Below are 112,617 nucleotides of genomic sequence, written 5' to 3'. Positions count from 1 at the left end.
CCTCCGCCAGTTTGGCGTCCTCCATGTAAGAAACAAAGGCCGGGTCCGGGATTATCACCTCGTCCCCATCCTCGAGAAGGGCCTCAAACGCCAGGTAGGTGGCTTCGTAAGCACCGGCCGTAACTATGACGTGGTCATCGGGAACTTCAACACCGTAGAATTTTTTGTAGTACTCGGCTATGGCATCCCTAAACTCCGGTATTCCCGCGTTGGGGGTGTAGTGAGTGTAACCCTCGTCAATGGCCCTCTTGGCGGCCTCTTTTATATTCTGGGGTGTGTCAAAATCGGGCTCACCTATCCCCAGGGAAATGACGTCCTTCATTTTGGAGGCCATCTCGAAGAGCTCCCTAATTTTGGAGCGCTGTATCATGTTTATCCTTCCAGCGAGGAAGTACTTGCGCTTCTTATACTTCATGAGCATCACCTCGAGCATGGAAAGGTGAGGGAAGTTTCTTATAAAGTTTATTGAAAACCGCTTAGGAAATATTGGGGTTTCTCCGAAAATGATTCAAAGATTGGGCCATAATCCGGGTTTAAGTCCGCATCCTGGCGATATTTCCGAAGGCGTACTTAAAGCACTTCCACCATTGCCGAGAGCTCGAAGTAATCCCTCAGACTCTCCGGGTTGCAGTCCTCCATGGGCACCTCCCTGAGGTCGAGCTCTTCCATCAGCGCCCTCACTTCCCCGGGGGTTAGGTTGATAGCAACGAGGTAGTTCTGCCCCTCCCTCGCCCCCACTTTTTCAATGGCCTCCTTTATCTGAAGCGTCCCGGCGAGCCTCAAAAGAATCTCCCCTTTGAGCGTCCTCGCATGGTTTGTTCCCCTTTCGAATGATTTTAGTGCGAGTATGGTACCGAAAACGGCATGTTTCCAGCATGGAACGTTAACTATCTGGACCCTATCCCCAAGTTTTTCAAAAATTTTTGAGGGTTTATCTACCGTAACCTTCGTAACCAAAATCTCCCCGTAGGTGCCTTTAATTGTTCTCATAGCCTCACCAAAACCTTCTTTTTCGTCGGGCTTTATAACACTTTTTGCAGGTTTTCAGAACAAATGTTCTTAAATTTTTTGTTTAATTGGATAATTTTCTTAAATTTTTTGAAATTGATATTATCATAGTATTAACGGAGACAAAAAAGTATTTAACTACATAATGGCCATTAGCATATTAGCAATCGTCTACGGTGGCTTCAACATGGCACGAAACATGCGCATCATCAGCGTCCAGCTGCCCCAGAACCTCATCAACGCCCTTGATATACTTGTTAAGCGTGGGGTGTACCCCAACAGGAGCGAGGCCATAAGGGTGGCGATACGCGATCTGGTCAGGAGAGAGCTCTACCAAACAGAGATTGGCGAGGAAAAGCCAGACTATATCGTAGATTAAAAGTAACGGGGGTATAGGGGATGGTGTTTAAGCTGCTTGAGCAGGCTGGTTTGAATATCTTCGACGATGAGGGTAACGAGGGAAGTAGGGAAAGGAGTCCTGTAAACATAAAGGTGATTGGAGTTGGTGGGAGCGGTAACAACACGATAACGAGGCTCTATGACATCGGTGTCAATGGTGCGGAGCTTATAGCCATGAACACCGACTCCCAGCAGCTCCAGAGGACCAAAGCCGACAGGAAAATCCTCCTCGGCCCGAACATAACCTATGGAAAGGGCGCCGGAGGGAGTCCTATGGTGGCCTACAGGGCCGCCGAGGCGAGCGCCCAGGAGATTGCCGACGTTGTTAAGGACACAGACCTCGTATTCATAACCGCGGGAATGGGTGGAGGTACCGGAACGGGTGCCGCCCCCGTGGTCGCGAGGGTCACCAAGGAAGTCGCTAAGAACAGCGGAAGGCTTCAGGAGCCCCTTGTCGTTGGCGTTGTGACCTTCCCCTTCAAAATGGAGGGCCAGATAAAGCTTGACAAAGCAAGGGCCGGTGTCAAGGAGCTCATGAAGTACGCCGATACGGTTATTGTCGTTGATAACAACAAGCTCCTTGACCTGGTTCCCAACCTCCCGATAACGCAGGCCTTCCGCGTTGCCGACGAGGTCATCGCGCGGATGGTTAAGGGGCTGAGCGAAACCATCAACCAGGACTCAATGGTCAACATAGACTACGCCGACGTTTACACCGTCATGAAGAAGGGCGGCACGGCCCTCATAGGTATAGGCGAGAGCAACTCGAAGAACAGGGCCGTTGATGCCGTTCTCGATGCCCTCAACAACAGGATGCTCGACGTTGAGTATGACGGTGGAAAGGCCGCCCTGGTACACTTCACCATGGGGCCCGACGTCAAGCTCGAGGAGATCAACCGCGCCATGGAGGAGGTCAACAAGAGGCTCGGTGCGAGGAGCGAGGTCATCTGGGGGGCCAGGATAGACGAGGAGCTTGAGGGCTACGTCCGCGTTATGGTGATAATGACCGGCGTGAGGAGCCCATACGTCTACGGAAGCCAGGAGGCCCTACAGGAGGAGAACAGCGTCATACCCGAGGCCCCGAAGGAGATAACATACACCCCGAGCTACGGAAACGTTGACATCGAGTTCAACCGCGACTTCTACGACGACGAGATGAAGCCTCTCTACCCGCAGAGGAGGGTTTACAGGTTCGATAACATACCGGACCTTTGATTTCCTTCTTTAACATTAACTTCAGCGGTGGCACGAGATGGCAGTGGTCATTAGTGTAGCCAATCAGAAAGGTGGTGTGGGTAAGACCACCCTCACCCTCAACCTCGCCCACGCGCTGGCCAACCGGGGGCGGAGGGTACTACTCGTTGATGTTGACCCTCAGTTCAACCTGACCTTCGGCCTGATAGGGCTCAAGGTTCTTGAATATGAAAACAACAACGTGGGCACGCTTCTCACAAAGGAGAGCAACGTCGAGGACACCATAATACCTGTGAGGGAGAACATCCATATAATCCCCTCCCACCTGAACCTATCCCAGAAGGAGATAGAGATAATTAACTCCTACAACCGTGAGAGAAGGCTCGAGAAGGCTTTGAGGCCGGTTCTCCCCGACTACGACTACGTCCTCATAGACAACCCGCCGAGCATGGGCATATTCCTGGTTAACTCCCTCACAACGTCGGACTACGTTCTGATACCCCTTGAGCTCAGCTACTTCGGCGTAATAGGAATGCAGCTTATGTTCAACCTCATGAAGATGATAAAGGAGGAGACGAACGAGGGGCTCTCCCTCCTCGGCATAGTCCCCAACAAGTTCACCCGCCAGACGAAAGTCCCAAAGACCCGGCTCCAGGAGCTCAGGGAGACCTATCCAAACGCGCCCCTTCTGACGACTATCCCGCAGTCGGTTGCCCTCGAGAAGGCCCACGCCCAAGGGATGAGCATCTTTGAGTTCGATGGCGATGGTAGAGCGGCCAAAGCGTTTACCAAGCTTGCAGGTGAGGTGATAGAAATTGTCGAGAGGAGATAAAATCCCGAAGCTGTTTGACGGTTCCATTGATGAACTCACGAAACCCGCTAAAATCGAGGGCGAGGCTAAAAAGAAGGACCTCAAGAAAGTCAAGAAGCAGAAAACGCTCTTCGTAAGCCAGGATATGAACATGAAGCTGATAGAGCTCTACGCCCACGAGGGCAGGAGACAGAGCGTGATCGTCGAGGATGCGGTGAACCTTTACTACTACCTCAAAAAAGCCATGGGAGAGCGGAAATTCGGAGAGCTCATGAGCGTCGTTGCCAGGGAAGACGAGGAAAAACTCAGGGAGTACCTCGCAAAGTTTTCGATTTAATAAAACCCCTTCAAACCAGCCCGCTTAAAATCATCCCCGCCCCCATTTATTGTTTGGGCTGGAATAAGAGGTGGTAGAATAAGCCCCCTAAAATCACCTGCAGAAGTGTTCAATAATCCTTTCTATTATTTTGCTCGTCTTCGCTATGTCGCTCCTGTAGAGAAAGGGTATCTTTATGATCTCCGCGTTTATGCCGTGCTCCCTGAGGCGCTCCTTCATCTCGTTGATATCGAAGTTCTGGTCCGGTCCGAGGACTATCACGTCGGGGTTTATCTTCCTGACCAGTTCGTAGCTTATTTCCTCCGGCGCGCCGATGTAAACCTCATCCACAGGCTTTAATGCCCTCAAAAGCTCCGCCCTGTCCTCCATAGAGTTCACCGGAGGGCGGCCCTTAAGCCTCTTGACGGTCTCGTCGTGGGCCACTATGACGACCAGCTCGTCTCCCATCTTTTTCGCTTCCGTGAGGAAGTGAATATGCCCCACGTGGAGGAGGTCAAACACCCCTCCCACAAGCACCCTTATCTTCTCTCCCATTCCTATCACCCGTTAAACGGTGAGCTCCCACAGCCTGTCCTTGGCGTGGTGGATGTTCTTCACGGCCTTACCCTTCTTGGACTCCTTCATCCTCTTTCCGTCCATGAGGGCTATCCCTATGGCCAGGGGCCTCCCGAAGTTCTCCTCCACAACGAAGACGAAGTCCCCCTCCCCTATGCCCTCATCCGCGTCGGTGATGCCGGGGGCCATCACGTCGGCACCGTCGAGGACGTAGGGAACGGCCCCTGCATCCACCACAACACTGCGCTTCCAGGTTCTCAGGTCTTCTTCATTGGAGAGCTCGTACAGCGTGGAAACGAGGGGAAAGACGAGACCTTCCCGTCTTATGAACCTCGGCTTTCCGTTAACGAAGATTACCTGGGTTATTCTGTCAACCTCGGCTATCTCAACGTCGTCCTTCTTCTTTATCAGCTTTGAGGCCACCTCCTCCCCGAACAGTCTGCCCATCTCGGCTATTATGCCCTTAACGTCCTTCTTGCTGAGGTGCCTCCTTGACCTGAACTCCATCACAACCCCTCCGCTATCTTTCTCGCACTCTCCCGGGGGTTATCACTCGCGTAGATGCTCCGCCCAACTATTATGAAGTCTGCCCCGGCTTTTAAGGCTTCTCCCGCGCTTCCTCCCTGGGCACCGACGCCGGGGGTGAGGATTTTAATCCCCTCCTCCAGCCTCGAACGGATGTAGGCGATACGCTCGGGCCTCGTTGCGGGTGCGATTACACCAAAGGGGCGGAGTTCGTTGGCGAGAGCTATCAGCTCGTCCGTTACGGGCTGAATGAACTCCCCGGCCCCGGGGTGGCTCATCTCAACCACCACTATCGTCTCACCCTCCTCCATCACCGCCCTCACGCTGTCCCTCCCAACGAAGCCGTGAGCTATGATATAGTCGGCTCCCTCCGCGAAGATTCGCCTCGCTATGAGCCTGTTGGTGTTAGGGATATCCGCCAGCTTCAGGTCGGCTATTATTGGGAGGCCCGTGCGCTCCTTGAGCTCCCCTATTATCGAGGCCCCGCTCCCGATTATGAGGGGCCAGTTCACCTTGATGGCCCACAGGTATGCCCGGGTTTCCTCCGCTATTTCCAGCGCCCTCTCCCGCTCATAGACGTCGAGGGCCAGGATCAGGTGCTTCATCCTACCACCTCCGCAAGCTCCCTCGGCACCTCATCCCTCAGAAACACCGCGACGTGGATCGCGCTCTTCACCGCCACATGGGGCTCTTCGGCCCAGGAGATAACGAGGGCATCGCCTTCCGAGGGGTTGAGCTTTCCCATCAGCTCCTCCGCGAGCTCTGGAAGGGTTTCCCTCAGGGGCCTCCCGTCCTCTGGGAAAACGGGCTCACCGTCTTTAACGCGGAGTATCATCGCACCCTTCGCCCCAGCCCTTATGGCCTCGTCCCTTAGATCAATGCTTTTGAAGGTGGGTGGGCCGTGTATCTTGAGGGCCCGGGACGGCATTCCCTCCACAGGGCTAACCGGCACGGGCTCCGAGAACTTACCCGCAAGCTCCCCAAGAACACTCTCGCCCTTATCACTCAGGTGATGTCCCCTCTGCTTCGATTCAATCAAGCCCAGTGAGGAGAGCTTCTTCAAAAGCGTTCTCACACTCCCCTCGCCAAGCCCGAGTCCCTCTGCCAGCTGTTTCCGTCCCTTCGTTTCTTTGAGCGCAAAAATAGCAGCAATCACATCCTCAAGCTCATACTCCGGGTAAGCGCCCCGCTTCCAGCTCATTTTTTCACCTCTCAAAGGTGGTAGCCCTACCCGTAAATAAAACTTGTGCCGGCAAAAAATGGATAAAATATCCAATGTAAAGGGGACCCTTTAGGTTTGACAAACCTTTAAAAGGACTTTCACGGATATAAAAGCGGTGATAGGGATGGTCGAGCGCTCAAAGGTTAGGGTTCTTATAGCAAAACCGGGCCTGGACGGCCACGACAGAGGAGCGAAGGTCATAGCGAGGGCCTTCCGCGATGCCGGCTACGAGGTGATTTACACCGGCATACGGCAGACTCCGGAGCAGATTGTGGAGAGCGTCATCCAGGAGGACGTTGATGTCCTTGGAATAAGCATACTCTCCGGTGCCCACATGGTTCTGATACCCAAGATACTCAAACTCCTGGAGGAGAAGAACCTCAAGGTCAACGAGGACGTCCTCGTTATAGCCGGGGGAATCATCCCGCCCGACGACGCTCAGGAGCTCGAAAAAATGGGCGTTGCAAAGGTCTTCGGTCCCGGAAGCCCCATTGAGGAGATAATCAAGTTCGTTGATGAGAACGTGGAGAAGCTCAAGAAGTTCTCCTCCTGATTTTTCCATTAAGTTCTTAAGCTTAAAGGTGGACAATATATCCAGTTGTGATGCCCATGATCGAGGACCTCGTAGAGCGCATGCTTAAGGGGGACAAACGTGCGGTGGCGAGGCTCATAACCCTCGTCGAGAACGACGAGGAGAAGGCCCGGGAGGTCGTGAGAAGGATATACAAGCACACCGGAAAAGCCTACATCGTCGGCATAACCGGCCCCCCCGGAGCCGGGAAGTCAACGCTCCTCGACAAGCTCATCAGGGAGGCCAGAAAGGAGGGGCTCGTTGTCGGGGTCATAGCCATAGACCCCACGTCACCCTTCACGGGAGGGGCCCTCCTCGGGGACAGAATAAGGATGCAACGCCACTCCACAGACCCAGGAGTCTTCATAAGGAGCATGGCCACCCGCGGCTCACTTGGCGGCCTGGCCAAGGCCACGAACGACGCTATAAAAGTCCTCGATGCCTACGGTTGCGACGTGATTTTTGTGGAGACCGTTGGAGTTGGCCAGATCGAGATTGATATCGTGAAAACAGCCGATACGGTTGTCCTCGCGACCGTTCCGGGGCTTGGTGACGATGTTCAGGCCATCAAAGCTGGCCTCATGGAGATAGCGGACGTTTTTGTTGTGAACAAGGCGGACAAAGAGGGAGCGGAGGGGGCCATATTCGAGCTCGAGCTCACCCTCGACCTCGAGAAGGAGCGGTGGGAAAAGAGGGGCTGGAGGCCGCCGATAGTGGCCACCGTGGCCCTGACGAACAAAGGCATACCGGAGCTCTGGGAGGCCATAAAGAAACACAGGGCCTTTCTCGAGGAGAGCGGGAAGATCAGGGAGAAACGCCTTATGAGGGCGGAGGAGGAGGTAAAGACAATAATCTCGGATTCAATAAGCGCCAGAATCAGCCGCCAGCTCAGGGAGGGGGAGCTCTCCCAGCTCGTCGGTATGATCGCCGAGCGCTCCCTTGATCCATATTCGGCCGCCGAACTCATAATGGAGAAAACCCTGGGGGTGAAAGCATGATGAAGAAGATAGACCACGTAGGTATAGCCGTTAAGAACCTCGACGAGGCCATAAAGGTCTGGGAGGGCCTCGGCCTCAAGGTGGAGGAGATTGAAGAGGTCCCGGACCAGAAGGTAAGGACCGCGATAATCCACGTCGGGGAGAGCAGGATAGAACTCCTCGAGGGCACTTCGGAGGATTCCCCCATCTCAAAGTTCATAGCCAAGCGCGGCGAGGGGATACACCACATAGCCCTCGGCGTTGATGACATAGAGGCCCACCTCGCGAAGCTCAAGGAAGCGGGATACAGGTTAATAGACGAGAAGCCGCGCATCGGTGCCGGCGGGGCAAAGATAGCCTTCCTCCACCCGAAGGCCGTCAACGGCGTCCTCCTCGAACTCTGCCAGAGGGAGTAATCCCCTTTTGGATTTTACCTACTTTCCCTTTAACTTGCTTTTCTTCCACACCATCTTACCCCGATGCCGGAGAAAAAGTTATAAGGTCAAACCTTGATACTACTGCCGGAATATGATGATGCCTCGTAACATAAATGTACGGGGCGCGGGGGCAGGTGAGCGTTATGTTCAGATTGTTGCACAGGAGGGGGGTGCAGGATGATAAAAAGCACGTCCTTGTCACAACCCCCGAAGTGGCTGAGCGTATAGCAAGGCTAAACCGCAACGTCGTGTGGATAACGAGAAGTCCCCCCAACGACGAGTCCAGGGAGAAGGTGCACATATGGATAAGCAAGGTCGAGCACCCGAAGGCCGTGCATCCCTCAAGACTCTACGTCATTGAGGAAAGCCTCCGAAGGAGCCTCCAGCCCAACAGCGTGATAGTCTTTGACGCCTTCGAGTACATCAAGGTGGAGCAGGGCACGGAAGCTGCACTGAGGTTCGTGGGGAAGCTCAGGGACCTCGCGCTCATGAAGTCCTCGAAGTTCGTGGTTTCCGCAAGCGACGCCCTGGACAAACGTGAGAGGGTTCTCCTGAAGAGGATCGTGGAGGAATAAGCAGTTTCTCTTGTTGCCCGCGGGGTCAGCATCGCAGTAAAATTTATAAACCATTTCGTATTTAGTAACTATTGGTAACCAAAAAATCGAAGGGGGTGAGAGCATGAGAAGGAGGTGGGACGTCTGGGACCCCTTCGACATTATGAGGGAGCTCCAGGAGGAGATTGACGAGATGTTTAGTGAGATATTCCGCGGGCCAAGACTCTGGGGCTACAGGAGCCCCGCAGTGAGAGAAGAGGGAACGTGGAGGGAGCCCTTCGTTGACATCTTCGACGAGGGCAACGAGATAGTTGTCACTGCGGAGCTTCCGGGTGTTGACAAGAAGGACATCAAGCTCAGGATTAAGGACGACACCCTCTACATAGAGGCTCAGGTGAAGCGCGAGAAGGAGCTTGAGAAGGAGGGTGCCATAAGGGTCGAGCGCTACTACTCCGGCTACAGAAGGGTTGTGAGGCTACCGACGGAGGTAATCCCGGAGAAGGCCAAGGCCCGCTACAAGAACGGCATCCTCGAGATAAGACTCCCCAAGAAGCACCCCGAGGAGAAGGAGGAAGAGGGCTTCGAGATAAAAATCGAGTGAGCACTTCTATTTCCTTTTTAGTCACCGATGTACACTAAAAGACACAAAACTTTTTAAACCCTTTTGTCTTTTATTTACAATTGGTAACTAAATATCGTGATCAAATAAGGGCCATCACGATAATGGAGGTGGTGTTGTATGGCCGAGAAGAAGGAAATCAAACTTAAGGTCGCCTCTGCCTACCAGAGGGACGTTGGCAGGGGTATTGTGAGGATTGACAGGAAGAGCATGCGCGAGCTCGGCATACAGTCGGGTGACATCGTGGAGATCATAGGCACCAAGAACACGGCCGCGGTTGCGTGGCCCGCCTACCCCGAGGACGAAGGGCTCCATCTCATCCGCATGGACGGTACGATGAGGAAGAACGCCGGGGTTGGCCTCGGTGAGGAGGTAACCGTAAGAAAGGGGGAGGTCAGGGAAGGCAGGAAAGTCGTCCTGGCCCCAACGGAGCCCGTCATGTTCGGGGGCGACTTCGTGGAGTGGCTCCACTCCAGGCTCATAGGAAGGCCCGTGGTCAAGGGTGACTACATTAAGGTGGGCGTTCTCGGACAGGAGCTGACCTTTGTGGTTACGGCGACCCAGCCAAGCGGCATAGTCCAGATAACGAGCTACACGGATTTCAACATAAGCGAGAAGCCCGTGAAGGAGGTCGAAAAGACCGCCACCATCGGCGTCACCTACGAGGACATAGGCGGCCTCAAGGACGTCATTCAGAAGGTCAGGGAGATGATAGAGCTCCCGCTCAAGCACCCGGAGCTCTTCGAGAAGCTCGGCATAGAGCCGCCCAAGGGAGTGCTCCTCTACGGACCGCCGGGAACCGGTAAGACCCTATTGGCCAAGGCTGTGGCCAACGAGGCGAACGCCCACTTCATAGCCATCAACGGGCCGGAGATAATGAGCAAGTACTACGGTGAGAGCGAAGAGCGCTTAAGAGAAGTCTTCAAGGAGGCAGAAGAGAACGCGCCGAGCATAATCTTCATTGACGAGATTGACGCAATCGCTCCAAAAAGGGAGGAGAGCCACGGCGAGGTTGAGAAGCGCGTTGTTAGCCAGTTACTCACCCTCATGGACGGCCTCAAGGGACGCGGAAAGGTCATCGTCATTGGAGCCACTAACAGGCCCGACGCTATAGATCCCGCTTTGAGGAGGCCGGGGAGATTTGACAGGGAGCTCGAGGTTGGCGTTCCCGACAGACAGGGAAGGAAGGAGATACTCCAGATACACACGAGGGGAATGCCTATAGAGCCCGACTTCAGGAAGGGGGAGGTGATAAGGGCCCTCAAGAGCCTTGAGAGGGACGAACGCTTCAGGGACGTCGTAGGAAAGGCCATGAGGGAGGTTGAGAACGCGGGAGACGAGCGCGAGGTTAAGGCCCTCCTGAAGGCCTACGAGGGACTCTACGACGAGGTGAAACACAGGCTCATAGACTACCTGCTCGAGGAGCTCGCGGAGAAGACCCACGGTTTCGTGGGGGCTGACTTAGCGGCCCTCGCAAGGGAGGCTGCAATGGCATCCCTGAGGAGGCTCATAGAGGAAAAGAAGATTGACTTCGAGGCAGAGGCGATACCCAAGGAAGTCCTGGAGGAGCTGAAGGTCACGAAGAGGGACTTTTACGAGGCCCTCAAGATGGTGGAGCCGAGTGCCCTCAGGGAGGTACTCCTGGAGGTGCCCAACGTCCACTGGGAGGACGTTGGAGGTCTAAAGAACGTCAAGGAGGCCCTGAGGGAAGCGGTCGAGTGGCCCCTCAAGTACCCGGAGGCCTTCATGGCGATGGGCATAACCCCGCCAAAGGGGATACTCCTCTATGGACCACCGGGAACGGGTAAGACGCTCCTCGCTAAGGCCGTCGCCACGGAGAGCGAAGCGAACTTCATAGCCATCCGCGGGCCTGAGGTGCTGAGCAAGTGGGTCGGGGAGAGCGAGAAGAACATCCGCGAGATATTCAGAAAGGCGAGGCAAGCCGCTCCGACGGTGGTGTTCATAGATGAGATTGACGCCATAGCCCCTGTGAGGGGAAGCGATACCAACCGCGTTACCGACAGGCTGATCAACCAGCTCCTCACGGAGATGGACGGCATAGCGGAGAACAGTGGTGTTGTCGTCATAGCGGCCACGAACAGGCCGGACATACTTGATCCCGCTTTGCTGAGGCCTGGAAGGTTTGACCGTTTGATCCTCGTCCCGGCTCCGGACGAGAAGGCGAGGCTAGAGATACTCAAAGTCCACACGAGAAAGATGCCTCTCGGTGAGGATGTCAAGCTTGAAGAGCTCGCAAAGAAGACGGAGGGCTACACCGGAGCGGACATAGCGGCCGTCGTAAGGGAAGCGGCCATGACTGCCATGAGGAGGGCCATAGCGAGCGGCCTCATAAAGCCAGGGGCGAGGCTCGACGAGATCAAAGAGAAGGTCAGGGTCACGATGGAGGACTTCAAGGAGGCCCTCGAGAAGGTCGGGCCGAGCGTGGACGAGAAGACGATGGAGTACTACAGGGACGTCGAGAAGAGGCTCAAGAAGGGAGGCCGGGCCGGCCTCCGCTGATGCCCTTTATTTTTCGCGGAACTTTTTTAAAGTTTGAACCCAAGAATTGTTAGGTGACCCTAAATTGTCGAGGCTTGTTTTGGTCAGGCACGGGGAGAGTTTATGGAACAAACTTAACCTCTTCACAGGATGGGTGGACGTCCCCCTCAGCGAGAGGGGAATAGATGAGGCGCTTAGAGCGGGGGAGCTTTTGAAGGACTGGAAGTTTGAGGTGGTCTTCACCTCCGAGCTCGTGAGGGCGATAAGCACCGCGACCCTCATAATGGCCAAGAACAAGCATGGGGTTGCGAAGATTGTGCACGAGGGCAGGATGGGCGAGTGGGGCGAGATACACGGCGAAGACGGGAAGAACGTCGTGCCCGTTTACAGGAGCTGGCACCTCAACGAGCGCTACTACGGGAAGCTTCAGGGCTGGAATAAGGACCGCGCTAGGGAGGTTTTTGGGGCGGAAAGAGTCCACCTGTGGAGGAGAAGCTATGACGTAGCACCTCCGGGGGGAGAGAGTCTAAAGGACACCGCGGCAAGGACCGTACCCTTCTTTAGGGAGAGAATCCTCCCGGCCCTCAACGGGGGCAACGTCCTCGTATCGGCCCACGGCAACAGTTTGCGGTCAATAGTGATGCACATTGAAGGGCTGACCAGGGAGGAGGTGCTCAGACTCAACATACCGACAGGAGTACCCCTCGTTTACGACTACGTGGACGGGAGGCTCAAGAGGCTCGGATACCTCGGCGAGAAAGGCTACGATCCAGACCTGAAAATTTAGAAAAGGAGAGGCTCACGCCTTCATCTCTTCCTTTATGACCTCGGCGAGCCTTCTGATGCCCTCGACGATCTTCTCGTCCTCGACGTAGGTGAAGTTCAGCCTGAGGGTGTTCTTGACACTCCTGTCCGCGAAGAAGGCCTCACCCGGAACGTAGGCGACTCCCTTCGAGACGGCCTTCTCGAACATGGCCTTTGTGTCTATTCCCTCAGGGAGGGTCATCCAGACGAACATTCCTCCCTCCGGCTTGGTCCACCTGACCCCCTCGGGCATGTACTTATCGAGGGCCTCGAGCATGGTCTCGAGTTTGGGCTTGTAGAAGGCCCTTATCCTCGGGATGTGCCTCTCAAGGTGGCCGCCCTTCAGGAACTCCGCCGCTATGACCTGACCGAGGACGTTGGTACAGAGGTCAATGCCCTGCTTGGCTATCTCGAGCTTCCTTATGAAGTGGGGCTCACCGGCCACCCAGGCCACCCTGAGACCGGGGGCGAGTATCTTCGAGAACGTTCCGAGGTAGAGGACCCTTCCCTCGGCATCCCAGCGCTTTATGGGGGGTATCTCCTCGCCGCGGTAGCGGAGCTCGTTGTAAGGGCCGTCCTCAATGATGATAAAGTCGTACTCGCTGGCAAGCTCGAGGAGGCGCTTTCTCCTCTCTTTGCTCATGGTGACTCCACCGGGGTTCTGGAAGGTCGGGATTGTGTAGACTAGCTTGACCTTCTTGCCCTCCGCCTTCAGAGCTCTGAGCTTCTCCTCGAGGAGGTCAACGCGCATTCCCTCGTCGTCGAGGGGTATCTGCACGAATTTCGGATCATAGTAGCCGAAGGATTGGAGGGCGGCGAGGTAGGTTGGCGCCTCGACCACAACTATGTCGCCGGGGTTTATGAAGACCCTTCCTATAAGGTCGAGGCCCTGCTGGGAGCCGCTCGTTATCATGATGTCAACCTTGGATATGGGTATCCCGTAGCGCCTCCTCAGGAGTTCGGCTATCTCGAGCCTCAGGGGAGTGTAACCCTTGGTTGTCCCGTACTGCAGGGCCTGGGCTCCGTGCTCCGCTATAACCCTTGGCAGAATCTCTTCAAGAACATCGTAGGGGAACGTTTCGGGGTTGGGAAGTCCGCCCGCAAGTGAAATAATATCTGAGCTTTCAACGAGCTTGAGGAGCTCCCTAATCTCAGAAGCCTTCATGCCGAGGGCCTTTTCAGAGAAGTAAGCCTCATAGTTCAGAGTTGGGGCCTCAAGTTTTTCCTCCATTTTCTTGGCAAGCTTTTCTTCCATTTTTAAACCTCCCCTCTGTTATGAACATACTTGAACATCTGGACACCTATATACACTCAATACATTGTGGCGATTAAATATAAACCTTTCGGCATTGGTCGTAAACACGGTTGTTGTTTGTAAAGGATAAATCCTGCGTATCTTTCTGTTCATAAAGGTATTGAAACGTTCTTCAGGGCATCTTTCAGGGGAAGGATGCCCATTCCACATCCAAACAGTAAGGAATATAAGTAATGTCGAGGTTTAGTTAAGCTATGGAGTTGAAATACCGGGTTTCGGCTGAAATCATGTCGGGTTTCGTAGCGGGCCTCGTCCTATTGGGGTTCGCGAGAAACCTTTCCACGGCCGTTAACAAGGGTTTTATGTTCGCCCTCGTGGCCTCCTACACGGAGTCCCCGTTAGTGAGGGGTATCGTCCTGTCACTCGAAGGACTCGTCGGAATCCTTTTGCCACCACTTATAGGATACTACAGCGATAAGGCCCTTGGCAGGGGAGAGGGTAGGGATAAAATCATCCTGTTGAGTGGAATCGTTGCCGGTTTGTCCCTAATTCTTCTCTACCAGGCGTACGCTTCCTCAATGGGGTTTGAAGTGTTTGTGTTCTTTGTATCCCTGTTTTACTCTGCCCTCCACGCTTATACAGTGCAGCTGAAAGCCCTCATGCCCGAATCCATCGAGAGCGGGCACCGCGGCAGGGTAAGCGGCCTTATGAACGCCTCCCAGCTCCTTGGGGCCCTCATCGGCACTATGGGAGGGGCGTTTCTGTGGTCGCTGAACGAGGGGTACCCATTCCTATTCGCGGGGACCGTGATGATATTCGGAACACTGCTGGCCGCGAAGGGAATTAGGATACCAAACACACATCCAACAGGGGAGATTGAAGCCGACGTACTCCTCGGAAGCGAACTCGTGAAATTTTACGCTTCGCAGTTCCTGATGTTCTTGGGGTACGAGGTCGTCACCGTCTTCTTCATGGGGGCCGTGGCGTTCATACTCTACGGCTCGGCGGATTCCCTCATAGTGAGGGGAATCACCCCCAAGGGCGCTATATTCATGGGCTTCTTCGGTATCATGGGGGTGCTTGGGGCCCTGATAGCGGGCCGTCTGTACGATGGCATTGAGAGGAAGAAGGTGGTGGCCCTCGGAGCATCCATATTCTCAATTCCCCTGATACTGGGCCCCCTGGCGGAGAACGAAGTCCACATCCTTGCCGCCATCGTCCTGGCGGGACTGGGGTGGGGGGTTCTCCTAACAGCGACGTACCCCCTGATGGCAGACATGCTATCCCTCCGGGGCTGGAACGGGGCGATGGGTACGTTCTATGGAATCTACGAGCTCTTAAGGAGCTTCCCTGTCCTCGTGGCCGGCACAGTGGGGGGGCTCGTCATCGAGGTCTTTGGGGGGGACTACAGGGTCATACTACCCTTTGGTGGGGTAGTGGTGATATTCTCGGCCCTCCTGATATGGAGAATCGAGGAGATTTAAGGGGCACGGGCAGGGCATCACGTGGTCTTCGGACAGGTGAGCAAAACGGGGGAAAGGTTTTTAACTGCCCTCCCGCGAATCGGGATGAAAGCAAAATTTAAATACGGATGGGTTAAAGGGGACATTAGTTCTCACTTTCACAATCAAGGAGGAGGGAGTGACATGGCAAGGTATAAGCCGCTTGCGAAGAAGCTTCGCCTGGCAAAGGCCGCCAAGCAGAACAGGCGCGTGCCAGTCTGGGTCATTGTGAAGACCAACAGGAAGGTTGTTAGCCACCCGAAGAGGAGATACTGGAGGAGGACCAAGCTTAAGGAGTGATGACCTATGGCGGAGGAGAAAGTTTACACCGTCCCGATTAAGAAGATCAAGAAGATTGTCCCGAGATGGAAGAGGGCTCCCAGAGCCGTCAAGTTCGTGAGGGAGTTCGTCGCGAGGCACACCAAGGCAGAGGAGATCATCATAGGCACCGACGTCAACGAGAAGATATGGGAGCGCGGCATAGAGAAGCCCCCGAGCAAGCTCCGCGTTAAGGTCACCATTGAAGAGCGCGAAGTAGAGGGGGACAAGAAGGTCAAGGTCGCAGAGGTTCACCTCGCCTGACTTTTATTTTCCCCTGGAAGGGGATGACCATGCACATCGAAAGACTCGATTTTGAAAACTCCCCCTACCTCGGCGTTTTTGGGTTAGCTACGGACAGGTTCGCCCTCGTGAGGGAGGGGCTTTCCGCGAGAAAGGTTGAACTCATGCGGGAAGTCCTTAAGGTTCCGGTTATCGAGACGAGCCTCATGAAGTCCCGCATTGTCGGCCTTCTAGCAGCCGGCAACTCCAAAGGTCTGCTCACGACCTACTACGTCTGGGACAGGGAACTTGAGGCCATAAAGAGTGTCCTCGAAGAGAACGGGCTCGACGTTAGGATTGAGCCCATGAGAACCTCCCTCACTGCCCTAGGAAACCTTATCCTTACCAACGACAGGGCCGCACTCGTAAGCCCGAAGTTCTCCCGCGAGGAGGTGGAGTTCATAGGGGATGTACTCGACGTTGAGGTAGAGCGCGGCCTAATAGCGGACTATCATGCAGTGGGCAGTGCGGGAGTGGTCACCAACAAGGGCGGCCTGGTCCACCCAGAGGCGACGGAAGAGGAGCTCGAATGGCTGAGCGACCTCTTTGGGGTGGACGTTTACGTGGGAACCGCCAACATGGGTGTCCCGTTCGTTGGCTCATGCCTCATAGCGAACTCCAACGGTGTCCTCGTGGGTTCACAAACCACGGGGCCTGAGATAGTTAAGATTGAAGAAGCACTTGGCTTTTTGGGGTGAGGAAAGATGCAGGTTAAGGTCTTCAGGATAAAGGGTGTCTTCGAGAGGAACGGAAAGAAGGAGAACTTCACCAAGGAATACCGCGGAATTAAGGAGGAGGACGTCATCGAGCTCCTCTACTCCGAGATAGGCAGCAAGCACCGCGTCAAAAGGAACAAGATATGGATTGAGAGCGTCGAGGAGATAGCCCCCGAGGAGGCCGAGGACGCTATCGTTAGAAAGCTCAGCCTCGAGCTCGCCTGATTTTTTCTTTCTTTCAAATCCAACATCCTTAAAAACTTCCCCCCATAGGTTCTTGAGGTGATGATTATGGAGGAGGAGATTCAAAAGCTCGCTTACGAGTATCAGCTTCTTCAGGCGCAGGCCCAGCTCCTTGCCCAGAACCTTGAGCTCCTCACACTGGGGAAGAACGAGTTCCAGGCAGTTAAAGAGACCCTCGAAGCCCTCAAGAAGGGGGAGGGAACTCCTGAGGTGCTGATTCCAATAGGTGCGGGCTCATTCCTGAGGGGCAGGATCGAGGACATGGAGCACGCGATAGTGAGCGTTGGAGCGGGCTACGCCACAGAGAAGAGCATTGAAGATGCCGTCGAGTACCTCTCCAAAAGGATTAAGGAGTACGAGGAGGCCATAGCCAAGACACAGAACGCCCTGGCGGAGATAGAGAAGCGCCTGCAGCAGCTGTCACAGAGGGCCCAGGAAATCCAGGAAAAGCAGGCCCTTAAGTTCAACGTGCCCAGGGGGTCGTAACGCCCATTAACGTATAAATTTTGATGAGGGCTCTAGGAATTCCAATTTTTTCCACTTATCTGCCTTATTCGTAAGCTTACCCCATCATCCGCCCGTTTCCCCGTTGTAGCATTTTCAATGTTCGCGGGAAACCATTGGAAATTTAGGTCAAAAAAGCTTAAATATTGCTTTTTTCTAACATTGGGGCGATTAAATACGAGGGTGATTCAAATGCACCTCCTTGGAAGGAAATCAAAGAAGATGGCACCTCTGTTCCTGGCCCTTGTTGTCAGTTTGATGACCTTCGCCCTCGCGGTTCCGGCGATACAGCTGAACGCCCAGAAGCTCGGTGAGGGCTCCACGACCATCCAGAGCCCCGCGGGAAAGGGAGCCGTTAACTTCGTTCTCGATAATAACAACCCCGACAACCTGATAGGCGTTACGGTCTCGTTCAACGAGACCCTCCCGGCGGGTTCAATCATCTACGTGAAGCTTTACAACGGCGGAACCCTCGTCACCAGCGCCTCCAAGCAACTCACCGCGGACCTGAGCGCGGGCTCCGGGATCGAGATTGACTTCACCTCCGCCGTCCCGATAAGCGACTTCGACCGCGTGGCTGTGGTCGTTAAGGGCCCAACCATTCAGCCTTAAGCTCATGGGGTAGAATAAGTCCTGTTTAAATAAAGGAGGGCTCAAATGAGGAAATCTCTATCTTCCCTTTTGTTTTATGCTCTGATTCTCCTATCGCTAACGGCCCTTTCCCTACGCCTTATCGGTGTGCAGTACTCTGTTATCCTCACGGATTCCATGGAGCCAACGATAAACCCCCTCGATGTGGTCGTGGTTCTTCCCTCCAGTAGCATCGAGAAGGGCGACGTGGTGATGTACCGGCTCGGTATGGAAGGTGAGGAGTATCTCATAGTTCACAGGGTCGTGGCGATCAAGGGAGACCACCTCGTGACGAAGGGCGACAACAGGGAGTACGTTGACCCGTGGGACGTGAGCAGAGAGCGGGTGGTGGGAAAGGTGGTGCTGAGACTTCCCCGCCTTGGCGCCCTTTCGCTCTTCGTAATCAGGGTTTACCCCTTCGTCTTTCCAGTGCTCATGGGGGCACTGGCGTACCTTACCATGAGAACATACCTCGAGGGGAGCACGCGCAGGCACAGGAGTTTGAGGCCCACTAGGGACGCTGTCCAGGTCAGAAGAAAAAAAGTCGTCCACCACATGAGGAAAAAAGGCCTTTTGTTGCTCTTTCTCGTGCTCTCAAACTACTCCTTAGCAGCGCCCCTGGAGCTTGATGCGCAGGCCATAGGTGAGGGGACGGGAGCCGTGGTGAGTCCCGTTTCCTCCGGCCAGGTCTGCGTGCCCTACGAGTACTACTACATCGTCTACCTCCTTGGAGTGCCCGTGGGGGATGGAACGGCACCAATAGACAGCGTTGGTCTCGTTTACTCCGGGAACTTCAGCGCGGAGCTCCCCGCGGGAAGCGAGGTTTACACCATCTTCATTAGAGGTGGTAGGGTTGATGGCGTCGGCAACGTGACGCTTACATCTCCCCTGCCCGCGGGCTACTACGTGGCCCTGAATCTGACCGCCCCCGTAAGGACGAGGAACGCCCTCATGGACGAGCTCAACCTCGTGGTTACCTCCTCAGAGAGAACGCCATTCCCGAGCCCCTCAATGGTTCTTGAGGTTCAGAAGCTCGGAATGGGCACAAAAACCGGGAACTACGGGGACGTGAGGGTTTACCTTGGAAGGGTTGATGACGGCATCTTAACGTACGACGTCTTCCTCGACCTGAGGTGCTTCGAGGTCTCCTTTGGAGGGCCCACAAAAGCAGTTAGCATGTACGGAACCGTCAAAGCGGTGGAAAAAGGGAACACGGATAGTTTCGCCAGCCTGGAGCTTCTCGTCAGAGGGGACTTCTCACCAGAGGGGGCACTTAGGAAATCCCGGAGGTAGTTCTGTACCACTCCACCGTCTTCTTCAGCCCCTCTTCGAGGCTCCACTCCGGCTTAAAGCCGAGCCTTTTGATCTCGCCGATGTCCGCGAGGCTGTGCCTTATGTCGCCGGGTCTCGGTTTGTCGAAGAGTATCGAGCCGTTGGAGCCGGTTATCTCGAGCACCTTGGTCGCGAGCTCAAGCACGCTCGTACTTTTCCCGGTGCCCACGTTGAAGACTCTACCGTCCGCCCCCGAGCTCTCCGCCGCGAGGATGTTTGCCTTAACCACGTCCCTGACGTAGATGAAGTCGCGCGTCTGCTTCCCGTCGCCGAAGATAACGAGGGGTTCTCCCTTCAGCGCGTGGTTTATGAAGATGTTTATCACCCCCGCGTACTGGTTGGCACCCTGTCTCGGCCCGAAGACGTTGAAGTAGCGGAGCGCAACGACCGGAAGACCGTAGAGCTCGTGGAAAACGCGGAGGTATTCCTCCGCTGCCCACTTGGTAACGCCGTAGGGCGAGAGGGGTCTGGGCCTTTCACTTTCCTTGAGCGGCAGGTTCGGATTGTCGCCGTAGACCGCCGCCGAGGAGGCGAAGACCAGCTTCCCGTGACCATCGAGGAGGGCTTTTAGTATGTTCAGCGTCCCCAAAACGTTCACTTCCTCCGTGAAAACCGGGTCTTCGATGCTCTCGACGACACTCACCTGCGCCGCCTCGTGGAAGACGTAGTCCGCCTCTCTTATCAGCTCGGCTATCGCTCCGTAGTCCCTTACATCAGCCCTCACGAAGGAAACGCCATCCGGAACGTTCTCCTCCCTTCCCGTGTAGAGGTTGTCTATCACAATAACCTCGTTGTCATTCCTGAGTTCCTCCGCGATGTGGGAGCCTATGAACCCTGCACCGCCTGTAACCACAACGAGCTTGTTCCTCATGACCCATCAAAGGAAAAAAGGGAGAAACGATTAAAACGTTTTCCTCTTCTTCAGGTAGTCCTCAATGAGCTCCTTCGACACCTCGCGCCCCTGGCTCCTGGCATGGGCGTAGAGCTCGTCCAGCTCCCCCATCGTGAGTGAAAGCTCCTCCAAGACTTCTTTCAGGCGGTTCCAGGGGGTAGCGTATCTGAACTGCAGTATATCGGCGATATCGTTCCACGTGAAGGTGGCCACAACCCCCCCGGTATCCCTGCATATTATTTCCACTCCCTCTTTGGTTAACGCAACCATAAGCCCGTCCGACATAAAACTCCCCATTAAGTATTTTGAAGAAGAACCTTTTAACCCTTTCCAAAGGGAAAGCTATTTCCTCCACCCGAGGACGCGGGACTGGTGGTGGACGCGCGGGAATATTGCGAGCGGATCAACCCCCATCTCCCGAAGGAGGTGGCGGAGCTCTACCTCGTAGTCGGATTTCTCAAGCTCCTCACTCTCCCTGATTTCAACGACGAAGTACCTCTCCACAAGCTCCCTCACCGTCTTGTAACCCATTCCGAGGAGGGGCCTTATGTATGCAACTTTAAACCTGTCCTCCAGCGAGCGGGCCCTCGGAAGGTCGAGGAATGGAACCCTATCATCGCGTCTCGTCCCGTCGCTTACCCTTTCCACATGCGGGAGGGAGGCTATGGCCTCAAGGGCCCTCTCGTGGATGAACTGTATTGCGTTGTTCGGATGACCGTCAGCAATGGCCATCTCAGCCGCCCTCTCGAGTATCTCCCTCCCCAGGAACAGCACCTCATGCTCAAAACCCAGCCTCTCCGCGGTCTCCCTCGCGAAGCGCCAGCTGTCGAGGAGGCCGAAGTTAACGGTTACGAGCTTAACCTCGTACCCCAAAAGCTGTAGAATGTGGGCTGAGAGGGAGGAATCCTTCCCCCCGCTGTAAAGGTGAAAAACCTCCATCCTCACCACTTTATACGGTATTCTCTCCTGGTTCTGGCCTCTATCTGTGCGAGGATCCTCTTGAGCTTCTCGTCGCTGAGGGGCTCCCTTATCTGGCCCGCCTGGTAGAGCTGGGCTATGAGTAACTCCACCTGCTGCGCCAGCTCCGGCCTCACGAGCTTCACCCTAGCGAGCCTCTCTCTTGCCTCCGGCTCGAGGGCGCGCCTCATTATGGCCTGAAGCTGGGCCTCAAGCTCCATCTGCTGCCTCATCTGCTCTTCCTGAGCCTTCTGCTGCTCTGCAAGTCTTTTTTGAAGTTCAAGGAGCTTCTTCTTCCTTATCTCCTCGATGTCCTCCGCCACCGGCATCACCTCTTTATGTGCTAAGAGTGATTTAAGAAATATCGTTAAAAAACTTGCCTCCGATCAACACCGGTGCAGTATATTTCAATTTCGCCGACATAATCTGTTCAAGTATTTCCCACTGGCAGGTGTCATCTCTTTGGTATATCCCTCTTGTTATCCCTTCCTCCCTCTCAAAACCAAGATTATTAAGGCTATCACCGCGATAAATGCCAGTCCCAGAACTTCCCCTTTTCCCATCCCCCTTATGGTTTTAATGGTGTCTATGGTCTCAGTCGGTGTTTTAGCAGAACCCATTATTTCTTTCATCTTAGCGGGGCTACTTACCTCCTTGTTTGAAGCTGGGCCAGTATAAAGTGTTGAGCTGCACCTAACAGCGCCGACAAAGCCAAACCTATCTAGATCATCCACTCTTAAGTTGACAGGTTCCAGGGTGTCGTTGTAAAAATACACCAAAAGCTCAGAAAAATCTGTGAGAGAGGTGCCGTTTACATGACGAGGATATGGATAATATAGGAGCACTCCATTCCCCACAAAGGCAGAATGAAAAGCATAAATATCCCCTTTTACTGTTAGATAGCTCAAAATCTCTTCAATCACATGATGAGGTATTTCAACAACTTTGGAGCCACTGAAAGCATACCCGTTGTAGCCAAGATAGAAGCCTCCTTCAGGTACACCTTCTTCATAAGCATAATACTCTTTGGATTTCTCGGGAAAACCTTCAATTTGCTCCGGTATAATGCGATCCCCCCCAATTTTGTATTTGTACACAGCTTTACCTGTTAGTCCCTCCATCCTAACTGCAAACGCCCTTTTCTCATAATAAACTTGCACAGTAGAGGAGGAGTAATTGCCGAGGGGTACCGTTACTTTTCCCAGTAATCCGCACGAGCCATTGGAGAACCGATAAACCTCAACTGCCCTTGTATTATTCTCGGGAACATAGTACGGACGGAGGAACAGCCAGGAAGCATTATCCCTCATTAAAAAAGCGCTGTCCATAACTACACTTGAATTTGCCACATTTTCAACACCCCAGTTTCCAGAGCGGTAAAAATGAATTAGGGTTCCGTTAAAATAGTAAATATCCCTCCGAAAATCATACTCATCAATTCCCCAACTAACTATTATAAAAGCATCATTCCCTCCGCTGATTATGTTTACCCCCCTAATGATAACACCGGGATGAGAGCTAACTAATGGGAGCAAGGTTGAGAGCATAAAAAGAACAAGAAAGGATAAAATCCGTTTCCTCATGCCTACCACCCCGGGCAATGTTGTCTAACTGTCTCAACTACCCTCAAATCTGTGCTAAAATAGTTATGCCTTATATTGAACTAGCTCATTGTATGAATTGAGCTGTATTACCTCGGAATATTCACATGCTTTAGATATGCAACACTGCCCTGTACCACAGCCACAGTTCTCGTACTCCCCACAAACTGCTTTATCTGCCTCAAATTCGACATACACATTGTTAATTTCCCCGTGAAAGTTGTATAGCCATTCTAAAAGCGATTCTAAATCCTCAATAGAGCAATTCTGACATTGGTAATAATGAGGTTGGAAAAAGACATAATCAAAGTATTCAGCTGCCTCCATTATATATTGTTTAAAGGCTTCTAACTGACTGACACTCCTTCCTCTAAGAGTCGGTACCCACGTGAATTTGAGCTCCAACCCATATTCCCTATCATTTTCAAGAATCCTTCCCCGAATTGCATTTAATTCAAAGGTGGATATGTACCTTGAAGTTCCATAAGTTTGGGTCGGATTTTCTAAGTCCCAGTAAAACCCCCCCAAATAGGGACTGTCAACTGAAACCACTCCATCAATCCACCCATAAGTATAACTAAGACCCCTCCAGTAATCGCGGGCGTTTTCAATATTGCTTGGAGTTTTGTACTTATAATATGGTATTGGGGCTAAATATTCTATCCCTTGAAGATTGTTTTTCAGAAAAGTTGCCAATTTTCTGCCGTCGGTATAGCCATTATCATAAAGATGCCCGCTGAATTCTATTCCACTTCCCTCTCCGCTCAAATACGCTCCGTTAAATGGTGTGCTATCCGCTGTTACTAAGTAATCGAAGCCCCTGTTTTTAAAGTCCTGCACTGTTGCTTCTCTACTTCCAACTTTCATTCTTGACTCGTAATTCGAACCATTCCACTTAAACCACCACAAGCCAAAAGTCGACATCTTGCGTTCCTCCCAAGTATTTTCACAATACTGTGGCTCCAAAACATATAAAACCCTTTTTATTAAAAACTTATAGACTATTAAAAGTAGTATGCAAAAATGAAAGCAAGTTTTAATTTTCAAAAAACCATAGAAAGGGGAGTATTCCCTGAATCCAGCCAAAAAGAGGTAGGCCAAAAGAAAGTCAAAGAGCTCAGTACTTCTTGAGCTCCGGAATCTGCTCCTCAAGCTCCTTCTTGAGCTCGGTGGCAACCTTGTCAAGGAAGGCCTGGCCCTGTGGAGTAACCACCCTTCCCTCGCCGGGTATCTGCTTGAGGAACCCGGCCTTCTCGAGCTGCTGAAGGGCCTTCCTTATGATGCTCCCGCTGGCCTTGTAGAAGTGCTCGGGAGCGTGACCGCGGTTCTTCTTACCCCCGTACCAGGTTCTAAGGCGCTCTATACCAACGGGTCCGTCAACGTAGACCTTCCTGAAGACGCTGGCAACACGGAAGTACCACCAGTCGTCCTGTTCGGGAAGCCTCTCCTTGTGCCTGCCGGTTTTCACGAAGGGCGCCCACTCGGGCGGCTTTATAGCCTCAACCTCCTTAAGGGCCTGGGCGACCCTCTCAACGAGCAAATCACCGGGAACGTCATAAACCGTAGCCATCCTTCAATCCCTCCCTTTCTTGAATTTTTTCCTGAAGCGGACGATATCGAGCCTGACTTTCTCAACGGGCTTTTCTTCCCGCTTCTCAACTGAAAGTTCCTTAAGCTTGAGGCGGTTTAAATACTTTTCCCACCCCTCTCTCGGGCGGAACAATATAAACCTTTTGCCCCTGACGTCCAGAAGCTCGCTGTCCGTGAGCTCCGCCACCTTCTCGGCTATCGCTTTTCTGTCCATCTCCGTAGAGATGAGCGCGCCTTTCCTGATCTCGACCTTGACCACGCCGTCCTTCTTTAGCTGGGTCATTATCTCGCCTATGGCCCCCTCGTCAAAGCCCTTCTTGCCTATCCAGGCCCTGGGGGGAATGTCCTGATATTTCGCCCTTAGGGTTCTTCTCACTTTTCCTGGAAGCCTTTTCATCTCGCACACCCCTTTTTCTCTCGCCTCGCGAGAAGCTATGGGGGGTATAGGGACGAGGTTTTTAAACCTTTTCAAGGGGGTGGAGAATCAGCGGGGGAGGAGTTCTTTGTTGTTCGTTCCATAAGACTAATTGATGGTATAAGGCGCCGGCCTTCTAAGCCGGTGGTCGCGGGTTCGAATCCCTAAGGACCTGCCACAACGAAAGACAAGGGTCCCGCCTCTTTATCTCTCTATACTCTCAAACCCCCGTAGGGGGCTTCGCCCCACAACCCCAAACAGCTTGCACAAGCACTGGCGGAAGAGTAGTATGCAGTTATAAAAACCTTATCTTACAGTGGTTTACTTGTTAATTTACCTACTTATTACCTCTTAGGTATGACAATATATTATTATGAGCCATAGGATTTACCATTAGGCGACTGATTCATTACTTCACTTATTCTAAGCCGAGCTAGAGAAGTAAAATCTCAATAAAGAAAATGAGCGTAATAATTACAGGCGGAAATTATTTATAGAGTTTTATGCAACCGACATAGGGGCAGAGTACATGAGAAAGTTGCCGGAAATCACTCCCGAATATCTTGTGGATATTATAATTGAGAATGTCCCAAAAGATGTAAAATATAGGGTGTTTCGGAATATAAGAGCCGAGGATGTCGAAAATCGGGATGTGCTGCTATCTCATTTTAAGAAGGGTGTATACTTGGATGAGGCCATTAATCTTACTGACAATTACTTCTGGACTCGAAAAAGAATGCCGATTTTTCTGTTCAATCTTCCAGACAAATTGTTTTCATCTTTTGATGAAATAGATAGCAAAACTTGGGCACGTCTTGAGTCCGCAACATATAAACAACTCGAAATAGTGCAGGTCACAAGAGTTCCCCACTTATGGCAAGTTTATATAAATCGTACCTTTAACTCCATTCATTTAGCGTATGTTATGAAACTTGAGAAGTGGGACTATCATATTAATCCGAGAACATTTCGCCTAGAAAAAACTCCAAAGATTGGTATGGGGTGTATAACCATAAGGGCTGAGGATCAATTAGTGGACGTGAGAGGAAGAAACATAGGCTCTGAAATAGCAAAGGAGATCGTGCATAGAGCTGTTGCGTATTTTGGGGGTGATATTGAAGGTATTACCCAATTAAAATTTAACAACCACGAATTTATTAGGGCATTATTACGGCAGGAGAACATGGATGCTCTAGGGTATTTGAGTCTTAGGTTTAATAATCCTCATGAACCGGGAGTTGTGACGTACTCGGCGAGGAAAAAACAGGGGAAAGTTGAAGTTGATCTGAGGGGTTTGCAGGAAGTGCAACAGAAAGTTGAAAAAGTGCTTTCGGGAGGGGGTTCTATTAACAGTGTTCATGGTGCTCTACAAATAGAGGATAGTCTCTTCGAGGATATGGTCTCGTTTGGGATAAACTTTAAAGAGAATCTCATATTACTTTTTAATACAGCTTCAGAAACTTCAATAAGACAAGTAAGATATACAAAATTTGGGCTGGTGCTGAGCATGATTCCAGAGCCTCTAAAAGGTGTATCCAAGCAAGCCTTGAACGTTTTTTCCGCACTAGCGGACATACCAGAGATTCCAGTTAATTATGACACCTTTATTAATGTTATTTGTCCTAGGACGGGTTGTGGGATAGAAAAGAATGAAATTGATCACGGGCTAGAAGAACTTGTGGAACGTGGATTAATTGAAATTGTTGCGGATGTTGTATGTCCCAACTGCGACGAATTTTTAGGGGAATTCCCTTTAAATGAGTTTTATTCACTCGATAAGTTGGAGTGCAACTATTGTGGACATATCATAAATGATCCTAAGGAGATCGCAGATCTTGTTATTAAACCTACAGACGGGGGGATGGAATTTTTTCGTAAATACAAAAATCCAAAACGGACGCAAATTATCCAAAAGCGACTTGAAATTCTTATACGACCAATCTTTGCAGGATTCTAAAGATAAAGGCAAGAAGTTTGAGAGATTCGTGCGAGCTTTCTTTAGACAAGTTCCGGGTTTTGAAATTAAGGACAATGACTCCATTAATATTGGATGGACAGATTTAGATGTAGTCATTCTAAATAAAAATGAACATCTGAAGAACCTACTGGGAACTATCGTCGTAGTCCAATGTAAAAATTACTCCGAGCCAGTATCATGGAAAGAGATTGCCGAATCACTGATACAAGCCCTTGTTTACAAGGAGAACAACGGGGGAAGTGTCCTAGCAACAACATCCTATCTGTCAGAGAGAGCTAAAAAAGCCGTAGATCTAATGATGGGGAAATGTGGGAAAATAAATTTCTTGGCCATTGACAAGGAAGATTGGGAACAATACTTTAGCTCAGATATAGATGAGATTACGTTTTTGGAAAACTTAGTACTGAACTTTCCAAGAAAGAGGTATTTAAAAGAGAGATAACCTTTAGTGTATATATGCACGATCAATCACTCTGAGAAAAGTTTTAGCTCCTCGCTGGTGTGAGAAGTCTGTATCTCTCGAGGCCCCACCTACATCTTACCTTCCGTGGCAGGTTTTATTTTTAGTTGTGAGTTCCTCCGCCATCTTTCTGCTTGCAAGACCCTCCAGTATGTCATCAGTGCTCCCTACTCTCTCAGTCACTCAGAAAATGGAAGAAAAAGAGTAGACCCCATTCCGCCAGCGCTTTGCGAAGCAAAGGGCTGTCACGGATAAAGCCTGCTCGGAGTCCTCGGGAAGAGAGTGGCCCATCTCACGTGGTCGAGCTTGAGCACCCACGCTACCAGCCTCTCCAGACCGAGGCCGAAGCCGCTGTGCGGAACTGAACCGTACTTCCTGAGGTCGAGGTACCACTCGTAGTCCTCCGGCTTCATGCCCTCCTCGAGTATCCTTTCCACGAGCTTGTCGTAGTCGTCCTCCCTCTGACTGCCCCCTATTATCTCGCCGTACCCTTCGGGAGCGAGCAGGTCAGCTGCTAAAGCTTTCCTCGGGTCCTCCGGGTCCTCCTTCATATAGAAGGCCTTGATGTGCTTTGGATAACCGTAGACGAAGAACGGGCTCTCGAACTCCTGGGTGAGGATTCTCTCCTCATCTGCGCCCATGTCCTCGCCCCACTCTATGCCAACGCCCTTGCTCTGAAGGATGTCAATGGCCTCATCGTAGCTCACCCTCGGGAAGGGAGGAACAGTGTTCTTGAGCGTGGTGAGGTCCTTCCTGAAGGTCTCTATTTCTTTCTTCCTCAGCTCAAGCGTCCTCTGCACCATGTAGCTCACAAGCTCCTCTTCCACCTTGAGGATGTCCCAGAGGTCCATCCAGGCCGCCTCAAGCTCGAGGTGCCAGTACTCCGTGAGGTGCCTCCTCGTCCTGCTCTTCTCGGCCCTAAAGCTCGGGGTCAGGCTCCACACCTTCTCAAGGCCGAAGATGGCCGCCTCAAGGTAGAGCTGGGCCGACTGGCTGAGGTAGGCAGTCCTGTCGAAGTACTTGAGCTTGAAGAGGGTCGAACCGCCTTCCACCGCCCCTGTCACGAGTATGGGCGGGAACACCTCGTACCAGCCGTCCTGAAGGAGCCACTCACGTGCCGCCTGCATCATGGTCCTCTTGACCTTCAGTATCGCCCCGACCTTGGGGGAGTGAAGGTGGAGGTGCCTGACATCCAGAAGGAACTCGTCGCTCGCGTCCTTGGTTATGGGGAAGAACTCGACGTTCTGGATTACCTCTATCTTATCCGCCTGAACCTCAACGCCCGTCGGCGCGCGGGGATCTGCTCTAACCGTTCCCTCGATGATGACGCTCGACTCTATTCCGACTTTCTTCGCTTCCCCGTATGCTTCCTCGTTCGCGTCCTTTTTGAATATCGTCTGGACTATCCCGCTTGAGTCGCGGAGGACTATGAAGACCTTCTTTCCAACCTCTCTCTTCCTATAAACCCATCCAGCCAGCTTAACTCTCGTTCCTTCCATTTTGGGTTTAAGGTCAGCGCAATAAACCTTATCAATCACACCAAACACCTCCAGCTTCTCGTAACTACGGGGTGGCTCTTATTAAGTTAACCCAGAAGGGGACGATTCATCCAGGGGGACAGAAAGACGGGGGATAGGGGATGGGGTTTGATAAGCAGGGGCATGGCCATCACCCAGCGTAGGGGATTAACACTATTTAAATTCTTCGGCGCTTTCTTTGGCGTTCCGACAATCCGAAAAGGCAATATATCCCCCCGCCGTAGTGGGTGCGGTGGTGGGATGAAGGCTATCACTGGAGACGTGCTCGACGTCAATGGGCTCAGGAGGGATATGGCTGTTCTCATAGAGGGCGAGCACATAGCGGACGTAGTCCCGAGGGAGAGGCTCGGGGAGTACGGTGTGGATGAGGTTTTTGAGGGGGACCTTATCATCCCCGGCCTCGTTAACGCGCACACCCACGTGGCCATGGCGAAGTTTAGGGGCTTAGGGGAGGGGCTTTCAACGGCTCAGTGGCTCGAGAGGGTGATTTGGCCCATGGAGAGGGAGTGGACAGAGAAAGATGTGGAGCGCTGGGCACTGCTCGGTATAGCCGAGGCTCTCTCAAACGGCTCGACCACGATAAACGACCACTACTTCTTCGCGGAGGGCATAGCGAGGGCGGCAAAAAGGCTCGGAATAAGGGCCTTTATAGGCCAGACCGTTATGGACGTGGTGGACTTTCCGCTGGCGGCGCCGGAGAAAGGGTTCCGCTTTTTCAGGCGCTGGAAAGGGAAGGATGAACTCGTGAGGCCGGTTATGGCGCCCCACGCCACCAACACGGTCTCCCTGGAGCTCATGAGGGACATTGGAGATTTTGCACGCGAGAACGGGGCGCTCATTCACATCCACCTCGCCCAGAGCGAGGAGGAGGTCAGAGAGGTGAGGAAGCGGTATGAACTAAGGCCCGTCGAGTACCTCAATGAAGCTGGCGTCCTGGGAGAGAACCTCATAGGCGTCCACGGCGTTTACCTGGGGGAGGATGAGCTGGCTCTCCTTGGGAAGGCCCGCTCCACTCTCGTCCACTGCCCCACGAGCAACCTGCGCCTTGAGAAGAAAACCATAAACATCGCCGCCCTAAGGAGGATGGGGGTTAGAACCGCCCTCGGCAACGACTCCCCAAACCCCGTCGGCCTTATGGACCCCTTCAGGGAGATGTTCGTGGCTGCCCTGGCAGCGAGCGCCGCCGGGAGGTACCTCTCCCCGCGGGACGTCTTCGAAATGGCCACCCTTGAGGGCGCGAGGGCCCTGGGAATCAGGGCGGGCCTAGTGGAGAGGGGCTATCTGGCGGACCTCGTGGTGTTGAACACCAGAAAACCCCAGTTCCTGCCCGGAGAAGACCCCTTCTCCCACATCCTCTACTCCACCAGGGGGAGCGATGTGGAGATGGTCTTCGTCGGGGGAGAGCCCGTCTATGAGCAGGGTTTCTTCCCGGGGCTTGGAAAAAGGGTGGAGGAGCTCACCTCTCAATTTTCATCACGTGCTCCTTCATCCGGGGAATGAACCCCGGAAGGAGGGACTTCGGCACGGAGATTGACTCCACCCATTTGTTGCCCTCTCTCTTCCTGTCCACCATTATGACCTGGTCGCTTATCGTCGTGAGGAAAGTCTCAAACATCGGGTCAACGGCGTTCCTGTTGAGGAGAAGTATCTGGAAGGAATTGAGGTCAAGCTCCTCCGCGATACTGCTCGCCTTGAGGGTACCCAGCATGATGTGATGGGTAAGCCCCTTTCCGAGGGTGTGGTACGCCCCCTCGACCGTAGCGAACATAGAAACAACGGGCCCTTTCATGGGTTTAATCTTGTAAGTGAGCTCCTTTAGAATGCGTCCCATCTTTGGGAGCGCCACTTCGTCCTTCCAATCGTCTATGGTGTAAATGTACTCCTCCCTGCTTGGTATTCCATACTTGGAGCCGAATATGTCCACTATGGAAAGCCGCCCCTCCCTTCCCATCCTGTCCACGTCAAGCCACAGGTACTTGGCCCGAAGTCGCAGCTTGGTTACGGGGACCGTTGCGTTGAACACTATCCCGTAGCCGTCCTGCTGGAGTATGTTCTTGAAAATCCTGACTCCGAGGTGCCACCCCATCGAGAGCTTGTCGTAGTCTATTAAAAGGATACCGTTACGAAGAATACCCCCTCCAAGGAGCTCATCAACTTCCTCTATGCCGGTACTAATCACGTCCTCTCCGAGCATTAGGCGCACCATTTGAGATATTTACCCGGGAGTATAAAAAAGTTTCCAATGCGAACTGTGTTGTGTTGAAGATACTCCAATACCATACCCCTCCCGCGTAAAAAGCATTATAAAGAACCCTTCCCCCCTCTGGTTAGGTGAGAGTTGATGAGAAAGGGACCCGTGTTCCTGGGAAAGGCCCACATCCACTGGTGCGAGAGGTGCAACGTCCCGCTTATAGGTGAGAGGTGCGACCTCCACGGGGAGAAGGGGGTTTTCAGACTTGACTTAACCCCTCCCGCTGACCTGCGCTTCGCCTTCGAGAAGGACATGGAGTTCATACGCTCCGCCTTCCTTGAACACTACGGCGTTGACGTGGGGGAGGTTCTGGGGGGCAAGGTTGTGCTCCTCAACAAGACGCCCGGGGAGGACGACGTTTACGAGATTATCGCGGACGGATACGTTTTCGGGTGGCTCCGCTTTGAGCCGAGGGAGGTGCGCTGGAAGCCCGGCCTCAAAGTTGAAGGCGCCACGGCACTCTGGAAGCGCTTTGGGAAGGGGATGCGAAAGTGGGTCATCGTTGATAGTGGAGCTAAGGAGCCCATAAAGAAGGGCGCCAACGTCCTCCCGGTGGGAGTGCTGGAGGCGGACGAGAGCATAAGGGTTGGAGACGACGTTGTGGTTGTGAGCGAGGACGGCGAGGTCATAGCGACGGGAATAGCCAAGAAGGACTATCCCGACCTCATTAACCCCGCCGAGAGGAAGACAGGTGTCAAAACGCGCCACCAGAAGAGGATCAACTACCGCGAGGGAAGGAAGGCGACGATGGATGATGTTTTAAGGGCAAACCGCTCCGCCCTCGAGGCGAAGGTGGAGGAGGCGAGGCGCTTCATAAGGAAGACCGTGGAGAACACGAACAGACCAGCGGCGGTGGCCTTCTCGGGTGGAAAGGACAGCCTGGCCGTTCTCGGCCTCGTGATGGAGGAGCTGGGGGAGGGCTTCGCCGTCTTCTTCAACAACACCGGGATAGAGCTCCCAGAGACGGTCGAGTACGTTGAGGAAATTAAGAGGGAGCTCGAGCCGAGGGGAATAAGGTTTATAGTGGCCGATGCCGGCGATGCATTCTGGAGGGCGCTCCACGTGTTCTCGCCGCCTGGAAGGGACTACCGCTGGTGCTGCAAGGTAACGAAGCTCGGGCCAATAACGCTCACGATAAAGGAGCACTTCCCCGAAGGTGTGCTCATGTTCGTCGGTCAGAGGAAGTACGAGAGCGAGAGGAGGGCTAGGCAGCCGAGGGTGTGGAGGAACCCATGGGTGCCGAACGAGATTGGAGCCTCCCCAATCTTCCACTGGAACGCCCTTGAGGTGTGGCTCTACATATTCTCCAGAAAACTCAAGTACAACCCCCTCTACGAGGACCGCTTCGACAGGATAGGGTGCTTCCTCTGTCCGAGCGCCTCCCTAGCCGACTTCCAGACACTCAAGGAGGAGAGGCCCGAACTCTACGGGAAGTGGGAGCGCGAGCTTGAGAGGTGGAGAAAGCGCTTCAATCTCCCCGAGGAGTGGATTACCCACGGCTTCTGGCGCTGGAAGAACCTTACCCGCGGTCAGAAGGCGCTTGCAAGGGATATCGGGGTTGAGCTCCCTGAGAACAGGTCGTGGGAGCCCGTTAGATACACCTACGACGGGGAGAAGGTGAGCTTCAACACGGTCGTGAACCTAAGGAGGATAGAGGAAGTCGCCCCAATCCTCGGCGAGGTGGAGAGGGGCGAAGACTACATAAAGGCCGGGAGCGTAATCTTCAGGGAGGATGGCGCTTACACCGAAAACGAGAGGGACGCCACCAACGCCTACTACCTCGTGAAGAGGGCCTACGAGTGCGTGGGCTGCGGCGTCTGCGTCGGCAAGTGCCCGGAGGGGGCCCTCTCGATTAACCCGAAGAGCCTCAAGATAGTGGTTGACCCATCCCTTTGCGTCCACTGCATGGAGTGTATGGACGTATGCCCGCTCCTGAAAATCAAAAATCCCGAAGAGGGAAGTCAGCTCTGATAGCTTTCCTGCTCCTCGCCCTCCTCTTCCCCCAAGTGGGGGCGTCGGGCTATTCCATGGACTCCTACTCCATCTACTTCGAGGTACAGGACGGGGGGACGATAAAGGAAACCGTCGAGGTCGTTCTCACCGCCCAGGAGCCCGTCAACCAGTACATATTCACCTCTGATTACCCCATAGAGAATCCCGAGGCCCTCGTGGAGATAAACGGGCAGACTATAATAGCCAACGTCAGCATTAAGAACGTCATAGGAGACATTAACGCTGTTTATGTGACCTTCCCCGAGCTCAAACCCAACGACACTGCCAGAATCAGGATAATCTTCTACACCCGCGGCCTCATAAACGAGGTGAACGGGAAGCAGCAGTTCTCCTACTACGTGAAGTTCCCCCAGAAGGTCGGCCTCTTCTACGTCCGCCTCTACATCCCCCAGGGCTACGCCGTTCTGAGCCCCATAATGCCCGCCATAAGCAAACTGGAGAGTACGGAGAACTCGCTAATCCTCGAGTGGCAGCGCGAGGACGTTGATGAGGGGGACGAGTTCTACTTCGTGGTCGGCTTCTCGAGCCCCAAGAAAGAAACCTTTGACCCCAGAATACTCTTCGGCCTCGTGGGGGTGGCCTTCGTTGGGGGCATCTACGCGGGCATGCTACTCAGCGAGAGGCGGAAGCCGAAGCCCGAAGCGCTCAAGAGCGACGAGGAAAAGGTCATTGAGCTCCTCAAGGAGGGGCCGATGCTCCAGAGCGAGCTCGTGAAGAGGCTCGGCTTCTCCAAGGCCAAGGTCAGCATACTGCTCCGCGAGATGGAGGAGAAGGGCCTCATCGTAAGGGTCAAGGAGGGCAGGACTTACAGGGTGGAACTGGCCGCGGGGGAGACTTAATCCTTAAATATGATTAAGGTGATACTTCAAACACGTGAGCCGGCCGCGGTGATTAAACAATGATGGAGTACCTTTCAATCATAGCCATCGGTGTGGCCGCTTTTGCCGCCTACTACGCCAAGGACGTAGTCGAGAAAGTCAAGGCACGTTTCTTTGAGCTCAGGGACGAGACAGAGGAGTCCATTGACAAGCTCCAGGCCTTCAAAAAGGAGATTCAGGAGAGAATAAACGAACTAAGCGCGGAGCTGGAGGAGCTGAAGAAGCTGGAGAGCGGACCGGCCGAGGACTGGAGGATAAAGTCCCTCTCCGAGAGGGTGACAAAGCTGGACTCCCTCCTCAGAGAGAAGCTGAAGGAGTTCGAGAGCAAGAACGTGGAGGTCACCTACGAGCTGGGGGCACTCAAAAAGGAAGTCGGCGAGCTGAGGGAGGGCCTCCTTGAAGTGCGCGAGGTGGCCGTGGAGGGCAGGGAGGAACTCAAGGCCCAGCTCAAAGAGGAGCTCCTCGGCGAGGTCGAGGAGGAGATAGAGCGCCTGGAGGAGCTAATAGAAAAGCGCAAGGAGGAGGAAGTTGCCGAATTTCTCGAACTCCTCCGTACTGCGGTTGTTTTAGAACCAGAAAAGATAGGTTCGGGCCTCCTCGAGGCCAAGAGGGCCCTTCTCTCACTCCGCGACATAGCTAAGGTCTACGTGCTCACGGAGAGGGGGAGGGATGAGTTCTACGCCCTTAAGGAGAACCTCATAGGGCTCCTCAAAAACCTGCGCAAGCTCGCGGTGATAGCCGTCCCCGAGGAGGAGGTCTACTCGCGCTTCAGGGACGCCATAATAAACGTGAAGCGCCTTGAGCTGCCGATGAGGGACGAGAGAAACGGGAAAGAACTCAACCCCGAGAGGAGCTTCATAGAGATTCACAGGCTGATTTACAGGGTCTCGGGAGAGCTGGATTCCCTTGCGGAGATGATAAACGAACCCGTCCCCGTAACACCCATAGAGAAGGAGTTCTACGAGAAGCTGCGCTTCCAGTTCGAGGAGCTGAGAAAGCTTGAGGAACAGGTAGAGATGCTGATGGCGAAGCTGGGCACTAAGGTGGAAGAACCGAAGAAAAAGAGCCCCAAAAAAGAGATAGAGGACATCCTTAAGGAGCTCGACCTGTGATCACCACTCTTCTCCGAAGAGCCTCTCAAGGTCAACCATTATGAGGAGTCTCTCCCCCTCGTTGATCTTGGCTATGCCCTTTATGAAGCGGGTGTCCATCCTGGATACCAGGGTCTTGGGGGTCGGCTCGATCTGATCCTCCGTGAGCGTCACCACGTCCGAGACGGAGTCAACGATTATGCCTATAATCTCCCCCTTGACCTCCGCGATGATGATCTTCTTGTTGCTGATATCCTCGTCCTCGTAGTAGCCGAGCTTCTTCTTGAGGTTGACCACTGTGGTTATCTGGCCCCTGAGGTTTATGACCCCTTCCACGTAGTCCGGGGCGTTTGGCACCCTCGTTATGGGCATCATTTCCTTAATTTCCCTGACCTTGGAAATCTCGAGGCAGAACTCCTCGTTTCCAACCTTAAATGCCACAACCTGGACTTCCGCCATTGAAATCACCTCACACCTTGATGCGGCTGATCATGCCCACAATCTCCTCAAACCTCCCCGCAAGGCGGTTGAAGGTAGCCTTAAGAGGACCAACCTTTGAGACAGCGTCACTCGAAACGTCCACAGCCTGCTGGGCCGTCTCCGAGAGCTCCATGTTAACGGATGATATCTCCTCAACGGCGTTTACCAGGTACTGCACCGCGCTCGCCTGCTGGTCAACGCCGTTGGATATCTCGTGCACCATCGAGGCTATCTCGTGGGCCCTCCTCGCGATGTCGTCGAAGGCCGCTATGAGGTGCTGTATTGACTCCCCGACCTCCTGTGTAACCCTGGCGTTCTCATGGATTGAGGCAACGACACCACCAACGCTGTCCTGCATCTCCTTTATAAGGTCCCCTATCTGCTTTGCGGAACTCCTCGACTGCTCCGCCAGCTCCCTCACGCTGTCGGCGACCACCGCGAAGCCCCTTCCCTGCTCACCGGCGCGAGCGGCCTCAATGGCCGCGTTGAGAGCGAGAAGGTTTGTCTGCTCTGCTATGTCCGTGATGACGTCAACGATCTGACCTATCTTCTCGGAGTAGTCGGAGAGTATGCTCACCGCCTGCTCCATTTCCTTGCTAACGTCGTTTATTTTCTCGACCTTCAGTGCGGCCTGGTCAGATATCTCCTTTCCTTTTTCGGCGGCGTTGGCAGACTCCATTGTGAACTCCGCGACCTGCTGTGTCTGGGTGCTTATCTGTTCAATAGCGGCCGAGAGCGCCTGTATGTGGTCGTTGAGCTCGGCTATCTTTACACTCTGTGTCTCAAGGCGTGATATCAGCTCGTTTAGGGCGTCGTAGGTGCGCTCCAGCATCTCAATTGAGGAAGAAGCCTCCCGAACGTTCTCGAGTTCATCCCTGAGTTCTTCAAGCACGGCCTTTGTCCCTGCCAGCATCTCAATCCAGTTCTTCTTGACGTCGTTGTAGACCTTGAGAAGCGCGGAGGTGGGTGGGAGCTTGCCCGTTAGGTCGCCGCGTGCCACCCTTTGTAAATCCTCCAATAAGGGAGCTATCTCACCCCTCTCTCCCGCGCTCAACGCTATGAGATACTCCTTGATGTCCCAGAGTTCGGGAGGTATCTCGACCTCCTCTCCCCTGCTGAGCCGCTGGAGCACGTTTTTGACCATGCGATAGCGGTCCCTGCGGGAGTGTTTCGTATCGAGGTACGCGGCCATAACGACTCCCGCTGCGATTCCTCCGATCAGTCCAAGGGGCACGTTCCCAGCGTAGGCCAAGACTCCTGTAACCACGGGTGGAAGAGTTGCCACACCTATTGTCGTAGCCTTCATCGTCCTCACCATGACTCGCAGGTATTGCGACTTAAGCGGAAATCTTTTAAACATTTCCCAATATTTCTACATGCCTATTGGTTAATATTCAAGTAGTGGCATAAAAGGTTTTCGACTGGATTTTTTATTAAACCTCCGTAATTTTGATTTAAAGTGAGCACGTAACCGCCTACATATGCACCTACATACACACATACACGTAATGATTTTTTAAGGGGAAAACCATAATTCTTGTAAGAAATTCAACGAAAGATTAATATGTTTAAATTATTCCCAATCTCAGGGAGGAGACACAACATGGAAGTCAACGATAGGGGGTATCAGCTCATAAAGCAGGAGCTGTTTCGCCATTTGAGAACAGATAGTAATGCGTACAAGGATTCCTACCTACTCAGAAGAATACGGGCCAGAATGAGAAAGCTGGGCATCTCTGATTTCATGGACTATTACAGGCTCATCAGGAAGAACAAGGAGGAGCTCGATGACCTTCTCCTCACCGTGGCAATAAACGTGACGGAGTTCTTCAGGGATCCCATAGTCTGGAAGACCCTGGAGAGAAAGGTACTCCCCGAACTGATCAGCTTCAAAAAAGAGCACTACAGCACCACGATAAGGGTGTGGAGCGCCGCATGCTCCACGGGCCAGGAACCTTACTCCATAGCCATGATGTTCAACGAGTTCCTAGGGGATGACATAAGGCGCTACAAGCTCTCCATACTTGCAACCGACATTGATAGAGAGGCCCTGAACACCGCCATCAGAGGCGCGTACCCAAAGGAGGTTGTAGAGAAGAGCGTCCCCAAGCACCTCATCAGAAAGTACTTCCTTCCCATGGGCGACCACTACAGGGTTTCACCCCAGCTTCGGCGCTACGTGAAGTTCCAGCACTTTAATCTCCTCTCCAACGAGTACCCCAAAGGGTTCGACATGATATTCATACGGAATGTGCTCATTTACATGACGAAGCAGGCTCAGGAAGAGGTCTTCCGTCGTCTTTATGACTCCCTCGAGGATCACGGCTATTTAATCCTCGGCAAGACCGAGACGATCCTTGGGAGCGCTTCCAGGTTGTTCAAGCTCCACGACCTGGTGGCAAGGATATACGTGAAAAAACCGGAGGTGGTGTGAATGGCAAAGGTTCTCGTTGTTGATGACGCGGCGTTCATGAGAATGCTGGTTAAGAAGATACTCATGCAGGCCGGACACCAGATAGTTGGGGAAGCAAGCAACGGAAAAGAGGCCGTGGAGAAGTACCAGCAGCTCAAACCCGACCTGGTTACGATGGACATTGTCATGCCCGAGATGGACGGCATAACGGCGGTTAAGGAGATCATGAAGGTTGACCCCAACGCAAAGATCATCATGATCACCGCCGTTGGACAGGAGGCCAAGGTCATGGAGGCCCTCAAGAGCGGAGCCAAGGGTTACATAGTGAAGCCCTTCCAGGCGCCGAAGGTGATAGAGGAGGTCAACAGAGTTCTTTCGTCTTAAAGGTGATCCTATGCCCCTAGGGAAGAAGATCAGGGTGCTCGTAGTAGACGATTCCGCCTTCATGCGCCGTGTGCTCCGGGATATCCTGGAGTCCGACCCCGAGATAGAGGTGTGCTGCGAGGCCAGGGACGGAGTTGAGGCCATTGAGAAGGTCAAAAGCGAGCGGCCCGACGTGGTGACCCTCGACATCGAGATGCCCCGCATGAACGGGCTTGATGCCCTCAAGTTCATAATGAGCAAGTACCCCCGGCCGGTCATAATGGTGAGTGCCCTGACCCAGGAGGGTGCCGATGCGACGATAAAGGCCCTCGAGTACGGCGCCGTTGACTTCATACCCAAACCATCATCATCCATCTCGATAAACATGAGAGAGCTCAAGGACGAGATAATCGCCAAGGTGAAGGAGGCCGCTAAGGTCCCCTCGCGCTTCCTCCAGTTCAAGCGCCACAGGGTTCTCCGCGAGCAGCTCCGCAAGGTGAGGAAGAAGGGAGAGGTAGCAAGGAGGGCCGTTGCAATAGCAGCCTCCACCGGTGGGCCGCAATCCCTGCTGAAGGTCTTCGAGAAACTTCCCGGGGAGCTTGATGCGGGCCTCCTGCTGGTTCAGCACATGCCCCCCGGGTTCACCAAATCCTTCGCGATGAGGCTCGACAGGATATCGAAGCTCAACGTGAAGGAGGCCGAGGACGGTGAGGTCGTCCATCAGGACTGGGCCTACGTAGCCCCAGGTGACTACCACATGGAGGTTACCATGAGAAACGGGAAGCCCACCATAAAGCTCTACAAGGGGCCCAAAATCCACGGGGTGAGGCCCGCGGCCGATCCGATGATGAAGAGCGTTGCAGGGGTATTCGGCAGAAAAACAGTTGGTGTCATCATGACGGGTATGGGACGCGATGGGGCAGCAGGACTTGCGGAGATAAAGAGGCGAGGAGGCATCACGATAGCGCAGGACAAGGAGACCTCAATAATCTTCGGCATGCCAAAGGCCGCGATAGAGCTCGGGGTTGTTGACCACGTTGTGCCCCTTGATAAAATAGCGGATACAGTGGTGATGGCCCTTAGGAAGGTACCGAGGTGAGGGGTATGGAGGACATGTCCCAGTACATTGGAGAGTTTCTTGCCGATGCGAGGGACAGGATAGACAGCATAAGCAACGCTGTTCTGAAGCTTGAAGATGCCGTTAAAAGCGGGGACGAGGCCGTCAAAAAGGAGAGCATTGACCAGATTTTCAGGGACGCTCACACCCTCAAGGGGACTGCAGCGACAATGGGATTCATGAAGCTCAGTGAAACCGCCCATAAAATGGAGAACCTCTTCGACGCCATAAGGAATGGGGTCGTTGAGGCCACGTCAGAGGTTGTAGACCTCGTTCTCGAGTTTATCGAGGCCATAGAGAGCATGATTGACAGCATCGAGGAAACGGGGAGTGAAGGAGACTTCGATGTCAGCGGTCTGTTTGCGGAGGCGGACAGGCTCCTCAAGGGGTACAAGAGGGAGAAGCCCAAGACAGAGGAGAAAGTGGAGGAGGCTCAGGAAAAGGCGGAAGAGAAGGAAGAGGAAGCCCCAGGTGCCGGCAGGGAGTACCATATTAAGGTAATCTTCCACCCGGAGGCACAGCTCAAAGGTGTCAGGGCATTCCTCATCCTCAACGACCTTGAGGAGATGGGGGAAGTTCTCTGGACGAAGCCCGAGAGGAAGGTGATAGAGGACGGCTCGGCCGAAGAGAATGAGCTTGAGTTCAAGGTGAGAAGCGAGTTCCCGCCCGAGGAGCTTAAAAAGGTCATAACAAGGCACCCCGAGGTTAAAGATGTCGTGATAGGTGGAGAAGTCTCGGAGACCCCCAAACCGGAGGGGAAAGGAGGAGAGACCGTCAGGCTCAGGGTCAACCTTCAGAAAGATGCTCCACTCAAGGGCATACGCTCCTTCCTGATCCTTCAGGACCTCAAGAAATCGGCCAGTGTACTCGAGGTAAACCCCTCAGAAGAGGAGCTTCAGAACGGTGAGCTAATTGGGGGGTACTACTTCGAGGTGTCCATGGTTCCCCTGAGGCCCCTCGAGGAGATTAGGGAGTCAATCATGAAGCACCCCGACGTGGAGAGCGTCACCGTCGCCGGGGCGGAGGAAACGAAACCGGAGGCGCCTCCGGAGGAAGAGAAGAAAACGGCACAGGCTGCACAGGCTGCCCCCGCACCAAAGCGCGAGAAGGTCAAGATGTCGAAGCTCATCAAGGTTGACGTGGCCCACCTCGACAAGCTCATGAACCTCGTCGGTGAGCTCGTGATAAACCGCGGCAGGTTGGAGCAGATAGCGGAGAGACTCGGTGATAGGGAGCTCCTTGAGAGCCTCTCAACAACCTCGCGCCTCATGGCGGAGCTCCAGGATGAGATAATGCAGATGCGCCTTACGCCGGTTGCTGAAGTGTTTAACAAGTTCCCGCGCATGGTTCGCAACCTCGCGAGGAAGGAGGGCAAGGAAGTCGAGTTCATCATGAAGGGCAAGGAGATAGAGGTTGACAGGACAATCCTCGACAAGCTCGGCGATGTTCTCGTCCACCTCCTTAGGAATGCGATAGACCACGGCATTGAGCCACCGGAGGAGAGGGAGAAGCTTGGAAAGCCGCGTGCCGGAAAGCTGGAGCTCATAGCCAAGCGCGAGAGGAGCCACGTGGTTATCGTGGTGAGAGACGACGGTAAGGGCATAGACCCCGAGAAGGTGAAGAAGAAGGCCATCGAGAAGGGCCTCATTACACCCGAGCAGGCCGCCGAGATGGGCGACGAGGAGGCCATAAACCTGATCTTCATGCCCGGCTTCAGCACCGCTGAAAAGGTCACGGACGTTTCAGGAAGGGGCGTCGGAATGGACGTCGTTCAGGACGTTATTAAGGCCCTCAACGGGAGCATAAGCGTCAAGACGGAGGTTGGAAAAGGAACCACCTTCACCCTCAAGCTCCCGATAAGCATGGCCATCATACAGGCCCTGCTCATAAAGGTGCGGGACGAGACATACGCTATCCCGATAAACAACATCCTCGAAACGATAGAGGTCAAAAGGGAAGACCTCAAGACCATTGGAGGCAAGGAGGTAATAGTGCTCAGGGGAGAGATAATACCGCTTATCTCACTCCACGAGCTCTTCAACCTTGAAATACCTGATGTGGAGGACTTCCCGGCGATTATCGTGGACTTCGGGGCCCAGAAGATAGCACTCAGGGTTGACGAGCTTCTCCACAAGAAGGACATCGTCATCAAGTCCCTTGGAAAGGGCCTCTCGAACCTGAGGGGATTTGCCGGGGCCACGATACTCGGTGATGGAAGCGTTGTCCTCATAATTGACATCAACAGCCTGCTGGGAGGTATAGGCGGTGGGATATGATAAGGCCATCAAGGAATTGGGCGAATTCGAAAAGAGCGCCCTGCTCGAGACGTTCAACATAGGGGCATCAAGGGCCGCTGACGCGCTCAGCGAGATGATAGGGCACCCCGTCAACATCACCGTCCCCGGACTCGAGGTGACGGCCATTAAGGCACTTCCCGAGAAAGTCGGCGAGGACGTAGTTGTGGCGGTTTACGTTGGACTTGGAAACGAGTTCAGCGGGCACGCCTTCTTCGTACTCGACTTTGAGGATGCATGCAGGCTCTTCGACCTCATGATGATGCAGGAATCCGGAACCACCAAGGAGCTCGACGAGATGGTACAGTCCGCCATCGAGGAAATGGGGAACATACTGATTTCAGCTTACGCGAACGCACTCAGTGAGTTCTTGGGGCTCACCATAGAGCAGACGCCGCCGAGCATAGCCGTGGACTTCCTGCCGGCAATCCTCGACTTCGCTTTAGCGGATATCGGGCAGTACTGCGACTACACCATACTGCTCGGCACTACGATAAGCATCGAGGGCATCGAGTTCAAGGAGCACTTCTTCATACTCCCTAAGCCCGAGGACATGGTTAAAGTCATAGAGAAACTCACGGGGGGGATGGTATGAAGCTGGATGAGTGGTATAAGGACATATTCCGTGAGGCATCCAACATAGCGATGAGCCACGCACTGACGTCCCTCTCCCAGATGATAGGCGGGCCCATAGAGATGGAGCCCCCCGAGGTGAAGGTCCTCTCCCGCGTGGAGTTCCTCAAGCACCTCACAATGAACGGAATCTCGAAGAGCTTCGTAGTTGGCTTCGACATCACGGAGGGCCTAAACGGCCTAACCGTTCTCCAGTTCCCGACGAAGAGCGCCATAAGCCTCTCCGCGGCACTGATGGGAATGGACCCCTCCGGAATTGAGGAGCTCGACGAGATGGGGAAGTCGGCCATAACCGAGGTGGGCAACATCCTCATATCGGTTTACACGGACATACTCGCGAAGCTCGTTGGGGAGCCGGTTTCGCTGAGCCCCCCCAAGCCGATAGGTTCGCTCTACGACATCGAGAAGGAACTGAACAGGTCCGATTTAAGGCACGTTGAAAAAGTCATGCTGTTCAAAACACGCTTTTACGAGGAGAACATCGGGTTTGAGAGCTATTTTTACCTCGTACCCGATGAGGAATCCTTTGAAAAGCTCGTGAAGAGGATGGAGGAACAGGTTAGGGAAGCCGGAGGTGAAGAAGGTGGAGTTTAAGAAAAAGATCCTTTCCATCGTTATTTTGGGGTTTGTTATCGTGGCAGTGCTGGCGAGTGCCATGATGTTTTACACCGAAAAAAGCATGGCAAGCAAATTGGACACGAACCTCGCCCCCCTGATGCAGCAGTGGGCGGAAGAGACCGTGAGCGCCAAGTCAGAGGCCCTCGCAAACGACTTTGAAGCGTTCTTCATGTCCATTGAGAACCTAGGGGTGGTAACCCAGCGCAACACGATCGAGGACATAAAGGATATGGAAAGCAGCGGTGTAAAGTTCGGCGACCCTGGCTACAACGTCCTCCTCGAGGGCATGCTAATGAAGGATTTCAGCGCAATCACCGCGGCTAACAGCAAGATAAGCTCCGTTTATTTTGGAGACGTGAACGGCAACATGTTCATCTATCCCGAGCAGGAGCTTCCGGCAGGCTACGACCCCCGCGTGAGGCCGTGGTACCAGGCCGCTGTAAAGGCCGGAGAGGGCGTGTGGAGCGACCCCTACCAGGACGCTTCCTCCGGCAAGTGGGTCATAACCTACGCGGTTCCCATATACAAGGACGGCTCGCTTATCGGCGTCATCGGCCTCGACGTCTTCATAGACACCCTCGTTGACCAGATAAAGAACGTTAAGATCGGAAGGACGGGCTACGCCTACGTCGTCAACGAGGATGGCCTCATCATCGCCCACCCCAACAAGGAATACATCATGAAGCTAAACGTCTTCGAACAGGAGAGCCTCAAACCCGTAGCGGACATAGTCAAAAGTGGAAAGGACCATGATGTGGTAACCTATACGTGGCAGGGGGTCCAGTCAACTGCAGCCGGTCACAGGATACCGAGCACGGGCTGGTACGTCTTCGCGAAGGTTCCCACGGCTGAGGTAAGCGAGGGGGTAACAAACGCGGTCAATACAACAAGAGAGACGATACGGAACATGGTGTACATGATGATAGGCCTTCTCCTCCTGATATCAGCCGCAATAATCCTCGTGGCCTACAGGATGGTCAGTTCGGCCCTCAAACCTCTGGTGGCGCTCGGTACAGCTGCTCAGGCCCTCGCCGAGGGAAGGCTCAGCGAGGTCAAGGAGAAGCTCCGCGGTGTTAGGTACCTCGAGGAAGACGAGATTGGAATGCTCATAAAGGCCTTCGAGGCCGTGTCGAAGGACATGGTGGGAACCCTCCAGGGAATCGCGGACAAGCTCGAGCGGTTGGCGGAGGGCGACCTCAGCAACGGTCTAAGCGTCGAGGCAAAGGGTGAACTGAGGGAGGTCATAGAGGACGTTAAGAACATGAGCGCCAACATGAGGGAGCTGATAGGGAACATTGTGAACCTCACGGACAAGCTCGAAAAGCACTCCAACATGCTCGCCCAGATCGCGAACGATGTCACAGAGGCCATCAACCAGGTGAATGAAGCTGTTCAGCAGGTGAGCATTGAGGCCCAGAGGCAGCAGGAGAACATAAACGAGATTACGGAGGGGGTAAGGCTGGTGGCCGACGTCAGCGAGGAGAGCGTTAGGGCCATGGAGGAGTTCGAAGGTGCCATCCAGGAGGTCGTCAACATAGCCTCGGAGGGCAGGGAGAAGGGAGAGGTCTCTGCCCAGCAGATTGAGAGCATCCAGGAGATGATGGGGGAGATAGAGCACGCCGTCGGAAGGGTCAACGAGATGAGCAAGAGCATAGAGGAGATAACCAACGTCATCACGGGAATAGCAGAACAGACAAACCTCCTCGCTCTCAACGCGGCTATCGAAGCGGCAAGGGCTGGTGAGGCCGGCAGGGGCTTCGCAGTCGTTGCCCAGGAGATCAGGAACCTCGCCGAGGAGAGCAAGAAGGCAGCCGACAACATAAAGGACATAATAGGGAAGATGACCGAGGAGATTCGTGATGCCGTCAACGCCACCCAGAGGGGAGTGAGCGTTGTGGGCGAATCCTCCGAGACCCTCAGGGAAACCACGGAGTACCTCACGAACATAGCGGAGCTCATAAACGAGACCGGCTCACGCCTCGGCCACGTCAAGGAGCAGATACTAAGAACCCAGGAGGAGATTGACAGGGCCCTTAAAGCCCTTGAGAACCTGGCTGCTTCAGCCGAGGAGACCACCGCCTCGGCTGAGGAGGTCAGCTCAGCAGTTGAAGAGCAGACGGCAGCTATCGAGGAGCTAAAGAGGGCCGCGGAGGAACTCAAGCAGCTTGTCCTTGATCTCAGGAAGGAAACGGGAACCTTCAGGCTCTGACATCTTTTCCCTTTTAATCTTACACGGTGGTGAAACTTGTGGAGATAAAGGTTGGGATAGGGGACTACGCGGCAGCAAAGAAGAACGGCGTGATAAGCACCTACGGGTTAGGCTCGTGTGTGGGCATAACCCTGTACGACAGGCTCACCAAGGTAGGGGGCCTGCTCCACGCGCTCCTTCCCGAGAGCGCCCGCTATGGCAACAAGGGGAACCCCGCAAAGTACGTGGACACGGGACTGGAACTGCTGATAAAGGATATGGTAAAGCTGGGTGCCTCCCCGAGAAGATTGGAGGCGAAGCTCTTCGGGGGAGCGCACATGTTCTCGAACGTTAAGAGTGAAAGCCTGCAGATCGGGCAGAGAAACGTGGAAGTTGCCAAAAGGGAGCTCAAAAAACGCAGAATAAAGCTCGTGGCAGAGGACACCGGAGGCAAGGGCGGAAGGACGATATACCTCGATGTAGGCACGGGCAAGGTGAGGATGCGTAGGGTCTCAGGGGGAAAGGTTGTTGAGAACGTGTTTTAGGGGGGATTGTTGATGGACACAACGACCGTAGTACTGATACTTGGCGGCTTCATTGGAACCGCGCTGCTCGTGGTATTCCTCGTTTCAAGGATGATGAGTGCATACACCAGCGAGATATACCACCTCATGAAGAGTACGAGGGAGGAAAAACCGTCTCCACCGGCTCCAGTGAGCGCCCCCTCCCGTAATGTGGCGAAGGAGATAGCCAAACCGCAGAAGGGTCCGCAGGCGGTGAACGAGGAGGAGCTCGTCAAGAAGCTCAGGGAGGTTCTCAACGAGAGGATGGCAAAGATACTCGACGAGGCGAAGGGCAAGAAAATGCGACTCCTGACCCTCCTCGACTTCGCGAGGGGCTACGCTCTGGGCTACGTCAGTGAGGACGACTACAACGCCTTCCTCGTCAAGGTGCTCGCGGAGCTGGACGAGTTCAAGAGGCTGTGGCTCATGAAGTTCCCCTCCAAGAAGGATAAGGAGCAGCTGGAGCTCATGATGAGCTACGTGGCCAAGGCCAAGCTCCCCGTAAGCGTCAAGACAAAGGATAAGGGAATCATCACCCTCACCCACGAGGAAGCGCTCATAAGGATAACCGAATACCTCAACAACGCCATCTCCATACTAGACGCCCTTATTGAGAGGGCAGGGGAGAGTCCCGCGATAACACCCCTCGAGGTGAAGCTCTCCCAGGAGGTGCAGAAACTTCAGGAAAAGGTTAAAAGACTCGAAGCACGCATCGAACAAATGAGTATGTGAAGAGGGATTGGGAATGCCCATAGCACAGGTGAGGGTTAAGGCAGCGGTTCAATCAACGTGGAAAGGTTCGACCTCCGTTAGGTGGAAGGAGGGCCTAGCGTACATAGAGCACGACAGAATAGGGGTAAAGTACCTCCGCATGGGAGAGGTTGTGGGTGAGGACACCTTCCCATTTTCCGCCCTGGCGGATCTGAGTATCAAGGTTCCGGACGAGCTCAAATCAGACCCTGAATTGCCTCACTTTGGACTCAAGTTCTACCTCCCCTCAGGGGAGAAAACCCTTATACTCACGATAGGCAAGAACATGCTAATCTACGACGAGGACGCCTTCAAAAAGTTCGTCCACAAGATATTTGAGGTTCTAATAAACGGCGCCTCCGTGAAGCTCCTCCTGGCGAGGATGCGCGGTGGGGCACTCAACATGGAGGCCAAATGGGAGAGCGGTACGCTTAAGATAGTGGTCGTCCGCTCCGTGAGGAAGAGGCGCAAGGAGAGGAACATCATAGTGCTCGTGGAGGGAAGGCCCGTCTCCCTGTTCGCGGACATGGAAGATTTAGACGTCGAGGAAATCGAGATGGGCGACAAGAAGGTCGAGGCATGGAAGATAAAGCACTTCTACGAGAACGAGAGCGTCGTATCCTACCTCCTCGTGGAGGAGAAGAAGGTTAGGCTCTACATACTCCGCTACCTCCTCACGTACCGCAAGGACTACCTCGAGTTGCTGATGAAGGTGGCAGAAGAGTTTCCAACGATAAAATCCGAATTCCAGGAGGAGCTGGAGCGCGAGCTTAAGGAGCTCGGAGGGCTCGATGAGATGGAGCAGCAGGTACTCATGGCCCTCTACTCGGGGATGGACCCGCTGAGCCTCAACGAGATGTTCGGGATAAGCGAGAAGGAGCTCGAGGAGATATACGACAGGCTGATGGACAAGGGACTGCTCAAACTCGTCATGATAAGGAAGGTCGTTGACCTGACGAGGGACGGCAGAAAGCTCGTCAACAAGATGATGAAGTACGGAATGGGCATGATGTGAGCCCAACCGGCACCTTTTTTAAACCCTCCTTCCATAAGCCCCGATGGTGATGAAAATGGAGGAGTATTTTGTGTGTCCCGAGTGCGGGAGCGAGGACGTTGAGGTCATCAAAGAGAGGGGGAGAGAGCTTACGCTCAGGTGCAACGAGTGCCATCACGTGTGGATGATAATCCTTCCCAAGCTCCGCGAGGTTCCCGTTGTGGTCAGCGAGCACGAGAGGAGCTTCAAGGTCACGGGGTACCTCCCGGAGGGAGACGAAGTCAAGGTGGGGGACATTATCGAGACCGAGAAGGGCGACGTTAGGATAACGGGGATAGAGCTCGAGGGCCAGAAGCGCGTTGAGAGGGCCAGTACCGACGACGTGAAGACGCTCTGGGGCGAGAACCTCGACTTTCCGGCAGTCTTTGGTGTCTCCATATACCTCAAAGACGGCGTCACACAGTCCTTCAAGGTTAAAGCCGAGAGGGAAGAGGAGTTCGTGACGGGGGAGGCCCTTGAAGTCGGCGGGTACACCTTCGTCGTGGAGAAGATAAAGACCCGGAAGGGCATGGTGCGCCACGGGAAGGCCAAGGCGGATGAGATAACACGCCTCATGGGGCACGCCATAAGGGGCCGCGCTAGGAGGAAGCTCGAAATCTACAGGGGCCACTGAGGCCCAAAAACTTATTTTCTTCAGCGCCCATACCATTACGGTGGTACCATGGGGTGCGGGATGGCCGTAGATGCAAACCGCGTTATAGCCGGCGGCGTCATGGTTTTTGTGGAGCCGGAGGAATTCCTGAAGTTTCTGGAGCTCAAGGAGAGGCCCCTCGCCATAGTCGGCGAAACCGGAGGCTTCAAGAAGGTCAAGGTGACGCTGACCACCTACGACGGGGCGGTGATAATAACGCGCGGCGAGGTCGAGCTTCCGGAAGGGGCCGTGGTCGTGAAGGCGAAGGAGCTCTCGCTCGGCAAGTAATGCCGTAACCGTTATATCCTCCAAGCGCGTTCAATACACCGATGGAAGAGCTCGATGAGAGATGGGAGAGGACCGTAAAGGCCCTTGTGGGTGAGCGGCTCATAAGGAGCGAGGAGGTTAGGCAGGCTTTTCTCAAGTACCCCCGCTACCTCTTCGTTGAGGAGCGCTACAGGGGCTACGCGCATGTTGATGAGCCCCTCCCGATTCCCGCGGGCCAAACAATCAGCGCCCCCCACATGGTGGCGATAATGCTCGAGCTGGCCGAGCTTGAGCCCGGAATGAAGGTTCTTGAGATAGGGACCGGGAGCGGGTGGAACGCGGCGCTGATAGCGGAGCTCGTGAAGACCGACGTGTATACAGTCGAGAGGATTCCCGAGCTGGTCGAGTTCGCAAGGAGGAACCTCGAGAGGGCGGGAGTTAAGAACGTCCACGTCATCCTCGGCGATGGGAGTAAGGGCTTCCCCCCGAAGGCCCCCTACGATAGAATCCTCGTAACGGCGGGAGCGCCAAAAGTGCCGGAACCCCTCGTGGAGCAGCTGAAGCCGGGAGGGAGGCTCATAATCCCCGTGGGGAGCTACCACCTGTGGCAGGACCTCTACATCGTCGAGAAAAGTGAAACAGGCGAGATAAGGAAGAGGCGCTGGGGAGGGGTTGCCTTCGTTCCCCTCATAGGCGAGTACGGGTGGGGGGAGTAGGCTTTTAAGCTCCAACCGAACCTTTCTTTAGGTGAGAAAATGGCCAGGCTCATAGCTTTTGATCTTGAGGGAACGCTTGTAAAGTCAGTCTCAGGGTGGGTGGAGCTCCACAAGCGCTTTGGGACGTGGGAGAAGGGCAAGGAGTACGCGGAGCGCTTTTTTGCCGGCGAGATAAGCTATGCCGAGTGGGCCGAGCTCGACGCGTCCCTCTGGAGGGGGCACACGAGGGAGGAGATTATGGAGTGGGTTGAAAAAGTGGAGTACATGGAAGGGGCGAGAGAGCTGATTGAGTTTCTGAAGGGGGAGAACTTCAGGGTGGCAATCCTCTCGAGCGGCCTCATGTGCCTCGCGAGGAAGGTCGGGGAAGAGCTCGGCGTTGACTACGTCTTCGCGAACGAGCTAATCTTTGATGAGAACGGCGTTATAACCGGAAAGGTAAGACCGCACGTTGACTTCCAGGGGAAGGGGGCCATCCTAAGGAGGCTCAAGGATGAGCTGAAGCCGGAGCTCACGGTGGCCGTTGGGGACGGCTACAACGACATAGCGATGTTCCGCGAGGCCGACGTAGCTATAGCGATAAACCCACACGAGGGGGTTGAGGGCGACCACGTCGTTGAGAACCTCTTGGAAGTGAGGGAGATAATCGAGGGGCTCATTGGGGGCTAACCTTTTAACCCCACTTCCCATTTAACGTCGGGGGATGATGAGCTTTTGCTTTGCCGAAAGGTGACGAACACGCCCTTCCCTGACCCAAATTTTAAAGGGCCCTAGAGGCCCGCCATCTTCAGGACGAGCCACCAGAATATATCACCGTAGAGTATCGAAATCAGAAAGCCGAGGAAGAGTGCCGGGGCAAAGGGCATGGCCTTCTTGACCAGGAAGCGGTTCTCGAGCTTTCCCTCCTCAACGAGGGCACGGAGCCTCTCAATCTGCTCCTTCTTAATTCCCTCCGCCGTTGGCGAGACTATAACGTCCCCGTAATCAGGGTTCAGAACGCTCAGGTCACCGGTGAGAATGCCCTTCCTGAGCCTGTCGAGGAAGCTCTCCCTGTCCCTCCGCACTTCCCCGCCCTTCTCGTATATCCACTCGCCTATTATGTCCCACTCCCTTATCTCCTCGAGGGGCTTCTCCTCCATGAGAACCTCGGCTCTGAGCACTTTAACCACGGAGAAGAACAGCTTGAAGGCGTAAAAGGTCAGCAGGAGCTTCCCGAAGACGTAGAGAAAGTCCGTCCCGATGGTGTAGGCGCCGTAGGCGAGGGCGAAGAGACCGAGGGCATCGCCAACGACCCTGTACTTGCCGAGGACAAAGAGGAGTACCAGCGTCAGTGCGTAGCGGATGATAGGATTGAGCGTAACCCCAACGGCGCTGGCGAGGACTATGATGAACGTTATCGCCGCCATTACCCAGAGGGCGCCCTCGACGGTGAGGCGGACGTTCTCCGTGAACACCTCCGTGAGCTTCCTTCCCTCTCCCCGCGCTATGAGCACACCGAGGGCGTAGAGCAGTATGAAGGGGAAGATAGCGATTATGCTGTTGAAGAGGAGCGTCACCGCGTGTAGAGGGTAGCTGGTGGCGTAGAAGGGCCTGACCCTCGCGTAGCTTGACGCGTAGGGGAAGAGCGCCGAGAACGCCGCCAGGATGAGGACGTCACCGCCGGCCCAGCCCCCTATGAAGTAGAGGAAATAGCCGAGGAGGAAGCCGGCGATTAGGCCTATGAGCCCCGAGAGGGCAAGGAAAACGTTCCCCTCCGAGAGGCCCCTCACGAGGTAGTAGAGCACCCCTATTTCAGCCGCAGGAAGGATAACCCAAGAAAAAAGGCCCGTAGAGCCCGTGTCCTCAACCTCGCCCCTGGAGAAGAGCCTCTCAATGTAGGTGAAGGTTGGGAAAACGTGCCTGTCTTCAATGAAGCCCGTTTTTATGTCCGTGTAGGACGTGAGAATACCCATAATAACCCCTATGATAGCGAGAAGAAGTTCGCCGTTCATTATTTCACCTCACAGGTTCTGGATGAGCTTTTCCCTCATAACTTCCGTGTACTGGGTGATGACGTCGTTTATCTGGTTCAGGCTGTCGCCGATGACCCTCACCACAACCGCAACGAGGATTAGCGCGGCCGCGAGCATGAAAAGGTACTCTATCGCACTCTGGGCTCTCCTCACTCCTCTCACCTAATATCTTTTGGCCCTCATCTGATTTAAACTTTTTGTGAATGGCGCGGCAGCATCTTCTTGACCCTTAAAGAATGGTACAGGTTGAGTTGGAGTATGCATTTATCGAACAATTATCGCCTGAAATGAACAAAGAATAATGGGAATAAGGCCAGTAAAAACCATGACAGCCCAGAGTGTCTCTTTAACCCCCATTATCATCAACCTCCTTGATGTCCAATATAACACTATCAGTACTATTCAGTTCAAAGTGAACCATACTTCTAAATTCATCCAAAGGCCCAATCTTTGGTTCACAGCCCATTTTGGTTAACACCTTTCCTGCTGGAGTCACTTGCTCCCTATCTCCTTGGAGATTTGTAAATATTTAAACTTGTTGTAGTGAATAATGGCATAGCTTGAAATCGTTATTATAGTTCCCCATAGGATCTCAAGGGAAACCGATAAAACTTCATTGTCTGTAATCTGATGCATTCCAAGAATATCAGTTATTATCAATAGCCCTAACACTATCATCTTTTCTTCTGGAAGTTCTGGGCTTCTGTATTTTCTAAAGTATTGATGCCATCATTATTAAAACTCCAAGAAAATCTAAAACGTGATAACTTCATCCGGGTTAACAAGCTTGTACGTTATGGAAACAGCAAAATAAAACAAAGAATGAAATGGACAAATGCTCTCCTTTTTAAGGAGCTTGCAGGTATCATCCCAAGATCACCCCAAGATTTCGTTTTTAATCTTTCCAATGACAATTGGCCCTACGAAGTCCCATACTATTTTTGCCGCCCTTGGAAGCGTCATTAATGTTTGAACCCCAATTGTCTGTAACAATAGGTTTCCTTGATAGTATTTCATAAACTGTAACTCCAGTAGAAAGACTCCACACAATCCCTAGGACAAGGGTTAAAAGCATATTTTCAATTATGACCCACGTTGGAAAGACATAAGTGGAAAGCTAACCACAGTGGCCGTTAATGCTCTCTCTTTGATAGACCTCATCTTCTTCCAATGAACTACAAAGGAAAATAACGACGTATGCTGTGATTAGGAGCTGGTGGATCAAGTACTTGACAAGATAAAATGAGCCTATCATTGAAAAAACATAAGAGATGGGATTACAGGCCTGTTTTTAATTCCCATAAATCACCACCATTGTTGTTATACTCGCTAGGAGTGTATAAAAGTCGAAAGCATACCCGAATACGTTTTCATCAAAGTTTGGTAGTGTAAGGAAAAACAATCCACTTCCGAGTCCAACTGTAGCGGATAGGAGGATATTCTGAGTGGCGTAATACACAGCAAGTAGCGGAACGATCTCAAAGAGGACTAAAAGCAAGGCGAGACCTATTCCGTTCTTTAAATCTAACTTAAACTTTTTTCTCCTTTCACTTGAATCATTAAGATCTACACCTAACAGCAGGTGATAGGAATAGTATCCGACTTCGGTAAGGTAGAAAATTAAAACCGGCACCAACAATCCCCAAAACTTAGGGTTTGACTCCAAGAGCGCTTTCACCGCGAGGTATGCTGAGAGAAGGACGGTAATGGACACTTTAATCCCCTTTGTAGCTTTTCCGCGATATATGAGCAGCCCGTAGATAATTGAAAAAAGGAAAAGGAAAACGATCAACAGTTGCTCCCTCACCATCTTTGCACCTCCTCAATTGTTTATCTGTGACCATCCCCACCTGAAGAAGCTTACTCCGTAAGGCCAAGCATTCTTGAGAGCTTTGATAACTTCTCCATTCTTGGCAAGTTTAGCTATTGTTATTCCTGCCTTAACGTCTGCTCCAATTAAAACTAAGTTAGTTCCAACATCCACTATCACGTCTTTGTTGTCTTGTCGTATGTTTATTGTATCCGTGCCGGTGAATGCTATGTCATCTCCATTCTGAGGGGAGATAATGTATCTCAGTGAAACTGAGATATAACTTCCAAACAAATCCTTCTCAAGTGCGAGAAGCCCTGTACGAGCTGTATTTTTGAAGATTATCGTAGCGGTTTCAGATCCATGTATTACATTAGGATACTCAACCTCCCAAGTATGACCTAAGGAATTTTCTAAGGCCTGATTATCTATCGTCCAAGTTTTAACATTTACAATACTTATTTCAACGTTGTTTTTAGAGGGATTATAGACAGACGCTCTGCACACTATCGGAGCCTTGTACTCTATTCCATTCCAGTTAAATTCGGGATCGTCGCATTCAAACCCTACCTGTTTCAATTCCCTCCCATTTACTGGCTTTACTTCCATCGTCACTTCCGCCCAGTGTTCTTCGCCCTTACCATTCGGTTCACCATCATAATTGTCGAGGAAGACTCTGAACGCGTGAGCACCAACACCGTAAACCGTGTAACCAAACGTGATATTCTTCACCCCGTTAGCCGGAATCCTCCCCTCAAAACCATCAATCCTCTTTATTATCGCTCCACTCTCATCCTCAACGAAACCACTGAGCGAAAGAGCACCAGCATCAAAATTCCTGACCTTAACGGTCAAGTACACAGTCCCACCACCCTCAAGCTCAGTCGGAAAAGCTCTCATAACCACCGCAAAGAGCTGATTCTTAGAAGCAACACTCACCTCCCCCTCCCTACTGTCCACTTCCAACTCCTGCCCACCAAGGACCTCGAAAAGCTTAACCCCGTACGAATGCTCACCCTGGACAGCAGTCCACTGAAGGGAAAACCCCCTTGTAGAGACTGCTGGAACACTCCTACGCTTCGACACTTCCAGTTTGCCTCCCAGACTTCTATCCTCCAGCCATGTCTGCAATCTTGGCACTCCACGTTAAAGTAACGCCCCATGCTGCCACCATCTATTGTGAGACTCTTGGTCGACTTTCTCCATCATCAACAAGAAGCTTCACAGCCACTGACATGAATCCACTGCCCTCACGAGTTGGGTTATTGTCCCCGCTAAGATTGTTGCTTGGCTCTTTGTGTGCTTTAATGATCTAACCCGTCTGGCTATGCTCGCTTTTAGTTCGTCAACGTCATCAAAAAATGCCCAAACAAATAACCAAGGTACTACAAAAACCAGAATTGGGGCAATGAGCCATCCATAAATTTTTATCTCAAGGAGATTGGGAAAAAGCATTGCCACTATAATGGCCAGTATGACACGGTGAACTTTCATGGTTTCCCCTCCAGCTTGCTAATCTCTCCTTTTAGGTTATTCAGGCTTGTTTTTTCAGAGTAAGCTAATGCTCCATACATTAAAAGCGGCCCTAAGAGGAGTACGGAGTAGCCCAAGGATATAAGAGAGATGGCAATTGATGAGATACTGTAAAGGATTACGAATATCAGTTCTCCGGCACTGGGGCGTATCTTGAGCACCATACTTACTGCTAAAATAATGTATGCCAGTGCTACGATTGAATTCCATGGTGGGATGTAACTAATCATCTGCCTCTCCCCTCCTAACGTGGTTTTCGAGATTTAACAGCCTGCGATTGATCTCCCCAAGTTCTCTAAGTAGCCTACGGCGGAAGAAGTACATTAGAAATAAATAAAAGATCCAGGGAAGCGCCATCAGCAGGTATACCTCAAGCATATAATCACCTTCATTTTGTTGAACTGGGGTTATTATTTTGATTTGGATATGTGTTGGGCCAATATTTTGGGATTCTCTGTAAATGCTTATTTTCTCACTCTTTCAGGGTGAATATCTTAAATTATTTCTAATGTGAACAAGTTCTTGCCGGATTTTCCATCTCTCAATTAAAGAGTACAGTAACAACAGAGCAACAAAGTCTTTGAGATCTCCGCTCGTGGCAAAGGCGACTGCAACAATCCCCAACAAGAGGTATCTGGCCAGTACTTCTCCTAGGTCCTGATCAATACCTTTGATGTTAAGTTCTCTTTTTAGCTTCTGAATCTCACTTTTAACGGGATAAAAAGCCGAGAGAAATGCAAATAAAATGAAGGACAGAAAATGGACCTCCTCCTTACTAAAGGCATACGCCAGCAAAGATAACACTGAGATCGCCGTTGAAAGGACATCAAACTTCACGTGCATCACCCTCCAAAGTTAATCTCTTTCCAAATCCCTTGACAAATATCTTTAGCGAATAGGAATATTTGGGTAATTGTTTTCACGGGTTCCGAAGCTGGGGCCATTTCGACTATCATTGCCCCTAGGTATTCTACTGGGGCGTATGCTAAACCGACAGGAGCAATCCCCATTAATGCTCCTTTTTTAATGCCCTCATCGGCGTCTTCATTCCAGTATTTACTTCCTGTGTACCTTGCCATTATTATCCCTTCCAGGTTCCTATACTGATCAGAGCCTAATCTAACGGTAACCTTCAGGTAATGTGGCGTGTCTGCTCTCTTTAAAGTATAGTAGCAAGTTCCGTCTTCACATGACCATACTCCAGTTCTGGGGGTTAAATCCCGCACATCACTAAGCTTGAGAGCCTCAGTCATTCTTTCATCGAGCGGCACAAACACTTCCGCTATCTTGCCGCTGAATTTTGCTGGAATGACATCCGTAATAATATTAGTGCTGATTGCCCTCGAAGTGTCTTCGCCACTATCAAGCATCTTGGTAGTTATTGCATATGGCACATCAGCGGATAATGTATTCTTCTTGACTATAATGTTACATACCTCTGTTTCTCCGAGTAATACTGGCTCATTAGAGCACTCCAGATGAAGGGTTAGCTCGGGAAGATTATTTACTTTAATGTTTTTTGAAAATATTGGCAAACCATTGACCTTTAATGTTATCCTATACGTTCCAGCTCTGTCGAATTTGTAATAAGCATAACCTTCCAAGTATTTATCTCTCGTTATCACTGCCCCCTGATACGTCTTTTTAAGTATTAGTATAGAATTATCATCACTTTCGAGTGTCACAGTGGGATTGGATATAGAGTCCTCTAAGGGAATTACTGTATAGTGAAACATGGCTACATCCCCAACGTATATTGTAGCAGGGTATATACCAAATGCACCACTAATCGATCTGCTCCCCCTTTCAGCTGAAATTACAGTAACACTACCACTTACGGTTTTTGAATATTGGTTAAAGTAGCATTTTCCCAGGTAATTAAATACCCCCGGATACTCATATGTGAGTTCGCCCATAGTCTCACTTACGCTCCCTCCAGCTGAAACGCTAAATGAGCTCTGAAATTTTGCAATACTTGTTTCCGTCGATGTAATGGGATAACTAATGTCGATGTAACAATTGCCCTTAACGAACTCCCCATTTTCATTCAAGATCTTCACCATAAATTTAACACTTTCTCCTTCGAGTATGGTACTATCCCCATCTTCGTCAATAGGGATGATACTAACATTCACTTTTTGAGGATCCACTGGATCGTTGAGGGTTATCGTGCCCGAGTAAGGCACTTCGATCAGCTTCATTGACGTTTCAGGTGAACTCGCTGATAATGGAACAGGCCCAGAGTGGGACTCGTACGAAACCCTGACGACACCACTGACCTCAACGCTCCCACTACCGTAAACCCTACCACTAACACCACTCGCGACCGTTTTCACCTCATTCTCATACAAAAACCCGCCGCTCTCAGCGTCACTCAACTCCACACCCTTAAACTCCACATTAACGCTGGAAACAGCATTCCCCACAGCCTGAACCTCCACCACGACCCTGTACGTGGCATAATCCTCAGCCACCTCAACGGGCTCCACGCGGACACTCTTAACCTCTAACCGCCCGGCAGTTAGAGCCTCTTCCGTGAGAGACCCTCCCAAAATTCCCGGCTCAGGAGGGCTTACTCCGGAACAATCACCACCATTAACAACCCTGCGCGCCCTCAGAGCGTCAGCCAGCTCGCTCACCTTCTCATTCAAGCGGTAATTAAGTTCAGGATTGGAGTTCCCGAACTTTTGGGCCGTGAGAATGGACTCAACCTGAAGGGTGAGATTGTAAGCCTTCAAAGCGTTCCAGTAATAGATTATAGTGCACGGTTTTGGTTTAACTGGTACTGGCTTGATTGGAACCCGGCGGATTGGAAGGGAGGAGACGCTTGACGTTTTAGTAGAGGTCTCGTCCAGGGTCGTGAGTTTCCGGGGTGAGGTTGTTATTTTCATTACCAAAAACCCGTCACCCAACTTTCCACCGGATTCAATGAGTTTTAACTCCCTCTCCTTTAACCTTCTGAGGGCGGATAACTTATCATCAATGCTTTTAGAGCGGTAAACCTCATAAAAAGCACCCCATTCGCTCGAGATGGCCGGGAGAAGAACCTCCTCGCCCCGAATGGAGAATGTCCCAGGATTTGACCAGTACTTCCATTCTAACGCCTTACTCTCGTACTCATTGCACTTGAAAGCCACTCTGAGAAAAGCGTTCGAGAACTCCGTGAGGAACTCACTCATGTTAAAATCCCCGCTGACTTCATCCGCGTGCTGGATTAAGTACTCCTGAAGGTTGTTCACCTCCTCATCACTCCACCCCTGCTCTTTTAAGGCCCGAACCGTCTCCTGGGGGAGGCCCTGGCTTTTAATCTCCAGGGCCATCCTCCTGAGCTCTTCCTCAGTGTAGTACAGTTTTACCCCTGCTGATTTTAATTCTTGGAGGGCCTGCCAGGTTTGGGCGGAGATTAGTGCAGCGTTTTCGGCCCCGGCGTGAGAGTTCTGGAATAACTCGTTAATAGCTGTAACGTTCCCTGATCCCGCTTCTGGGATAAGATTTGCCTCCTTCTCGAGTATCCTCCAGAAGTCCTCGTAAGGGTCCTGGCTGAGTGCTTGAACAGTTCCAATGTTGATCAAGCTCCCGAGCAGGAGTATTACTATCACCAATCCTCCGGCTTTTCTCATTATTATCACCAGGCTTTACAACTAACGTTAGTGTTTAAAAATTTTTTGTAGTAAAATCAATAAAAATTAAAGAATTTCTGATGCTTGAAGAAAACACGGTTTTATTAAAATGGTTCATGAATATAACGAAATGGCAGCTCACAAAAACAGGCGGGAGGGGGCGTTAAATGGAGTGGTGTCAGCCCTTCCCATGCTTCTCGTACCAACCCCACTTCCTATTATGACCATAGGTCTTTTTTCGGCATCGTTTGCCAGGGGGACTTCACTAAAGTTTTCGGAAAAATCCCATTGTACAGCGCCCCTTAAAATGGTTGACATGTAAATTGATACAAGCTCATAGCGCGGCAACTTTTTAAAGAGCCCCTACCTTCAAAAACCGGGGAGAGGCGTGAGGGTGTACAAACTTCGTGTGAGAGAGGAATACCTCGAGATGATAAAGAGCGGAAAGAAGCTCATCGAGGCGAGGGTGGCCTACCCCCAGCTCAGGGGGATGAAAGCGGGGGACAAGATACTCTTCAACGACCTCATCCCCGCGGAGGTCGTGTGGGTTAAGCGGTACGAGACGTTCCGCCAGCTCCTTCGCGAGGAGAAGATTGAAAAGGTCTTTCCGGATTCACCGAGCTACGAGGAGGCCGTGAAGCGCTTCCACGGCATGTACCCCAAGTGGAAGGAGGACCGCTACGGTGTCATGGCCATAAGGTTCCGCCTCCTGGGTGGGAAGAGATGAGGCACCTGAAGTTCGACGGCAGGTATAGGGAGGCCATCCTCTCCGGCAGAAAGCGTGCCACGGTCAGAGCGGGGAAGGTGAACCTCAGGGAGGGCGACGAGGTCTTCATACACGCGGGGGGCTACGTCCTCGGAAGGGCTAGGATAAGGAGGGTGGAGCGGAAGTCCATCGAGGAGCTCACGGAAGAGGACGCCATAAAGGACGGCTTCTCAAGCAGGGAGGAACTCCTGCGGGCGCTGAGGGAGCACTACCCGAACCTCAGGGGGGAGGTAACGGTCGTTGAGTTTGAACTCGTGGAGAGGAGCAGGCCCGTTCTCTCCTCAGAGCTCCCCTACGAGGGGAACAGCCCCCTGGAGATAGCGAGGATGGCGCTCAAGCACCTCGACCTTGATCAGGAAGACGAGAGGTTGATAAGGCTCTTTCTCAAGGAAGGGAGCCTCCGGAAAGCGGCTTATAAACTCGGCGGCATGAACAGGAGATACCTCATAAGGGACGCTTTGAGAAGGGCGTACAAAGAGCTGAAAGAGAAGGGGCTGATGGACTCAAAGATAGGCTGATACCTCGACCTTCTCCCCGAATACCGGGCCCGAGGGAGAAGTCGCGCTGTATTTTACGGGGAATATCTTGAAGTTGTGGCCGACTATTCTCGCAATCTGCCTCTTAAGGGCCTCAAACTCCTCCTCGCTTTCGGCGTATATTTTTCCTATGAAGTCGTACTCCCCGTAGAGCCAGTACCCATCCACGGGGAGGCGCTCCAGGTCTTCGTCCCTAACGCCCCACACAAGTAGGAGGGCTTCGATGGTTACCACCTCCGTACGACAGGAAGACCTTGAGATATTTAGCACTTGTGCTTTAAACGTTGCTCTTTTGACTAAAAATTTCAAAAATTAGGGAAAAGAATTGTCGCAATGTCAGAAAAATGGCACGGCCCCATATTTAACGGCCGTATAACAAAGGGTTTTAACCCCAAAAAGGGAGCTTTATGCGGTGGTGAACGTGATAAAGGCAGTGTTCTTCGACTTCGTGGGGACTCTCATTACCAAGCGGGGGGAGGAGGTTACCCACCAGAACATAGTGCGCGAGGTTCTCAGGAAAGCCGGAAGGGAAGACCTTGACGTCGTTGAGGTGTGGAAAGCCTACGAGGACGCCTCCTCCAGAGCGTTTAAGGCCCTGGCCGGGAAGCCCTTCAAGCCCGTCCGAATAATAGACACAGAGGCCATGGGGGAAGTGGGGAAGGAGTACGGCTTCGAAGTTCCGGCCGACTTCTGGGAGATTCACCTGAGAATGCACGCCCTCCACGGCGAGCTCGTTGAGGGAACCAAGGAAGTCCTCAAGGGGCTCCGCGAGAGGGGCATCCACGTTGGCCTCGTCACTGACTCGGACAACGACTACCTCAAGGCTCACCTCGAGGCCCTTGGGCTCCTCGAGTACTTCGATTCGATAACCACCAGCGAGGAAGCGGGATTCTACAAGCCCCACCCGGCGGTCTTCCAGCTGGCCCTGAAGAAGGCGGGCGTTGAGGGAGATGAGACCATCTACGTGGGCGACAACCCCTCAAAGGACTGCGTCGGTGCGAGGAGCGTTGACATGAGCAGCGTCCTCTACGACCCGGAGGGAAGCAAAAGAGAGCTCTGGAACGAGTGCGAGTTTATAATAAGCGACCTGCGCGAGGTTCTAAAGATAGTGGAGGAGCTTTGATTTCCGCTCCTCCATTAAGCCCACGGGTAAAAGGGTAGAATCACTCAAATCCTGGCTTCCTGGCGTTTAAGACCTTTTTGTTTACCAGCGTCGGCGGTATTTCGCCGTTCTTAAAGGCTATGAGGTTCCTCGCAACGAGCTCTGCCATTCCCTCCCTCGCTCCATGGGTAGCGCTGCCGAGGTGCGGTGCCAGAACGACGTTTTTCAAAGCAAAGAGCTCCTCGTTGTAGTAGGGCTCCTCCTCGAAGACATCCAGGCCTGCTCCAGCTATCCAGCCCTCCTCGAGGGCCTTGATGAGCGCCCCCGTATCCACTACCTTGCCGCGTGCGATATTGACGAGTATCGCGGTCGGCTTCATGAGCTTCAAGCGCTCCTCGTTTATCATGTGGTGGGTTTCCTTCGTGAGCGGAACCGCCAATACAACGAAGTCGCTCTCCTTAAGGAGCTCTTCAAGGGGCCTGAACTCCGCTCCGAGCTCCTTCTCGACGTCTGGCTTTCTTGAGCGGGCGTTGTAAAGGATTCTCATTCCAAACCCCTTTGCCCTCCTCGCTATCGCCTGGCCTATCCTTCCGAAGCCGACTATTCCGACGGTCTTGCCGTAGACGTCGTGGCCGAGGTACATGAGGGGGTGCCAGGCGACACCTTTTCGCTTCCACTCGCCTGAGCGGACGAAGGTATCCCCCTCAACGAGCCTCCTGGCGGTTGCGAGTAAGAGTGCCCACGCAAAGTCCGCGGTGGCGTTCGTTAGGACGTCGGGTGTGTTGGTGACGTAGATTCCGCGTTTGGTCGCCTCTTCGATGTCAACGTTGTCGTAGCCGACGGCGTAGTTGGCCACTACCCTGAGTCTCGGTGCGGCATCGAAGACCTCGGCGTCAATCCTTTCGCTCAGCATCGTGACGAGCGCATCCACATCACGAACCTTCTCAAGCAGGACTTCCCTTGGTATCTCATGCTCGTCCTCCCAGACCTCAACCTCGAAGTGCCCCTTCAAGATTTCTATCCCGTTCTCGGGAATCCTGCGCGTGATGAAGACCTTCGGCTTCATACTCTCACCTTAACGTTCTGATGAGGGTAAGCTATTAATAGTTTCGGGGCGATTTTTAATCGGTGGTTCTCATGGAGTACGACAAGTTTCTCGCGGGGCGGGCCAATTGGATTAAAGGCTCGGCCCTCGCCGATGTTATGAAGAAGGCCGCCGAGCTCAGAGCCAAGGGAAGGGAACTCATCTCCCTTTCGGCCGGCGACCCAGACCCGAACCTCATCCCGAGGGAAGTCCTCGGAGAGCTTGCGAAAGAAATACTTAGGGAGGTTCCAGCCTCCGTCATGTACACTCCAGCCAACGGAATCCCCGAGCTGAGGGAAGAAATCTCGAAGTTCCTTGAAAAATACGAGGGGTACAGTGTTTCTCCGGATGATATAATCATAACCGTTGGGGGAACAGGCGCCCTCGACCTCCTTGGAAGGGTTCTCATAGACCCCGGTGACGTCGTGATAACCGAGAACCCGAGTTACATAAACACACTTTTAGCCTTCGAGCAGCTGGGGGCAAAGGTCTATGGAGTTCCGGTTGACGGCGAGGGGATGAGGACAGACCTTCTTGAAGAGAAGCTCAGGGAGCTGAAGAAGAAGGGAGTCAAGGTGAAGTTCATATACACCATCCCCACCGGCCAGAACCCCATGGGCGTTACGATGAGCAAAGAGCGGAGAAAGCACCTTCTTGAGCTCGCGAGCGAGTACGACCTTTTGATAGTGGAGGACTCGGCCTACAACTTCATGCGCTACGAGGGTGAGGCGACTCCACTCAAGGTTATGGACGGGGAGGGCAGGGTGATAGTGGCTGGAACCCTCAGCAAAGTTCTCGGCACGGGCTTCCGCGTTGGGTGGATAATAGCCCACGGGGAAGTAAAGCAGAAAATCCTGATGGAGAAGTCCCCGATAGACTTCTGCGCTCCAACGATTTCCCAGTACATAGCCCTTGAGTATCTCAGGAGGGGCTACTTTGAGGAGTACCACCTCAAGCAGGGCCTCCCTGGATACAGGGAGAAGAGGGACGCGATGCTCAGGGCCCTCGAAGAGCACCTCCCGGAGGCAGAATTCACCAGGCCAATCGCGGGAATGTTCGTGATGCTGTTCCTGCCAGAAGGAGCGGACGGAATGGCCTTCGCCGAGGAGCTTATGGAGAAGAAGGGTGTCGTTGTTGTCCCTGGTAAGCCGTTCTACACCGACGAGAGCGGTAGAAACGCCATAAGGCTCAACTTCTCACGGCCGAGCAAAGAGGAGATAAAGGAAGGGATAAAGAGGCTTGCAGAGCTCTACCACGAGAAGTTCTGAGCCTTTTCTTTTCTTCACTTCAGTCGAAATCCCATATCGTCCTTCCCTTGTAGAACATCATGACGTAGCCGCAGTTCTTGCAGATAACTATCTTGACCTTGTGTGCCGTAAAACCCCACTTGCTGTCGAGCTTGCCCTCCTCGACCTGGAAGTCTATCCCCCCGCAGAGGGGACACTTAAGCTGTCTTCTCTCCACAGCAATCACCATGGTTACTATCCGTAGAAGGTATAAATAAGTTCTCCCATCGTCCGTCAAGGGCATACGGCGAAACTTTTAATACTCCAGCAGGGGAAAATATTTTGGTGGGAGAATGGGTGAGGTGAAGATAAAGGTACCCCCAGACGTTGATCTGGAGCTCTTTAAGAATCTCATAGAGATGGATGCAAAACTGCTAGCGAAAGCTATGAGAACGAAGGTCTACCCGGGAATGCTTGGAAAGGCAACGGTTGAGGAGCTTGAATCCTACGCCGAGGAGGCCGGGCGTTGATTTACGTTGATGCGAACGTTTTCTACAACTATCTCTTTCAGACCCCCTCTAACAAAGAGAGCCGAGAGTGTGCTTGAGGCACACAGAGGTGAGTTTGTGACGTCCTTCGCTGCCCTCGAAGAGGCAGTTTATGTAACTCTTCGAAAGCTGATCTCGGATAGAAGGGGCATCAAGAACAGGTACGATGTGAAGCGCTTTCTAAAGAGTGATGAGGGGAAAGCACTGATCAGAGAGGCGTTCACCTCAGTTTTAAGCCTCGTTTTCCAGTTCAACATAAAACTCATTGATGACGTTTCAAGTCCGGGACTCGTTGAACTCTATGCTGTAACCTACGGCCTAATGCCCAAAGACGCGCAGATTCTGGCAACGTGCGCCGTTAACGGAGTAAAGGGAATAGCGACTTTCGATGAAGATTTTAGGGACATAGATGAAGTTGAAATTGTCCCATGAGAACCCTCTTAAACCCCTGCCCGTACTCAAGACCATGAGGCACGAGGGGAAAATCGAGGGCATGAGCAACGACGGTCTCGGGGTTCTGAGGGGCGGAGACGGTGAGGTTTACGTCCCCTTCACATATCCGGGCGATAGGGTGAAGGTTAAGAGAACGAAGCGCCGCTTCGGGAGAAAAATAGCCCTTGACTTCGAGCTCCTTGGAGAGTCCCCCCTCCGCCAGGGGGCGAGGTGCCCTTACTTCGGAACCTGCGGCGGCTGTCTCTGGCAGGGGTTGAAGTATAAGGAACAGCTGCGCCTCAAGAGAGGGCTCTTCGAGAGGGCCACAGGGATAAGCGCCGAGATTAAGGGCTCGCCCAAGGTGTGGGGCTTCCGAAACGTGAGCAACTTCATAGTGACCACCTCCGGAATCGGGCTGAAGAAGTACGGCGCGCCCCTGGAGGTGGAAAACCTTGAAGAATGCCCCGTCTTCTCGAAGCACACTCCCGGGTATCTGCGCGCCCTGAGGGACTTCCTCCGCGAGACCGGCCTAAGGCCATGGGATTTAAGGAGAAGAACCGGGGAGGTGCACTACCTCCAGGTGAGGGAGGGCAAGTTCACTGGAGACGTCATGGTAAACATAATAGCCCACGTTGAGCCTCAAGAAGAGGTTCTGGAGGCGTTTAAAGACTACTTTTCCTTCGCTGATTCTCTCTACTGGAGCGTTAAGAGGGATGAAAGGGACGACCCGCGCGGTGATGCGCAACTGGTGGCTGGAGAACCGTACATCCGCGAGCGGGCTGAGGACGTTACCTACCTTATCCACCCCAAGGGCTTCTTCCAGACCAACAGCTACGCCTTACCCTTGCTCCTTAAGGCCGTGGAGGACTTTACGGAGGGGGAGAAGGTTCTCGACCTCTACGCCGGCGTCGGGACGTTTGGTGTTTACCTCTCGAAGAGGGGCTTCGAGGTTGAAGGCGTCGAAGTCAACCCCTTTGCGGTGGAAATGGCGAAGAAAAACACCGAACTTAACGGGGTGAATGCCGAGTTCCACGTCGGGAGAGCGGAGGAAACTCTCATCGGAGAGTACGACACCGTGATAGTTGACCCGCCGCGTAAGGGGCTGAAAGAAGCGGCGGAACTCCTCATCAAAAGCGGAGTTGAGAACGTGGTTTACGTCTCGTGCAACCCTAGGGCCTTCAGGCTCGACTACGAGAACCACCTGAAGAAGGCCTACCGCGTTGAGGAGGCCGTTTTAGTGGACATGTTCCCGCACACGCCCCACGTCGAGGCGGTGATAAAGCTGGTGAGGAGGTAAGGGCCACCTCTCGGAAAGCCCTCAAATGCTAGCCCATACCTCGAGGTTTTCCCTTACGATGCGCTCAAGCTCCCTGCCTATCGGGGTGTTCCTGTTTACCTTGACGAGGCCCTTCTTGCTCGGGGTGGCCGTGAAGATGTAGTCTTCCCCGGCGTAGAACTTGATGGGCATGCCCGCGAAGTCCTTGCTCACCCTCAGGACAAACTGCCTCTTCTTCTCCTCGATTTCCACCGGAATCTTCTCCCTGGGGCCCTCCTCCATGGCCCTCTCCTCGAAGCTCTTGACGTCTATGCTTATGCCCACCTTCTTCTCCAGCTCCGTTATTCTCTTGCCCTTCTTGCCTATGATGGTCGGGATGTCAAACTCGTCCGCGTACACAACCGCCCTGTGCGGGCTCACGAGCTCCACCTCGGTGTAAACATCCGGAAGGAAGCGCTTTATCTCCTGGCGGAGCTTCCTCTCGGCCAGCTTAAGGGCGGGGGCCTTCTCTCCCTTCTTCTTGACCGGAACTATGCTTATCTCCTCGCCGTAGGTGTAAATCTCGTACTCCAGCTCGCCGCTCTCGAAGTCCCTGACCTCTATCACGGGCCTCGCGAGGTCTTCCTCCGTCATGCCGCTCGGAACCTTGACCTTGTACTCGAGGCTCAGAACCTTCTCCACCTTTCCGGCTTTGATGAAAAGCACCGTGTCCACTATCTGGGGTATCATTCCGAGCTCGACCCTTCCTATGAAGCGCTGAACTGCATCTATCGGTTTGGTCGCGTGCACCACGCCAACCATTCCAACTCCCGCCAGCCTGAGGTCGGCGTATATCTTGAAGTCCCTCGTCTTCCTCATCTCGTCGTATATCGTGTAGTCCGGCCTCACGAGGAGGAGCAAATCACCCGTAAGCTCCATCTTCCCCTCAAGGGCGGTGTACTGCGTTATCTCCTCCGCAACCTGGAGGTCCCTCGGCTTCTCCATAGTCTTCACTATCTTGCCCATAGATGAATACCACTCCGCCAGGGCCTGTGCAAAGGTACTCTTACCCTCTCCGGGCGCACCGGCTATGAGTATACCTTCAGCCTTCTCCGTTAGTCTCTTGAGGAGCTTCTCGCTGAGGTGGTAGTCCTCTATGGAGAGCTTCTTTATGGGCCTCACGGCGGTTATCTCAATCCTATCTGCAAAAGGCGGCCTCGCAATGACTATACGGTAGTTTCTGAGCTGAACTACGGTTGCCCCCTCGGCATCGAGCTCTATGAAGCTCTCCGGGTCCCTCCTTGCCCTCTCCACTATGTCGTCCGCGATCTCGTGAACTTCATCGTCCGTGAGGGGTTCCTCCCGCAGGGGAGTAAGGCGCCACTCACCGGGCCTGCCCTTCTTGGCCATGGGCACGACCCCTGCCTTGAGGTGGACGCTCATCGTGTTCTCATCGAAGAAGTCCTCGAGGCGGTGCCTGACTTCCCTTCTGGCCTCAAGGTAGATAACGCGTATACCCTTGGCTATTGCCACGTCCCTCTGAACGGCATCACCCGTCAGAAGTATCCCTTTGAGCTCCATGGCCACCTCTCTAACCATGTTGTCTATCTCGCCCGATTTAGCACGCTTTATCTGCCAGAGCTCCGGTCTCTCCCCGTAAAATTCGAGCTCAATCTCCCCCTTCTCCGCCATCTCGCGAAGCTTTTTGAGCTCCTCGAGGCCGACGTGACCTATAGCCCTCTTCTCGTTTGCCTGGTGCTCTATCTCCGCCACAACGGCCTCGGGAACGACTACCCTAACCCTCTCGCCGAGCTCCCGCAGGTACTGCGTGAGCCTGCCGTCAACAATGACACTAGTATCCGGAACGATGACTTCCATAATCCTCACCTCTAATGGGCACTACCTCGAGGGAGTTATAAAGGTTAGCACAATCCTGATGATGGAAACTTATTAAAACGATGAGGCCGCTACATAATGTGTGGTGAGAGAATGGGCAAGATTATCTCCATCGTATCGGGAAAGGGGGGAACTGGGAAGACCACGACGACGGCGAACCTTGCGGTGGCCCTGGGAAAGCTGGGGAAGAGTGTTGTTGCCGTTGACGGAGATCTCACGATGGCAAACCTAAGCCTCGTTATGGGCCTCGATGATGCAAGTGTAACGATACATGATGTACTCATAGGAACCGCGGAAATAAAGGATGCCATCTACGCGATTCCCGATTTTGAGAACGTTCACGTAATCCCCGCCGCCATTGACTGGGAACACGTTATGAAAGCCGACCCTCGCGGCCTTCCCTCGGTGATAAAACCCCTTAAGGAGCAGTTTGATTACGTTTTGATAGACTGCCCCGCCGGCCTTCAGGTTGACGCCATGAGTGCGATGCTGAGCGGTGAGGAAGTTTTACTCGTCACGAACCCCGAGATATCGTGCATGACCGACACCATGAAGGTGGGAATAGTTCTGAAGAGGGCCGGACTCGCGATGCTCGGCTTTGTGCTGAACCGATACGGCAGGAGCTCGAACGACATCCCGCCGGACGCGGCGGAGGAAGTTATGGAAGTCCCTCTTCTCGCGGTCATACCCGAGGATCCGGCCGTCAGGGAGGCCACCCTGGAGGGAATCCCAGTTGTGGCGTACAAGCCCACCTCCGATGGGGCCAAGGCATTCATGGCCCTCGCGCAGGAGATAGAGAGGATATCCGGCTTCAAGGCGAGGGTAATGTACTGATGAACACTTTTCAGGATTCGGGGTTTGCGGTCCCATACTTTTCATAAAATCCCTGTAAACGCTGAACTTCCAAACAAAAGGGCCGGAGAAACCCTTTTTTGTGATGGGGAGAGATGGTATGTGGTGAGAGAGATGTGCCTGATAGCGGGAGGACTGGGCGAGCACCTCAAACCAAAGCTCATCCGCATGATCGAAGCGGGAAAGCACAGGGGGAAGGATTCGTTCGGCGTGTGGACCGATGAGGGAGTTCTCAAGAGCCCCGACTTCTCACGCGTGGGGGAGATACCCGACGGCAGGATAGGCATCCTCCAGTGCCGTCTTGCCATGACAGGCTCAAAGGGGTTCACACAGCCCTTCTTCAACGACCTAACCCTCGTTCACAACGGCGAGATATACAACCACGTGCCCCTCAGGGAATGGCTGGAGGGGAGGGGCGTCTCCTTCGAGAGCGACGTTGATACGGAGGTAATCCTCCGCCTCATCGAGTACCTGCTCGAGAAGGGGCTCAGAATGGAGGAGGCAGTGAGAAGGGCCATGGTCATGCTCAACGGTGATTACGCGGTCGCGATAACCAATGGGACAAAGATATACCTCTTCCGCGACCCCATAGGGATAAGGCCCCTCCACTTCTCCCCAAGGGGGTTCTTCGCCTCCGAGAGGAAGGTGCTGTGGGCGGTAGGGGAGGAGGCCCATCCCGTTCTACCCGGCGAACTGGTCGTCCTCGATGGAAAGAGCGTCGTAAGAAAACGTCTTCTCCATCCAAAAGACCTTGCCCGGAGGGGCTGCAACGCGAGGAAGAGCCTTAAAGCGGCGCTGGAGTACGCGGTTAGGCTGAGAACACCGGGGGAAGTTGCTGTGCTCTTCTCCGGTGGGCTGGACAGCTCGCTGCTCGCCCTTATCGCTTCAAAGTACGGTGACGTGAGTCTCTACACCGCTGGAGAAGAGAACAGCCCCGACGTCGAGTGGGCGCGTAGGGCAAGCGACGCCCTGGGCCTGCCCCTGAGGGAGTACCTCTTCGAGGAGGACGAGGTGGAGGAGGCCGCTAAAAGGGTAATTTTCGCCATAGAGGAGCCCAATCCAATGAACCTCGCGATTGGAATACCCCTCTACTTTGCTACGAAACTCGCCCGTGAGAACGGGGATTCGGTCCTCCTCAGCGGGCAGGGAGCGGATGAACTCTTCGGGGGCTACGCGAAGTACCTTGAGAGGCCAGAACTAATGGAGGAAGACGTCGAGAACCTCTGGAGCAGAAACCTTGAGAGGGACGACAAGATAGCAATGCTCAACTCCGTGGAGGGCCGCTTCCCCTACCTCGACCCCAACGTGGTCGGCATAGCTCTTGGCCTGCCCCTGGAGCTCAAGATAGCCAGCGGCGTCAGGAAGAAGATTCTCAGGGATGTGGCCCTGGAACTCGGCCTTCCCGAGGAGTTCGCGATGCGGGAGAAGAAGGCGTGCCAGTACGGGAGCCACTCCCAGAGGCTCCTCCGGAGGGTGGCTAAGAGGCATGGGTTTTCCCTCAGGGACTACTCCGAGAAACTTTTCAGGGAAACTTTCTCGCCACTTCCCGGAAGAATCAAAGGCCCCACAGGGCAGAATTAACGTTAATAAACGATTCCATACTTTTTTTAACGTTCCCACGCTCCCCTGGCTGAACGGAAAGGTTTGAGTAAACGATTTCGTGAAAAAGGCTTAAATAGAGCTTTTTACAAAAAGTAGAATCGAGAGGTGGTGTATATGTGGAAAAAACTCATCGCCCTGCTGTTCGTTTTAACGCTCATACCCGTACCAAACGTCCTCACCCAGGAAGTACGGAGAGTGGTGGTGCTCACAAGCGATAACCCCGCCGACAGCGCCATGGGTGAGGTGGTGGGGGGGGCTCCTCGGGGCGAATGTAATAACCACGGAGTGGGGAACCTACAGCCCGGAGGTCACGATGGAAGTCCTCAAGGAGGAGCCGGACCTCGTCATAGTCATAGGGGGCACCGTGGCGGTTCCGCCGGAGTACGAGGAGGACTTTTCGACGGCGGGCGTTGAGGTAATGCGCTGGGGCGGCAGCAACAGGGAGGAGACCAGTTACGCCGTCTTCACTGGCCTTAAAAACAGCTTTCCAAGCGCCCTCGAAGGTGTTAAGAGCGTTGTGTTCATAGAGGGAAGAAACCCTGCGGCATACGGCCTCATGAAATCTCAGCTCCCGGGTAGGAGCATTGTTCTCTTCGTGGACATGGGGGCCGAGTCTTTTAGGGAGGTCGCCCTCAGCGTCGTTGAGGCTATTGGAGCGGGGGAGGTTGAGATTCTCCTGCTGGCCGGGAAGAAGGGCGAACCGCTCTTCGGGAGAATTTCCACAGTCTCAAACGTCTCAAAGGCCCTCGAAGAGAGAGGTGTGGATGTGGCACTCGTCAACGTGCCTCCCTCCCGGAATCTGGCCGCGAGGGCCATAACGAAGGCGGAGGAAGCCCTGATAAAGCTCTCCGCCTACGACGATAGGAGTGAGGAAAGGCTGGAGAAGGCGAAGGAGCTCCTCGAAAGGGCAAGGAGTGCCTACGAAAGGGGGGACTACCAGGAGGCGTACATCCTAGCGCTGACGGCGGAGGGCTACGCGGACGTTGTCAGGAAGAGGAACCTCGATATAATGAGGAGCACGTTCCAGGGAAGCGGGAAGCACGGCCTCGAGTTCAAACTCATGCGCCTCAAGTGGATTGTTAAGGCCCTCGAGGCAAACGGCAGGGACATTTCAGACCTTGAGAGTCTCATAGCGGAGATAGAAAGCCTCATAAACAGCGGCCGCTACGGAGAAGCCGCCCAGAAGCTCGAAAGCCTCAAGAAGGACATCAGGGGAAGGTACGCGCGCGGCCGCGAATCCCACGGCCCGCCCCAGAACCCGGGGGGCAATCACCGCCCGTGAAGGCAACCCTTTTATGTTCTTTCCCCAATTTTTAGGCCATGAGGATACTGATGGTGGGCCACTATCCCCCTCACGGCGGCGGGGTCGCGAACCACCTCGACAGCGTGGTTGCCCTCCTGAGGAAAAGGCACGAGGTCCACGTGCTAACCTACGGGCCTGTGAAGGTCAGGGATTTTGAGAGGGACTTCGTGCACCAGGTTAGGGTGCCCCCCCGTCTTCGGCCTCAGGGGGACGAGCTTCGCTCTTCTGGCCTCAAAGAAGATAGTGGAGCTCCATAAGGAGTACGGTTTCGACGTTGTTCACGCCCACTTCGTGGGGACGACGAGCTACTCCGCGGTTCTCGCTAGAGAGAGGATTGATGCCCCCCTTGTCGTTACCGCGCACGGCAGCGACCTCGAGTTCACCTCAAAGCTCCCCCTCGGCCGTTTCTTCGTCAAGGAGAGCCTGATAAGGGCGGATGCAGTGGTTGCCGTGAGCCACTACCTGGCCCTCAAGGCCATCTCCCTCGGTGCACACGAGGTTAAGGTTATCTCCAACGGAGTGGCTGTTTTGGGAGAGAAAAATGAAAAGAGGGAGTTCGTAACGTTCGTTGGCGCCCTGAGAAGCTACAAGGGGCTCGACGATTTCCTTAAACTGGCGGAGTACTTTCCAGAGGAGAGGTTCTTGGTACTCGGCGATGGGCCGCTGAGAGTTCTCGAGGAGCGCGCTCCCCCCAACATGGAGTTCCTCGGCTACAGGCGGGATGTGGAGGAGTTCCTGGGCCGTTCAAAGCTCCTTGTTGTGCCTTCGAGAAGGGAGGGCTTCGGACTGGTGGTGCTCGAGGCCAACAGGGCCGAAGTCCCCGTGGTGGCGCGTAGGGTCGGCGCCCTGCCGGAGCTCGTGAGGGACGGCAAGAACGGCCTGCTCTTCGGCGACACGGGAGAGCTGGTCAGGGCAGTGGAGTACTACCTCAGAAACCCGGCCGCAAGGGAGAGAGCCGGACGCATAGGGAGGGCCCTTTCAAAACGCTACTCATGGGAGGAGAGCGTTTCCGCGCTCGAAAGCCTCTACGCCTCGCTGGTTTCCGGACACTAACTTTTTAATAGGCCCCGTCCAACGGATTGTGGTGGTGGGCGTGACTGTCGTGATAAACATGCGAGAGGGAGTTGACGCGAGAAGGATAAGGGTAGCGGCGAGGTTCATACGCGAGGGAGAGCTCGTTGCCTTTCCAACGGAGACCGTTTACGGCCTCGGCGGGGATGCACTCAACAGGGAGGCAGTCCTAAAGATATTCAGGGCCAAGGGAAGACCAGCTGACAATCCCCTAATCGTCCACATAGCGGATTTTGAGGGGCTTTATGAGCTCGCGCGGGAGGTTCCGAAGGAGGCGGAACTTTTAGCGAAGCGCTTCTGGCCCGGGCCCCTAACAATCGTGCTTCCGAAGGCCGGGGGAGTGCCGAAGGAGACAACAGGGGGACTCGACAGCGTGGCCGTTAGGATGCCCTCCCACGAGATAGCCCTCGCCCTCATAAGGGCCAGCGGGAGGCCCATAGCTGCCCCGTCAGCCAACATAAGCGGAAAGCCGAGTCCAACCCTCGCTGAACACGTGATTGACGATTTCTATGGAGAGATAGCGTGCATAGTTGACGGCGGCGAGACCTTCATAGGGGTGGAGAGTACGGTAATAGACCTGACGAGCTGGCCTCCGGTTCTGCTGAGGCCCGGTGGTCTTCCTCTCGAGGAGATAGAGAGGGCCGTTGGGGAGGTTCTAATACACCCTGCGGTGAGGGGGAAGGAGGTTGACCTCGCCAAGGCGCCGGGAATGAAGTACAAGCACTACTCCCCCAGTGCGGACGTCATAGTCGTGGAGGGGAAGAGGGAGCGGGTTCACGAGAAGATAAGCGAGCTCGTCGCTTCCTTCAAGGGGGAAGGAAAGCGCGTTGGGGTTATGGCAACGGGAGGGACCTACGAGGCAGACGAGTTCTTTGACCTCGGCGGGAGCGAGGAAGAAGTCGCCAGAAACCTCTTCAAGGCACTGAGGGAGCTCGACAAGCGGGGCGTGGAGATAATAATAGCCGAGGGCATCGAGGAGAGGGGTTTGGGGCTCGCGGTGATGAACAGGCTCCGAAAAGCAGCTGGCTACAAAGTAGTAAAGGTTTAATACTCCCGGCACCTAAACTCAAGAACAGGAATTTATGTACATCGGTGAAATCCCCTAGCTAGAGGTGATTGACTTTGGCCATCTCTTCACTTTCCCCGAGGGCGCCCGAAGACCTTGAGAGCATAGCCCATAAGAAATTCAAGGAAGGCGAGAAGAAGGAAGGCATAAAACTCCTCATCCAGGCCGGGAAGAAGTACGAGGAGGGCGGCAATATAGGCGATGCCGCGAGGGTGTTCAAGCAGGTCGGTCTGACGTTGCTCTCAATCCCCCCTCTGAAGGACAAGGCAAAGCCCTTCCTAATCAAGAGCGCCTCCCTGTACCTTGATTTAATAAGCGCCGAGATAGAGAAGCCCGAGGTTGACCTCCTGAACCTCGAGAATTTCTGTATTAACGTCCTCGACAACTTCACGCTCATCGGGGACACTAAGAACTTCGAGAGGTACGCGCGCGAGTTCGCCAAGATGTACGAGGAGCTTGGAGAGACCTACCTTGCAAACGACGACCTTGACTCAACGATAGTGGCTTACGAAGCAGCTTACAGGCACTACAAGATGATAAAGGACGAAGAGGGCATTAAATCGGTCGCAAGCAAGCTCATAGACATCTATGGCAAAATCTCAGAGGAGCATCTCGCGAACAAGGAGTACGAGGACGCGGCCCGCGTGTTTGAACGTATAGGCTTCTTCGTGAAGGACCTCTTTGGATACGACGTCCACTTCACCGAGATGCTCGAAACCGCTGGTAAAAACTACGAAACTGCCAGCAAGCTCGCCTACGCCAATGGAGACCTGGAGAAAATGGTCCGCACGCTCGTGGAAGCCCTCTACGCATACCTCCTCGGCAACAACACGAGCAGGGCAAAGTTAATAGGAATCAACACGTCGAGGATGCTCAACCAGCTCATAACCAGCCACAGGAGTTCGGGCGAATACCACAAGGCCTACGAGGAGATGATGCTCATGGCGGTAACCCTCGTGGGGGTGGGCAAGCTCAAGGAGGCCATAAAGATATACGGGGAGATACTCCAGGAGACGCCGAAGCTCGAGTACAAGATACGTATAAGGGAGGCCATCCTCCAGTATATCGCCTCAACGAAGAAGAGTGTTGAGCTCCTGGAGGCCATTGACCAGCTCAGGTTCTACTTCAGACGGGGAGACCTCCTGAAGGCCTTCGATATCGCGGAGAGGGTCCTTGAGAGCGCCGTGAGTGACGACATCCTCAAAAAATTGTACGGGGCAGAGGGGATAACGAATTCGTTTTAGCCCCCCCTACATAACCCTGAGGCGGTAGGTCCTCCTCCTTGTGTCCCCCAGGAGGTAGAGCTCCTCCACAATTCCTTTTTCCTTCAGAATGCCAAGGGCGTAGCGGACGGTCCTTTCGGACATTCCAGCCTTCTCCGACAGCTCCTTAGAAGAGGCGGGGCCCAACTTCTCCAGGGCCGTGAGAACCTTCAGCGCGGAACGGGGTAAAGCAAACTCCATCCCCCCTCATTTCACACCACCGTATTCGGCTCTCCGTGCGGGGTTATAAGGTTTCCGATAGAGGCAAGTTTTACGACCAAAAAATGTTTAAAGACCATAAACGAAAAATATTTATGTGGTTAAAAGGTTCTAGCTTTGTGAAATATGTATCATCGAGGGTGATATAAATGACAAGCCCGATGGACAGGCTTAAAGAAAAGCTGACGAAGGAAGTTCTCTGGATATACATCCTCAGCCTCCTGAAGGAGAGGCCGATGTACGCTTACGAGCTCAAAGCGAAGATAAAGGAGCGCTTTAACTTCGAGCCCGCCACCGTGAGCTCCTACGTGGTTCTTTACAAACTCGAGAAGGATGGTTACGTTACCGCCCACTGGCAGGAGAGCGAGACTGGAAAACCGTCGAGGAAGTACTACGAGCTTACCGACGAGGGGAAAAAGCTTCTCGAAGAGGGGATTAAGTTCATCGAAAATATGGCAAAGAATTTGAGGGAGTGATCAGCGACCAGCTCCCCTCGGCTCTTTTGCCTTTGGTCTGAGCTTGGTGTAACCGCACTTCCTGCACCTTTTGGCCTTCCACGGGTTTGTGGCGCCGCACTTGAGGCAGACGTACTTCTTAAAGAGCCTTGCTTCAGCTTCCGGGAATCTCGCCATTGTAATCCCTCCGTGATCTTGAGACATTCACCTCTTAACGGAAGGCGTTTTTAAACTTTGTGGAGAGGGAAAGCGAAAAATTTAAAAATAAATCCCCGCGAGCTATATCGGGCGTGCCGGGGTAGCTCAGCCTGGTCAGAGCGCTCGGCTCATAGGGCCGCTTCCCTTCGGGGGAGCCTGAGAAACCGAGAGGTCCGGGGTTCAAAGCCCCGCCCCGGCACTAATACGCTTCGAATTCTGATGGCACTTTTCTAGGACACTGCGTCTTTTAGTGCGGAAAGAGTAGTAAAGGAATAAAATGAAAAAGTGCCTACTTCCTCCGCCTTCTCCAGAAAAGTGGAAGAAGCGGGAAGAGCGCAATCAGTCCCGGACCGCAGGTGACGCTAAAAGTCACCCCCTTCGAAGATTCTGAAGTCGAAGTGGTGCGTGAAGGCGAAGGGTAGGGTCCGGTCTGAGTTGTGCTTGGCGAACTGGTCGGAAAGTTAGTTGATGTCTCCGTTTGCGGGGACGAACTTGTTTGGGTTTGAACCGTAGAAGTTGTGCCCCCTTGGCCGCCAGGCGAGAGCTTGATCACGTAGACATCATCATCGCCTGAACCGAAGGAGTCCGTGAACCCAGCTATTACATAGCCCCCATCCGTAGTCTGCTGGATGGAATGACCCTCCTCAAAACCACCAGCATCAAATGTCCTCTGCCACTGAAGGTTCCCGTTAGGGTCAGTCTTGACCAGATAAACGTCCTTGTAGTTTGCATCGAACGAGTACGTGTAGCTGACCACCACGTACCCCCCGTCCGTAGTCTGCCGAACATCAACCATAGGTTTGATAATGGAATCATGCTTACCCTCCATCCCCTCTCCACCGAAGGTCTTCTCCCATTGGAGGTTACCCGCTGAGTCAATCTTGACCAGGTAAACGTCATAGTAACCAGCACCGAACGAATTTGTAGCACCGGCTATTATGTAGCCACCATCGGAAGTCTGCTGGATGGAATAGGCAAAGTCCTCACCGTTCCCTCCAAAGGTCTTCTCCCACTCAATCTTTACTCCTGCGTCCGATTGGGCATGCACTTGGATAATCGTCAAGCTCAAAAACAGGATTATTACCACGCCGATTATGGACTTTCTAATCTTTTTTCTCCAGGCTTTGGAACGCCGGTCTCGGGAAAAAATAGGGGTTTTCATAATGCTCCCTTCCCAACCTTTTCGACCGCCAACCCAAGAACCCCCTTGAGTTAGAAGGACCAAGGGGTTAAGCAGGTCTTATCTGTAACTGTTTTCAAAGTATTTATAAGTTTCTAAAGAGGTGGAGAAATAACAATATTGGGCCGCAAAATCCTTTATAAAAAACAATTAAAAACAGAAAGAAGTTCAAAAGCAGGAAACTATAATACAAGCGTCCTTTTCGTGAGGAGAACACTTTAAATAATCCTCTCAAAAAGGTTTAACCTTCTTTTGACGCCCTTTGGGCGTCGATTTTTAGAGTTAAACTACACTGAGGGAGCACTTTAAGAGTTCTCACGTTTAAAACACGGCCTTTAAAAGAGAAAATCACGTGGAAGCTGACTTTTTAGAAGGAGCTACGAACTTTGATGAAACTTCGCTAGCAAGCTTTTGGAAAAAGCTTGACCAAAAGTGTGCCCTTCTTTTTGAACTTGCCTGTTGAGGAGTGTATGTTCTCCCAAGAGGCAACCTTGAGTGGGTTTACTTTCGAAACTCTCGTGTTATTTGTGATTTCAACTTTCTTTTTAGCGCTCTTTGAGCTCTATACTGTGATGAAATCCTTGTGAATGCAGTTGTTTTACAAGTAATCCCCTCAAAAGCAAGCTTGTTAAAAACGCATACCATTCTTCCGCCAGCGCTTTGCGAAGCAAAGGGCTGTATGGCGGGCCGGGCGGGATTTGAACCCGCGACCTTCGGCTCCGGAGGCACCAAAATGGGTGGAACGCCTCTAAAAATGCCGATTGAGAAAAGTGAGCCTCTAAAATTGCTCCTTTGGGAGAAAGAACGACTGCTTCCAAAATGGCACAACTGGGCACGGCAGCACCTTTCGGAGAAGACACTGAACGAATACGAGAAAATCCTGAAGAAATACAACACTGTCCACGACCTACTCAAAATCAATGACTCCCCAAAAAACCATAGGCTTGCATTCCGCTCACTGGCAAAGTTTCTCCATGAGGAGAACATCATAGATGACGACATATACACAAAAATCAAAAAGCTCATAAAACTCAAGAAAACAAAAATAGACCCTCGGATCTATTCTGATGACGAAATCAAACAGATCCTCTCCCTAGCCCCCAACCGCAAACACCAACTATACCTGAGACTAGTTGTAGAAAGCGGCTTACGTCGCAGTCACGCAGTAGAAGCATTCAATAGAATTGTCAAGAAGAAATACACCATACATGGGGATATCGCAGAAGTTCAACTCAACATCAATAATAAAACAAAACGAGCATTCATCTGCCTCTGCTCAGCAGAACTAGCAGAGGAAATCGCCAAACTGGGAGAGAAAATGACTTATAACGTCTCTGGGAATTTAGCAAAGCGTAAACGTGTTTTATACAACGCAATTCGCAAGTGGTGGTACACTACTGCTCGTGAGAACGGCATGGATCCGGACGTGGCGGACTTTATACAGGGTCGCTCTCCCTCTTCGATTGGAGTGAAACACTATCTCGACGTCATGCGACTCTCAAAAAAGCAGTACCCCGCAGTGCTCTCATATATCAAGGAAAATATATACTCTGGTATACGCATTGAAAACGAGGAAAGACTTCTAGCGTCAACTCACACAAGCAAAAGAAAAAGAAGGAACAAAAGAAGAAGAGGTCGTAAGAGGTGAGTCCACACTTGGCACGAAAGTGAATTTTTTGATGTATTTTTTCTCAATATGGCGTTCATCAGTAAGCAACCTCAATTTCGAGGGGATTTTTATTTGTGACACAAATATGTCACTAGCAGAAAAATCAAACCCCACCAAAAGAAGGGCGCAGCACTCCCCAATCGAAAACCTTATTTTGCTGAAGACATAATTATGACACTAATGACAGAAAAAGGACGTGAAAAACCATGGTCGAGAAGATTGTCGAAGCCCTCGTAGAGTTGGGGGCAATCCCCCACCGCAAAAGGACAAAAGCAGAGACGATACGGGTTATCACAAACATGCTGGAAGCAATAAAACTCGAGTATGGTGGCAAACTCCCCCGTTGGGAACTCAAGACCTTCGTAGAAAGATTCGCCAGAAGCTCGGGCTTTTCCAAGCGCCAAATCTACCGTTACATAAACACACTGAAAAGCATAGGCCTCCTCGACGACTACGTTGAGATTGGCACGCAAAAGCACTACCTCACATTATCCAAGAAATTTGGCTCGCGGATGCTCTCACTATATCGAACTCACAAACGGTGGTTGGAGGAATAAGATGGTCGTCACAATGCCCTTCTAACGTACAATATCAAACAAATACTCCTCCAGTACTCCTTCTCCATTCTTTCTATCCTCATGAGAATTTCAAGAATCATCTCGGTTCTGGAAAGCGTATTGGAACTCTTGGTAGTTGAACCAGTAGGTTGGAGAAGAAAAGCGTGGATAGGTTTTGGTTCGATTAGAATCGAACCCAAGTACCCTCTTCAAAGGGATCCTCCCCCCGCATTCATACAGGAAACGTATTTATCAAAGGTAAGAAATAAAAATACAAAAGGCCAAACCCGTTACACGAATTGTCCAAAATTGGCGGAACTATGTGCTTAGTTTATAATGTTAGTTTATAATGCCTAAAGCTAGGCATATATACCTCTCCACGGTATATTAGCATCGATACTATCCCCTGTACTTCATTCTCGGGGATACCTCTCTTAGTTGCTTCTTCTATGAGCTTTTCCTCAGAAACACCCTGAGGTGTCGATGATCCAAATTGGTATACTATATCGCGGATAATTTCTATCTTTTCTGCTTTATTCAAACGAGTTGGTGTGCTTTCAGTATACTCTCTCCCTAGCACATTTTCAACGAGTTCGATAGCTGCTTTGGCGTCTTCTTTAGTGACTGTCTCTCGTAGATATAGCTTTGCGTGAGCAATTGCAAGGCGTATGATGAACTGGAGATGTGCGTTAGAGGAAGAAAGACCTAAATCAGTCTCTTTATCTCTGATAGTTTCATAATGGTCTTCAATACTATCAAGCACTTCCCTAGAAATGACTGGATTGAGTTTCCGAGCATATAGTATAAACTTCCTCACAAACTCGAGGTCATAGTGATCTTCAGTATTGTTTTCCCCAGAAACTTCGGGCACAACACAAACTAAGTCGAAGACACTTAGTAGCTTTGGGCTTATGTTCAACCTAGAAGTTAGAGGCTCTGGATTGTTTGGTGCGTTAGGCCTAGGGTTGATCACTGCAATAACGGTAGTTTGTACTGGGAATCTGCTATTGATGCCCGCTTGTGTAATTGAAGCAACTTCTTGCTCCATGACTTTAGCGAGAGTGTCCTTATCCCGTTTTGGAAGCTTATCAAGTTCTTCGATTATGACGATATTGCCATTTGCCAGAGTTAGGGGGCCTGCTTCAACGAGTCTTTTTCGAGTTAGCTCATCGCGTGTAGTTTTAGCGACAAGTTCTGCTCTCTGTAGGCTAGACCCTTCAACATAGATCATTCCTGGAAATATTTTTGTCATAGCATTCAAGACTTGACTTGCTTTCTGTTGCTCGTCAACTACCAACACATGGATATTCTTCCGTAATCTTGTGCCATCTCGGAGATTGATCCCAGATCCTCCAAGCAAGGCCAAGAGCAGACATTCTTTTAGACGGTTGTATCCTTTGATGTTAGGAAGTATTGAGTTGATAATCCTCTGCTTGAAATCCTTTCTTTGGATTTCCTCATGGAACTTGCGGATGTCCCCATCCTGTATGCTCCATTTGCTCAACTCACCAGTTACTTCATCAACATGGATAGCTTCCAATACGTTATTCAGCACAAAGCCCTGATTTCCACTTACGTTCCTAGATGCCACAGTAAGAGTTCCTGTAATTCTCACGCGACTTCCTAGTTTTAGATTGCCAACCAGCGATCCAGTAATAACCCCGTCAATATACATTGGGAGAGTCCCATCTTCAAGAGCTTCTGGTGGATCTTGGATACGAAATATCTGGTATCTCTCAGAGTAACTGTTCATGCCATCTATCTCTATGTCTTTAGACTTACACTTCTCACATTTTCTTAGTTTTATTGGCTTTTCCCAAGGTTTACATGATTCTTCCATTCTATGGCCACAAACTCTGCAAACAAAAGTCACCTTCTGCGGGTAAGAAAGCACTTCGCTGATCCTTGAAACAACACCCTCAACCAATACTTGCTTCCCAATGCTCTCCTGTCCAAGTTCCCTTGGAAGCTTGGGTGTAGAGATGTCATATCTAACTTTGCTCATTATCTAACCCCCTCTAAGATGGTTATATCTTACTACCATATCGTTTGATTTTCTGTTCTACCTGATTAGACCTGTCCTGATTAGAAAAGTTTGAAGTTTCAGAAAACAAACACAGCATTTCTTTTTATACTTTTTGGTATTGTGCTATCTAGACTGGGGTTGTGTAAATATTGTGTGAGGTTCTATTGTACCAAGGTACCATGGAACATTGGATCCATGGATCCATGGAACATTGGAACATACCGCCCCAGACCAACGATATAAACCTTCTGAGAAGAGGGTATTGGGTTCGATTGTAATCGAACCGAAGTGCCTCTAAGGGTTAGTCCAAGTAACAACCTCGAAAAAATTGAGGGTTGTTAGTCAATAAGAGCCACCGAGGAGGCAAAATAACATGCTCTCTTTCGAGGTGACAGAGAGGTGGTTATCAAGTGAAGATTATCCGGAAGGTTATCCTGGGAGAGACAGAGAGGTGGTTATCAAGTGAACCTCCGTCCAGTAACATACATTGCCCTTGTAATGTAGCAGAAAGTTCTACGTTTTTAGAGAATTTCCACGGATGGTGCTATATTTCCAGCGAAATTTTTTAGCCATGTCGTGTTATTTTTTGGATAAGGCTATAGTTGAACGTTGAGAATAAAGTAACAAAATATAAGAAAACTCTTAGTGGTAAGGAGACTCCTCTTCTTTTAGGTAATTTACCTGTTCACTTGATAACCACCTCTTCTCACGAGCATCACGTAGGCCCTTCAGTTCGTTCACTTGATAAACACGTCTCCCGATTGTCTAGATACGTTTCGACACATGCCGTAAATCATATGAGGGAAGTGAAACAATGCTTCGGGAGCTAGTGTCGGTTCATCTAGAGACAATACTATTACGTGAAATTACTACTGAGCACAGAATGTTAGGCGTGATTAGCGTAGTACTAAACTACTTGTCAGAAAATATTTGACGCTCTCCTATGTGCGTAGATTTTGAAAGAAGTGAGATCTTCCCTGGTGAGGGTGAGATAATATTTTCATTATACACGCATGTCGAGATAATATTATATGCTTACATTGAGTCTGGTGCTCTCTCCGTTTCTTTTTCTCTGCTAGGGCAGTGAAGATGACCAAAAACAATAACGCCCAATGGCCTCAAAAAGTTGAGTCCGTAACGTCTTGCGAATATAAGCTATCAGAGCGGAGCTTATTTCTTTATTGTGCTACCGCATATGATAACAAGAACACTTCATCAAAACGCCGGATGTGGTGGATCAGTAGCTTGTGCGTTGCAATCTTGAGTGGATTTGGTTGTTTTTGTCTGTGATAATTGTAATCCTTCAACAAGGCGAGAAATGTATAATTTTGTTAGGTGCATTCCATGCTTGGTAATCCCCCATGCAATATTGCTGAATGGCTCCAAGAGACGATGCTCCAAGTACTGTACGGTATCTCCAAATAAAATAAAAACAAAAACTCTTATAATCCTGAGGATATAGTGTTATTGAAGAACCATGAGCAATGAGAAGAATGTTCGGAAAAGTCTTCTCCGCAAGCATGCTCAGACAAAAAGCGTGCTAATACACCCTGAGTACCTCTCGGAATCATACGTGCCCTCGAACTTGCTGTTTAGGGAGGACGAGATTGCTAAAATCTTTGAGAACGTGGGCCCATTCTTAGCTCACTCAATCACCCTAAACTTATTCATCCACGGGCCACCCGGCGTGGGGAAAACCGCCGCCGCAAGACTAGTAGAAAGGACCTATAACAGAGTCGCTACCACCCAGAACATCCCCTCCAGAGCCATTTACGTATCAGCTAAGGACAAGACATACAGGTACACCCTCATAGACCTTGCAACAGCTCTCTCCGCTGAGAAGAGGGGGCCCGCCATCTCAGAAGTGTATGATTCAATAGTGGATGCAATAAAACGTCGGGACATTAGGTACTTGATAATCGTGGACGAGATTGACAAGATGAAGACTTACTCTGGGGTCAATCCAATTGATGATTTAGCATACGGCCTCTCCAGACTAAACGAGAGTGTGGGAAGACCAGCAGTGAACTTGATACTGATTACAAACCAGTGGAGAATTATGAGGGAACAACTTTCAGCCCCTTCCCTCTCATCACTTACTCCGATACCCATCCACTTCAGACCATACATGTCTCATGAACTGTTCAAAATACTCGAAGATAGAGTGAAAAGTGCCTTCCTTCCCGGAACAGTAGACGAAGGAGCCATTGCCCTGCTTGCAGACCTCATTCAGCGTGAGAGTCGTGACTTACACTGGGCTTTCCTTGTCCTGAGAAACGCGTCTAGATTCCTAGAAAACGGAAAAGTCACTGAGGATTCCATATGGAAAGCAATTGAAGAAGTGTGAGAGCACATTCGATCCTGGCTTGTCCTGCAATAACTGTACTATGTAGTTTAGATGTTGGAGATTACCTCTCTGGGAAGATTCACACTCCTTGCCTCAGTATTGTTCCTTCAAATTATATGACGACTATATGCATAATCCTTATCTGTTCTACTATGATCACTTGATAAATTGTTATTGGAACCACTCCAACAGGGAGGGTATTTCGAGTATTTTCCACTTTCTGAGTTGGTAAGGGTTTAGGCGCCTACCGCTCTTCCGGGCGAGTTGGGCAACCTTCTGCTCGATTTTTAGGAGTGAAGCCTCGTCTAATTCGTCCCTCCTGATCACCTCAATGCGGGGAAGAATCTCATCCCCATCCTCCTCAAAGTATATAATAGCCCCCCTCTCGACTTCAGGGTAAGCTAACAAGTACATTAGAACTTGCCACCGCGCGCGGGGGAGAGTGTACGTTTTAGTAGTGCTTTTTACTTCGAAAATGATACCCTTATCCCTGTCTATGAAATCCCCTCTGGCAGTAAGACCGTACTCGCCGCCGATTATCACTAAGCGGTGTTCGGGGCGAGGTTTTCCGAAGGCGGGAGTTTGCTGGAACGCTTTCAGCATTTTCAACCCTAACGCCTTGTACTTGGTGTACTCTTCGGGAGTGACTAGTTTTTCAGTAGAGTTACCTCTGTTGCGTACGATGTACGTCAGCAACTCCCTATTCGCGTTAGCAGTAAAAACTTCCAGCAGTGAGGCGTTTAGGCGCTGGAGGGTCGTTTTTCCGCCTTTTAGGATTTGGCGGTTCCATTGGGAGATTGCATAATCAAAAGCGATTCCAAAAGCGGTGTTGAGTATCCTCTCCCTGTTCATGTAAACACGCGGAAGTTTGACTAACCTATTAGCCACCGTATGCACGCTAACCAGCGGCAAATTCCTAACTTCGCTAAAGTCCACACTTTCTCTGGTTTGAGGGATCATGAGGAACACCGAGGGAATGTTCCTCAAAAATTGTTTTTATAGTTTTTGAGACACTGTTCTGCACATTTCTTACCTCGCTTCGGTTCGATTGTAATCGAACCCAACACTCCTCAACAAGGACCCCCACGGAGGTAGAGGGCTTGACAAAACATGTGACAAAACACCCATCTCGCCGTAATCCTCCCACAAAAGCTTAGAAAAGGCGAATTTTCCAAATGCTGACTTTAGATACCTCAAAACTTTTCTGCGCAGAAAAGTCTATACAAAAGTGTGTAACGTTGTATAAAATAAAACATTGTTCGGGTAACTCCCGAACAGACCGCCCGCACAATACGAGCAATCCCCACCCCATTCAACCGCCCGCCACTCTAGACCAGCTTATTACCCTAACCCGCCTGCCCGCACGCACGGTTAGCCTAAAACACGCTTCCCTCCCTTCCCCCACATTATAACATATGTTTCTTTCTCCTCCCACAACTTTTCTTTCACCCAACTGCCGGCGGAGCAGGATGCATTGGCGGAGTGGGCGTGCTTTTTTTCTTGAGTAAATTTCTCCGTGGAGTGATTCCCACACATGAGTATACAGGGACGGAAGGGAACTTCATCCGCCCAGAGAAAAATTCTGCAGGCGGAAAAAAAGTAATATTATAATGCAATGGAGGCACATAAACAGAGTGTTCCGCTGTTTTTGAGTGAGGAGTGTTTTAGGTTAGGGTTCTCTTTGTTGAAGTGTAGTGCGACAAAACTCACACACTAAGTCTTGTTCTTTGTGTTGTTTTTCTTCTTCACACACTCGGGAGGTAGTTCTCGACTTTCTTATCCCCCGACAGCCAGCACTGCTCTTGAGTTGTGATGTTAGGACAAAGCTTTCGGTGCACGGACGCCCCCCGTTTTTCATAAGGGACCGAGTGTGAGCTCGTGGGGGGTAAGGTAGTGCCGGGTAATCAAAACTCCTTTTGTCCACAAATTTAGCATAATATACTTCGAGTAATGAGCGCGAAAATGAATTTTCTGAAAATTTGTGGACAAATTTTTTTCGATAAACACCCATAGTTTCGACGATTTGAATTCGGTTATTCGATGCTTAGCTCGATTATTATTCTAAAAAATTAGGGTGCACCGAAGAGAATTTTGTCCACAAAATGTCCACATACTATTTGTGGACTTTCATAGTTGTACATTTTCGCCAGAGTGACGAAAAATCGCAGGTAACAGTTGTCATCTTGTATTTTTCGCCCGAATAAGTGAGTCGAAACCCGGGGGTGTTTCCGAAAAATTTTAGGGGGTTTGCAATAATTTTGCAAATTGTCCACAAAGTCCACAATTCGGTTTGTGGACAAATTTTTTTCGGAGCGTGACACGCTAAAGAAACAATCCTGCCCCATGATGCTCGTAGTAACGCATACTCTTTGGGGTTCTTCCGAAAAATTTTCATTGTCAATTCATCTAACATGTGTGGATATTACAGGTTTATGAAAATTCTATTATCGAACGTGGGTTCTGCGAAGAGGGTTAGGTGGTTTGTGGACAAAATGGGGGTTGTTTGTGGACATTTTTGCAACATTTTTGCAATTTGTCCACGATGCAATGGGTAGTATGATCGGAAACCATCCCTTATGGCGACCTCTGGGGGCTTTTTGGAAAATTATGATGTATGTGATGTATGATGAGCTCAAACCCTAGAATAATAATAGACATTTACGGGATTCTCAAAACCAAACAATCTCAGAAGATGACGTTGAAGGATATAGGCAAAATTTGTTATGAAAAGAATATACTATTCGACTCTTCGACAAAAGTAAATTCTTGGCGTAGACCTCTTTTATTTGCTTCATGATTATTCATTTTATACATGATCTTCTCTTATGAAGGAAAGTTTCCGGATACTAAAAACTTTCTTTAGGACAAACGGGATTATGTTCTCATTTCCTTCTCAATAAAGCTTGTAAGATCCGTTGTCAAATATGTTGTCAATGCTAGGAGGATAGTGCTCTAAGGTGGTGATTTGATTACTATAATAGTTATAACGAGTCCTGGTGGGGGAGTGCCTATCATCATCTCTCTCACCCTCACACCCAAACCCCAGCCTCCTCGAGATTATAGCCCACTTCGCCCTGTTGGCGGGAGGGTGAGGTTGGTTGGGTAGAATCTGGCATGGATTAGGGAGGAGTATTGGGTTCGAATGTAATCGAACCAGAGAAAAATATAAAACGGTCTTATTCGCATATATTATATTGGATAATAATCAGGAGGGGCGTAAAATGGTGGGGAATGTCTCGGCTCAGTCTGGGAAGATTGTGAACGTGGCTGAGATCCCGTGGGTTAGTATAATGGTGGACGTGTTTCTTGGCAGCCTTGGGTACGTGCTTGTGAGTGAGTACCTTGTGCAGTACTTGCCTGGTGTGGTAGCGTTCTTGCTAGTATGGGCTTTGTTTGGGTTTGGGTACTTCCTCTTCGCGCTTAGGAAGGGGGCTACTTTACACGCTGCGTTTTATTACGCGTATGGTGGTAAGGCTCCGTTGATTTCACCGTGGTTGATTTCGCCGGCGTTCCTTGGTCCGACTTGGTGGAAGCTGCCGGTGATCGCTGCCATAGCGTGGTTCGTTTACCACTATGTTTGACTTCACCTTCTTCTTTTGACTTGGGCAATAACCCTTGACGATTATCAAGTCCCATTTATTCCAAATGATAAGTGTTTAGTATTTGGAATACGTGGAAACACAGGGGAAGCAGATAAACATCACTTTCATGTGTAGATGGCATAATCTGCAAGAGAAAATCTAAAAAAGATGTAATATGATATAAACAGTTGCACAACACCAAGGAGGTGCAAGAGGATGGATATAATCAGTAGTGTGGTGGAATTGATAGTTGGCACGTTTGGTGGACTGCCTGCCTGGCTCCAAGCACTGCTTATTCTCGCAATTATAGACATGACTATAGACAACCTTGCTGCGCGCAAGTGGATCCCTGAGGGTAAAATGTACTACCGCCCGCTCGCCTTCAAGTTAGGCCCAACTCACCCGGCACACCTCCCTGCCGCTAAAGCCCCTGAAGAAGAGTGAATCCTCACTCTCTACCTCTTTTTTTCACCATTTAGACATGCTCATTATTTTCTAGGTATCTAACATTTTCAAACACTTCCGAAGGCCTTCGTGCCACACAAAACAGATTATATTTACAACAAATTTCGGGTTCTGTCGCACGAAACTTCAATAAACCCTGCATGGAATTCCCACTCTTCCGAAAGCATACCCAAAAATACCATCCAGAACTTACCCTTGAAAATAGAAGGGAATCCCAGTTTTACACCTAAGGGTTTCCTCTCTTTTTATTTATTTTGAAAAAAGAGAAAAAACTCATTCTTTATGCACTTCCCTGACTTCAATGTTCAATTGCTTGAAGGTCTCGAGCAGATTCTCATACTCTGTCTCGGTCAGGGAACCCTTCTCAGCCTTTATCTCAATAGTTACACTCTCAAACTTGGATTTCAGTAATCTCAATGCTCTCAAGAGATCCGTGAGTCCACCTGTGCCAGGACCAAGAGTCAAATGCAAATGCACTTCACTAACTAGACCCGAGAGTTCAGGCTTCGTTTCTATCTCCGTTGTAGTTGAAGGAACTAATACTGCCTGCTTCTCCCTGACCTCGAGGGGTTTCCACTCTGTGGTCTCAGGTTCAATGCTCGTGGTACTGACTTCTGCAGGGATTGTAGGTTCCTCAATCTCTGTTTCTTTCGCTGCTTTCAGTTTCTCGCAGTAATCCTTTCTTATGATAATCTCGTTGTCGTCGAGTGTAACCGTGGGCCTCTCTCCAAGGTACCCACATGTTGCCTCCTCTCCAGAGAGGTACCCCAATCCAAAGCGCCCCTCGCTCACACCCTCCCTTATCGCATCTACAAGCACGCTCTTGCTCTTCAAGAGTGGCATCCCTGGAGTCTTGAGGAAGCTCTCATAGAGGAGCTTTGTTTGAACATATTCATTGCCATCGAGATATTTCATTTCAATGACTATTGGTGCCATCTTCTCAACGAGCTTACCCTCATCCTTGAGCTTCTCGTAGATGAGTTCCTCTATAGTCTTCTTGACACCAACAGGCTTCATTCCTAGGTCAAGCTCCTCGTAGCCACCTCTCTTTGGAAGAAGGACGATCCTGTAAAGCTCGGCTATCTTCTGAATGATATCCTCACGAGCCCTCTTCAGGTTCTCCTTCACGTCCTCCCTCTGTTCCGATGTGAGCTCCAGCGAGCCTCTCTTCGCCTTCTCCGCGATGATCTTCCACGCAACGTACCTTCTCACGAACCTGTTGAAGCTGGCTCTCTCCGTTTCTCTCGGGACGAGAAATATGAGAGTATTCTTGTGAACTCTCTCACCACCGCCGTATGACTGGAGTAGCTGGAGAACCTTGTCTTTATCGTGCTCGCGCAGGACAACGAGCTTCAAGCTGGGGTCACTATCAGGAACGTCGGTAGGTTTGCTTGGCCACAGGTACACTTTGAAGTGCCTACCCTTGAGCTGCCCCCTCAAAAGCTCGTGCTCGACTTCCGCTATCTGCTCATCGCTCACATTGTTCATTTCGTCAACGACCAGCTTGTTGAGACTTGGCTCGAGACTGAAGTGGTACCTTCCATCCTTGTAATGTAGATAGAGAAGATTGTCCTTGAGGTAAAGAATGGCGTCCCCAACTATACTGCTTGAGTATCTTGTATCAGCACAGGAGAGTTTTATCTCCTTAGTCGTGGCTCCTTTCACATCTCCACCTGAGAAGGAGTACATGAAGATGACGGTTGCCGCTCTCGTCCCCACGCGATAGTGCTCGTACGATTCTCCAACCATCTTGTCAACTTTCTTCGCTCCTGAATTTGGAGAGAGAATATCAGCGTCAAGAACTGAATAGTACCTACTCTCACCAATGATGTCAATAAGCTCGTCCCTGAGAGTCTTGACGCTCAAATCAAAGTCTGAAAGCCTTATGAAGGGTACATCCCTTCCCATAAGGGAGTGCACCACGATTGAGAGGAGCCTCAGAACTCCCCTCGTCCTCTGGAACTTTGGAAGGCTTCCCCACAGATGATAGAGCACGTCAATGACCTCGGGCTGGAAGGGGTAACTCCTGAGAAATCTCTGGCGGTACTGGTATGCATTGAGTCCCTCGGGAATGAGGCTTTCCTTATCAAGGTACTCAACAGCCTCTTTCACAATGGCCTCCATCTCAGCCTCATCAATTCTCTTGAAGAGTCTCGTCCTGATGACATCATGAACTTCCTCCTCCTGCACAGGTGTGAATACCTTCTGTGAGCGTCCCACTATTTTTTGGAGTTTCTGGAAGTATTCCTCCGCTTTCTCAGAATAGTGCTCGAGAATACTTGATGGAAGTGTCATAACGAGCAGAACCTTATCAGTGGACTTTGCAACCTCTGTGAGCTCGTGAACGAATGCAAGGGTCTGGTCAGCGAGGGTAGTCTCCCCAACGGTAATACCAGCAGCCTTTACCATGTACTCAAGGAGCTCATCAACGAGAATCAGTACTGGGGCCCTCTCTTCAAGGAGCTCTGAAAGCTTTATCTTCCCTGGGGCAACATCTCCTTTGAGAAGGCCTACTTTGCCCGTAAGCTGTCTCTCGAGCTCCTCCCAGAGGATTACTTCTTTTGCATCAAAGGCAGTACCATCCAGAACAACAACGTTCGCTCCCCACTCAAGGGCCTTATGATAAAGTGCTATGAGCGAATGAGTTTTACCCCCACCAAACGGCGTCTGGAGCTGAATTACCGCATCGCCTGTACCATCTATAAGCCGCTTTCTCGCTATTTCAATGAGATCACTCAGGCCCTTTGTGATATATGTCCTCTCCCAGAAGAGCTGGGGATTCCTGTAATCTTCAGGCCCCTTATTTTGGTACACACTCCAAAGATCTGCCGCGAAAGTGTCGAGAGTGAACTTTCCTTCCTTTATATCCTCATGGGGAATGGCGATCTGATAAAACGGCTTCAGCTCCATGGTTACACCTCCGAATCCTATACACCACAGAGTATTTGGGTTTTCCGGTTACTCACCCTCCATCCGACCCGAGGAAACCCTTGAGTTTGTTCACAAGGTCAGTCTTGTTCCCTATGAGTTCTGTGGTCTTGTTTTCGAGGAGCTCCTTTACTGAACTCACTTGGTCATAAATCCAGCTGGGATCGTCAATGTTTGAGATAAGTTCCTCCATCTTCTCTGGGTTCTCGTTGAAGGTGTCGAAATACTTGTTTATGAGGCCTCTACTTTCCCAGTGCATGATACTCATGACAGTCTTGAGGGCAGTGCTTCCTCCAAGGTAATATATCACACGAAAGAGGTGAGTTTTCCACATAATATTGCCGACGAGCTTGTACGAAACCTTGTAAGCGACGTTCTCCTTCATGAAGATGAGTTCTACTCCCACTATGAAGAGCCTCTCGTAGAATTCTGTGTACGTGCTCTCGTCTCCAAGAGTTACCCGCCCCGCTGCTATGACGAGCCTGTTGTAGTCTCGAACGAAGGAGCAGGCCATGAGCATATTTTCAACTTGAGAGGGCCTGAGGGCATTTTTCAGTCTTCCGATTTCCCTGTCATTCAAGTAAGGCAGTTCAACACCGTAGTCCTTGGACAGCCTTCTGCGAGGTTCTTGTACTTATGAAGTGCCACGGTGAGGTTTGAGACTCTCTCATTGTACACACTCAGGTTCCTATATCCTGAGAGATTCTCGCACTCGGGAACCAGTGGCAGAGATGCAATGGATGTCGCCAGAGTGAGTGTAACGTTATCGTAACCGTACTTGGATATGCCCTCCCATAAGCTTTGAGTAAAGTTTTGGATACTCCTATTGACTCGGATAATCTCTTCCTGACTCAGATTGACTTGGGAGGGTTCTGTCTCTGACACTGTAGAGGTTTTCGTCGTGGGCTCCTCAGAAAAAGTACTTGTTTGGGTGCTCTCCACTTCAATAGCGGCGGTTGAAGTGCTGGAGTCGTTGGAAAAGCTCAGAGGAACTGGTACCTTCTCTTGGTGCCCCGCCTCATAGTGGTACATGAGTCCAGACTGCCAGGCCGTTGCGAACAACATTACCACAACAAATCCAGCAGCAAGACCTACTGTTTCTTTCAGTGGCCACTCACCCTCTTTGTGTTACAAACGTTGCCCAATAAAATCTTTTCTCCTCTCCCCACTTGCGTAAAGTAAATAGGATAAGTCATGAGGAATCTTCACAAGGTAATTCATTAGAATGCCAACAAAAATAGTCATGAGTCCACTACAACATGTCAAGGCTACTGGGCAGTTGTGTACCTGCCAAAAGAATTGAGAGGAACCCCATAATGGGGTATGTCCAGAAATGTACAATTACATTCTCTTGAAAACCCGATACATGACCGGATCGGGGATTCTGTATTTTCCATATCCAATCGTTTCCACAAAACCGTAGTCCATGAGTTTTGATAAATATCCTCTCATTGACTTCTCATCTATTCCTTCTCCTAACTCTCCCTCAGCAAACCTCTTGATATTTTCCCATCTTGCATAGCCTTTGTCCTCACTCAAATGGGCTATTGCCCTGATTACAGTTCTGTATCTGGGAGAAAGCTTATCCAGCTCTTCAAACTCCGTCTGTACATACTTCATGGCCTTCTCAAGTACCTTCTCTATGGCCTCGTCGTTTGTGAGTCCATCAATTCGGTGTGCTCCATAGTGGACAAGCCATCCGGGAACCCCGTCGAGAGTATTCACTACTGGAAGAAGCTCACGTTCGTTCACATCCATTCCATACTCTTCAAATCCTCTTCTCAGAAATTCAAGGCTCTCAGAAGGGTTGAAACGTGGCAGGTTGATTCTTACCTCGTATCTCCCGTATAATGGGGAATTACCATCATCAAGGCGGAGGAAGTTCTCAAGAACACCAACTTGGGAACCAGTAACCACGAGCACGATATTGTGGAGATTGTCAAGAATCCACGCAAAGAGCTTTGTGAGATCTTCATTCGAAAATCTGAGATACTGGGCCTCGTCAAAGGCTATCACAGCGAGCTCATTCCCCTCGTTTATCGCCGAGAAAACGTCAATAATATCGAAATTTTCCTCCTGGAGGTCAATCCCGACCCCTTCGAGGTTTATACTCTTTATCCTGGAGATAATACCACCTATAAATCCCTTTCGTACTATTGCTTTGTACAAACGCTCGGCAATAACCCTCTGAGGATATTTAGAGTTCACAGATGTAGCAGCCCTTGCGTCAATTACTGCATAAGGGATGCCATATTCCCCCTCAAGTTCATTGAGCGCGGCATAAAGAAAACTTGTTTTCCCTATTCTCCTCGGACCGGTAATTATGAAAAAATTCCTTCTTTTTTCTATCGCATCAAGAAAACTCAGGTACTCGGCCTTTCGCCCAAACAACTCTCCTATTGATGTCTTAGGGTAGACATCAAACAGCATTTTTGGACATCCCCCATAATGGGGTACGTCCAAAAAAGTATATAAAAGTTTCGAGTTCACCTCCCTATAAACCGCTCAATCGTCGCCTGCTTCTCCGGCTCTTCCTCACCGTTGAACAGCGAGTAGTCTCCCTTCTCAATAGCCCTCCTTATGTGCTCCCTTCCGGCCAGGAACCCATCAAGGAGCTTCTTTTCCTTGCTGTCCTTTGAGAGAACCTCACTGATGACCTGGGCCACCTTGAAGAAGGCATCCTTCTCACCCCAGCCAGTCTCTGCGAGCAGACCGACCATCTCCCTCTTCCTGTTCGCCTGCCAGAGGAGCAAGGCCTTGTGGAGTACATCAATGAGGTCGTTGCCCTTTATCTCCTTCAGCTTCCTGTCCTGCGGGCCGAGAACCCTGATGAACTCCTTCTCCTTCACGATGAAGCCCCTATTCCACTCCTTCTCAAGGTCAAGGCCGACCGACGTCGCCAGCTTTCTCGCCTCGTCGAAGGCCACCTTCGCCTCGCCGTACGTCCAGCGCCAGAGCACGTAAAACTTTGTAAGCGGAGAAAGCTCGGCGGAGATGTCCTCCCTGAGAGCCTGCCTTATGGCGTAGTCGCTCACAATGTCCCTCACGAGCTGGAGGAGCCTGTCGCCCCTTATCTCGTTGCCCTCGTAGTCGAGAACCTTCTCGTACTTACCAAAGACCTCGATGGCCGAGCCTATGGCTGAGATGAAGAAGTCCGCACCGCTTATGCCCTCCTTCCAGAGCTGGTCGAGCTTCTTCTCAAGCGTTACTCTGAGCTCTTTCTTGACCTCATCGAACCAGCCAATGCCCTCTTTCTTGATTTTACGGGCAACTATGTAGATTGACGATGCAAGGGCGGCTGATTCCTTGGCTCTGAGTCGGGTAGCTCTCTCAGTGTGGAGTGGCCAAGAAGCCGTTGGTACCAAACCAGAGTCAAGGAGGGAGTTTATCAGGGTTTCCCATCCCTCAGTAGTCTTGTGAGCATATACGAGCACGAGAATTCCGTTCGGCTTGAGAACGCGGTGAATTTCTCTGAGAGCCTGCTTCATTCCTTCCTCGAAGTACCTTTTTGCGGCCTCCCAGTCCTGATTCTGGGTGTAAGCAACGAGCTCCTTGCTCTTTGGTGTGAGAGGAGTCATGAATAGCTCGGGATAAAGTTCTCCAAGAGTACGCTTGAGCCAGACGTAGAAGAAGTCGCTGAGGTAAGAGTAAGGTACGTTATCGTAGTACGGTGGGTCAGTGAAGACGGCGTCAAAGTAGTTGTCTGGGAAGGGGAGTGATGTTGCTGATGATTGGATAACCGTTGATGGCCTTGTTATCTCAGGATTGCAATTCTCGATAACGGAAGGAACATCCTCAAAAATACTTTCCCAGCTTCCTGCGCTCGAACCAACCGGTTGAAGTTCAGTATAATCCCAAGTCATTGACATGGTGCCTCTTGAGAATATTCCCCGAGTCTTCTCATATTCTGCCTGCCAAGTGTTCAAGGAATTATGGAAGTATATAAGTCTATCCACAGTAAGTGCCAGATAAGTCGCCACCGCCTTCGCATACCCCTCATCATAGCCCTCTTTGAGCATATTTTCGTACGCTTTCCGTACTTTCTCAACGAAGGTTATCAGTGCAAGCTTCTGCCTATCGTTGAAGAGGTCCCCCCACTTTGTCATTCCATAGTTTTGAACCCTGAAACCAAGCGTACCCTTGGGCGGTAACGGTTCATCAGGAACTGGATCAATTCCCCACTCTTCCATGAGCTTTGCTCTCTTCTCCTCAAGGTACCGCTTCGCTTCCTCGTACGCTTGGATATCCTTCTCCGTTGGTAGGCGGTAGATTTTGCCCCTTTTCTCTGGGTGGTACAGAACAACGGCCACCATCCTCTGGCCGGCCTTCCCCTCACGGAAGAGCTTTCTGGTCGTGTTCGCATCGTGAGTCATGCCGCAGACCGGACAGGTGACCTTTGCCCCCTTCACGGTGCCTTTTGACGGGTCGAAGTCTTCTGGCATCGGCTCGTAGCCATCTCCCGCTATCTTGAACGTCACTTCATTCCCTTCGACGTACGGGTACAGGGCCACCCTCTTGTTGTTCTTCTTTGCGAGCCAGAACTGTCTCATAAGGGGTATCTCGGCACCGCAAGCGGGATTCTGGCACTTTATTGTTCTCGCCCAAATGTAGCCAACAGGGATGTACCCGTCATCGTCCTTGGGATAGAAGCGCTCAAGCTCCTTTCTTGCCTCCTCAAGAACCCACTCGCCCCACTTCTTGACGTCCCTCACGAGGTCGTAGTTCTTCTCCTCTTTCTTTCCGGAGACCCACTCGTCGAGTGCACCCTTCTTTTTCTTTCCATACTTCTGGGGGTACTCAAGAATGGCCTTCAGAATGAGAACAGCAACGGGGTTATAGTCCATTGCGTACGTTTCAAGCCCGAGGCGGAGGGCTTCGAGCGGGATTGAGCCACCACCCGCAAAGGGGTCAAGAACCCTCGGCCTCTCTTGGTTCTGGTCGTCCCGTATCTGCTTGAAGTACTCCAGTATGTCTTCACGGGCTTTTCGTATAACTTCCTCGTCAAGGGAACTCTCCCACTTCGAGAGCTTCCCTATGAACTTCTTGTTTCTCTCGATTTCGGCTTCGTTTTTTGGTGCCGGAATGAGTGCGGCGTAGTTTGTGGCTCGTGACGAAGCTAGCGGGCGCCTTGCCCACCAGATGTGGAGTGTTGAGATGTGGCCGTGCCTTATGTTCTTTTCCCTTGCGGACTCTTCACTCACGGCCTTGACCGGAAAAGCGACCTCAATAAAGCGTTTGTCCTCCATTCTATCGCCTCCTCAGACTTCAACCTTTTTACCCTTCTTTCTCCATTCTTCAAGCGGGACTTTGAACCTGATCTCGTACTTCTCAACGACCTTGAGTGTATGAGCGGGATCACGGATAATGTAGAGGGTCGGCTTTTCGGCTGCGTACGCAACAACGTAGAGCCAGTACTTGTCACGGAGTCTCTTCGCCGTCACGTACTCGTTCCAGGTGAGTTCAACGTCTCCGAGACGTGCTCTCGCCTTCACTTCGATATGCCTCTTTTCACCGTTCCCCTCTGAGTAGATGTCATAGCCGAGGTTCTCTTTCGATACGTCCTTTGGCTCCCTTCCGTGCTTCCTTTCGTACTCCATCGCTATCTGCATTCCAATCTCCTCAATAGCCGGGTCTTCGCCCATCTGCCCTCTGGGGAGTACATAAATGGCCCCTATGAAGACAGGTGGTCTAACTACAAGGCTTGTTTCCCTCTCTATTTTTTCGGGGAGTTCTTCCAGTGTCCTTCTGTAGCGGTTCAACCTCTCCTCAAGGTTTCTTATTGTAAGAGCATACCTTTTCTTTTCATCTGGGGGCAGGAGTTCGTACTCTGCAAGCTTGAAGTCTATGTCATCTATGAGCTTCCGTAGTGATTTTATTCCGTACTTTCTCTTTATTTCCGCTTGCCTTTTCCTTTCTTTGAGGAGTTGGTTTTTGTAGCCGTCAAGGGCTTTCCTCGCGTATATCATAGCGTCTTCCCTGCGCTTGAAGTCCGTGTTTACTTCGGGAGCATCTTTTGCCGGTTCGAGGTCCCACACTATCTTGGGGTCTATGATCTCGAAATCTTCGCCGTCATCATATACCGCCACGAGTGTCTTTCCCGCAGTTTTGTTGGAACCATCCCTGACCTCACCCTCAAAGAACCAGACGGTGCCGTGAAGCCGGTTTCTGGGGTCGTAGAATACCGCTCCACGCTGGAGCTCTTTGAGGTGCTCTTCCTGCACCCATTCGCGGAGGGCCTCAAAGAGGGGGTGGCCGAAGGAGACGAACTCGAGGCCATCCCTTTTATCTGATAGTTTCTTGTCGAAGGTTATTGCCCTGTAAGAGCGCTCGACAACGCCGTAGCGTTTTCTCTCTGCGAGCTCTCTGAGAACCCTCGGTGTCCGCTCGATGGAGTAGACGTGGGGTTCTTTCTCTCTCACCCTTGCATTGAGGCGCTTCATGGCTTTGAGGAAGAAGAGTTCGAGGTATTCCGGAGAGAGCTTGTTCTCCTCGGCTTTTTCGAGGAGTTGCATTATCTTGGTTAGATCTATATGTTTAGTCGCGAGGCTTTCAGCGAGGAGCTCTTCGGCTTTTTTCGTTATCTCTTCGGGTTTTAGGGATGGTTCTTCTTCTCTCAAAACCGTGTCGGGGTCTCTAAGCATGATGGCGACCTCAGAGAGGAGTTGGTAGAGGTTTTCACCATCGAGGAGTTCGCCAATGACATCAAAGACCTTGTCTCCTAATGCTTTGCGTATCTCCTCTATCTTTTTTAGAAGCCTCTGGAGAACCATGCCCTCCCTTGTGTTCTCCACCACGAAGTTGAAGATGTGAACTGGGTATTTCTGGCCGTAACGGTGCACCCTTCCTATTCTCTGCTCGAGCCGATTGGGGTTCCATGGGATATCGTAGTTTATGAGAAGGTGGCAGAATTGGAGGTTTATTCCCTCTCCGGCAGCCTCTGTGGCTACCATGACCTGAGCCCAGTCATTGAAGTCTTTCTCCCGCTGAAGTCTAGTCTCCATGTCCATCTCGCCATGGATAAATGTGACAGTATACCCCCATTCTTGGAGTTTATTTACGAGGTACTCGAGGGTGTCTTTGAACTCAGTAAAGATGAGGATCTTTTCTTTTTCTCCGTGATCTCTTTTGATTGTTTCAAGGGTTTCTTTGAGTTTTTTGAGCTTCGTTTCCTCCTCCAATGCTATCAGTTCTTCGCTCATCCTGATAAGCTCGTTTAGAGTTTGTATCTCCGCCTTTAGGCGGTCCTTTCGTCTGGTTAGGATGACCCCTTCCATCCACCGTTCAGCTTCCCAACGTTTTCTCTCTTCCTCGTCTTCAATTTCAATGAGATCTTCGAATTGAAGCTGAATGGGTTTCACTTCAAGTTCTCCGCTCTGCAGGCGGTCCTGGAGAAGAGCTTTTCTACGCTTGAGGGACTGGAGGAGAGCATATACACTCGATGCAAATCTCCTTTGGAATATCACAAGCGGGAAGACTATGCTTCTTCTGTTGCCTCCAAGGACCGTGTACTGGTAGTGGAGATACTTTGAGAGCTCATTGTAAAGGCGGACTTCTTTGTCCGTGAGTCTGAAGGTCACGGTATGAGGGTATCTCGGCTTGAACAGTCGTTTTCCGTCAAATCCCACGAGGTCTTCCTTCATGCGCCTGAGGAATATGGGATTTTCACCCCGTTGTATGGCTTCGTGTAATATTTCTTTGTCACTAAAAAGGCCTGGAACTAATAGGTCAAGGAGAAGACGGAAGTTCTCGGGATCCCCTTTATGAGGAGTAGCCGTGAGAAAGAGCATGTGGGTTGAGTTCTTTGAGAGTACCTCACCGACTCTGTACCTCTTTGTACGGCGTACTCTCTTCCCAAAGCGGTAGGCGGCCATCTTGTGGGCTTCGTCCACTATCACAAGGTCCCAGTCCACGTTTTCGAGGCTTTTGATGATATCCTCCTGCTTGAGGAAATCTATTGAGGCTATTACTTGCTTTTCGCGTCTCCATACATCTGTGGTTGTTTTGAACACTTCCCTATTGATAATCTGGAATTCTTCTTGGAACTTCTCCTTCATCTCACGCCGCCATTGTGGTACGAGGTGCCCTGGAACAACAATGAGGATTCTCTCCGCGAGCCCTCTGAGTTTGAGTTCCTTTATCACGAGACCTGCCATAATGGTCTTTCCTGCACCGGGATCATCGGCAAGGAGGAAGCGTATTTCTGGGTTCTTGAGGATGTGATTGTAAACTGCGTCTATCTGGAAGGGTAGGGGAGCTATCTTCGATACACTCACCGCGAGTATTGGATCGTAAAGAGCGGCGAAATGATATCTTTCTCCCTCGATTGCAAGTGCCACCGCCTCTGGATCGCCTTTGAAATCTAAGGGGTTTTCTATTATAGTCATGTCTGCCAGTTCGTCTTCAGTGAAGATGAGGTAGTCAGGTTCCCGTGACTCAAGGTATGCTCCTGCAAGTTTTACTGTGCCACCTACTTGTTGCACTATCTCCACAAGAAAAGGCTCTTTCAGTTTTGCACTTTTTATAATGTGCCCTGGTTTGATCTTCATACCCATGTGAGCATCAACCAAGAGTGATATTATCATTGGAAAATAAAAACGTTGTGAGTAACTACATGGTTACGAGAGAAATGACGAAGAGAAGTGGACTCCCACGAGAGTAGAGAGGGGAAAGGATTTCGCCAAGAACTAGTTGTTGGGCGTGGGCCGGTGGCCTAGTATGGATAGGGCGCTGGCTCTCCAGTCCCCGGTAGTCCAGTGGATCATGCTGGAACGGTATGATTTGAGGGCCGCATAGTGGGAGAGACTTCTTGGTGAAAGTTCCCATATCAAGTTTACCGCACAATTTATATGACCATCGGCTAAAACGTATGATTATATGCATACTATGTAAGCAGGTGGTGGAACGCATGAGGAAAAGGGTCACCATAACCGTGAGCGAGTTTGTTCTGGCTTTTATTGAGGGGAACGACTTCTCAAAATCGGCCTTTTTTGAGGCGGCAGCGCTTTTGTTCATGAGTTTTCTGGGAGGAGAAACTCCTGATCCACGAGTTATGGCGGGCCGGGCGGGATTTGAACCCGCGACCTTCGGCTCCGGAGGCCGACGCCCTATCCATACTAGGCCACCGGCCCGCATCCAATAGAATGGGAGGGGGAGGAAATAAAAGCCTTTCCATCTGGGGGCGGGAGTCGGGTAAGTCACAGCAAGGACTCTTGCCCCCTAAGGTACCCCCGTAATCAGAAATCAGCCAGCCTAACCATCGCCCGGAGGGAGAGCTGTCTGGGGGCCGAATAATCCCACAGACGGGAATCCGTTTGAAAGGGTAAAGGGAAAGACAGAACCCCAACAAACTCCCAACAGGCGGGGATTTCCCCTTTTCGAGGGGCAGTTTTCTGAGAGGTTTCAGCAATCCAACGTGCCCCTTACGTTAACCCCTAATTCTGAAATCCACCAGTGGGAAGGGGTAAAGGGGAAAAGGCAGGTCTTTTCGGGAGATTCCATTAAAGGTTCTCCCTTCTGTCAATTATATGCTCGAGCTCGGGCCCCGTCTTTATCAGGCCAACGGGAACGCCGACCCTCTCCTCTATCTCCTCGATGAACTCCTTGGCCCTCTTCGGGAGTTTGTCGTAGTCCGTAACACCGAAGGCCCCCCTCTCGTACTTGTCGAGCATCGTTATGGCGAGCATAGTCGCGCCGTTAATTCTGGAGGAGTAGCGTGCAAAGTCAAAGTCGAACCAGCCTACTCTCCTTCTCCTTCCCGTAACGGTCCCGTACTCGACGACTCCGAGCTTTTCAGCCTCTTCTTGAGACATCTCCGTCGGGAAGGGGCCGGCCCCAACCCTCGTCGGGAAGCTCTTGAAGACAACGATGACGTCGTCAACCCTCGTCGGTCCGATTCCAACGTCGCTAGCTATCGCCGAGGCGGAGGTGTCCTTGGAGGTGACGTAGGGGTAGGTGCCGTAGTAGAGGCTCAGCCCGAAGCCCTGCGTTCCCTCAACGAGGACGAGCTTGCCCTCATCGAGCGCGTCGTTAACCTCCACCGCTACGTCCGTGAGGTAGGGCTCAAGCTCCTTGATATCCTTCGCGAGCTTCGCCGTCCTCATGACCCTGTCCGCGTTTGCAGGCCCGCAGCCACTTCCCGTTGTTCCTATCTTGCCGTGGAGATAACCGTTCGTCCTGTCGAGCTCCTTGTGCTTTTCCTCGATTATAGCGCAGCGCGCATCTATACCCACCCTTGAGGCAACGCCAAAGTCCTTTAGGTGCTCGAGCTCGCGGAAGAAGACCCCCGGGTCAACGAGGACGCCCGCACCGACGAGAAGCCTCGCTTCCCTCTGCATGAAGCCCGTTGGAAGCTGTCTCACCGCGTACTTCTTGCCATGGATGAAGACGCTGTGGCCAGCGTTCGTGCCAACGCCGCCGCGCGCTATTACCTCCGGTTCGTCCTTGGTTGCGAGGTAGGCTATCACAGAACCTTTTCCTTCATCTCCCCACTGGCCGCCAACAACGATGTAGCTTGGCATTTTGCGTTCACCCAGAACCCTTATCCATTGTTATGTTGGCGGCATCTTTAAAATGGTTGCGGTCTGCAATTAACATGAAAATGTCAATCTCCTCTGACCATTACTATCCACTTACCGTCCTTCTTGAGCCTCCGGAAGCCCCAGTGCTCGTAGAAGCGGATGGCGTTCTCGTTTTTCTCCCCCACCTCGAGGACCACCTTGCCTGAGCCCTTGAGGTAGTTGAGGCACGCCTCCATTAGCTTCCTGCCAATGCGGTGTCCCTGGTACTCCCTGTCAACCACGAACTCGCCTATGTACCCCACTTTCTCGCCCCTCAGGGCATGCTCCCAGTCCCTCATGCAGACCGCGAATCCTACTATCCTTTCACCGATCCGCGCAACGAAGATTTTGCCATTTCTCCAGCACCAGCTAAGATAACGGCGGGCGTAGGGGACGTTTTCTCCGCCGTACTCGCGCAGTCCCTCGTAGCCCCTCATGTAAATCTGTATAAGCTGGTTGAGTACCTCCTCGTTCCACTCATCCAGCGGTTCTACCTTCACTTCCATGGCAAATAAGCCTCCGCCGGAGGGGTTTAAATCCTTTGCCCACAACTTTAAAAACGCGCCTTCAGAGTACAAATCAGAGAAGGTGATAGTGATGGCGAAGGCTAAGCCAAAGATCTGTGAAATCTGCGGGGCTGAAATAAGGGGACCCGGACACACAGTGAAGATCGAAGGGGCAGAACTCCTCGTGTGCAACCGCTGTTATGAGAGGTACTCCAAGAAAAAACCGGGAACATGGAGTCCGATGCCCACAGGCAGGGAGCCGAGGCGGCGGTACACGCCCAAGCCAAGGCCCAAGACCCCCCAGAGGCCCAGAACCCCGAGGCCCACGTACACAGAGGAGATAGTGGAGGACTACGCCGAGAGGGTCAGGAAGGCCATTCAGAAGAGCGGGCTCACCTACGAGCAGCTCTCCCACAAGGTCGGCCTCTCCACCAACCTGCTCAAGAGGATAGCCCACGGGGATTACGCGCCAACCATAGACGAGGCGAGGAAGCTCGAGAAGTACTTCGGGATAAAGCTCCTCGAGAGCACGGAAGCGCCGAAGATGGAGAAGGCGAACATCCCAAGGGATTACGAGCCAACGCTCGGGGATATTGCCAACATACGCATCAAGAAGAGGAAGAAGAAGTGATCACTCCTCCGCTTCCTCGTTCTCCTCCTCTTTTGACACTACCTTGGGCTTGTGGAAGCCCCTGAGTTTCTCGAGGGTTGGCCAGAGGCGCATGATTTCCTCATGGGCCGGGCTCTCCGGCGGGATGACTATAACGTGCGCTGGGGGGTGGATTTTCCTCAACCGCCCGATTGCCTTGGCGGGCGGAAGGTCTATCTGGGCAACCACATGGGCTTTGGGCTTTTTGCGGGGTTTCTCACCCACTACCTTCTCGAACGCCCAATCAGAAATGGCCGGCTGGATTATCCTCGGGTCTCCCAGAATCTTTATTCCACCGTACCTGGTTAAATCCGCGAGGGCCACCATGGCCTTGTCAAAGCTGTCCGTTCTCACGAGTACGAGCGTGTTTTTCATAAACTCTCACCCCTCGAAATTCATAGGGGAAGTTTATAAACCTAACCAACCAGCGCGTTCCTGAGGCCCAGCTCCTCCACGATCCTCGCGGCTTTTTCCATCTCCTCTCCCTCCAGCGTTCTGGCTATCTCATCATACCCCATGGCCCGGTATTCCGGCCTGTACTGGAACATCACGTTGACCCTCACCCTTTTGCCGAGGTTCCCTGCTATCCACTCAAGGACGGGCCTCGTGCAGCACTCCAGATGATTGGGAACGACGAGGTGCCTTATAAGGAACTCGGCCCTGTAGTGTCCCTTTGCAAGGAGGAAGTTCCTCGTAACGATCTCCCGGTAGAAGGGAACCCTTGAGTACCTTATGGCGCAGTCATCATTCCCCCACTTGAAGTCACCGAGGTATACATCAACCACACCATCCAAAAGCGCCATCGCCTCCTCGCTCATGTACATGTTGGAGTTCCAGACAACGGGGATGGGGGCACTAACGTGCCTCAGCGTTTCGAGAATGAATGGCAGGTTAGGCGTCGGCTCCCCTCCAACGAAGTTCACGTTCTTCGCCCCCCTCTTGAAGGCCTCCTCTATCTTGATGGCCATGAACTCCGGGGGGAGCTCGACCCCAACGCGGTACTGGCTTATGTCCCAGTTCTGGCAGAAGACGCAGCGGAAGTTGCAGCCGGAGAAGAAGACGGTGTATGACGGCACCAGCTCGGGCTCCTCACCGTAGTGGAGGAAGTCGCTCGCGACGAGGCTCTCTTTCACGCGGCAGTAGCCTATACTCTCCTTCCGGTTCACACGGCACTTTATCTCACAGAGAGTGCAGGATTCAAGGAGCTTGTTGGCTATGGTTGCCTTCAGGTCGAGGAGGTTCTTTTCGGGCTTTTCCTCAAGGTCGTTCTCCCTCAGCCGCTCCATACCCTCTCTGTGAAGCTTCCAAAGCTCCTCGAGCGGCTGCTTCCTCCTGAAATTAACCCCAATCTTTTTCGCGTTGAGAAAGTTGGGTGCCTCCTCCCCCTCAAGAATTGAGAAGTAGTGGGGCAATGCATCCTCCGCTCGTCCCGGATCACGGAACCACATGACCATCAACACCACCTAGAACCTAAACCTTTAAAAACCTCTGGGGCATCATTTATAAAGGGTTTTTAAACCCACGAAGGGGAGGTGTAATTTGTGATAGACATGAGCAAGGTAAAGCTCCGGATTGAGAACATCGTGGCCTCTGTGGACCTTTTCACTTCTCTGGATCTCGAGAAGGTCATAGAGATATGCCCCAATTCTAAGTACAACCCCGAGGAGTTCCCGGGAATCATCTGCCGCTTCGATGAGCCAAAGGTGGCCCTTCTTGTCTTCAGCTCTGGCAAGCTCGTCGTCACCGGAGCGAAAAGCGTTGATGACATACAGAACGCCGTTTCAAAGCTCACGACCATGCTCAAGGGCATAGGTGCCAAGTTCGCGAGGGCGCCCCAGATTGACATCCAGAACATGGTGTTTAGCGGCGACATAGGGATGGAGTTCAACCTCGATGCCGTGGCCCTCGCCCTTCCCAACTGTGAGTACGAGCCCGAACAGTTCCCCGGCGTTATCTACCGCGTTAAGACCCCAAGGGCCGTTATACTCCTCTTCAGCTCGGGCAAAATCGTATGCTCGGGAGCCAAGAGCGAGCACGACGCCTGGGAGGCCGTTAAGAAGCTCGTAAGGGAACTCGAGAAGTACGGACTCACGGAAGGCTGGGAGTTCTGAATTTTCTCCTCCCTACTTTTGCTAAGAATTACAAAAAGTCACAACAGAATGCTAAAAATGTGGTAGGGGCCTCAGAGCCCCAGAATCTTCTTGGCCGCCTCTACTCCGAGGTCGAAGGCCTTCATGTTCATGTCAACTGCCTTCTTTGGAACGCTGAGCCTTATGACCTCCCTGACGTGGTCTTCATCCAGGGGGAACTCCGGAATCTGCGTGAGCGCTCCGATGAGAACGGTGTTGGTGGTAACTACGTGGCCCGCCTTCATGGCAAGCTCCTCGGCGTTGAAGCCTATCCACTTCGCCCTGAAGTCCTCTTCTACGATCTTCTTTATCTCGTCGAGCTCAGGATAGCGGGCCTTGCCCATCGAGACCTGGACCGGAACGATGGGCTTGGTGTTAACGACGACCATTCCGCCCTCCTTGAGGTAGTTAATGTAGCGGAGAGCTTCAACCGGCTCGAAGGCGAGGATGACGTCACCCTTCCCTTCCGGAACCATCGAACCGTAAACCTCCTCGCCGAAGCGGACGTAGGAGACAACACTACCAAAGCGCTGGCTCATTCCGTGAACCTCACCCATCCTCACCTTGTGGCCGGCGTGAAGGGCGGCCCATCCGAGGATGTTCGCAGCTGTCAGAACACCCTGGCCGCCGACACCCGTGATGACTATGTTGTACTCCTTCATTCCTCTCCCTCCTCTACGGGCTTAAAGGCTCCAAACGGACAGATCTGGGCGCATCCACCACAGCCCCAGCACATGCTGGGCTCTATCCTCGCCTGCTTCTTCTCCTCGTCCCAGAAGATAGCGGGACAGCCGTAGGCGTTGATACATATCTTACAGCCAGTACAGGCCTCCTCATCAACGTAGTAGATGGGCCACTTCTCGCCTCTCCTTCTCATCTGGCCTATCTTGTAGAGGGCACAGACCTGCCTTGAGACAACGACGCTGACTCCCTCAACTTCGAGGGCCTTCTTTACCGTCTCGTAGGTGGCTTTTATGTCGTAGGGGTCAACCACTGCCACGAAGTCGGCACCCATGGCCTTGGCGACGTCCTCGATGGGTATCCTCTTACCCATGCCGTGCGGGGTCTGGCCGGTGCTTGGGTTGGGCTGGTCACCGGTCATCGCAGTTACGAGGTTGTCAAGGACAACTACGAGAACGTTGGAGCGGTTGTATATGGCGTTCGCAAGGGCCGGAAGCCCGGTATGGTAGAACGTTGAGTCACCGATTGTAGCAACGACCACCTTCTTCTCCTTCTTCCTCTGCTCCTCACTTATCGAACCGTGCTGCGCTATCTCCAGCCCGTGGGCGATGCCTATTGAACCACCCATCGCGACGGTCGTATCAACCGCGTTGAGGGGCGGCAGCAGACCGAGGGTGTAACAGCCTATGTCGCTCGGGTATATTCCCCTCGAGTGCGTGGCCTTCTTTATGGCGTAGAAGCTGTTCCTGTGCGGGCAGGCGGGACAGAGGCTCGGCGGCCTTGGAGGAACGAGCTCAAGGGCCTTGTTGTACTTCGCGTCGAGCTCCCCGTAGTCCAGCGGGGTCTCAATTCCAAGGAACTCGGCTATGGCGGTAACGGCTCTCCTGGTGGTCATCTCGTAAACCCTGGGAACGAGATCCTTGCCGTGGATCGGGATCCTCAAACCCTTGTCGTAGGCCCAGGTCTTGACCTGCTCCTCAACGACCGGCTCGAGCTCCTCAACTATGAGAACCTTCTCAAGGCCCTCAAAGAACTTCTCAAGGAGACCGTAAGGCACAGGGAACGGAGTTCCGAGCTTGAGGACCTTGACGTTCTCGACGCCGAGCCAGTGAAGGGCTTCCTTGACGTAGGCGTAGCTGAGGCCCGGAGCGATTATACCGACCTTCGCATTCTCGTCGCCCTCGATCCAGTTGAACGGGCAGTCGTTGAGCTCCTCGCGGATCTTCTCTATCTTCTCGAGTATCTGCGGGTGGAACTTCCTGGAGTTTGAGGGGACGTCAACGAACCTGCTCGGGTCCTTGTTGAACTTCCCGAACTTCCTCTTTGCCTCCTTTATGTCCTCAGGCAGCTCCCCGAGGATGACGTCTCCCCTCGCGTGGGAGCTCCTGGTGGTGGTCCTGAGGATGACGAAGTGCTTGAACTTCTCGCTGAGGTCGAAGGCGTACTTCACCATCTCCTTGGCCTCGTGCGGGTCGCTCGGCTCAAGGACGGGGACGTTGGCGAACTTGGCGTAGACGCGCGTGTCCTGCTCGTTCTGTGAAGACCACATGCTCGGGTCGTCCGCTACCATTATGACAAAGCCGCCCTCGACGCCCATACCTACCGAGCTGAGGAAGGTATCTGCCGCGACGTTCAAACCAACGTGCTTCATGGCGGTCATGGCCCTGAGGCCGCTCCATGCTGCGGCTAAAGCCGTCTCGAAGGCAACCTTCTCGTTGGTTGAGTACTCCATGTAAACCCCGGCCTTCTTGGCAACGATGGCCATGGTGTCCGTCAGTTCTGAGCTCGGCGTTCCGGGGTAGGCGGCGTAAACGGCTATGTTTGCCTCAAGCGCTCCCCTTGCTATAGCCTGGTTGCCGAGGAGGAGAACCTTCTCCCCCGGCTTGTCCCATAACACCATATCCGTAACTTTCGCCATACAAACCACCTCATTCCTCCTTCAAAACTCCCCTTGCCTTGGCAAACTCGACCAGCGCATAGGCGCCGGCGGCAGCGTCCTCGGGCCTCTCGTAGCTCGGGATTCCGTTCGCTTCAAGGATTTCCTTGGCCTCCTCGCTGACATAACCCGCCATGAAGAGGCCGAGGACGGGCTTTCCGTTGTTAACCTCCTTAACGGCCTTGACGACTCCCTCCGCGTGCTCCGTTGGCGTCATCCCCGCGAAGGTGGGAACCACACAGATGCTTATGAGCATGTCAACGTTCGGGTCCTGGAGAAGGAGTTTTGCCGTCTTATAGTAATCCTCCCCGCGAGCCGAGGCTATCATGTCAACTGGGTTCTTGACTGCTGCCATCGGCGGAAGGAACGAGCGGAGCTCCTCAATCGTCTTTTCCTCGAGGTTAGCGAGCTTTAATCCGAACCTGTCTATCGCATCTGCCGTTAGAACTCCGGGGCCGCCCGCGTTGGTCATTATCGCTACTCTCTTCCCCTTCGGGAGCGGCTGGGTAAAGGCTCTCGCCATGCTGAGCATGTCGTCAATGGTCTCAGCAACTATAACGCCGCTCTGCTTGAAGGCAGCTTCGTAAATCTTCCAGCTTCCGGCTAAGGAACCGGTGTGGCTTGATGCTGCCCTGGCGCCGCTCTCGCTCTTCCCTGCCTTGAGGACTATAACCGGCTTCTTCTTTGTGACGCGCTTCGCGACCTCCATGAACTTCCTGCCGTCCTTGAGGCCCTCGATGTAGAGGGCTATCGCCTTGTCCTCCTCAGTGTCCGCCAGGTACTCCATGAACTCGGAGAAGTCAACGTCCGCCATGTTGCCAATGCTGACGAACTTGGAGAAGCCTATACCTTCTTTAACGGTCTTGTAGATAATTCCCGCTCCCAAAGCGCCGCTCTGGCTGATGAATCCTATGTTGCCCTTCTTGGCGTCCATCACGAAGGTGGCGTTCATCTCATTGTGAGTGTTCATGATTCCAACGCAGTTGGGACCGACGATCCTCATCCCGTACTTGTGGGCTATCTCGACCAGCTCGCGCTCCTCGCGCTTGCCCTCCTCGCCGACCTCACCGAAACCTGCCGTGATAAGGATTATTCCTTTAACGCCCTTCTCGCCGCAGTCCAGGATGGTGCCCTTCACAAAGCGCTTCGGGACGACAACAACAGCCAGATCAACATCGTCGGGGATGTCCTTCACGTTCCTGTAGGCTTTAACGCCCTGAACCTCCTCATCCTTGACGTTGACGGGGTAGACCTTGCCACCGCGGTATTTTTTGAGGTTCTTGAAGACTTCGTAGCCAAGCTTGAGCGGGTCGTTTGAGGCTCCGATAACCGCTATCGCCTTTGGCTTGAAGAAGTAGTCCAGCGTCATTTTGACAATCACCGTATTTCACATCGGTAAAAGTCTATATAAACTTTCCGAAGATGCCTTCAGAGAACTTTAGAAGCATGAAAAAGCAAAATTGTGCCTTTAATGAGCATAATGTGACATCAATGCCCTTTACCACTCGGAGGGATTCATGAAAAGGTTTAAGTAATTTGAAGTTAGTATAATCACGAGGTGATGGCAATGGTCAGGGTGAGGTTTCTGGGACATGCAGCCTTCGAGATAGCAGGGAGCAAGAAGATACTCATAGACCCCTTCCTCACGGGCAACCCAAAGGCCGCGGCAAAGCCCGAGGAGCTTGACGCAGATTTAATACTCGTTACCCACGCCCACGGCGACCACATAGGAGACGCCGTCGCCATAGCCCAGAGGACTGGCGCGAAGATAGTTGCCATATACGATATCGCCAACTACCTCGTCGAGAACAACGAGGGGATAACGACCATCGGCATGAACTACGGTCCGACGGAGGTGGATGGTGTCAAAATCGTCCAGGTTCCCGCCTGGCACTCCAGCAGCGACGGCAAGTACAGCATAGGGAACCCCTGCGGCTACATCGTCGAGATGGACGGCGTCAAGATATACCACGCCGGGGACACCTTCGTGTTCTCCGATATGGCCCTCTTCAACGAGCTCTACGGGCCGATTGACGTCGCACTCCTCCCGATAGGCGGCCACTTCACGATGGGGCCGAAGGAGGCGGCAAAGGCAGTTGAACTCCTCAAGCCGAGAAAAGTGGTTCCCATGCACTACGGAACCTTCCCGCCGATAGAGAAGGACCCCGAGGAGTTCAAGAGGCTCGTGGGGGAGAAGGCGGAGGTTGTAATACTCAACCCGGGGGACGTCCTTGAGCTTTGATCCTCAAAAGAGGGATGAAGAGAAGCCAGGACGCTGAGGATGATGAGCGGTTAGGGCTTCCTGACCTCTCAAATCCTTATCTCCTTTATGAGCTTAACCGTGAAGGTTTTCCCCACCTTCTCCCTCGATACCAGCTGCTTCTTCTCGAGCTCCTGGATAATCCTGCTTATCGTTGGACGGGAGTAGCCGGTCATCTCCGGAAGGTCCTCCTGCTTGACGACCCCCCCTGCCTTGAGGATCGCCTCCACGACGATCCTCTCCTTCTCCGTGAGAACCTCCACGGGGACTACGTTCGAGCTCCACTTCTTCTTTCCGTAGTACACCACCACAGGGAGGGCGAGGGCCAGAGAGAGCAGCGCACCGATTAGGAGGTACTTGTAGGGATTCTTCTCCGGCTCAACGGGCTTGGGCGGGAGGACGTCTATGTTCTTGGCGTACCAGAATACGGAGTAGCCCTCCGCCTCGAGCTTCTCCTTGACGGTCGGGGATATCCCGGGGCCCACTATGAGGACCTGCTTGGCGTTGAGCTCCTTAAGGGCCTTCTCCGCAGGCTCGGAGAGGTCGTTTTCGAGCGTGAGGAGCATTGGGTCCTGGTACTCCATCGCGAACTTTGCCGCCACCAGTGCCGCGCCGTAATCGCTCGAGCTCGCAAGCACTACGAGGTCGGCGCTATCGTAAAAGTGAGTGGCGAGCCTCTCGGCGGTTTCGGTACGGTAGTCACCCCCAACCCGCTTTACGTTGAAACCCAGGTCCATCAATTCGTTCTCAACCTCAACGCTCACCGCGTTCGCGTTGCCCACTATGAGGGCCTCCTTCCACCCCAGCTGGACGAAGGAGTAGAGCTGGGCACGGGTCTGGTCGTCGAGTCCCGTGGGGTTCACGGGGACGATGGGGATGTTAAAGGCGGAAGAATAGGGAAGGGCCGTTATGTAATCAATAAGGTTATCGTTCCTTACGATTATCACATCGTAGTGAACGTTGCGCGGGCCGGCCATCACGGGCACGGCGAGCATCAGCAGCAACAGCACTCCAAAAATCCATCTCCTCAATTCTATCCCTCCCAAAAGGAGTCTGGAGAAGGGCTTAAAATATTTTCGAAAAAGAAAATCAGGGTGAGCCAACCTTAAAGAGGTGGGCGTGGGCCTTGTTCACGTGCTTCGTGTAGTCCTTGGAGCGCTTGAAGAGCATCCCGCATCTCGGGCACATGAGGAAGGTCTCACCATCCCTGTCCCTAACCTTGATGGCCTTCACCTTCCCCACCTCCGGGATGCTTTGAGGGGGTCAAATTTTTAAGGTTTACTTTCCTCCCCGGCCCATGCTACTCACGCATCACGCCCGGGAGAGGGTCATCAAAAGGCTCAGCAGGAAGAGGAGAACGGAGGCCATTTACGCTGCACTCGACGCGTTTCTTAAACATTCGAGAAGGCTGGAGGTAGGGAGCACGATAATCTTCACGGACGGAGAGAAAAGTCTCGTGTGCGTGCCGCTAAAGGGGGAGCTCCTGAAGAAGGAGGAGATTGCGGAGCGCGTTGAGGACATCAAGGGGGAATACGAGTGCGTCCTCAACTTGGAGGGACTCTCAGGTGCCCGGAAGAAACCCCGCCAATTTTTCGGGAAAATCGAGGGTGGGAGATACCACTTTTACATCAACAGGGAAAAGAGGGTTCTCTACATTGGAACCAGGGAGCCGCTGCTCGTGATAACGCTCAGACCTGCGAAAAGGCGTGAGAGAACACTTTGAGGGTTGAGCTCTTAGAAGTCGAGAAGTTCTGGTGCGGGGGGTGGGATTTGAACCCACGAACCCCTACGGGACGGGACCCTCAATCCCGCGCCTTTGACCAGGCTCGGCAACCCCCGCGCAGCCGAATTATTATCGGCCATGAACCCTTTATAAACTTTTCCCTCCCCTGTCCCCAGGGAGTGACCGAAAGATTTATAAAGGCTTTTTGTATCCAATGCATTGGGCGCAATGGGCCGGTAGCTCAGCATGGTTAGAGCGCGGGACTCTTAATCCCGTGGTCGGGGGTTCGAATCCCCCCCGGCCCGCCAAAACCATTCTGACGGGCTCTTCTCCCAGGAATTAAAGGTAGGTTTGGAAAAATGAGTTTTGAAAAATTGGGACTTTCGGAAAACACTTTACACGCTATTAGAAGGAAGGGCTTTGATTCTCCCACCCACATCCAGAGGGAGGTAATTCCAAGACTCCTCAACGGCGATGGGCACCTCATCGGCCAGTCGCAGACGGGGACAGGGAAGACAGCGTCATTTGCCCTCCCCCTCATCGAGAAGATTGAGGAAGATATGGGTCTTCAGGCAATAATACTCACCCCCACGCGCGAGCTCGCCGTCCAGGTGGCGGAAGAAATCAAGAGCCTCCGCGGGAGGAAGAGGATCAGGGTCGCCACCGTCTACGGCGGGGTTTCAATAGGTCCCCAGATAAGGGCGATAGAGAGTGCCCACGTTGTGGTGGGGACGCCGGGAAGGGTGCTCGACCACCTGGAGAGGGGCACGCTGAGGCTGGAGGGAATAGACTACTTCATCCTCGATGAAGCTGACAGGATGCTCGACATGGGATTCATAGACGACATCGAGAGGATAATGCGCCACACGGGCGAGGACAAGCGCGTCCTCATGTTCTCTGCCACGGTTCCGAGGGAGATACTCAGGCTGGCGAGGCGCTACCTTGGCGATTACGAGCTCGTTAAGACCACGCGGGAGATGCTGGCACCTGAGACCCTCGAGCAGGAGTACTACGAGGTTCCCCACTCCAAGCGCTTCAACCTGCTCACAAAGATAATAGACGAGGAGGACTTCTACGGGATAGTCTTCTGCCAGACAAAGAGGGAAACGAGGGAGCTCGCGGAGAAGCTCTACAGGAAAGGGTACCGGGCTGCCGCTCTAAACGGGGATATGCCCCAGAGGGCCAGGGAGAGGACGCTCCAGAGGTTTCGCGAGGGCCGCGTGAGGGTTCTGGTCGCGACGGACGTGGCAGCAAGGGGCATAGACGTTAAGAACACCACCCACGTGCTCAACTACTCAATCCCCCAGAACCCAGAGGCCTACGTCCACAGGATAGGGCGCACCGGAAGGGCCGGGAGGAAGGGGAAGGCCATAACCTTCATCATGCCCGGAGAAGGGAGAAGGATACGCTACATTTCCAATATCGCCGGGGTTAGGATAGAGAAACGCAAGACCCCGCCGCTCAGACCCTCTTATTGAGCAATCCCTTCTCTTCCAGTCTTTTTATTATGTACCCCGCGTACCACTCGGGCCAGTTCTCGTCCCTCTTCCCGAGGCTCTTCTCGTATTCGGCATGGGCCCTCTCGGCCTCCCTCAAAAGGCTGGCAAGAAGTTCTTTCGTGAGCATCATGGCATCAAGGGGTAAATTCGATGCTCCCCTATTTAGTGATTGTGGTGAAAGAAGCTGGTGCGGTGGCCGGGATTCGAACCCGGGTTACCGGCTTGGAAGGCCGGTGTCCTAGACCAGGCTAGACTACCACCGCGTTGGGAGAATTGGTGGGGCGAGGGGGATTTGAACCCCCGACACCCGGATCTTCAGTCCGGCGCTCTCCCAGGCTGAGCTACCGCCCCGCGTCCAACTTATACAAGGTTGCGGGGTATTTATAAATCTTGCGGTGTCCCGCACCGGCGGGGCTATCGAAAACTACTTAAATTCTTTAGGCAAATCTAATCCGGGTGGGAGTTTTGGACATCAGCAAGAGGGAGGAGGAGTATCTCGAGGCGATGTATCGCCTCTACAAGAGAAAAGGGATAATACGCGTCAAGGACATAGCCAGGATGCTTAAAGTACGCCCTCCGAGTGTTGTTGACGCGCTCAAGAAGCTGGCCGATAAGGGGCTCGTGGAGTACGAGAAGTACGACAGGATTATGCTCACCGAAGCGGGCGAAAAGATCGCTGAGGAGACGTTCCAGAAGCACGTCCTATTAACGGAGTTCTTCACCAACATACTCGGGATCCCCCCGGAGATAGCCGAAGAAGATGCCTGCCAGTTCGAGCACTACGTGCACGAGGTAACGGCGCAGAGGATAAAGGAGTTCGCCCAGTACATCCAGGAGCAGTGCCCCTACGTGATAAAGCAGTTCCTCAAGGAGCATAGGGAAGAATAAGCCTCTTCTAAAAATTTTGAGGGGCTCAGAAGAGCCCGCCAAGGTATGCGAAGTAGGCTATGAACACGAGGGCAAGAACGTACATAAGCGGGTGCACCTCTTTTCCGCGGCCGCTGAAGAGCTTTATTATGGTGTAGCTTATGAAGC

At 52.2% G+C, this 112,617-nt stretch carries 118 protein-coding genes and 6 tRNA genes (1 of these 124 only partly in view); 67 read left to right on the top strand and 57 right to left on the bottom strand.

The genetic code is table 11. The annotated features are described in order from the left end of the window. Together PFER_RS09640 and cgi121 are read right to left on the bottom strand one after the other, a co-directional pair. Window positions 1-415 carry the 5' end (the start) of an aminotransferase class I/II-fold pyridoxal phosphate-dependent enzyme gene (locus PFER_RS09640; protein WP_048151559.1) on the bottom strand. Its footprint begins 761 nt before the window's first position, so 415 of the gene's 1,176 nt are visible here — the first part of the coding sequence; the start codon lies at window positions 413-415; its stop codon lies beyond the left edge, outside the window. A gap of 155 nt (window positions 416-570) precedes the next feature. Continuing rightward, window positions 571-990, bottom strand: a complete 420-nt coding sequence (gene cgi121, locus PFER_RS09635) for a KEOPS complex subunit Cgi121 (RefSeq protein ID WP_048151556.1) — start codon at window positions 988-990, stop codon at window positions 571-573. Between the two features lie 163 nt (window positions 991-1,153). Here cgi121 and PFER_RS09630 point away from each other — a divergent pair, with 163 nt between their 5' ends. Genes PFER_RS09630 through PFER_RS09615 form a run of 4 tightly spaced genes read left to right on the top strand, consistent with a single transcriptional unit; the run spans window position 1,154 to window position 3,749 of the window. Then, entirely contained in the window at window positions 1,154-1,387 is a 234-nt protein-coding gene (locus tag PFER_RS09630; protein ID WP_394297002.1) for a ribbon-helix-helix domain-containing protein, read from the top strand. 20 nt (window positions 1,388-1,407) lie between these two features. Then, window positions 1,408-2,622, top strand: coding sequence for a cell division protein FtsZ (gene ftsZ / locus PFER_RS09625; protein ID WP_052696225.1), 1,215 nt, complete (start codon window positions 1,408-1,410; stop codon window positions 2,620-2,622). Window positions 2,623-2,659: 37 nt separating this feature from the next. Beyond that, complete coding sequence (locus PFER_RS09620; RefSeq protein ID WP_048151554.1) at window positions 2,660-3,433, top strand: ParA family protein; 774 nt, start codon at window positions 2,660-2,662, stop codon at window positions 3,431-3,433. Next, entirely contained in the window at window positions 3,417-3,749 is a 333-nt protein-coding gene (locus PFER_RS09615; RefSeq protein WP_048151552.1) for a hypothetical protein, read from the top strand. The genes PFER_RS09620 and PFER_RS09615 overlap by 17 nt, the downstream gene beginning before the upstream one ends. Window positions 3,750-3,842: 93 nt before the next feature. Here the strand turns inward: PFER_RS09615 and PFER_RS09610 are convergent, their stop codons facing one another. Genes PFER_RS09610 through PFER_RS09595 form a run of 4 tightly spaced genes read right to left on the bottom strand, consistent with a single transcriptional unit; the run spans window position 3,843 to window position 6,030 of the window. After that, window positions 3,843-4,283: an adenylyltransferase/cytidyltransferase family protein gene (locus PFER_RS09610; RefSeq protein WP_394297001.1), complete on the bottom strand. Its 441-nt coding sequence runs from the start codon at window positions 4,281-4,283 to the stop codon at window positions 3,843-3,845. Between the two features lie 12 nt (window positions 4,284-4,295). After that, a complete protein-coding gene (locus PFER_RS09605; protein ID WP_048151551.1) occupies window positions 4,296-4,811 on the bottom strand; it encodes an RNA-binding protein in 516 nt (171 codons plus the stop codon). Next, complete coding sequence (gene pyrF / locus PFER_RS09600) at window positions 4,811-5,434, bottom strand: orotidine-5'-phosphate decarboxylase (protein ID WP_048151549.1); 624 nt, start codon at window positions 5,432-5,434, stop codon at window positions 4,811-4,813. Before pyrF ends, PFER_RS09605 begins: the two co-directional genes overlap by 1 nt. Next, a complete protein-coding gene (locus PFER_RS09595; RefSeq protein WP_048151547.1) occupies window positions 5,431-6,030 on the bottom strand; it encodes a DUF4443 domain-containing protein in 600 nt (199 codons plus the stop codon). The genes pyrF and PFER_RS09595 overlap by 4 nt, the downstream gene beginning before the upstream one ends. Window positions 6,031-6,175: 145 nt before the next feature. Here PFER_RS09595 and PFER_RS09590 point away from each other — a divergent pair, with 145 nt between their 5' ends. The 7 genes from PFER_RS09590 to PFER_RS09560 all read left to right on the top strand — a co-directional run bounded on the left by PFER_RS09590 (window position 6,176) and on the right by PFER_RS09560 (window position 12,495). Continuing rightward, on the top strand, window positions 6,176-6,604 hold the full coding sequence (locus PFER_RS09590) for a cobalamin B12-binding domain-containing protein (protein ID WP_048151544.1): 429 nt from the start codon (window positions 6,176-6,178) through the stop codon (window positions 6,602-6,604). A 56-nt stretch (window positions 6,605-6,660) separates the two neighbouring features. After that, window positions 6,661-7,620, top strand: a complete 960-nt coding sequence (meaB, locus tag PFER_RS09585) for a methylmalonyl Co-A mutase-associated GTPase MeaB (RefSeq protein WP_048151543.1) — start codon at window positions 6,661-6,663, stop codon at window positions 7,618-7,620. Then, a complete protein-coding gene (gene mce / locus PFER_RS09580; RefSeq protein ID WP_048151541.1) occupies window positions 7,617-8,015 on the top strand; it encodes a methylmalonyl-CoA epimerase in 399 nt (132 codons plus the stop codon). The genes meaB and mce overlap by 4 nt, the downstream gene beginning before the upstream one ends. A gap of 164 nt (window positions 8,016-8,179) precedes the next feature. Next, on the top strand, window positions 8,180-8,611 hold the full coding sequence (locus PFER_RS09575) for a DUF835 domain-containing protein (protein WP_084593953.1): 432 nt from the start codon (window positions 8,180-8,182) through the stop codon (window positions 8,609-8,611). Between the two features lie 103 nt (window positions 8,612-8,714). Beyond that, on the top strand, window positions 8,715-9,191 hold the full coding sequence (locus tag PFER_RS09570; RefSeq protein ID WP_048151538.1) for an Hsp20/alpha crystallin family protein: 477 nt from the start codon (window positions 8,715-8,717) through the stop codon (window positions 9,189-9,191). A 138-nt stretch (window positions 9,192-9,329) separates the two neighbouring features. Continuing rightward, complete coding sequence (locus tag PFER_RS09565) at window positions 9,330-11,729, top strand: CDC48 family AAA ATPase (RefSeq protein ID WP_048151536.1); 2,400 nt, start codon at window positions 9,330-9,332, stop codon at window positions 11,727-11,729. Window positions 11,730-11,793: 64 nt separating this feature from the next. Continuing rightward, window positions 11,794-12,495 carry a 2,3-bisphosphoglycerate-dependent phosphoglycerate mutase gene (locus PFER_RS09560; RefSeq protein ID WP_048151535.1) on the top strand — a complete coding sequence of 234 codons (702 nt, stop codon included), beginning with the start codon at window positions 11,794-11,796 and terminating at the stop codon, window positions 12,493-12,495. A 12-nt stretch (window positions 12,496-12,507) separates the two neighbouring features. Here the strand turns inward: PFER_RS09560 and PFER_RS09555 are convergent, their stop codons facing one another. Next, entirely contained in the window at window positions 12,508-13,767 is a 1,260-nt protein-coding gene (locus PFER_RS09555; RefSeq protein ID WP_048151530.1) for an aminotransferase-like domain-containing protein, read from the bottom strand. 254 nt (window positions 13,768-14,021) lie between these two features. Between PFER_RS09555 and PFER_RS09550 the strand changes: the two genes are divergently transcribed. The 8 genes from PFER_RS09550 (at window position 14,022) to PFER_RS11910 (ending at window position 19,255) form a co-directional block, all read left to right on the top strand. Beyond that, the gene (locus PFER_RS09550; protein ID WP_084593952.1) at window positions 14,022-15,251 is read left to right on the top strand and encodes an MFS transporter; all 1,230 of its coding nucleotides are present in this window, start codon (window positions 14,022-14,024) and stop codon (window positions 15,249-15,251) included. Between the two features lie 162 nt (window positions 15,252-15,413). Next, window positions 15,414-15,569, top strand: coding sequence for a 50S ribosomal protein L39e (locus PFER_RS09545; RefSeq protein WP_048151525.1), 156 nt, complete (start codon window positions 15,414-15,416; stop codon window positions 15,567-15,569). A 6-nt stretch (window positions 15,570-15,575) separates the two neighbouring features. Further along, a complete protein-coding gene (locus tag PFER_RS09540) occupies window positions 15,576-15,851 on the top strand; it encodes a 50S ribosomal protein L31e (protein WP_048151521.1) in 276 nt (91 codons plus the stop codon). A gap of 29 nt (window positions 15,852-15,880) precedes the next feature. After that, on the top strand, window positions 15,881-16,567 hold the full coding sequence (locus tag PFER_RS09535) for a translation initiation factor IF-6 (protein WP_048151519.1): 687 nt from the start codon (window positions 15,881-15,883) through the stop codon (window positions 16,565-16,567). 6 nt (window positions 16,568-16,573) lie between these two features. After that, complete coding sequence (gene rpl18a, locus PFER_RS09530) at window positions 16,574-16,810, top strand: 50S ribosomal protein L18Ae (protein ID WP_048151518.1); 237 nt, start codon at window positions 16,574-16,576, stop codon at window positions 16,808-16,810. 60 nt (window positions 16,811-16,870) lie between these two features. Continuing rightward, complete coding sequence (gene pfdA / locus PFER_RS09525; RefSeq protein WP_048151517.1) at window positions 16,871-17,314, top strand: prefoldin subunit alpha; 444 nt, start codon at window positions 16,871-16,873, stop codon at window positions 17,312-17,314. 210 nt (window positions 17,315-17,524) lie between these two features. Next, on the top strand, window positions 17,525-17,944 hold the full coding sequence (locus PFER_RS09520) for a hypothetical protein (RefSeq protein WP_048151516.1): 420 nt from the start codon (window positions 17,525-17,527) through the stop codon (window positions 17,942-17,944). A gap of 45 nt (window positions 17,945-17,989) precedes the next feature. Continuing rightward, window positions 17,990-19,255: a signal peptidase I gene (locus PFER_RS11910; protein ID WP_084593951.1), complete on the top strand. Its 1,266-nt coding sequence runs from the start codon at window positions 17,990-17,992 to the stop codon at window positions 19,253-19,255. Here PFER_RS11910 and PFER_RS09510 read toward each other — a convergent pair. The 8 genes from PFER_RS09510 to PFER_RS09475 all read right to left on the bottom strand — a co-directional run bounded on the left by PFER_RS09510 (window position 19,236) and on the right by PFER_RS09475 (window position 24,731). Then, a complete protein-coding gene (locus PFER_RS09510; RefSeq protein WP_048151515.1) occupies window positions 19,236-20,165 on the bottom strand; it encodes an SDR family oxidoreductase in 930 nt (309 codons plus the stop codon). The genes PFER_RS11910 and PFER_RS09510 overlap by 20 nt on opposite strands. A gap of 30 nt (window positions 20,166-20,195) precedes the next feature. Continuing rightward, window positions 20,196-20,456: a hypothetical protein gene (locus PFER_RS09505; protein WP_170218368.1), complete on the bottom strand. Its 261-nt coding sequence runs from the start codon at window positions 20,454-20,456 to the stop codon at window positions 20,196-20,198. A 72-nt stretch (window positions 20,457-20,528) separates the two neighbouring features. After that, complete coding sequence (locus tag PFER_RS09500; RefSeq protein WP_048151513.1) at window positions 20,529-21,125, bottom strand: DUF7411 family protein; 597 nt, start codon at window positions 21,123-21,125, stop codon at window positions 20,529-20,531. Window positions 21,126-21,127: 2 nt separating this feature from the next. Further along, window positions 21,128-21,466 carry a DNA-binding protein gene (locus PFER_RS09495; protein WP_048151511.1) on the bottom strand — a complete coding sequence of 113 codons (339 nt, stop codon included), beginning with the start codon at window positions 21,464-21,466 and terminating at the stop codon, window positions 21,128-21,130. 156 nt (window positions 21,467-21,622) lie between these two features. Continuing rightward, window positions 21,623-22,726, bottom strand: a complete 1,104-nt coding sequence (locus PFER_RS09490) for a hypothetical protein (protein WP_048151510.1) — start codon at window positions 22,724-22,726, stop codon at window positions 21,623-21,625. A gap of 63 nt (window positions 22,727-22,789) precedes the next feature. Continuing rightward, window positions 22,790-23,830 (bottom strand): hypothetical protein, encoded by a 1,041-nt coding sequence (locus PFER_RS09485; RefSeq protein ID WP_157255197.1) that lies wholly within the window; start codon window positions 23,828-23,830, stop codon window positions 22,790-22,792. A 31-nt stretch (window positions 23,831-23,861) separates the two neighbouring features. Continuing rightward, on the bottom strand, window positions 23,862-24,314 hold the full coding sequence (locus tag PFER_RS09480; protein WP_048151508.1) for a 30S ribosomal protein S19e: 453 nt from the start codon (window positions 24,312-24,314) through the stop codon (window positions 23,862-23,864). 3 nt (window positions 24,315-24,317) lie between these two features. Beyond that, window positions 24,318-24,731 (bottom strand): YhbY family RNA-binding protein, encoded by a 414-nt coding sequence (locus PFER_RS09475; protein ID WP_048151507.1) that lies wholly within the window; start codon window positions 24,729-24,731, stop codon window positions 24,318-24,320. 547 nt (window positions 24,732-25,278) lie between these two features. Between PFER_RS09475 and PFER_RS12310 the strand changes: the two genes are divergently transcribed. Together PFER_RS12310 and PFER_RS09460 are read left to right on the top strand one after the other, a co-directional pair. After that, on the top strand, window positions 25,279-26,706 hold the full coding sequence (locus PFER_RS12310; RefSeq protein ID WP_048151505.1) for a hypothetical protein: 1,428 nt from the start codon (window positions 25,279-25,281) through the stop codon (window positions 26,704-26,706). Continuing rightward, window positions 26,693-27,169 carry a restriction endonuclease gene (locus PFER_RS09460; protein WP_170218367.1) on the top strand — a complete coding sequence of 159 codons (477 nt, stop codon included), beginning with the start codon at window positions 26,693-26,695 and terminating at the stop codon, window positions 27,167-27,169. The genes PFER_RS12310 and PFER_RS09460 overlap by 14 nt, the downstream gene beginning before the upstream one ends. A gap of 263 nt (window positions 27,170-27,432) precedes the next feature. Here the strand turns inward: PFER_RS09460 and asnS are convergent, their stop codons facing one another. Continuing rightward, entirely contained in the window at window positions 27,433-28,725 is a 1,293-nt protein-coding gene (gene asnS, locus PFER_RS09455) for an asparagine--tRNA ligase (protein WP_048151503.1), read from the bottom strand. A gap of 240 nt (window positions 28,726-28,965) precedes the next feature. Between asnS and PFER_RS09450 the strand changes: the two genes are divergently transcribed. Beyond that, window positions 28,966-30,225, top strand: coding sequence for an amidohydrolase family protein (locus PFER_RS09450; protein WP_048151501.1), 1,260 nt, complete (start codon window positions 28,966-28,968; stop codon window positions 30,223-30,225). Here the strand turns inward: PFER_RS09450 and PFER_RS11905 are convergent. Further along, entirely contained in the window at window positions 30,182-30,931 is a 750-nt protein-coding gene (locus PFER_RS11905; RefSeq protein ID WP_157255195.1) for a hypothetical protein, read from the bottom strand. The two genes, PFER_RS09450 and PFER_RS11905, sit on opposite strands and share 44 nt — an antisense overlap. 135 nt (window positions 30,932-31,066) lie before the next feature. On the opposite strand from PFER_RS11905, the gene PFER_RS09440 reads away from it, so the two are divergent. Genes PFER_RS09440 through PFER_RS09430 form a run of 3 tightly spaced genes read left to right on the top strand, consistent with a single transcriptional unit; the run spans window position 31,067 to window position 34,979 of the window. Continuing rightward, window positions 31,067-32,947, top strand: a complete 1,881-nt coding sequence (locus PFER_RS09440; RefSeq protein ID WP_048151499.1) for a phosphoadenosine phosphosulfate reductase domain-containing protein — start codon at window positions 31,067-31,069, stop codon at window positions 32,945-32,947. After that, window positions 32,899-33,828: a helix-turn-helix transcriptional regulator gene (locus PFER_RS09435; RefSeq protein ID WP_048151497.1), complete on the top strand. Its 930-nt coding sequence runs from the start codon at window positions 32,899-32,901 to the stop codon at window positions 33,826-33,828. Before PFER_RS09440 ends, PFER_RS09435 begins: the two co-directional genes overlap by 49 nt. Window positions 33,829-33,887: 59 nt before the next feature. Continuing rightward, a complete protein-coding gene (locus PFER_RS09430; protein ID WP_048151495.1) occupies window positions 33,888-34,979 on the top strand; it encodes a hypothetical protein in 1,092 nt (363 codons plus the stop codon). Here PFER_RS09430 and PFER_RS09425 read toward each other — a convergent pair whose 3' ends face one another. Together PFER_RS09425 and PFER_RS09420 are read right to left on the bottom strand one after the other, a co-directional pair. After that, on the bottom strand, window positions 34,980-35,417 hold the full coding sequence (locus PFER_RS09425; protein WP_048151489.1) for a chemotaxis protein CheW: 438 nt from the start codon (window positions 35,415-35,417) through the stop codon (window positions 34,980-34,982). Between the two features lie 10 nt (window positions 35,418-35,427). Continuing rightward, a complete protein-coding gene (locus PFER_RS09420; RefSeq protein WP_048151487.1) occupies window positions 35,428-36,744 on the bottom strand; it encodes a methyl-accepting chemotaxis protein in 1,317 nt (438 codons plus the stop codon). A 297-nt stretch (window positions 36,745-37,041) separates the two neighbouring features. Here PFER_RS09420 and PFER_RS09415 point away from each other — a divergent pair, with 297 nt between their 5' ends. Genes PFER_RS09415 through PFER_RS09350 form a run of 14 tightly spaced genes read left to right on the top strand, consistent with a single transcriptional unit; the run spans window position 37,042 to window position 49,711 of the window. Continuing rightward, window positions 37,042-37,872 carry a CheR family methyltransferase gene (locus PFER_RS09415; RefSeq protein WP_048151485.1) on the top strand — a complete coding sequence of 277 codons (831 nt, stop codon included), beginning with the start codon at window positions 37,042-37,044 and terminating at the stop codon, window positions 37,870-37,872. Further along, window positions 37,873-38,235 carry a response regulator gene (locus PFER_RS09410; RefSeq protein WP_048151483.1) on the top strand — a complete coding sequence of 121 codons (363 nt, stop codon included), beginning with the start codon at window positions 37,873-37,875 and terminating at the stop codon, window positions 38,233-38,235. It abuts the gene before it with no gap. A 10-nt stretch (window positions 38,236-38,245) separates the two neighbouring features. After that, window positions 38,246-39,313, top strand: a complete 1,068-nt coding sequence (locus PFER_RS09405) for a protein-glutamate methylesterase/protein-glutamine glutaminase (protein ID WP_048151480.1) — start codon at window positions 38,246-38,248, stop codon at window positions 39,311-39,313. A 5-nt stretch (window positions 39,314-39,318) separates the two neighbouring features. Then, the gene (locus PFER_RS09400) at window positions 39,319-41,607 is read left to right on the top strand and encodes a chemotaxis protein CheA (protein WP_048151478.1); all 2,289 of its coding nucleotides are present in this window, start codon (window positions 39,319-39,321) and stop codon (window positions 41,605-41,607) included. Next, a complete protein-coding gene (locus PFER_RS09395; RefSeq protein ID WP_048151475.1) occupies window positions 41,597-42,220 on the top strand; it encodes a chemotaxis protein CheC in 624 nt (207 codons plus the stop codon). Before PFER_RS09400 ends, PFER_RS09395 begins: the two co-directional genes overlap by 11 nt. Then, on the top strand, window positions 42,217-42,852 hold the full coding sequence (locus PFER_RS09390; protein WP_048151473.1) for a chemotaxis protein CheC: 636 nt from the start codon (window positions 42,217-42,219) through the stop codon (window positions 42,850-42,852). The genes PFER_RS09395 and PFER_RS09390 overlap by 4 nt, the downstream gene beginning before the upstream one ends. Then, window positions 42,842-45,085 (top strand): methyl-accepting chemotaxis protein, encoded by a 2,244-nt coding sequence (locus tag PFER_RS09385; RefSeq protein WP_048151472.1) that lies wholly within the window; start codon window positions 42,842-42,844, stop codon window positions 45,083-45,085. The genes PFER_RS09390 and PFER_RS09385 overlap by 11 nt, the downstream gene beginning before the upstream one ends. Window positions 45,086-45,123: 38 nt before the next feature. Further along, window positions 45,124-45,609 (top strand): chemotaxis protein CheD, encoded by a 486-nt coding sequence (locus tag PFER_RS09380; protein ID WP_048151470.1) that lies wholly within the window; start codon window positions 45,124-45,126, stop codon window positions 45,607-45,609. Window positions 45,610-45,621: 12 nt separating this feature from the next. Next, complete coding sequence (locus tag PFER_RS09375) at window positions 45,622-46,359, top strand: hypothetical protein (protein ID WP_048151468.1); 738 nt, start codon at window positions 45,622-45,624, stop codon at window positions 46,357-46,359. A 13-nt stretch (window positions 46,360-46,372) separates the two neighbouring features. Further along, window positions 46,373-47,392 carry a CheF family chemotaxis protein gene (locus PFER_RS09370; RefSeq protein ID WP_048151466.1) on the top strand — a complete coding sequence of 340 codons (1,020 nt, stop codon included), beginning with the start codon at window positions 46,373-46,375 and terminating at the stop codon, window positions 47,390-47,392. Window positions 47,393-47,447: 55 nt separating this feature from the next. Continuing rightward, on the top strand, window positions 47,448-48,044 hold the full coding sequence (locus PFER_RS09365) for an HVO_0476 family zinc finger protein (RefSeq protein WP_048151464.1): 597 nt from the start codon (window positions 47,448-47,450) through the stop codon (window positions 48,042-48,044). A gap of 48 nt (window positions 48,045-48,092) precedes the next feature. Then, a complete protein-coding gene (locus PFER_RS09360) occupies window positions 48,093-48,350 on the top strand; it encodes a hypothetical protein (protein WP_048151462.1) in 258 nt (85 codons plus the stop codon). A gap of 41 nt (window positions 48,351-48,391) precedes the next feature. Further along, window positions 48,392-49,045, top strand: a complete 654-nt coding sequence (locus PFER_RS09355; protein WP_048151460.1) for a protein-L-isoaspartate(D-aspartate) O-methyltransferase — start codon at window positions 48,392-48,394, stop codon at window positions 49,043-49,045. Window positions 49,046-49,084: 39 nt separating this feature from the next. Then, a complete protein-coding gene (locus tag PFER_RS09350; protein WP_048151456.1) occupies window positions 49,085-49,711 on the top strand; it encodes an HAD-IB family phosphatase in 627 nt (208 codons plus the stop codon). A gap of 101 nt (window positions 49,712-49,812) precedes the next feature. Here the strand turns inward: PFER_RS09350 and PFER_RS09345 are convergent, their stop codons facing one another. The 9 genes from PFER_RS09345 to PFER_RS11900 form a co-directional block, all read right to left on the bottom strand. Further along, a complete protein-coding gene (locus tag PFER_RS09345) occupies window positions 49,813-51,033 on the bottom strand; it encodes an A24 family peptidase C-terminal domain-containing protein (RefSeq protein ID WP_048151454.1) in 1,221 nt (406 codons plus the stop codon). Between the two features lie 9 nt (window positions 51,034-51,042). Continuing rightward, a complete protein-coding gene (locus PFER_RS12055) occupies window positions 51,043-51,207 on the bottom strand; it encodes a class III signal peptide-containing protein (protein WP_084593949.1) in 165 nt (54 codons plus the stop codon). Between the two features lie 1,138 nt (window positions 51,208-52,345). Further along, on the bottom strand, window positions 52,346-52,864 hold the full coding sequence (locus PFER_RS09335) for a hypothetical protein (RefSeq protein WP_048151450.1): 519 nt from the start codon (window positions 52,862-52,864) through the stop codon (window positions 52,346-52,348). Window positions 52,865-52,876: 12 nt separating this feature from the next. After that, complete coding sequence (locus PFER_RS09330; protein WP_048151448.1) at window positions 52,877-53,995, bottom strand: hypothetical protein; 1,119 nt, start codon at window positions 53,993-53,995, stop codon at window positions 52,877-52,879. Between the two features lie 90 nt (window positions 53,996-54,085). Continuing rightward, a complete protein-coding gene (locus PFER_RS09325; protein WP_048151445.1) occupies window positions 54,086-54,358 on the bottom strand; it encodes a hypothetical protein in 273 nt (90 codons plus the stop codon). Continuing rightward, window positions 54,355-54,627 (bottom strand): hypothetical protein, encoded by a 273-nt coding sequence (locus tag PFER_RS09320; RefSeq protein WP_048151443.1) that lies wholly within the window; start codon window positions 54,625-54,627, stop codon window positions 54,355-54,357. Before PFER_RS09320 ends, PFER_RS09325 begins: the two co-directional genes overlap by 4 nt. Beyond that, entirely contained in the window at window positions 54,620-54,775 is a 156-nt protein-coding gene (locus tag PFER_RS12225; RefSeq protein ID WP_157255193.1) for a hypothetical protein, read from the bottom strand. Before PFER_RS12225 ends, PFER_RS09320 begins: the two co-directional genes overlap by 8 nt. Window positions 54,776-54,877: 102 nt before the next feature. After that, window positions 54,878-55,234 carry a hypothetical protein gene (locus PFER_RS09315; RefSeq protein ID WP_048151441.1) on the bottom strand — a complete coding sequence of 119 codons (357 nt, stop codon included), beginning with the start codon at window positions 55,232-55,234 and terminating at the stop codon, window positions 54,878-54,880. A gap of 5 nt (window positions 55,235-55,239) precedes the next feature. Beyond that, window positions 55,240-58,026: a hypothetical protein gene (locus PFER_RS11900; RefSeq protein ID WP_157255191.1), complete on the bottom strand. Its 2,787-nt coding sequence runs from the start codon at window positions 58,024-58,026 to the stop codon at window positions 55,240-55,242. Window positions 58,027-58,405: 379 nt separating this feature from the next. Between PFER_RS11900 and PFER_RS09305 the strand changes: the two genes are divergently transcribed. Further along, window positions 58,406-58,744, top strand: coding sequence for an ASCH domain-containing protein (locus PFER_RS09305; protein WP_048151439.1), 339 nt, complete (start codon window positions 58,406-58,408; stop codon window positions 58,742-58,744). Next, on the top strand, window positions 58,741-59,301 hold the full coding sequence (locus PFER_RS09300) for an ASCH domain-containing protein (protein ID WP_048151437.1): 561 nt from the start codon (window positions 58,741-58,743) through the stop codon (window positions 59,299-59,301). Before PFER_RS09305 ends, PFER_RS09300 begins: the two co-directional genes overlap by 4 nt. Here PFER_RS09300 and PFER_RS09295 read toward each other — a convergent pair. After that, window positions 59,287-59,553, bottom strand: coding sequence for a hypothetical protein (locus tag PFER_RS09295; RefSeq protein WP_048151435.1), 267 nt, complete (start codon window positions 59,551-59,553; stop codon window positions 59,287-59,289). The two genes, PFER_RS09300 and PFER_RS09295, sit on opposite strands and share 15 nt — an antisense overlap. A 187-nt stretch (window positions 59,554-59,740) precedes the next feature. On the opposite strand from PFER_RS09295, the gene PFER_RS09290 reads away from it, so the two are divergent. Then, window positions 59,741-60,442 (top strand): TIGR02253 family HAD-type hydrolase, encoded by a 702-nt coding sequence (locus PFER_RS09290; RefSeq protein WP_048151433.1) that lies wholly within the window; start codon window positions 59,741-59,743, stop codon window positions 60,440-60,442. A gap of 40 nt (window positions 60,443-60,482) precedes the next feature. On the opposite strand, the gene gyaR is transcribed toward PFER_RS09290, so the two are convergent. Next, entirely contained in the window at window positions 60,483-61,487 is a 1,005-nt protein-coding gene (gene gyaR, locus PFER_RS09285) for a glyoxylate reductase (RefSeq protein WP_048151431.1), read from the bottom strand. Between the two features lie 71 nt (window positions 61,488-61,558). On the opposite strand from gyaR, the gene PFER_RS09280 reads away from it, so the two are divergent. After that, window positions 61,559-62,773, top strand: a complete 1,215-nt coding sequence (locus PFER_RS09280) for an aminotransferase-like domain-containing protein (RefSeq protein ID WP_048151428.1) — start codon at window positions 61,559-61,561, stop codon at window positions 62,771-62,773. 19 nt (window positions 62,774-62,792) lie between these two features. Here the strand turns inward: PFER_RS09280 and PFER_RS12220 are convergent, their stop codons facing one another. Further along, window positions 62,793-62,969, bottom strand: coding sequence for a zinc ribbon domain-containing protein (locus PFER_RS12220; RefSeq protein ID WP_245612539.1), 177 nt, complete (start codon window positions 62,967-62,969; stop codon window positions 62,793-62,795). A gap of 115 nt (window positions 62,970-63,084) precedes the next feature. On the opposite strand from PFER_RS12220, the gene PFER_RS12305 reads away from it, so the two are divergent. The 3 genes from PFER_RS12305 to rlmD are packed head-to-tail and all read left to right on the top strand — an operon-like array spanning window position 63,085 to window position 65,008. Next, the gene (locus PFER_RS12305; protein ID WP_170218366.1) at window positions 63,085-63,261 is read left to right on the top strand and encodes a hypothetical protein; all 177 of its coding nucleotides are present in this window, start codon (window positions 63,085-63,087) and stop codon (window positions 63,259-63,261) included. Between the two features lie 9 nt (window positions 63,262-63,270). Continuing rightward, window positions 63,271-63,711 carry a PIN domain-containing protein gene (locus PFER_RS09275; RefSeq protein ID WP_084593948.1) on the top strand — a complete coding sequence of 147 codons (441 nt, stop codon included), beginning with the start codon at window positions 63,271-63,273 and terminating at the stop codon, window positions 63,709-63,711. A gap of 34 nt (window positions 63,712-63,745) precedes the next feature. Continuing rightward, the gene (gene rlmD, locus PFER_RS09270; protein WP_048151680.1) at window positions 63,746-65,008 is read left to right on the top strand and encodes a 23S rRNA (uracil(1939)-C(5))-methyltransferase RlmD; all 1,263 of its coding nucleotides are present in this window, start codon (window positions 63,746-63,748) and stop codon (window positions 65,006-65,008) included. 21 nt (window positions 65,009-65,029) lie between these two features. On the opposite strand, the gene PFER_RS09265 is transcribed toward rlmD, so the two are convergent. Continuing rightward, the gene (locus PFER_RS09265) at window positions 65,030-66,844 is read right to left on the bottom strand and encodes a PINc/VapC family ATPase (protein ID WP_048151423.1); all 1,815 of its coding nucleotides are present in this window, start codon (window positions 66,842-66,844) and stop codon (window positions 65,030-65,032) included. Window positions 66,845-66,955: 111 nt separating this feature from the next. On the opposite strand from PFER_RS09265, the gene minD reads away from it, so the two are divergent. The 7 genes from minD to PFER_RS09235 all read left to right on the top strand — a co-directional run bounded on the left by minD (window position 66,956) and on the right by PFER_RS09235 (window position 74,000). Beyond that, on the top strand, window positions 66,956-67,696 hold the full coding sequence (gene minD / locus PFER_RS09260; protein WP_048151421.1) for a cell division ATPase MinD: 741 nt from the start codon (window positions 66,956-66,958) through the stop codon (window positions 67,694-67,696). A gap of 132 nt (window positions 67,697-67,828) precedes the next feature. Then, a complete protein-coding gene (locus PFER_RS09255; RefSeq protein WP_048151419.1) occupies window positions 67,829-69,295 on the top strand; it encodes a DUF7411 family protein in 1,467 nt (488 codons plus the stop codon). Between the two features lie 259 nt (window positions 69,296-69,554). Beyond that, the gene (locus PFER_RS09250) at window positions 69,555-70,598 is read left to right on the top strand and encodes a cell wall-binding repeat-containing protein (protein WP_048151417.1); all 1,044 of its coding nucleotides are present in this window, start codon (window positions 69,555-69,557) and stop codon (window positions 70,596-70,598) included. A gap of 38 nt (window positions 70,599-70,636) precedes the next feature. Next, window positions 70,637-70,876 (top strand): hypothetical protein, encoded by a 240-nt coding sequence (locus PFER_RS12605; RefSeq protein ID WP_342666395.1) that lies wholly within the window; start codon window positions 70,637-70,639, stop codon window positions 70,874-70,876. Continuing rightward, on the top strand, window positions 70,773-71,672 hold the full coding sequence (locus PFER_RS09245; protein WP_342666394.1) for a glycosyltransferase family 4 protein: 900 nt from the start codon (window positions 70,773-70,775) through the stop codon (window positions 71,670-71,672). Before PFER_RS12605 ends, PFER_RS09245 begins: the two co-directional genes overlap by 104 nt. 40 nt (window positions 71,673-71,712) lie before the next feature. Continuing rightward, on the top strand, window positions 71,713-72,738 hold the full coding sequence (locus PFER_RS09240; protein WP_048151415.1) for an L-threonylcarbamoyladenylate synthase: 1,026 nt from the start codon (window positions 71,713-71,715) through the stop codon (window positions 72,736-72,738). Window positions 72,739-72,812: 74 nt separating this feature from the next. Beyond that, window positions 72,813-74,000 carry a hypothetical protein gene (locus PFER_RS09235; protein WP_245612532.1) on the top strand — a complete coding sequence of 396 codons (1,188 nt, stop codon included), beginning with the start codon at window positions 72,813-72,815 and terminating at the stop codon, window positions 73,998-74,000. Between the two features lie 6 nt (window positions 74,001-74,006). Here PFER_RS09235 and PFER_RS09230 read toward each other — a convergent pair whose 3' ends face one another. Further along, window positions 74,007-74,219, bottom strand: a complete 213-nt coding sequence (locus PFER_RS09230; protein WP_048151414.1) for a winged helix-turn-helix transcriptional regulator — start codon at window positions 74,217-74,219, stop codon at window positions 74,007-74,009. A gap of 167 nt (window positions 74,220-74,386) precedes the next feature. Here PFER_RS09230 and PFER_RS09225 point away from each other — a divergent pair, with 167 nt between their 5' ends. Beyond that, window positions 74,387-74,713, top strand: a complete 327-nt coding sequence (locus PFER_RS09225; protein ID WP_048151411.1) for a PadR family transcriptional regulator — start codon at window positions 74,387-74,389, stop codon at window positions 74,711-74,713. Here PFER_RS09225 and PFER_RS09220 read toward each other — a convergent pair whose 3' ends face one another. Continuing rightward, complete coding sequence (locus tag PFER_RS09220) at window positions 74,714-74,869, bottom strand: 50S ribosomal protein L40e (RefSeq protein WP_048151409.1); 156 nt, start codon at window positions 74,867-74,869, stop codon at window positions 74,714-74,716. A gap of 115 nt (window positions 74,870-74,984) precedes the next feature. On the opposite strand from PFER_RS09220, the gene PFER_RS09215 reads away from it, so the two are divergent. Next, window positions 74,985-75,089 (top strand) — tRNA-Met (locus tag PFER_RS09215). A 90-nt stretch (window positions 75,090-75,179) separates the two neighbouring features. On the opposite strand, the gene PFER_RS11895 is transcribed toward PFER_RS09215, so the two are convergent. After that, entirely contained in the window at window positions 75,180-76,052 is an 873-nt protein-coding gene (locus PFER_RS11895; protein WP_052696220.1) for a CGP-CTERM sorting domain-containing protein, read from the bottom strand. Between the two features lie 601 nt (window positions 76,053-76,653). Here PFER_RS11895 and PFER_RS09205 point away from each other — a divergent pair. Both PFER_RS09205 and PFER_RS09200 read left to right on the top strand, forming a co-directional pair. Further along, window positions 76,654-77,718 (top strand): integrase, encoded by a 1,065-nt coding sequence (locus PFER_RS09205; protein WP_084593947.1) that lies wholly within the window; start codon window positions 76,654-76,656, stop codon window positions 77,716-77,718. A 227-nt stretch (window positions 77,719-77,945) separates the two neighbouring features. Beyond that, entirely contained in the window at window positions 77,946-78,296 is a 351-nt protein-coding gene (locus PFER_RS09200) for a hypothetical protein (RefSeq protein WP_048151404.1), read from the top strand. Window positions 78,297-78,627: 331 nt separating this feature from the next. Here the strand turns inward: PFER_RS09200 and PFER_RS09195 are convergent, their stop codons facing one another. After that, window positions 78,628-80,301, bottom strand: a complete 1,674-nt coding sequence (locus PFER_RS09195; protein ID WP_048151402.1) for a minichromosome maintenance protein MCM — start codon at window positions 80,299-80,301, stop codon at window positions 78,628-78,630. 1,498 nt (window positions 80,302-81,799) lie between these two features. Between PFER_RS09195 and PFER_RS09190 the strand changes: the two genes are divergently transcribed. Continuing rightward, the gene (locus tag PFER_RS09190) at window positions 81,800-82,669 is read left to right on the top strand and encodes a Cdc6/Cdc18 family protein (protein WP_048151400.1); all 870 of its coding nucleotides are present in this window, start codon (window positions 81,800-81,802) and stop codon (window positions 82,667-82,669) included. A gap of 171 nt (window positions 82,670-82,840) precedes the next feature. Here the strand turns inward: PFER_RS09190 and PFER_RS09185 are convergent, their stop codons facing one another. Next, window positions 82,841-83,629 (bottom strand): PD-(D/E)XK nuclease family protein, encoded by a 789-nt coding sequence (locus tag PFER_RS09185; protein WP_048151399.1) that lies wholly within the window; start codon window positions 83,627-83,629, stop codon window positions 82,841-82,843. 2,261 nt (window positions 83,630-85,890) lie between these two features. On the opposite strand from PFER_RS09185, the gene PFER_RS09180 reads away from it, so the two are divergent. Further along, window positions 85,891-86,250 (top strand): hypothetical protein, encoded by a 360-nt coding sequence (locus PFER_RS09180; RefSeq protein ID WP_157255185.1) that lies wholly within the window; start codon window positions 85,891-85,893, stop codon window positions 86,248-86,250. 216 nt (window positions 86,251-86,466) lie between these two features. After that, window positions 86,467-86,694 carry a hypothetical protein gene (locus PFER_RS09175; RefSeq protein ID WP_048151395.1) on the top strand — a complete coding sequence of 76 codons (228 nt, stop codon included), beginning with the start codon at window positions 86,467-86,469 and terminating at the stop codon, window positions 86,692-86,694. Window positions 86,695-86,988: 294 nt separating this feature from the next. Here the strand turns inward: PFER_RS09175 and PFER_RS09170 are convergent, their stop codons facing one another. The 9 genes from PFER_RS09170 to PFER_RS09130 form a co-directional block, all read right to left on the bottom strand. After that, window positions 86,989-89,625: an ATP-binding protein gene (locus PFER_RS09170; protein ID WP_048151392.1), complete on the bottom strand. Its 2,637-nt coding sequence runs from the start codon at window positions 89,623-89,625 to the stop codon at window positions 86,989-86,991. Between the two features lie 52 nt (window positions 89,626-89,677). Continuing rightward, window positions 89,678-90,163 (bottom strand): hypothetical protein, encoded by a 486-nt coding sequence (locus tag PFER_RS09165; protein WP_048151390.1) that lies wholly within the window; start codon window positions 90,161-90,163, stop codon window positions 89,678-89,680. Between the two features lie 56 nt (window positions 90,164-90,219). Further along, complete coding sequence (locus PFER_RS12300) at window positions 90,220-90,675, bottom strand: hypothetical protein (RefSeq protein ID WP_170218364.1); 456 nt, start codon at window positions 90,673-90,675, stop codon at window positions 90,220-90,222. A 309-nt stretch (window positions 90,676-90,984) separates the two neighbouring features. After that, the gene (locus PFER_RS09155) at window positions 90,985-92,073 is read right to left on the bottom strand and encodes an AAA family ATPase (RefSeq protein WP_048151387.1); all 1,089 of its coding nucleotides are present in this window, start codon (window positions 92,071-92,073) and stop codon (window positions 90,985-90,987) included. A 56-nt stretch (window positions 92,074-92,129) separates the two neighbouring features. Continuing rightward, entirely contained in the window at window positions 92,130-94,889 is a 2,760-nt protein-coding gene (locus PFER_RS09150) for a DUF1156 domain-containing protein (RefSeq protein WP_048151385.1), read from the bottom strand. 12 nt (window positions 94,890-94,901) lie between these two features. Further along, window positions 94,902-98,210, bottom strand: coding sequence for a helicase-related protein (locus PFER_RS09145; protein WP_245612530.1), 3,309 nt, complete (start codon window positions 98,208-98,210; stop codon window positions 94,902-94,904). Between the two features lie 483 nt (window positions 98,211-98,693). Continuing rightward, window positions 98,694-98,771 (bottom strand) — tRNA-Arg (locus PFER_RS09140). 369 nt (window positions 98,772-99,140) lie between these two features. Then, window positions 99,141-100,160, bottom strand: coding sequence for an adenylosuccinate synthetase (locus PFER_RS09135; protein ID WP_048151382.1), 1,020 nt, complete (start codon window positions 100,158-100,160; stop codon window positions 99,141-99,143). Between the two features lie 83 nt (window positions 100,161-100,243). Beyond that, the gene (locus PFER_RS09130; RefSeq protein ID WP_048151381.1) at window positions 100,244-100,705 is read right to left on the bottom strand and encodes a GNAT family N-acetyltransferase; all 462 of its coding nucleotides are present in this window, start codon (window positions 100,703-100,705) and stop codon (window positions 100,244-100,246) included. Window positions 100,706-100,796: 91 nt separating this feature from the next. On the opposite strand from PFER_RS09130, the gene PFER_RS09125 reads away from it, so the two are divergent. Beyond that, on the top strand, window positions 100,797-101,336 hold the full coding sequence (locus PFER_RS09125; RefSeq protein ID WP_048151380.1) for a multiprotein bridging factor aMBF1: 540 nt from the start codon (window positions 100,797-100,799) through the stop codon (window positions 101,334-101,336). Here PFER_RS09125 and PFER_RS09120 read toward each other — a convergent pair whose 3' ends face one another. Together PFER_RS09120 and PFER_RS09115 are read right to left on the bottom strand one after the other, a co-directional pair. Then, window positions 101,337-101,729 carry a DUF356 domain-containing protein gene (locus tag PFER_RS09120; RefSeq protein WP_048151378.1) on the bottom strand — a complete coding sequence of 131 codons (393 nt, stop codon included), beginning with the start codon at window positions 101,727-101,729 and terminating at the stop codon, window positions 101,337-101,339. It abuts the gene before it with no gap. Window positions 101,730-101,770: 41 nt separating this feature from the next. Then, the gene (locus tag PFER_RS09115) at window positions 101,771-102,808 is read right to left on the bottom strand and encodes a radical SAM protein (protein ID WP_245612528.1); all 1,038 of its coding nucleotides are present in this window, start codon (window positions 102,806-102,808) and stop codon (window positions 101,771-101,773) included. An 87-nt stretch (window positions 102,809-102,895) separates the two neighbouring features. Here PFER_RS09115 and PFER_RS09110 point away from each other — a divergent pair, with 87 nt between their 5' ends. Then, on the top strand, window positions 102,896-103,465 hold the full coding sequence (locus tag PFER_RS09110) for a TATA-box-binding protein (protein ID WP_048151372.1): 570 nt from the start codon (window positions 102,896-102,898) through the stop codon (window positions 103,463-103,465). A 71-nt stretch (window positions 103,466-103,536) separates the two neighbouring features. Here the strand turns inward: PFER_RS09110 and PFER_RS09105 are convergent, their stop codons facing one another. From PFER_RS09105 to PFER_RS09095, 3 genes are read right to left on the bottom strand one after another with little or no spacing between them, the layout of a single operon-like run. Next, window positions 103,537-104,145 (bottom strand): indolepyruvate oxidoreductase subunit beta, encoded by a 609-nt coding sequence (locus PFER_RS09105; protein WP_048151371.1) that lies wholly within the window; start codon window positions 104,143-104,145, stop codon window positions 103,537-103,539. Then, window positions 104,142-106,082, bottom strand: coding sequence for an indolepyruvate ferredoxin oxidoreductase subunit alpha (iorA, locus tag PFER_RS09100; protein WP_048151368.1), 1,941 nt, complete (start codon window positions 106,080-106,082; stop codon window positions 104,142-104,144). The genes PFER_RS09105 and iorA overlap by 4 nt, the downstream gene beginning before the upstream one ends. Before the next feature lie 10 nt (window positions 106,083-106,092). Beyond that, entirely contained in the window at window positions 106,093-107,469 is a 1,377-nt protein-coding gene (locus PFER_RS09095) for an acetate--CoA ligase family protein (protein WP_048151366.1), read from the bottom strand. A 198-nt stretch (window positions 107,470-107,667) separates the two neighbouring features. Between PFER_RS09095 and PFER_RS09090 the strand changes: the two genes are divergently transcribed. Next, window positions 107,668-108,342, top strand: coding sequence for a metal-dependent hydrolase (locus PFER_RS09090; RefSeq protein WP_048151364.1), 675 nt, complete (start codon window positions 107,668-107,670; stop codon window positions 108,340-108,342). A 68-nt stretch (window positions 108,343-108,410) separates the two neighbouring features. Here PFER_RS09090 and PFER_RS09085 read toward each other — a convergent pair whose 3' ends face one another. After that, window positions 108,411-109,391, bottom strand: a complete 981-nt coding sequence (locus tag PFER_RS09085; protein WP_342666392.1) for a cell wall-binding repeat-containing protein — start codon at window positions 109,389-109,391, stop codon at window positions 108,411-108,413. 58 nt (window positions 109,392-109,449) lie between these two features. After that, window positions 109,450-109,602 (bottom strand): nucleotide-binding protein, encoded by a 153-nt coding sequence (locus PFER_RS09080; protein ID WP_157255183.1) that lies wholly within the window; start codon window positions 109,600-109,602, stop codon window positions 109,450-109,452. Between the two features lie 55 nt (window positions 109,603-109,657). Here PFER_RS09080 and PFER_RS09075 point away from each other — a divergent pair, with 55 nt between their 5' ends. Beyond that, window positions 109,658-110,083: a hypothetical protein gene (locus PFER_RS09075; RefSeq protein WP_048151359.1), complete on the top strand. Its 426-nt coding sequence runs from the start codon at window positions 109,658-109,660 to the stop codon at window positions 110,081-110,083. Between the two features lie 29 nt (window positions 110,084-110,112). Here the strand turns inward: PFER_RS09075 and PFER_RS09070 are convergent. Then, window positions 110,113-110,200, bottom strand: a tRNA-Leu gene (locus PFER_RS09070). A gap of 113 nt (window positions 110,201-110,313) precedes the next feature. Here PFER_RS09070 and PFER_RS09065 point away from each other — a divergent pair. Continuing rightward, window positions 110,314-110,391, top strand: a tRNA-Lys gene (locus PFER_RS09065). Between the two features lie 51 nt (window positions 110,392-110,442). Beyond that, complete coding sequence (locus PFER_RS09060) at window positions 110,443-111,561, top strand: DEAD/DEAH box helicase (RefSeq protein ID WP_048151358.1); 1,119 nt, start codon at window positions 110,443-110,445, stop codon at window positions 111,559-111,561. Here the strand turns inward: PFER_RS09060 and PFER_RS12215 are convergent. From PFER_RS12215 to PFER_RS09050, 3 genes are all read right to left on the bottom strand, one after another. Further along, the gene (locus PFER_RS12215; protein ID WP_157255181.1) at window positions 111,545-111,709 is read right to left on the bottom strand and encodes a hypothetical protein; all 165 of its coding nucleotides are present in this window, start codon (window positions 111,707-111,709) and stop codon (window positions 111,545-111,547) included. The genes PFER_RS09060 and PFER_RS12215 overlap by 17 nt on opposite strands. A gap of 58 nt (window positions 111,710-111,767) precedes the next feature. Further along, window positions 111,768-111,845: transfer RNA gene (locus PFER_RS09055), tRNA-Gly, on the bottom strand. A gap of 11 nt (window positions 111,846-111,856) precedes the next feature. Further along, window positions 111,857-111,933 (bottom strand) — tRNA-Phe (locus PFER_RS09050). 114 nt (window positions 111,934-112,047) lie between these two features. Here PFER_RS09050 and PFER_RS09045 point away from each other — a divergent pair. Further along, a complete protein-coding gene (locus PFER_RS09045; RefSeq protein ID WP_048151357.1) occupies window positions 112,048-112,470 on the top strand; it encodes a metal-dependent transcriptional regulator in 423 nt (140 codons plus the stop codon). Window positions 112,471-112,617: the final 147 nt, after the last annotated feature.

Origin of the sequence: Palaeococcus ferrophilus DSM 13482 (assembly GCF_000966265.1) — an archaeon.
Lineage (GTDB): Archaea > Methanobacteriota_B > Thermococci > Thermococcales > Thermococcaceae > Palaeococcus > Palaeococcus ferrophilus.
This window is presented reverse-complemented; position numbering and strand designations above follow the sequence as displayed.

Excerpts from the sequence above, each read along its gene's own strand:
- cgi121 (WP_048151556.1), bottom strand. The coding sequence starts at position 990 with ATGAGAACAATTAAAGGCACCTACGGGGAGATTTTGGTTACGAAGGTT.
- PFER_RS09630 (WP_394297002.1), top strand. The coding sequence starts at position 1,154 with ATGGCCATTAGCATATTAGCAATCGTCTACGGTGGCTTCAACATGGCA.
- ftsZ (WP_052696225.1), top strand. The coding sequence starts at position 1,408 with ATGGTGTTTAAGCTGCTTGAGCAGGCTGGTTTGAATATCTTCGACGAT.
- PFER_RS09620 (WP_048151554.1), top strand. The coding sequence starts at position 2,660 with ATGGCAGTGGTCATTAGTGTAGCCAATCAGAAAGGTGGTGTGGGTAAG.
- PFER_RS09610 (WP_394297001.1), bottom strand. The coding sequence starts at position 4,283 with ATGGGAGAGAAGATAAGGGTGCTTGTGGGAGGGGTGTTTGACCTCCTC.
- PFER_RS09605 (WP_048151551.1), bottom strand. The coding sequence starts at position 4,811 with ATGGAGTTCAGGTCAAGGAGGCACCTCAGCAAGAAGGACGTTAAGGGC.
- pyrF (WP_048151549.1), bottom strand. The coding sequence starts at position 5,434 with ATGAAGCACCTGATCCTGGCCCTCGACGTCTATGAGCGGGAGAGGGCG.
- PFER_RS09595 (WP_048151547.1), bottom strand. The coding sequence starts at position 6,030 with ATGAGCTGGAAGCGGGGCGCTTACCCGGAGTATGAGCTTGAGGATGTG.
- PFER_RS09590 (WP_048151544.1), top strand. The coding sequence starts at position 6,176 with ATGGTCGAGCGCTCAAAGGTTAGGGTTCTTATAGCAAAACCGGGCCTG.
- meaB (WP_048151543.1), top strand. The coding sequence starts at position 6,661 with ATGATCGAGGACCTCGTAGAGCGCATGCTTAAGGGGGACAAACGTGCG.
- mce (WP_048151541.1), top strand. The coding sequence starts at position 7,617 with ATGATGAAGAAGATAGACCACGTAGGTATAGCCGTTAAGAACCTCGAC.
- PFER_RS09575 (WP_084593953.1), top strand. The coding sequence starts at position 8,180 with ATGTTCAGATTGTTGCACAGGAGGGGGGTGCAGGATGATAAAAAGCAC.
- PFER_RS09570 (WP_048151538.1), top strand. The coding sequence starts at position 8,715 with ATGAGAAGGAGGTGGGACGTCTGGGACCCCTTCGACATTATGAGGGAG.
- PFER_RS09565 (WP_048151536.1), top strand. The coding sequence starts at position 9,330 with ATGGCCGAGAAGAAGGAAATCAAACTTAAGGTCGCCTCTGCCTACCAG.
- PFER_RS09555 (WP_048151530.1), bottom strand. The coding sequence starts at position 13,767 with ATGGAAGAAAAGCTTGCCAAGAAAATGGAGGAAAAACTTGAGGCCCCA.
- PFER_RS09550 (WP_084593952.1), top strand. The coding sequence starts at position 14,022 with ATGGAGTTGAAATACCGGGTTTCGGCTGAAATCATGTCGGGTTTCGTA.
- PFER_RS09545 (WP_048151525.1), top strand. The coding sequence starts at position 15,414 with ATGGCAAGGTATAAGCCGCTTGCGAAGAAGCTTCGCCTGGCAAAGGCC.
- PFER_RS09540 (WP_048151521.1), top strand. The coding sequence starts at position 15,576 with ATGGCGGAGGAGAAAGTTTACACCGTCCCGATTAAGAAGATCAAGAAG.
- PFER_RS09535 (WP_048151519.1), top strand. The coding sequence starts at position 15,881 with ATGCACATCGAAAGACTCGATTTTGAAAACTCCCCCTACCTCGGCGTT.
- rpl18a (WP_048151518.1), top strand. The coding sequence starts at position 16,574 with ATGCAGGTTAAGGTCTTCAGGATAAAGGGTGTCTTCGAGAGGAACGGA.
- pfdA (WP_048151517.1), top strand. The coding sequence starts at position 16,871 with ATGATTATGGAGGAGGAGATTCAAAAGCTCGCTTACGAGTATCAGCTT.
- PFER_RS09520 (WP_048151516.1), top strand. The coding sequence starts at position 17,525 with ATGCACCTCCTTGGAAGGAAATCAAAGAAGATGGCACCTCTGTTCCTG.
- PFER_RS11910 (WP_084593951.1), top strand. The coding sequence starts at position 17,990 with ATGAGGAAATCTCTATCTTCCCTTTTGTTTTATGCTCTGATTCTCCTA.
- PFER_RS09510 (WP_048151515.1), bottom strand. The coding sequence starts at position 20,165 with ATGAGGAACAAGCTCGTTGTGGTTACAGGCGGTGCAGGGTTCATAGGC.
- PFER_RS09505 (WP_170218368.1), bottom strand. The coding sequence starts at position 20,456 with ATGGTTGCGTTAACCAAAGAGGGAGTGGAAATAATATGCAGGGATACC.
- PFER_RS09500 (WP_048151513.1), bottom strand. The coding sequence starts at position 21,125 with ATGGAGGTTTTTCACCTTTACAGCGGGGGGAAGGATTCCTCCCTCTCA.
- PFER_RS09490 (WP_048151510.1), bottom strand. The coding sequence starts at position 22,726 with ATGAGGAAACGGATTTTATCCTTTCTTGTTCTTTTTATGCTCTCAACC.
- PFER_RS09480 (WP_048151508.1), bottom strand. The coding sequence starts at position 24,314 with ATGGCTACGGTTTATGACGTTCCCGGTGATTTGCTCGTTGAGAGGGTC.
- PFER_RS09475 (WP_048151507.1), bottom strand. The coding sequence starts at position 24,731 with ATGAAAAGGCTTCCAGGAAAAGTGAGAAGAACCCTAAGGGCGAAATAT.
- PFER_RS12310 (WP_048151505.1), top strand. The coding sequence starts at position 25,279 with ATGAGAAAGTTGCCGGAAATCACTCCCGAATATCTTGTGGATATTATA.
- PFER_RS09450 (WP_048151501.1), top strand. The coding sequence starts at position 28,966 with ATGAAGGCTATCACTGGAGACGTGCTCGACGTCAATGGGCTCAGGAGG.
- PFER_RS11905 (WP_157255195.1), bottom strand. The coding sequence starts at position 30,931 with ATGGTGCGCCTAATGCTCGGAGAGGACGTGATTAGTACCGGCATAGAG.
- PFER_RS09440 (WP_048151499.1), top strand. The coding sequence starts at position 31,067 with ATGAGAAAGGGACCCGTGTTCCTGGGAAAGGCCCACATCCACTGGTGC.
- PFER_RS09435 (WP_048151497.1), top strand. The coding sequence starts at position 32,899 with ATGCCCGCTCCTGAAAATCAAAAATCCCGAAGAGGGAAGTCAGCTCTG.
- PFER_RS09430 (WP_048151495.1), top strand. The coding sequence starts at position 33,888 with ATGATGGAGTACCTTTCAATCATAGCCATCGGTGTGGCCGCTTTTGCC.
- PFER_RS09425 (WP_048151489.1), bottom strand. The coding sequence starts at position 35,417 with ATGGCGGAAGTCCAGGTTGTGGCATTTAAGGTTGGAAACGAGGAGTTC.
- PFER_RS09420 (WP_048151487.1), bottom strand. The coding sequence starts at position 36,744 with ATGAAGGCTACGACAATAGGTGTGGCAACTCTTCCACCCGTGGTTACA.
- PFER_RS09415 (WP_048151485.1), top strand. The coding sequence starts at position 37,042 with ATGGAAGTCAACGATAGGGGGTATCAGCTCATAAAGCAGGAGCTGTTT.
- PFER_RS09410 (WP_048151483.1), top strand. The coding sequence starts at position 37,873 with ATGGCAAAGGTTCTCGTTGTTGATGACGCGGCGTTCATGAGAATGCTG.
- PFER_RS09405 (WP_048151480.1), top strand. The coding sequence starts at position 38,246 with ATGCCCCTAGGGAAGAAGATCAGGGTGCTCGTAGTAGACGATTCCGCC.
- PFER_RS09400 (WP_048151478.1), top strand. The coding sequence starts at position 39,319 with ATGGAGGACATGTCCCAGTACATTGGAGAGTTTCTTGCCGATGCGAGG.
- PFER_RS09390 (WP_048151473.1), top strand. The coding sequence starts at position 42,217 with ATGAAGCTGGATGAGTGGTATAAGGACATATTCCGTGAGGCATCCAAC.
- PFER_RS09375 (WP_048151468.1), top strand. The coding sequence starts at position 45,622 with ATGGACACAACGACCGTAGTACTGATACTTGGCGGCTTCATTGGAACC.
- PFER_RS09370 (WP_048151466.1), top strand. The coding sequence starts at position 46,373 with ATGCCCATAGCACAGGTGAGGGTTAAGGCAGCGGTTCAATCAACGTGG.
- PFER_RS09365 (WP_048151464.1), top strand. The coding sequence starts at position 47,448 with ATGGAGGAGTATTTTGTGTGTCCCGAGTGCGGGAGCGAGGACGTTGAG.
- PFER_RS09360 (WP_048151462.1), top strand. The coding sequence starts at position 48,093 with ATGGGGTGCGGGATGGCCGTAGATGCAAACCGCGTTATAGCCGGCGGC.
- PFER_RS09355 (WP_048151460.1), top strand. The coding sequence starts at position 48,392 with ATGGAAGAGCTCGATGAGAGATGGGAGAGGACCGTAAAGGCCCTTGTG.
- PFER_RS09350 (WP_048151456.1), top strand. The coding sequence starts at position 49,085 with ATGGCCAGGCTCATAGCTTTTGATCTTGAGGGAACGCTTGTAAAGTCA.
- PFER_RS09345 (WP_048151454.1), bottom strand. The coding sequence starts at position 51,033 with ATGAACGGCGAACTTCTTCTCGCTATCATAGGGGTTATTATGGGTATT.
- PFER_RS09335 (WP_048151450.1), bottom strand. The coding sequence starts at position 52,864 with ATGGTGAGGGAGCAACTGTTGATCGTTTTCCTTTTCCTTTTTTCAATT.
- PFER_RS09325 (WP_048151445.1), bottom strand. The coding sequence starts at position 54,358 with ATGAAAGTTCACCGTGTCATACTGGCCATTATAGTGGCAATGCTTTTT.
- PFER_RS09320 (WP_048151443.1), bottom strand. The coding sequence starts at position 54,627 with ATGATTAGTTACATCCCACCATGGAATTCAATCGTAGCACTGGCATAC.
- PFER_RS12225 (WP_157255193.1), bottom strand. The coding sequence starts at position 54,775 with ATGCTTGAGGTATACCTGCTGATGGCGCTTCCCTGGATCTTTTATTTA.
- PFER_RS09300 (WP_048151437.1), top strand. The coding sequence starts at position 58,741 with ATGAGGCACCTGAAGTTCGACGGCAGGTATAGGGAGGCCATCCTCTCC.
- gyaR (WP_048151431.1), bottom strand. The coding sequence starts at position 61,487 with ATGAAGCCGAAGGTCTTCATCACGCGCAGGATTCCCGAGAACGGGATA.
- PFER_RS09280 (WP_048151428.1), top strand. The coding sequence starts at position 61,559 with ATGGAGTACGACAAGTTTCTCGCGGGGCGGGCCAATTGGATTAAAGGC.
- PFER_RS12305 (WP_170218366.1), top strand. The coding sequence starts at position 63,085 with ATGGGTGAGGTGAAGATAAAGGTACCCCCAGACGTTGATCTGGAGCTC.
- PFER_RS09275 (WP_084593948.1), top strand. The coding sequence starts at position 63,271 with ATGCGAACGTTTTCTACAACTATCTCTTTCAGACCCCCTCTAACAAAG.
- rlmD (WP_048151680.1), top strand. The coding sequence starts at position 63,746 with ATGAGGCACGAGGGGAAAATCGAGGGCATGAGCAACGACGGTCTCGGG.
- PFER_RS09265 (WP_048151423.1), bottom strand. The coding sequence starts at position 66,844 with ATGGAAGTCATCGTTCCGGATACTAGTGTCATTGTTGACGGCAGGCTC.
- minD (WP_048151421.1), top strand. The coding sequence starts at position 66,956 with ATGGGCAAGATTATCTCCATCGTATCGGGAAAGGGGGGAACTGGGAAG.
- PFER_RS09255 (WP_048151419.1), top strand. The coding sequence starts at position 67,829 with ATGTGCCTGATAGCGGGAGGACTGGGCGAGCACCTCAAACCAAAGCTC.
- PFER_RS12605 (WP_342666395.1), top strand. The coding sequence starts at position 70,637 with ATGAGGATACTGATGGTGGGCCACTATCCCCCTCACGGCGGCGGGGTC.
- PFER_RS09230 (WP_048151414.1), bottom strand. The coding sequence starts at position 74,219 with ATGGAGTTTGCTTTACCCCGTTCCGCGCTGAAGGTTCTCACGGCCCTG.
- PFER_RS09225 (WP_048151411.1), top strand. The coding sequence starts at position 74,387 with ATGACAAGCCCGATGGACAGGCTTAAAGAAAAGCTGACGAAGGAAGTT.
- PFER_RS09220 (WP_048151409.1), bottom strand. The coding sequence starts at position 74,869 with ATGGCGAGATTCCCGGAAGCTGAAGCAAGGCTCTTTAAGAAGTACGTC.
- PFER_RS11895 (WP_052696220.1), bottom strand. The coding sequence starts at position 76,052 with ATGAAAACCCCTATTTTTTCCCGAGACCGGCGTTCCAAAGCCTGGAGA.
- PFER_RS09200 (WP_048151404.1), top strand. The coding sequence starts at position 77,946 with ATGGTCGAGAAGATTGTCGAAGCCCTCGTAGAGTTGGGGGCAATCCCC.
- PFER_RS09195 (WP_048151402.1), bottom strand. The coding sequence starts at position 80,301 with ATGAGCAAAGTTAGATATGACATCTCTACACCCAAGCTTCCAAGGGAA.
- PFER_RS09190 (WP_048151400.1), top strand. The coding sequence starts at position 81,800 with ATGAGCAATGAGAAGAATGTTCGGAAAAGTCTTCTCCGCAAGCATGCT.
- PFER_RS09185 (WP_048151399.1), bottom strand. The coding sequence starts at position 83,629 with ATGATCCCTCAAACCAGAGAAAGTGTGGACTTTAGCGAAGTTAGGAAT.
- PFER_RS09180 (WP_157255185.1), top strand. The coding sequence starts at position 85,891 with ATGGTGGGGAATGTCTCGGCTCAGTCTGGGAAGATTGTGAACGTGGCT.
- PFER_RS09175 (WP_048151395.1), top strand. The coding sequence starts at position 86,467 with ATGGATATAATCAGTAGTGTGGTGGAATTGATAGTTGGCACGTTTGGT.
- PFER_RS09170 (WP_048151392.1), bottom strand. The coding sequence starts at position 89,625 with ATGGAGCTGAAGCCGTTTTATCAGATCGCCATTCCCCATGAGGATATA.
- PFER_RS09165 (WP_048151390.1), bottom strand. The coding sequence starts at position 90,163 with ATGCTCATGGCCTGCTCCTTCGTTCGAGACTACAACAGGCTCGTCATA.
- PFER_RS12300 (WP_170218364.1), bottom strand. The coding sequence starts at position 90,675 with ATGTACCACTATGAGGCGGGGCACCAAGAGAAGGTACCAGTTCCTCTG.
- PFER_RS09155 (WP_048151387.1), bottom strand. The coding sequence starts at position 92,073 with ATGCTGTTTGATGTCTACCCTAAGACATCAATAGGAGAGTTGTTTGGG.
- PFER_RS09150 (WP_048151385.1), bottom strand. The coding sequence starts at position 94,889 with ATGGAGGACAAACGCTTTATTGAGGTCGCTTTTCCGGTCAAGGCCGTG.
- PFER_RS09135 (WP_048151382.1), bottom strand. The coding sequence starts at position 100,160 with ATGCCAAGCTACATCGTTGTTGGCGGCCAGTGGGGAGATGAAGGAAAA.
- PFER_RS09130 (WP_048151381.1), bottom strand. The coding sequence starts at position 100,705 with ATGGAAGTGAAGGTAGAACCGCTGGATGAGTGGAACGAGGAGGTACTC.
- PFER_RS09125 (WP_048151380.1), top strand. The coding sequence starts at position 100,797 with ATGGCGAAGGCTAAGCCAAAGATCTGTGAAATCTGCGGGGCTGAAATA.
- PFER_RS09120 (WP_048151378.1), bottom strand. The coding sequence starts at position 101,729 with ATGAAAAACACGCTCGTACTCGTGAGAACGGACAGCTTTGACAAGGCC.
- PFER_RS09115 (WP_245612528.1), bottom strand. The coding sequence starts at position 102,808 with ATGGTCATGTGGTTCCGTGATCCGGGACGAGCGGAGGATGCATTGCCC.
- PFER_RS09105 (WP_048151371.1), bottom strand. The coding sequence starts at position 104,145 with ATGAAGGAGTACAACATAGTCATCACGGGTGTCGGCGGCCAGGGTGTT.
- iorA (WP_048151368.1), bottom strand. The coding sequence starts at position 106,082 with ATGGCGAAAGTTACGGATATGGTGTTATGGGACAAGCCGGGGGAGAAG.
- PFER_RS09095 (WP_048151366.1), bottom strand. The coding sequence starts at position 107,469 with ATGACGCTGGACTACTTCTTCAAGCCAAAGGCGATAGCGGTTATCGGA.
- PFER_RS09090 (WP_048151364.1), top strand. The coding sequence starts at position 107,668 with ATGGTCAGGGTGAGGTTTCTGGGACATGCAGCCTTCGAGATAGCAGGG.
- PFER_RS09075 (WP_048151359.1), top strand. The coding sequence starts at position 109,658 with ATGCTACTCACGCATCACGCCCGGGAGAGGGTCATCAAAAGGCTCAGC.
- PFER_RS09060 (WP_048151358.1), top strand. The coding sequence starts at position 110,443 with ATGAGTTTTGAAAAATTGGGACTTTCGGAAAACACTTTACACGCTATT.
- PFER_RS12215 (WP_157255181.1), bottom strand. The coding sequence starts at position 111,709 with ATGCTCACGAAAGAACTTCTTGCCAGCCTTTTGAGGGAGGCCGAGAGG.